Here is a 115,343-nt window from a genome sequence, read left to right on the forward strand (position 1 = left end):
AAATTTGCAGTGGCTAGATGAAAATGATGAGAACGTCAGAAAGGAGAATAAAGCATGAACGGCGAGTTGATAGCGTTTTTTTTACTATCCTTAACGGCGATTATCGGTGGTATTCTTATGCTGAACTTAACGAAAGTCATGCATATGATGCTCGCCCTTGTGTTTACGTTTCTTAGCATTGCGGGATTGTATTTTCTATTATCGGCAGAGTTTGTTGGAGTAGCGCAAATTTTAATTTATTCCGGGGCGATTACGATTATTATGATTTTCGGCATTATGTTAACGAAACATGACGCTGAAAATGAATCTAGTTTTAGTTTTCGTAAATGGCTCATCTTCTTCGCAGTAGTAGTGTTTGGCGGGGTGATGTATTTCGCTGTTAATAATATAGATTTTACAAATCGAAGTGTACAAGGAAGTGTACCACTTCATGAACAAAACACACTTCAAATTGGTACACTCTTATATTCGAAATATGTCATTCCATTTGAATTAACGTCGGTTATTTTACTTGTTGCACTTGTTGGGGCAATTGTACTTGCGAAGAAGGATGAGAAAGAGGGGGATTCCAATGAGTAGTGTTCCAACTTCCGCCTACTTAGCTCTTGCCATTATTCTGTTTTGCATCGGTTTATTCGGGGCTTTAACAAAGCGGAATACGGTCATTGTTTTAGTTTGTATTGAACTGATGTTAAATGCGGCGAATTTAAACCTAGTCGCCTTTAGTAAATTAGGTTTTTTTCCGAACTTAACAGGACAAATCTTTTCACTGTTTACGATGTCTGTTGCCGCAGCTGAAGCAGCAGTTGGACTTGCAATATTAATTGCGTTATATCGTAAACATGCAACAGTTAACGTAGATGAAATGGATTCGCTTAAGGGTTAGCATTGTGACCGAAAAGGGGGAAGGAAACAATGATCGATTATGCATGGCTCATACCGCTTTTCCCGCTTACCTCGTTTTTTTTGCTCGTTATGTTTGGGGGAAAATTGAGAGAAGGAAGCAGCTTACTTGGTATCTTTCTCACATTTCTTTCCTTTGTGGGTGCGGTGACTGTATTAATAGAACGGTTTTCATCAGAAACAGTAAAGCATCAGTGGTTATGGCTCCGAATTGGTGATGTGGATCTTTCGTTTGGTTTTGAGATTAACGCATTAAATGCTTTGATGCTTTTTATTGTGACACTCGTTAGCTTCCTTGTACATGTGTATTCAAAAGGGTATATGCATGGTGATGAGAGGTTGCCCGTATTTTATGCGTATTTAGGGCTCTTTACATTTGCGATGCTCGGGCTTGTTATCTCGACGAATTTACTACAGCTTTATATATTTTGGGAATTAGTTGGACTTGGCTCGTTTTTACTAATTGGTTTCTATTTCTTTAAAGAGGAAGCGAAGGCTGCTGCGAAAAAAGCATTTATTATGACGCGTATTGGAGATGTAGGTTTATTTATCGGGATGATTTTACTCTTCTGGCAGGCTGGTAGCTTTGAATATGAAGTAATCTTTAAAGCGATGAAAATGGGAGACATATCACCTACTATGATAACGCTCACGGCAATCTTGATCTTTATTGGTGCCATGGGGAAATCAGGTCAGTTTCCGCTTCATACGTGGCTACCGGATGCGATGGAAGGGCCAACGCCTGTATCCGCGCTCATTCACGCGGCAACGATGGTTGCAGCAGGTGTGTACTTAGTGGCAACGATGTTTCCGCTATTCTCTGCAAGTCCTGCAGCGATGCAAACAGTCGCGGTTGTTGGCGCCTTTACTGCAATCTTTGCTGCGTCCATTGGCCTCGTACAAACGGATATAAAAAGAGTCCTCGCATATTCAACAGTGAGCCAGCTCGGCTATATGATGCTCGCGCTTGGCTCGGCAGGATACGTTGCTGGAGTCTTTCATTTAACGACACATGCTTTCTTTAAAGCATTGCTTTTCTTAGCGGCAGGAAGCGTCATTCATGCGGTGCATACGCAAAACATTAATGAAATGGGCGGATTGCAGAAGAAAATGAAAGTGACGGGGCTACTCTTCTTAATCGGCACGCTAGCAATTAGTGGTGTCCCGCTCTTCTCAGGTTTTTTTAGTAAGGATGAAATTTTGGCGGCGACGTGGATGCACGGCAATTATGTTTTGTTTGTCCTTGCGGTTCTCGCAGCATTTTTAACGGCGTTTTACATGTTCCGGTTATACTTTCTCGTTTTTACAGGAGAGGCGAAGAAAGAAGAGGATGTGCATGAATCTCCGCGCGTCATGACATTTCCGATGATTGTCCTTGGTATTCTTGCAGTTTTGGCAGGGTATATCAATACGCCTTGGTTTGGCACGTTTCTTGGGGACTGGCTTACAAAGAATGTCCCGTTCCAAGTAGAGCAAAGTCATGGTCCGGTGTGGATTATGATTGTTGCGACACTCGTTTCGTTTGCGGGCATTCTCGCGGCATATCTTATCTATGGGAAACGATCTATTTCTAGAGATCGGGATGGCGGAAAAGAAACAGTCCTATATAGCCTCCTTAAGGAAAAATATTATGTAGATGAACTGTATAGTGTGACTGTGCTCCCGCTCGTAAAAGGAATCGCTTATGTGCTTCACTTATGTGAGGTCTATATTGTGGAAGGAATCGCCCAGTTAATCAGAGGTATTGTGAGAGGGGCAAGCATTGTTGGTTCTAAACTTCAAAACGGAAACGTACAAGTATACGGAACCGCAGTGGCTGTTTCCGTGGCGACATTAGTTGTCATTCTGTTATATACGGGGGGGTATTGGCAATGAATGCATTATTATTATCATTCTTCATTTTCTCCCCGCTTCTAGGGATTCTCTTACTTACGTTAACACCGAAAACGGAAGTGCGTGCAGTGCGAGTCCTCGGTTTGTTCGGAACAATTCTTCCGCTTGGCATCGCGATTGTTCTGGCTAGTACATATGCTTCCGGAAAGAGCTTAACGATGTTTGCTGAAAAGGTGAAATGGATTCAATTCGGACATTTTCCGGGCGTAGATGAAAAGTTGTTTTCTATTTACTATGAGCTTGGTATCGATGGCTTTTCGCTTGTGATGATGATACTCACGGCGCTTTTAGCAACACTTGCGGCGATTACTGCCTTTTCCATTCAAAAAAATATAAAAGGTTTTTACATGCTTTTGTTAACACTTGAAATTGGGATGCTCGGTGTCTTTGCAGCAGAAAATTTACTTCTATTCTTTGTCTTCTTTGAAATTACATTACCACCGATGTTTTTGCTTATTGGAAAGTGGGGGAAATTGAACAGTGAAAAAGCTGCCTATAGTTATTTGATTTATAACGGAATTGGATCAGCGATTTTACTCATTGTTTTCTCTATCCTCTTTGCAAAAACGGGTACAACAAATATTGCAGATTTAAAAGATATTTTGACTGGGGTGGACACGGCGCTTCTGGGCGATATTTCAAGTTCATTGCAGCTCGGTTTATTCATTGCACTTATGATAGCCTTTGCTATTAAGCTACCGGTATTCCCTTTGCATCGCTGGATGGTGAATGTGCATGTCGAGGCCCATCCTGCTGCGGTGATGCTCCATGCGGGTGTTCTGCTCAAGATTGGAGCATACGGCATCGTTCGCTTTGGGAAGGGGCTATTCCCGGAGCAGTTTCAAGACTTTTCGATGCTACTGGCGATTTTAGGGGTAATCAACTTGCTATACGGTGCTTTTCTAGCGATCATTCAAACAGATTTTCGAAAGGTACTCGCTTATTCCAGTATTTCGCATATGGGAATCGTTTTAATGGGACTTGGGGCACTGAATGCAGCCGGTATGAAGGGAGCGCTATTTCAAGTCGTATCTCACGGTTTAATTGCAGCGCTACTATTTTGCTTGCTCGGCATGATTGAGGGGCGTTTTGGCACGTCTGACATTACGAAGCTTGGTGGCCTTGCAAAACAAGTTCCTGTGTTAAGTGGTTTCTTATTAGCAGGAAGCATGGCTTCGCTTGGCCTTCCGGGCATGTCTGGGTTTGTTAGTGAGTTTCTTGCATTCCTCGGACTATTTCAAGGGAAGCCAATGCTCGCGGCGATCGGTGCGCTTGGCATCATTTTAACAGCGGTATATGTCCTAAGGGCTACGCTTCAAGTGACATTTGGAAAGAAGGAATTGGCAGCGAGGCCGGATGTCCGCGGCTGGGAATACGTTCCGATTGTACTCTTGCTCACTTGTATTCTTGCAATTGGTATTATGCCAGAACTGTTAGGAACGCCGTTGCAATACACAGTGAAAATATTGGGGGTGAGGTAGGATGGATATGAATACATTACTTAGCTTATCTTGGCATTTAATGGTACCGGAGTTCATCATTCTTGGAGCGGCCATCCTTCTCTCGCTTCTTGACTTATTTCTAAAGTTTGATCGTAAGTATTTAGGGCTTGGGGCGATTGGAGCGGCAGTGCTATCGCTAATCGCATTAATTACATTGTATGGTGAACCGGCTGGAGACATTTTAAGTGGTTCGTTTGTACTAGATGGATTTTCAAAAGGGTTTAAAACGTTACTATTAATTGGAGCCATCCTCGTTTTATGTATGGCGATGAGCGATGATAAAAAAGAGCCGATTCAAGATAAAGGGGAATACTATTATTTATTTTTAATGGCAGTTCTCGGGGCGATGTTTATGGCGTCTAGCGTCGACTTTATTACGCTCTTTATTGGCCTAGAGTTGTTATCACTGTCTTCGTACATTTTAGTTGGGATTCGAAAGACAAATCGTGCTTCGAATGAAGCGGCGATGAAATATGTTATTAATGGCGGAATTGGGACGGCTATTACGCTCTTTGGAATGAGTTACTTATACGGCATTACGGGGGCTACTAATATTATTGGTATGCAGGAAGTTCTCATGCAAGGTGTGGATGGCAGCATTCAACTTTTGTTATCGCTTGCTTTCTTGCTTCTGTTTGTTGGGCTGTCCTTTAAAATTGCGACGGTGCCGTTTCATATGTGGGCACCAGACGTATATGAAGGGGCCGTGACACCTGTTACAACTTTCCTCGGGACAATTTCTAAAATCGCCGGTTTTATTATGATGATAAGATTGTTCCTTATGGTATTCGGCGCTATACCTGTTCATGGAAGTGAGCAAACAGTATTTGCTAACATGAGCGTATATATTGCCGTGCTCGCTATTATTACAATGATTATTGGTAATGTCGTGGCACTCAAGCAATACAGCGTAAAGCGCCTATTCGCCTATTCTGGCATAGCGCACGCTGGATATTTACTCGTTCCGCTTGTAGCGTTATCACCATTTACAATGGATAGTATGTGGTTTTATATGTTGGCATACCTGTTAATGAATATAGGAGCTTTTGCAGTCATCCACGGATTAATCTTACAAAGCGGAAAGGAAAATTTCACAATTTTCTCTGGTTTATACAAACGCTCTCCGTTTGCCTCTGCAGCGATGACCATTTTCATTCTGTCTTTGGCAGGAATTCCAGGAACAGCTGGTTTTATCGGAAAGGTTAATATTTTCTTAAGTGCCTTCACTGCTAGTCCAGCCCATTACGTGCTGGCATCAGTCATGATGGGCACAACGGTTATCTCGTTTGTATATTATTTCCGTATTTTGCAGCAAATGTTCTTTCGAAAGAGTAGTGAAGAAGATCCGGTACACTTACCGATCAATTTGAAAGTCGTCATTAGTTTTTGTTTAATTGCAACTGTATTACTCGGAATTCTACCGGCAATTGGCTACAATTTCTTTTATGAATATTTTCCATTGATGAAAGATTTCTTCTTCACAGGGAACGTGGTACAATAGTGAAAACAAAAAGTGTAGAGTCATCGCTCTACGCTTTTTATTGTGGAGCAATGAGAGGGGTAAAGTGAAACTTTCGTTAGCGCGAGACCTTATCCTTCACGAATGTGATGCTCGAACAAAGTAAACTCTAATAGGTAGTGCCCCTTCTTTCAGAGGGATACTTTATACTGCCTGTTTGGGCGGGAAAAAGTGTGGTTTCCATTTATATGGGATCGTTTTGCATCCTAGGTGATGGTAAGCCAAACAAAAGGAGTCGATTTTTTTGGCGCAACTTTTAGGGCAACAAGCACTGATTGCGATTGTTTCGCATTTATTGTTTATTACCATTACGTGGTGGGCCTTACAAGGTATCCATATCGAACGCCTGATGAAATCTGGAAAGGTATTGCAGACGAGGATTTTACTCATTCTTGTTACGATTGCCATTGGGACATCTGTCAGCAACTTTTTTCTTGATTATTTAGGGTATTCGAAGAGTTTAACGTATTTAGTCAAGTAAGTGTATAGAACCTCATATCTCCGTTAACAATGGGGATAGGAGGGGATGAAACTTGAAAAGCTTAAAAACAATTCTTATTGTTGTCGTAAGTATTGTCGTATTCTTGGTCGGGTATAAAGAGATAAAGCCCGTAAGTGACGAAGAGAAAATGGAGAGTATGATCGCAGCTCTTGAAAAAAATGGAGCAGAGGTAGAGCGGTGGTCATGGTTAGCACGAGAAACCAAAACCATTTCTAATATACATACGTTTCAAAAATTGTTAAATGAAGTGAAAGAAAAAGCGGATATTCAAAAATGGGAATTGGAAACATCTCATGATGGATATAAAGCAACAGCATACAAAAAATTTTCTTCTTATGAAGAACGAATAGTAGTAACTTGGAGTAAGGAAAATAGTAAAGAAAACACTTTCATTATCTTTGAAGTAAGCGGGTCAAAATGGGACCCTAAAAACATTCGGGAAATGGATAAAATTTTTAGTACAAAACCTACAATTTACACTTGTGTTCAAGGTGTACTGAGTGATAAGATTGAAGGTGTTTTGCAAAATAAAACCAATCAGGTTTTGAAAGATCTTTCAGCAAGAGCGATCGAGAAGATAGAAGAAAGAGCATTTGTGTCAGTCTCCGCATATAATAAAAAGTGGAATGACGCTCTTTCAACAAATAGAGAGAAAATCAATGTGCAAATAGCAATACGCTCTACAGACAGCAAAGATACAATTGTGGTTGGCACACCGATCATAACTTCTGAGTATTGAATAGATATTGAAAAAAGGACACGGAGGGGAATAAATTGGAAAAAATCATCGTCCGTGGCGGAAAGCGGTTGAATGGCACAGTGCGTGTTGAGGGCGCAAAAAATGCTGTATTACCTATAATCGCTGCAGCCCTATTAGCGAGTGACGGAAAGAATGTACTATCTGAAGTACCAGTTTTGTCTGATGTATACACAATTAATGAGGTATTACGTCATTTAAATGCTGAAGTCGTATTTGAAAATAACCAAGTAACAATTGATGCTTCAAAGGAGTTAAATATTGAAGCACCATTTGAATATGTACGTAAAATGCGTGCGTCCGTTCAAGTAATGGGACCACTATTAGCACGTAATGGTCGTGCTCGTATTGCACTTCCTGGTGGATGTGCAATTGGTTCACGTCCAATTGACCAACATTTAAAAGGCTTCGAAGCAATGGGAGCGAAAGTAAAAGTTGGTAATGGCTTTGTTGAAGCTTATGTAGATGGACAATTACAAGGCGCGAAAATTTACTTAGACTTCCCAAGCGTAGGTGCAACAGAAAACATTATGTCTGCTGCTACATTAGCAAAAGGGACAACAGTACTTGAAAACGCAGCAAAAGAACCAGAAATCGTTGACTTAGCTAACTTCTTAAATGCAATGGGAGCAAAAGTACGCGGAGCTGGAACTGGAACGATTCGTATCGAAGGCGTTGATAAATTATATGGTGCACACCATTCTATTATTCCTGACCGTATTGAAGCAGGAACGTTTATGGTTGCAGCAGCAATTACTGGTGGAGACATCTTAATTGAAAATGCTGTACCAGAACATTTACGTTCTATCACAGCGAAAATGGAAGAAATGGGTGTTAAGGTTATTGAGGAAAACGAAGGCGTACGTGTTATCGGCCCAAGTAAATTAAAAGCCGTTGATATTAAAACAATGCCTCATCCAGGTTTCCCAACAGACATGCAATCACAAATGATGGCATTGTTATTACATGCGGATGGAACAAGCATGATTACAGAAACGGTATTTGAAAACCGCTTCATGCATGTGGAAGAATTCCGTCGTATGAATGCAGACATCAAAATTGAAGGCCGTTCTGTTATTATGAATGGACCTAACAACTTACAAGGTGCAGAAGTAGCAGCAACTGACTTACGTGCTGCAGCGGCATTAATTCTAGCTGGTTTAGTATCAGATGGTTACACACGTGTAACAGAATTAAAACACCTTGATCGTGGATATGTAAACTTCCATGAGAAACTAGCTGCATTAGGTGCAACAATTGAACGTGTAAATGAAAAAGTAGAAGAAGTAACGAAGCAACAAGTTTCTGACCTTCACGCTTAAGTTTGAGTAGTCTCTATGTCTTTTTGACATAGAGGCTATTTTTATTGGGCTATTATTGTTATAGTCAACAAATTCCTTTTTTATGCCTGTCCACCTGAAAAATTTAGAAAATTCTTTCCTTTGAGATTGCATCCTGTCATATCAGTACTTTATATTTTCCCTTTGCAGAAGTTCCTCCCGATATGTTCTAAAAGCTTGTCACGTTCCATAAGAATGAAATGAGTCTAATTTCATAGTGGGGGAAAAAGATGAAAATTTCAAAGCCACTTTTCATTACAATGGCGCTCTTAGTGGCGCTCGTCATTATTGTACCGACCGTACTTGTTATTCCGTTTACGAAAGCGAAAGTAAGTCAGCCGCCCGAACATCCTCCAGCCATGCAAAGTGTGCCAGCTCCTAAAAAGGTAAATACTGCTGTCCAAGTTACTGTGTATCGTAATGCACAAAAGAAGGTAGAAACGATGCCGATGGAAGAGTATGTTACAGGTGTAGTAGCTTCTGAGATGAATGCTAGCTTTGAAATGGAGGCATTAAAAGCACAGGCATTGGCAGCGAGAACATTTATTGTACAGCGTATGCTAGGTGGAAGTAAGAAAAACAATGCGGATGTGACAGATACGGTTAATGATCAAGTGTACAACAGTAAAGAAGAGCTAAAGAAGACATGGGGCAAAGATTATGAGAAAAATTTGAAGAAGATTGAAGAAGCTGTGTCTAAAACAGCCGGACAAGTTTTAACCTATGATGGTAGTCCCATTACGGCGTCCTTCTTCTCAACAAGTAACGGTTATACAGAAAATGCTGCAGACTACTGGGGGAGCGACTTACCATATTTAAAAAGCGTAGACAGCCCATGGGATCAAGCTTCTCCAAAATTTGCGAGTGAGCAAACTTTTACTGTAGATGATTTTCAAAAGCGTCTTGGCGTAAAGGTGCTTGCAAATGGAAAAGTCGGTAATATTAAAGACCGTACAGAAGGAAAACGGGTGAAGGATGTAGAGTTTCAAGGAAAGGTATTAACAGGGAAAGAAGTAAGAACAAAACTGGGATTACGCTCCTCTGACTTTACATGGAAACAACAAGGAAAGAGCATTGTCGTCACAACGAAAGGTTTCGGCCATGGTGTTGGCATGAGCCAGTATGGTGCCAATGGAATGGCGAAAGAAGGAAAAGGATATACGGATATTGTTGCTCATTACTATAAAGGTATCGAAATTAAAACGCTAAACGAGTATGAAGGAAAGTTAATGGCGAAGAACTGATGCTTAAGGGTTACTGACAGTTGGGCGCTGCTCGTTTGAAAATATATCGGCGCTTTTTGGAATATATCAACCGTTCGACAAAACTTAGTGATTATTTGACAACAAAGGAGCTCACCCCAATGAGCTCCTTTTGTCATTATTTGTAGAAAACGAAAGAAATGTTAACGGCTTTTGTCTCGTTTTGTTGTGTTATAATACAGTTGTATGTGTATATATAAAATAATAACAGGGGGCATGAAATATGATGATGGATGTACCACTTCTCATTCCAGCAATGATGGAACGAGCGGAGAAATATTTTTCAAAAAAGGAAGTTGTTTCGCGCACTGCATCGCGTATTCAAACATTAACATACGGAGAGATTGCGAAGCGGACAAGACGGCTTGCTAGTGTACTAAATAAAATGGGGATTGATAGAGGGGACAAAGTTGGAACAATCGCTTGGAACCATCACCGCCATTTGGAAGCATATTTTGCAATTCCAGGAATTGGGGCGGTGTTACATACGATTAACTTACGGCTCTCCGCAGAGCATATTTCTTATATCATTAACCATGCTGAAGATAAAATCATTCTCGTTGATGAAGATATGGTTCCTGTATTAGAAAGTATTCAACACGAAATTCCTCATGTGAAAGCATTTATTATTATGACAGATGATCACGGACTACCTCACACAACACTATCACCAGTATATCATTACGACAAACTACTCGAAGAAGGCGACGAAACATTCCCATTCATAACAGACTTAGATGAAAAAGAACCTGCGGGTATGTGCTATACTTCCGCAACGACAGGAAAACCGAAAGGCGTTGTGTATACACACCGTAGTATTGCACTCCATAGTTATACGCTCGGCCTTGTGGACGGCGGGAATCTATCAGAAGTAGACACTTGTATGCCTGTCGTTCCGATGTTCCATGTAAACGCATGGGGGCTTCCGTTTGCAGGTACATGGTTCGGCACAAAGCTCGTCTTACCAGGACCACACTTTACACCAGAAATATTAGCTCAGCTTATTGAGCGTGAGAAAGTGACAATTACTGCTGGTGTACCAACAATTTGGATTGGGTTACTGCAAGAGCTTGAAAAATATCCGTATGATATTAGTAGTATTCGTACGATATGGTCAGGTGGATCAGCAGCACCAGGAAGCATGATTCGCACATATGAGGAGAAATATGGAATTGCTTTTAGGCAAATATATGGAATGACAGAAACAAGCCCAGCTGTTGTAATTAACTGTCCAAAGTCATATCAGCGCGATTTACCGGAAGAAGAATATTATGAACTACGCTCCCGCCAAGGTTACTTATTCCCAGGCCTTGAAATGAAGGTAATTGGTCAAGAAGGGGAGATCAAATGGGATGGTGAAGAAATGGGAGAGCTTTGCCTGCGCGGACCGTGGATTGCGGGTAGTTATTATAACGATGAACGTACAACAGATTCCATGCAGGATGGCTGGTTACATACAGGAGATATTGTAACTGTTGATCCAGAAGGGTTTATTAAAATTGCTGACCGTACGAAAGATTTAATTAAAAGCGGCGGTGAATGGATTTCCTCCGTTGATTTAGAGAACGCTTTAATGGCACATGACAAAGTACTAGAGGCATCTGTCGTTGCCGTGCCACATGAAAAATGGCAAGAACGCCCTGTTGCCTGCGTTGTCTTAAAAGAAGGACAAACAGTAGAACAAGAGGAGCTCTATGCATTATTAGAAGACCAGTTCCCGAAATGGTGGATGCCGGATGACATTTTATTCGTGGAAGAAATTCCAAAAACATCTGTCGGGAAATTCCTGAAAAGGGCACTTCGTGATCAGCTGAAAAGTTATATGGTGAAGCAGCAGTAATAGTTGTATGCTAAAATCAATCAAAAAGGAGCTAATTTAGCTCCTTTTTATTTTTGAGATAAATATCATAATCTTCCATTAACTGTTTGGTATAATGAGATAAAAACTCATCTGGAGGAGAAAACATGGCGTTATTGGAGTTAAAACAATTGGGTAAGACGAACCAGTTGCAGGCGATTCAGCTTGAAATTGAAAAAGGGCAATGTGTTGTGCTGCAATGTAACAATCATACGGCGAAGATTTTACACCGCATTATAATCGGTGAAGAAGAGGCATCGGCTGGAAGTGTTTTATTTGACGGGGAACCGATTCAAAAGCAAGTCTACTCGCGCATTGGTTTTTGTTTTTTAAAAGATGAGGCATATAACCGCTTAAAAGTAAAAGAATACTTCGCCTTTTTATCCGGATTGTATGACTCGAATATTAGCATAGAAGAAGTTGTCCAGTATGTTGGTTTACTAGATAAAATGAACGTCAAAATTGAAAAGCTATCATTTTCTGAAAAACGCCGTCTTCACATTGGGCGGGTCATGATTCATAATCCGGATTTAATTATTTTTGAAGAGCCAGAGCAAAATGTAGATATAGAGAGCACAATTATCATTCGAAAAGCAATTATGAAGATGAAAGAACAAGGGAAGGCCATCTTTATTACATCATCCTTTTTATCAGATGCACTTTCTTTAACAGAAGATGTGTATGTATTAAATCCAGATGGCGTTAAAAAAATAGAAATCGAACAAGAAGAAGGGGAAGAGATAGATCAAGAAAATATCGTTCAAATGATTCCGCAAATGAAGCTCGAAAGAATCCCAGCAAAAGTGAACGATAAAATTATTTTGCTTGATCCGATGGAAATTCATTTTATTGAAACGCAAAATGGAACAACGCATATTCATGTTCGCGAAGGGGACTTTGTATGTGCGTTAACATTAAGTGAGTTAGAAGAAAGATTAAAAGGTTTTGGATTCTTTCGATGTCACCGCTCTTATCTTGTTAACTTACAGCGCGTACGAGAAGTGATTACTTGGACTCGTAATAGCTTTAGCTTAATCTTGGATGATGAACGAAAAAGCTCTATTCCACTTTCTAAAGGTCGAATGGATGAATTAAAAGGTGTCATTGGACTATAATGATGCTCCAGTAAGTGGAAAATAGGATTCATTCACCGGTAAAAAGACTCCTTTTACCGGTATTTTACTGCGTAACCCCTTTGTTTTTCATATGATTGAGCCAAGAACAGCGAACACAACAAGCCGAGGCGGCAAACGAGTCGCTGAAGCGAAATTACCTATAGAAGAAAAACAAAGGGGATGACAAAATGACATTGGCAATTGAAATGAAGGATGTAATGAAAACCTTTAATGAAAAAACAGCACTTCGAAATGTAAGTATTGAAGTAAAGCAAGGAGAAATCTTCGGGTTTCTAGGACCAAGTGGATCAGGGAAAACAACAACAGTGAAAATTTTAACTTCCCAGTTGCTTCACAGTGTTGGAAAAGTGAAAGTACTAGGAAAAGATATTACAGGTCCAAACAGCATCGATTACAAACGAATTGGTATTTTAACAGATAACAGTGGTCTATATGAAAGACTTAGCATTTATGATAACTTACTATTATTTTGCGACTTATACGATTGTCCTAAAGAAAGAATTGATGAAGTACTATCCCAAGTGAATTTATTAGAAGATAAAAAAACACCAGTCAAAAAATTATCAAAAGGGATGAAGCAGCGCGTTACGCTAGCACGAGCAATTCTGCATAAACCGGATATTCTCTTCTTAGATGAACCAACATCAGCACTTGATCCAGTCAACGTCCAAAACATTCATAACATCTTAAAGGACCTAAATAGAGAAGGAACAACGATTTTCTTAACGACACACAATATGGATGAAGCAGAAACGCTTTGTGACCGCATTGCTTTCTTATGTGGAGGGGAAATTGTAGCACTTGATACACCAGAAAATTTAAGACTTCAATACGCGAAAGACAAAATCGAAGTCGTGCTAAAGGATAAGAAAAAAGAAACAGTGAAAAAAGACGAATTAGGCGCAAAACGTATTTCTGAGTGGATGAAAAATGGTGAATTATTATCGATTCATTCTTATGAGCCAACACTAGGAGATATCTTTATTGAAGTAACTGGGAGGGGATTATAATGACATTTTCAATGAGACGTGTATCGGCGATTTTACGGAAAGAGATGCAGGATTTGAAGAATAACGCACAAATATTATTAATGGCGATTTTACCACTTGGATTGGCATTGTTTTATAAGCAAATGGGACAAGGGAAGGAGTTTATGGGAGGCTTTGTAATCGTCATGATATTATGTATGGTTACAACAATCTCACAGGCAACTCTTATTGCGGAAGAGAAGGAGAAACATACGTTACGAGTGCTTATGCTATCTCCTGCTTCTCCATTTGAAATCATTATTGGAAAAGCACTACCAATCATTGTTTTAACGTTTGCTATAAGTTTTCTTAATTTATTTATACTAGATGTTTTACAAGGGAATATGTTGTTCATGTTTCTGTTAATGTTATTAGGAACATTAGTGTTCATCATATTTGGGACAATTATCGCTCTTTTAGCTAAAAATTTAGTGCAAGTTTCTGTTATTGCATCACCGGTTGCAATGGTCTTACTCATGACTCCAATTTTAAGTAATGTTATAAAAAATGACATTTTGAAAAACATACTATCGTATTTACCGACTAATCATATTTTTGAAGCGTTCGTAAGTGTTGTGGAGGGGAAAGGCTTCTCTGCAATTGCTGCAGATCTAATCAATGTCTCTGTTTGGTTAGTCATTTCAATTATTGTTTGCCTCTTCGTCTACAAAAAGAAACAACTAGACTAAAAAACTGAGCCAATCCGCTCAGTTTTTTCTTTTTTCTATCATTTCCTCGGAAATTTCGCAATTCCTATACATATTTTTACAGATTTTGTCGAAAAGTAATTAGTTATAGGTTGTATAGGATGAATGAATATTGTTCAAAATGATTGCTGAGGTGATGATAGAATGCGAGGAAGGAATAATAAAAAGTCGCAAAAGGTAGTTCATTTATTTCAAAAACGGTGGGTATTTCCGGCAATCTATATTGCATGTGCAGCGGTAATCTTGACGGTTGCTCTATGGTTCCAGGCAGCTAATCCAAAGAAAGCGCCTAATAAAGAGCAAAGTGCGCCGTATGGTCAAACGGAAAATCCAGTAGTACCAGTAACAAAGTCTTCGGAAGTTGTGAAAATGCCAGCTGCAAAGAATGTAGATGTTGTTGTGAAGAAGAAGTTTTATGAAGATGGAGCAGCAGAAGAGGAGCAAGAACAAGCACTTGTCTTTTATAACAACACATATTCTCCTAATAAAGGAATCGATGTTGCTGCGAAAAATGGAAAAGAATTCGATGTTACAGCTGCTTTAAGTGGTACAGTAACAAAAGCTGAAAAAGATTCGCTTCTCGGTTATGTCGTAACAGTGGATAACGGAAATGGTCTTGCAACATCTTATCAAAGCTTAGGCAGTGTAAAAGTAGAAAAAGGTGCAAAAGTTGCACAAGGTGAAGTATTAGGAAAATCCGGTCTAAGTGCAATGAATAAGGAAGCAGGTTCTCATGTACACTTTGAAGTTCGTAAAGATAATGTAGCTGTCAATCCAGAGCGTTACCTTAACAAACTTGCGACAGACGTAAAAGCAGAAGCAGGAGCAGCAAAAGAAACAAATGGTTCAGCTGATGAAAAAGGTAAAAAAGAAGAGAAATCAACAAGCGGTTCAGCTGATGAAAAAGGTAAAAAAGAAGAGAAATCAACAAGCGGTTCAGCTGATGAAAAAGGTAAAAAAGAAGAGAAATCAACAAGCGGTTCAGCTGATGAAAAAGGTAAAAAAGAAGAGAAATCAACAAGCGGTTCAGCTGACGAAAAAGGTAAAAAAGAAGAGAAATCAACAAATGGCGCAGCTGATGAAAAAAGTAAAAAAGAAGAAAAATCAACAAATGGTTCTACGGAATCATCTAGCGATTCTTCTTCTACACAAGAATAATAAAACGAAAAAATCAGCTCTCACTAGGGAGTTGATTTTTTTATTTTTATATAAAAATGATTCATTTCGAGAGGGAAATAGCAATAACAAGGAAATTTGACGGAATTCTCGAATATATATTAAGAAAAGGAGGGGATTACTCTGTCATTTGTATTTGTTCTGTCGATTGCCCTTATTTTGTTGTTTATTTTATTTACTTTATATTATTACATTGCCAGTAAGAAAGAAGTTCCCCACCATCAATTATTAGAAGAAGAATGTGATCATGAAGAATGACGCCTTTGACAAGAGGCGTCATTCTTTGGTTTTTGTAGGGCAATCCATCAAGTGAAAATTGTCATTGTTAACGTATTTCTCACACGAATTTGTAATTTTTCTTAACTTAGTCCGTAAAAATACTGAACTTGTAGCATATATCAGTAGTGCGGGCAATACAATGATATAAACCAATGCAAAGAGAGTGTTTGAGGTGAGAAATCGTGGGTCATTTCATTATAAATTCCAGAATGTTTAAAGCTTACAAACAGCACTCGAATTTACTTCTTAGTCATATGCAGCGAGTCTCATTTCACACTTCTCACATCCAATTTAGGGAGGCGAGTGGTGTGCACGATTACATCAAAGAGAGAACTATCAAGATTGGCAAGTATATCGTGGAGACAAGAAAAACAGTTCGTGTGATTGCAAAAGAATTTGGGGTATCAAAGAGTACAGTCCATAAAGATTTAACAGAACGTTTACCAGAGATTAATCCAGAGCTCGCAAATGAAGTGAAAGAAATTCTTGATTATCATAAGTCGATTCGCCACCTAAGAGGCGGGGAAGCGACGAAGCAGAAGTACCGAAAAGAAGATACAGAAAGAATCGTGCAGCAATAATTCATTATACGGCAAACATTCCTTGGTCATGACGGAACATTTTTCAGAAGAATTATCTTTTCAAATATTACGTTTTCGTTAAATTTATGATAAAATCAGAAATTAGGTGTAAAAGAATTCGGGTACAACCTGATTTTGAATATCAAGGAGGAAAACACAGGAATGTTTGCGAGAGATATCGGAATTGACCTAGGCACAGCTAACGTATTAATTCATGTAAAGGGTAAAGGGATCGTTTTAAACGAACCGTCTGTTGTAGCAATTGATCGCAATACTGGAAGAGTATTAGCGGTAGGTGAAGAAGCAAGAAGTATGGTAGGACGTACACCTGGTAATATTGTAGCGATTCGTCCGCTTAAAGATGGTGTAATTGCAGATTTCGAAATTACAGAAGCAATGTTAAAGCATTTTATTAACAAGTTGGACGTGAAGAGCTTCTTTTCAAAACCTCGCATTTTAATTTGTTGTCCAACAAACATTACATCTGTAGAACAAAAAGCAATTCGTGAAGCTGCTGAACGCTCAGGTGGTAAAACAGTATTCTTAGAAGAAGAACCAAAAGTAGCTGCTGTTGGTGCCGGTATGGAAATCTTCCAACCGAGCGGAAATATGGTTGTTGATATCGGTGGAGGTACAACAGATATTGCCGTGCTTTCAATGGGTGATATTGTTACCTCCTCCTCTATCAAAATGGCTGGCGACAAGTTTGATATGGAGATCTTAAACTATATTAAACGTAAGTATAAGCTATTAATCGGAGAACGCACATCAGAAGATATTAAAATTAAAGTCGGTACAGTATTCCCAGGTGCACGTAGTGAAGAACTTGAAATTCGCGGACGTGACATGGTAACGGGCTTACCACGTACAATCACAGTATGTTCAGAAGAGGTTACAGAAGCATTAAAAGAAAATGCGGCTGTCATTGTACAAGCTGCAAAAGGTGTATTAGAGCGTACACCACCAGAACTATCTGCAGACATCATTGACCGCGGTGTGATCTTAACAGGCGGAGGCGCATTATTACATGGTATCGACATGCTTCTAGCAGAAGAATTAAAAGTACCAGTACTAATCGCTGAAAACCCAATGCACTGTGTTGCTGTTGGTACAGGCATTATGTTAGAGAATATTGATAAATTGCCACGTCGTATGTTGAAATAGTCATATAAAGGGTAGTGAAAAGTGCGAAGGAACTATTTCCTTCGCACTTTTTTTGTAAATAAAAGAAAGTAAGAGGAGGTTTGTAACACCAATTAAGAAAGCGTTTTCTTGTGCCGGATATGACAATAGTTGTTAGGTTATTGTCATAGTTTGTAAATAAAAATTATGTTATAATCATCTTTGTGAATTTCGTGTGAACTCAATGTAAAATCTATGTAAATTTGTTTTGGATTTACATTGGTGAATTTGAGTCGTTCTTACCATTCATAGGCGTAGGAGAAGCTCTAATTTAAATATACTTCTAAACTAAATAATTATAAAATAATAACATTTCACAGGGGGCACGATCATGAAAAAGGTTATTACATATGGAACTTTCGATTTATTGCACTGGGGACATATTAACTTATTGAAGAGAGCGAAAGATTTAGGAGATTATTTAATTGTCGCCGTTTCTTCAGATGAATTTAACAAATTAAAAAATAAAAAATCTTATCATAGCTATGAGAATCGTAAAATGATTCTAGAAGCGGTTCGGTATGTGGATGAAGTAATTCCTGAACATAATTGGGAGCAGAAAGCAAAAGATGTTGTTAATCATGATGTAGATATTTTTGTTATGGGTGATGATTGGGAAGGGGAATTTGATGAATTAGATGAATACTGTGAAGTTGTATATTTACCACGTACAGCTGGAATTTCTACTACAAAAATAAAAAAGGAACTAGTGCAAGTTGCTAGATAAACTTAGATGATTAGAGAATTGATGGTAGAAATCTACCTAATTTTATTTGGAATTTTACATAATATGATGCAAGTGTTTCCGATTAAAAAGAAAGTAACTTTTATTATGTCTTATGGTGAAAATTTATTTTTTATTTATGAGGAAATACAGCGTCAAGGTATAAATTACGAGGTGGTTTTTTTATATAAACCTACATGTAAATATGAGGTGGATAGCTACTCGAATGTGAAATCTTATAAATTTGAAACAAAGAACATACTTCACACTATTAAATCTATCTATCATTTATCCACTTCTCAATACGTCATTGTTGATAATTATTTTGGGTCATTAGCGAAAGTTAAATTTAAAAAAGGCGTAGAGTGTATTCAAATATGGCATGCAGCAGGTGCTTTTAAAAAATTCGGATTATTAGCTCCTTCTTTTAAAAAAAGAAGTGTACGAGCCCAAAGCAGATTTATGAATGTTTATAAAAACTTCCATAAAATTGTTGTAGGATCAGAAGCGCTTTCTGACATTTATAAAGAAGCTTTTGCTCTATCTGATAATAATATATTAAAAACAGGTATTCCGAGAACAGATTTGTTTTTTGATGAACGGAGACAACAGAAAGTTAAAGATAATATTTTTATAGTAAATCCAAATCTAAAAGATAAAAAGGTTATTTTATATGCGCCAACCTTTAGAGATAAAGAGCTAGTAGATTTTGATTTACATCTAGATATCGATGAGATGTATAAGCAATTGAAAGATGAGTATATCCTCATAGTTAAGTTGCACCCAGCAATACGAAATACATGTAATTACGAAGAAAAGTATGAAGGTTTTTTATATGATTATTCCCTTTATCCAAATATAAATGATCTATTTCTAGTGACGGATATATTAGTCACTGATTATTCCTCTATACCATTTGAATTTTGCTTATTAAATAAACCAATAATCTTTTTTGCATACGATTTAAAGAAATATATGAAAAAAAGAGGGATTATTGGTGATTATGTATCTGATGTGCCAGGACCAGTTGTTTATACAACTGAAGAAGTGGTACGGGTGATAACAGATGGTAGGTTCAAAATAGATAGTATAAATAATTTTACTTTGAAATGGAATGAGTATTCGATAGGTGATTCAAGTAAGAACTTTGTAAATATGCTTTTTAAAGAGAAATAGTAAGGTAGTCATGCATTCCTATAATAATGATGTGTTCGAGAGAAAGGTAAAAGATTTTTTATAGGAAGTATGCTTTAGAAATAGATTAAAGAGAGGTTTTAATATTGCAAATCAAGAAGAAGATTAACAGAATGAAAAATCGTATTAATTTTTTATCAGGTCCACTGAAAAAATATTCGAATGACCAAGGGTTTAAGAGAACTGTTAAGTATACAGATTTTTATGTGAAATTAGACTTGGATGAGAAAGTTATATTATATGAATCTTTCCATGGTAAAGGTATGACAGATAGTCCATACGCAATTTTTAAAAAAATTATCGATAATCCAGAGTATAAGGATTATACACATGTTTGGGCATTGAATGATGGAAATAACTTTTATGCTAAACGTTATGAAAATAAAAAAAATGTTAAGTTTGTTAAAGTTCATAGTGAAGAGTATTTAAAATATTTAACAACAGCGAAATATTTAATTAACAATACGACATTTCCACCTTATTTCCAGAAAAAAGAAGGGCAAATCTATGTGAATACTTGGCATGGAACACCTATTAAAACATTAGGAAAAGATATGAAGGGAGAAATAGGACAACATAAAAATATCCAAAGGAATTTTATGCATTGTGACTATATATTAAATCCTAATAAATTTACTGCAGATACTATTGTAAATTCTCATGATTTAGAAGGGTTATACAATGGCTATGTTGTTGATGAAGGCTATCCACGAATTGACCTTACTCTACAAGTAAACCCAGAAGAAGTACGAGGATATTTAAAAGAATTTGTAGAAATTGATGATACAAAAAAAATCATTTTATATGCACCAACTTGGCGTGGTGGAGTAAATCAGGTAAATAATATTAAAGATGAAATTAACAATATTGTTAAACAAATGTACTCTAAGATACCTAATGATTATCAACTCTTGTTAAAGGTTCATACATTGACATATAAATTTATTAAAGATGACGAAAGTTTACGAGAAATTTGTATACCAGATTGGGTGGATCCTAATGAGTTGATGTCAATAGTAGATGTTTTAGTGACAGATTATTCTAGTATATTCTTTGATTACATGGTAACAGAAAAACCAATCATTTTCTTAGCGTATGATAAGGAAGAGTATGAGGAACAACGAGGTTTATACGTTCAATTAGAAGATATGCCAGGTCCAATATGCTATACGGTAGACGAAGTTATTCATAGTATTGAAAACATTAAGAGTGTAAAACATGATTACAGTGTTAAATACCAAGAAACATTGAAAAAATATTGCTATCATGATGATGGGAATGCTACAGAAAGAGCGATTGACATTATTTTCAGAGAAAAGCACACAGCTAATGTATATAAAGTTACAAATGAGAATAAGAAAAATATTCTAATGTATTGTGGTGGATTTTTGAATAATGGAATTACTACGTCAGTTATTAACCTTTTGAATAATATTGATTACTCAAAATACAATGTGGCAGTTATTGATAAAGGGAAGTACGATCAAATTTCAAGAGATAATTTCAATCAAATTAATTCGAATGTGAAAAAGTTTTATCGAGTAGGTAGTTTAAACACCACTTTAAAAGAATCTTATCAAAATAACTATGTTATGAAAATGGGGCTAAAGAATGAAAAAGCTCAGAAGGTGCTACCAAAGCAACTATACAAGCGTGAAATTTCAAGGTTATTTGGTAATGCGGAATTTGATATAGCTATTGACTTTAGTGGATATGTCCCATTTTGGACATTGTTATTTGCGTTTGGAGATTTTAAAAAGAGAAGTATCTATCAACATAATGATATGTGGGCAGAATACTCCAAAAAAATTAAAGGTAAATTTAAGCATAGAGCTAATCTAAATATTATTTTCCCGTTGTATAAGGAGTTTGATAAAATAGTAGCTGTTGCAGAACACACAAGAAACTTAAATAGGAAGAATTTGAAAGATTATATTACACTAAAACAAGGTGTTTATGTCCATAATGCCATTGACCCTAATAAAGTATTTAAACAGATTGAAGAAGGCGACATATATAAATATGATGAGAAAGAATATTTATTAAAAGAAAATATTCACGGAAATGGTAAGCTTAAAATTACAGGAATTGAAATGCCTCAAAAAGAGAACATAAATTTTGTTAATATGGGAAGGTTGTCACCTGAAAAAGATCAAAAAAAGCTTATACATGCTTTTGCAAAAGTTACGGAACTCTATGATAATATTAGACTTTATATTGTTGGAGACGGAGTTTTAAAAGAAGAATTAGAGAATTTAGTGAGAGAAAAAAATCTAGAGGACAAAGTGATTTTTACTGGTCAAATGAGTAATCCTTTCTTACTTATTAATCAATGCGATTGTTTTGTTCTCTCATCTAATCACGAGGGACAGCCAATGGTATTGTTAGAGGCTTTAATACTAGGTAAACCTATTATTGCCACTGACATTGCAGGGTCAAGAAGTATTTTAGAAGAAGGTTATGGGGAGCTAGTTGAAAATAATATAACTGGTCTGGTAATTGGGATGCAGAAGTTTATATTAAATCAAACTTCTTTTAAAGAATTTGATTTTCAAAAGTATAATGAGCATGCTCTTGAAATGTTTTACGATGAAGTATGCGCTCTTAAAGAGGAATAGGATGTAATGGAATAATGAAGTGTGGAAGCTAAGTGATTTACAATATAAATCACTTAGCTTCTTACGTAAATAGTGATGTTTCTAACGTTTTTAAGGTGGTAAGAGGGGGATTGTGTTGAAACAAATTACAGTAATTGGTGCAGGAAGCTGGGGAACAGCGTTATCTATGGTTCTTGCGGATAACGGACATGAAGTAAGGATTTGGGGGAATAAGGCGGAACAAATCCATGAAATTAATGAGAAGCATACGAATGAAGCATATTTACCGGGGATTCAACTTTCTAAAACAATAAAAGGATACGAGTCTCTAGAGGAAGTAATGGATGGGATAGATACGGTACTATTAGTTGTTCCAACGAAAGCGATTCGTAGTGTAATACAACAACTAAAGGAAGTTGTAAAACAACCGATAACAATTATCCATGCAAGTAAAGGAATTGAACCAGGATCATTTAAACGTATCTCAGAAATGATTGAAGAAGAGATGCCGAAAGAGTTAATAGAAAGTGTTGTTGTTCTTTCAGGGCCAAGCCATGCAGAAGAGGTAAGTCTTCGTCATCCTACTACTGTAACTGCTGCGTCATATCATCTACAGGCTGCAGAAAAAACACAAAAGCTATTTATGAATACAAATTTCCGTGTTTATACAAATCGAGATGTGATTGGTGTTGAATTAGGCGGGGCACTAAAGAATATTATTGCCCTTGGCGCAGGAATCTCAGATGGTCTTGGTTACGGAGATAACGCAAAAGCAGCGTTAATTTCCAGGGGACTAACGGAAATTACACGATTAGGGTGTGAGATGGGAGCAAATCCGCTTACTTTTGCGGGATTAACAGGTGTCGGTGATTTAATTGTGACTTGTACAAGTGTTCATAGTCGAAATTGGCGAGCTGGAAATTTACTTGGTAAGGGTCATAATTTAGAAGAAGTATTAGGGAATATGGGCATGGTGGTAGAAGGTGTTCGTACAGCTGAGGCAGCATATCATTTAGCTGAAAAAATGAGTATTGAAATGCCGATTACGATTGCGATATATAATGTTTTATTTAATGGAAAAAATGCAAAAGAAGAGGTAGACGCATTAATGGGAAGAACGGGAAAAGGCGAGGTTTCGCGTTAATGTATCGTAAGTATGAAGCGACTGAATTAGAAGGTGTGTAAATAACATGGGATTTATAAGAAGAATAAAAAATCACCGTATTGTAAAAAAACTATGTAAGGCAGTATTTCTTTTCTGTAGTTGTTTGCCTCCCAAAAAGAAGTTAATTTTATTTGAGAGTTATTCCGGAAAACAATATAGTTGTAATCCACGAGCTATGTATGAATACATGTTACAAAATGACATGGACTTTCAAATGGTTTGGAGTGTAAATAAAAATTACACAGCGCAGTTTGATAAAGAAAATATCCCATATGTAAAAAGATTTTCAATTCGTTGGTTTATTTTATTGGCACGTGCGCAGTATTGGGTAACAAATAGTAGAATGCCACTTTGGCTTCCTAAGCCAAGGCATACTATTTATATACAAACTTGGCACGGTACACCTCTTAAGAAATTAGCGGGTGATATGAAAGAAGTTCATATGCCGGGTACAACAACTGAAAAGTATAAGGACAATTTTCATCGTGAAGCACAAAACTGGGATTATTTACTTTCCCCTAATGTATATTCGACTGAAATATTTAAGAGGGCTTTTCAATTTCAAAAAACTGTTGTTGAAGCAGGATATCCTCGTAACGATTTCTTATATGTAAATAATAATTCTAAGGCAGTCGATACATTAAAGAAACAGAATGGATTACCTATAGATAAAAAAATTATTTTATATGCCCCAACGTGGCGAGACGATCAGTTTTATAGTAAAGGTCGATATAAATTAGATTTACAATTAGATTTAAGTCTTTTGCAGAAACAATTAGGTTCAGATTATATCATTTTGTTACGCATGCACTACTTAGTTGCAGAACAGTTTGATTTAGAACCGTATAAAGGGTTTGTGTATGATTTCTCTAAGCATGTCGATATAAATGAGCTGTATTTACTATCTGACTTGTTAATTACAGATTACTCTTCAGTCTTTTTTGACTATGCGAATTTGAAACGACCAATCATTTTCTACACGTATGATATTGACTCGTATCGCGATAAGTTAAGAGGTTTTTATTTTGACTTAGAGACAGAAGCTCCTGGTCCAGTTGTGATGAATACGGAAGAAGTGCTTGAGGAAATATTAAGATTCGAAACTCTAGGTTTAGGTGAATTTGCAGGGAAATATAATACCTTCTATAATAATTATTGTTATTTAGAAGATGGTTTTGCTTCTAAACGAGTAGTAGAGAAAATATTCTTCGGAGAGGCACAGTAAAGATGAACTCAATGATTATGGTATTAAAAGAACAGGTAAACAGTCTATATTTAATTCAACGTTTATCTATTTATCAAGTAAAAAGTACAAATAATAATAATTATTTAGGACTTGTGTGGGAAGTTTTGAATCCTCTCATACAGATGAGTATTTATTGGTTTGTATTCGGCTTTGGGATTCGGGGTGGTCAAGGAGTAAATGGAGTACCATTTGTTTATTGGTTATCTGCAGGGCTTGTTGTATGGTTTTTTGTACAACCAGCAATGCTACAAGCATCTAAGTCTATTTATACAAGGTTAAATATGATTTCGAAGATGAGTTTTCCAATGAGTGTTATCCCAAGCTTTGTAATTATGTCTAATCTTTATCAGCATTTGATACTTATCGGTATTGTGACAATTTTATTTTTAGTAACGGGTCAAGGTATTTCTATTCATTATATTCAGCTTGTTTATTATATGTTTGCTACCCTTATGTTAATATTTTCACTCTCCTTAATTACGTCAACGTTAGCAACAATTGTGAGAGATGTTCAAATGATTGTTCAATCAATTATGCGAATGTTGCTATACTTAACGCCTATATTATGGACACCTGAAAAATTACCATCGTTTCTTCAAAAAATTATGCAGTTAAATCCATTTTGCTATATTGTAGATGGATATCGTGCTTCTTTACTAGGAACAAGCTGGTTTTATCAAGATCTAAATTATGCATTATATTTTTGGTCGTTTGTCCTTGTTACGTTGTTAATTGGTGCAACGCTACATGTGAAATTTAGAAAGCACTTTGCAGATTATCTATGATGAGGGTTGTAAAAAATGAATGAATCAGTGAGGTTTCATAATGTAACAAAAAAATATAAAATGCATAGCAAAAACTCTGAGAAATTAAAGGATATTCTGTATCCTGGAGGATTTGGTGAAGACTTTTATGCATTAAGAAACTTAGAATTTGAGGCTCAAAAAGGCGATGTTATTGGTATTGTTGGGGTAAATGGTTCTGGAAAATCTACAATGTCTAATTTGATTGCTGGAATTACACCGCCTACAACTGGAAGTATCGATATAAAAGGGAAAGTCGCACTTATTGCAATCGCAGCTGGTCTTAATAATCAATTGTCAGGTAGAGAAAACATTGAGCTTAAATGCTTAATGATGGGAATGAGTAAAGCACAAATTGAAAAGTTAACACCTGAAATTATTGATTTTGCTGATATAGGTAAGTTTATTGATATGCCAGTAAAAAAATATTCTAGCGGGATGAAATCGCGTTTAGGATTCGCGATTTCAGTTAGTATTAATCCAGATGTACTCGTAATTGATGAAGCTTTATCAGTAGGTGATCAAACATTTGCTGATAAATGCTTAAACCGTATGAATGAATTTAAAGAACAGGGCAAAACAATATTTTTTGTTAGCCATTCTTTAGGACAAGTGAAAAAATTCTGTACAAAGGCTCTATGGCTTGAATACGGTGAAATTAGAGACTATGGTCCTATTGAGGAAGTAATGCCGAAGTATGAAAGTTTCTTAAAAGAATATAAGGAAATGAGTAAAGAAGAGCAGCAAAACTTCAAAAAAGAAGCAATGGAGAAACAGGCAGGAAAAGGGTTGGCAGAGGTAAATATTGCTTCAAAAGAGGTTCCAAAAGAAGCTTCCAATTATGCACCTAGATTAAGTGGAGCGCATGTTCACAGTAAGAATAATCGAATCAAACGTAAGTATATTGCTGGCTTAATTGGTGTATTACTAATTACAACTATAAGTGGATTGACGTATTGGCAAAGGGATAATATCTTTTCTCCTTTACAGGCTAAAGAACAAAAGAAAGAACAATCTAGACAAGCAAAGGTTGTTAAACAAGAGAAGAATCCATTAGCTGATTTAGATGTTCGGTATGTAAATTCTGCTAAAGCTCGTGTGAGAAGTGTGCCAGCGTTAGAGGGACAAGCGATTGCTACTATGGTATTTGGAACACCTTTTGTGGTAAAGGATCAGAAAAAAGATGAAAAATCTGGGGTCAATTGGTTGAAGGCTATTTATGATAATGGGGAAGAAGGATGGGTTAGTGAAGAGATAGTAAGCTCAATTCCATTTACTCATGCATTATCTTATGAGGATGTTGTAAATAAAATAAAAAAATTAGAAGGTACTTCTCAAAATCTGGAACAAGCCCTTACTTTTTTAGGTAAGCGTAAAGAGGATGTAACTAGTATAATAGGTATTCCTCAAAATGAAGAAAAAGTACCAGAAGGAGTACTAACAAAATATAAAGAAATTGATGTTTTATATAATAATCAATTGATTGTTAAACAGGTAAGTCTTAAGAACGTAAATATATTGAAGGCAACGTTGTTAGAACAATTGGGTGAAGCACAATTGAAAAACGAAGATAGTTCTTTATTAATTTATCGATCTGATAAGTTTGATTTTAAGTTTGCTTCTAATGGTTCAACAATTGAGCAAATATCCATCTCCGATATGTTAAAATGAGGAGAATTATTGATATAATAAGTGTGTTTGTTAATTGTTCAATCAAGTAAATATAAAAAAATTATATAGTACTAGGAGGAATATCATTGAAAAAAGTAAGAAAAGCTATTATTCCAGCAGCCGGATTAGGGACTCGCTTCCTACCAGCAACAAAAGCAATGCCAAAAGAAATGTTACCAATTGTTGATAAACCAACAATTCAATATATCGTGGAAGAGGCAATTGCGTCTGGAATTGAAGATATTATTATCGTAACAGGAAAAGGAAAACGTGCAATTGAAGATCATTTCGATCATTCCTTTGAATTAGAACAAAACTTACTATCAAAAGGAAAGTATGAAACTCTTGAAAAAGTACAAGAATCTTCAAAGATCAATATTCATTATATTCGCCAAAAAGAGCCTAAAGGTTTAGGACATGCTGTGTGGTGTGCACGTAAATTTATTGGAAACGAACCATTTGCAGTATTACTTGGTGATGATATTGTGCAAGCGGATACGCCGTGCTTACGCCAATTAATGAATCAATATGAGAATACACAATCATCGGTAATTGGTGTTCAAACTGTTCCAGAGAATGAAACGCATCGCTATGGTATTATTGATCCGTTAGAGAAAAAGGATCGCAGTTATCAAGTGAGTAAATTTGTTGAAAAACCTGCTAAAGGAACAGCACCATCTAATTTAGCGATTATGGGACGTTACGTGTTAACGCCAGAAATCTTTATGTTCTTAGAAGATCAACAAACTGGAGCAGGCGGAGAAATTCAGTTAACAGATGCGATTCAGCGTTTAAATGAAATTCAACGTGTATTTGCATATGATTTCGAAGGAAAACGCTATGATGTTGGAGAAAAGCTTGGATTCATTCAAACAACTGTTGAAATGGCACTACAACATGAAGAGTTAAAAAAAGAGCTATTAGATTATATGAAAAAGTTAGTGGAAAGCGAAATGGTTTGTAACTAAGCTTTAACGATACAAAAAAGAACTTAAGTCTATGTTAGTTTTGGAATGGGACTTTCTAATGTTATTTCTCTTTCATTAATCGTCAAAAGAGGATAATATTGTTTCATTTATTTATAAATGGTTATCGGCTACTTATAGTATGCTACTATTTTGCTTCATTTTTTAATAAGAGGACCTCAACTCTATAATTCAACAATTGTTTTTAAACTCTTTTATAAGCGGTTGTTAGACATATAGATACCGTCACAAGAATTTAATTGGGTAATATGCATATGACTATACGATCTTTACTTCCTTGAAATAATTATTTATGAGATTATGTGTGAATTTATATGAAGATAATTGAATGGGATATTCTAGGTAGAGAGTGAATTGGACGTATAAATTTATATTGACGGGGGTATTATCAAGAACTAAAATGAATAATACATGAGTATATTATGATTAATGAAACGAAACGTTTGTTTTGTTAATCAAATCTATACTTGAAAAGTTCAATTTTCTTGTCTTGCATTAAATTACATTGAATATATAAATATTAATTTAAATATATAAATATTAATTTAAATATATGAATGTTAATTTAAATATACGTGTTAACGCTAGGATAAATATGTATAATTTTGATTGATTTCCCCTGACTATGAAAAGTAAATATACATAGGTATATAGTTAAAACCTTACAGAGTAAGGCTTTGTTAAAAAGACTGTGCAATGTTCTATGTGGAGGATACTAACACTAATTCCTTTATAGTGTTACATGAAATAGTGTAACACTATAAAGGAATTTTTGAGGATTTATTCATGCTTTAGGGTCAGTCATTGTAATAAAAATCAGGAGTGATTTTGTACATCTTTGAACAAGTGGAAATATGTATATTCGGATGGTGATTTGTAAATATATTCAGATGTAAATTAAATGATGTTGTTCAATATATATGTAACTTCATTTTTAATCAATTAAATAATAGTGGAGGGGAAGTATGGAGAAGGAAATAAATTTAAAAAGCTTGTTTAATATTATAAAAAGAAGATTTTGGATTATGGCAGTAATCACAATATTGGCCGGATTAGTTGGTGGGATATACAGTTTTTTTATGAAAACGCCTTTATATTCATCTTCCGCAAGGATCCTTATTCCGGCAAATCCTGAAGCAATGGGTACACTTAAAGTGATGATTAAAGAACCTGTTGTTTTAGAAAAAGTAGCGCAGCAACTAAATTTGAAAAAATCAGCAGGCGCATTAAGCGGACAGATAAGTGTTGGAAAGGTGGAAGAATCACAGATTGTCACTATAACAGCTATAGATACTAATCCAGTGCAGGCTGCCCAAATTGCTAATGTTACAGCAAATGTTTATAAAGAAGAAGCAAAATCTGTTATGAATTTCGGAAGTGTTCGTATTTTAACAGAAGCAAACGCACAAGGAAACCCTTCGCCAATAAACTTAAATCATGCAGGTACGATAGAGCTGGCCATGGCTGCCGCATTTATATTGAGTATAGGGATCGTTTTCTTATTGGATTCCCTTGATGAAACAATTAAATCGGAACGTGATATTGAAAAGTTACTACCGATCCCTGTTTTAGGAAGTGTTTCCCAAATGAAAAAAAATAATATAGTAGATAAAAACAGTCAGAAAGAAAGTGTAATGGTAGGAGGAAAAACATTTGATTCTTAATAAAAAACAAAGTCGTCCTCTTGATAATAGTAATTTAATTGCGCATACAGCTCCGAATTCGAAGGTTGCTGAGGAATATCGAACAATTCGTACTAATCTTCAGTTTGTATCTGAAGCAGATAAAAAAAGAACTATAATAATTACTTCTCCTGGATATGGGGAAGGGAAAACCATTACTGTGGCAAATTTGGCGGTTTCTATGGCTCAGCAGGATGAAAGGGTCTTAGTCATTGATGCGGATTTAAGAACTTCAGAACTACATAAAATTTTTGGAATAGAAAATAGATCGGGATTAACAAATATCCTAGAGGGAAAAGTAACGCTAGAGAAGGCGGTAATTCAGACGGAAATCAAAAATGTACATGTTTTAACAAGTGGTTCTGAAGTTAATAATCCAGCTGAGCTACTTAGCTTACCATCCATGCAAGATTTAATTAACAAAGTAATAGAACAATATGACGTTATTTTATTTGACTCTTCACCTCTTTTGGAAGTAACAGACACGAGTATACTAGCTAGTCAGTGTGATGGCGTATTGTTGGTATTAAGTTGCAATCAAACTGCTAGTGAAGCGGTAGTTGAAGCAGAAAGAGTGTTAGGTTTAAGCAACAGTAGGTTTCTAGGGGCTATTTTGAATAAAAAGGTATAAGAGCTTTATTCAAATCAGTTATGTGGACGATGCTCATACAGTACTTTTTAGCTCATAGGGTAAGGAGGAAGGACATTCTTCGGTAGAGAATGCAAGGTCACCTATAAAAAAAGTATATGGTACGGTGATGTCTCCTTACCGCTATCAATGGAGGCACTCGATTATGCTGTGGGTTAAAACACCTTAGACGTTAGTCGTCAAGAGCGTGATGTGAGGGAGGGTTAAATGCCCGTGTTTATTTGAAGTTTCTGTCTAGAAAGTCTTTTTGAAGGATCTTGTAGACAGGAACTTTATATTAGTTAGTCATTTATTTCCTTCCTTAAATCTTTAGTTAGATATATAGATAAAAATATTAGTTACAAAAAATTGAGAGAGGGGCCTATTATGACGTATCATCAAAGATTGTTTCTATTAATTTTAGTAGATTCCTTAATTGTATTAACCACGATTTTCTTTAGTCGCTTTTTAGTAAGTGCTGATTTCCACGTTATAACATTGCCTATTGTAGCAAGTGCGATGACCTTGCTTCTTAGCCATCATATTTTTTCTTTTATTTATAAGCTATATAAAAAAGCATGGGAGTATGCAAGTATAGGCGAACTACTCATTATTTTGAAAGCAGTTACACTTTCTATTATCACAACAGCAGTAGTACAAAAAATATTACTCCATGATATTTATTTCCGTCTACTTGTTGTTACTTGGATGATCCATGTTTTATTGATCGGAGGATCACGTTTTTTATGGCGAATGTTCCGAGATGCTTATATCCAAAAGGGTGACAATAAAAAACGAACGCTAATTATTGGTGCAGGTTCTGCAGGTACAATGGTTGTACGGCAGTTGTTGAATAATAATGAAACAGAATTACTACCAGTTGCTTTTATTGATGACAATATAAAGAAACACGGACTGGATATACTTGGAATACCAGTGGTCGGGGGAGTGAATCGCATTGAATCTACTGTTCAGAAATTAGGCATCGACAGTATCATCATAGCAATTCCTTCACTTAGTAAGAAAGAATTAAATATGATTTTCCAAGAGTGTTCTAAGACAAAAATGAAAACACAAATTCTTCCGATGTTAGAGGATTTAGTGACTGGAAAGGTTTCAGTAAATGAATTTCGTGATGTTCAGGTAGAAGATTTATTAGGGCGTGAGCCGGTTGAATTAGATATTGAAAGTATTTCAGATTTTATAACTAATAAAGTTATTTTAGTAACTGGTGCAGGTGGCTCAATTGGGTCTGAAATTTGTCGTCAAATCGCACATTTTAACCCAAAACAATTGATTTTATTAGGTCATGGTGAAAATAGTATCTATTCCATTGAAATGGAATTAAAAGAGCTATACAGTGACACCGATATTATCTTTACTACAGAAATTGCTGATGTACAGGATGATATGAAAATGATGTCAGTCATGAGTCAATATCATCCTCAAGTTGTTTATCATGCTGCTGCACATAAGCATGTACCCTTAATGGAACGTAATCCTGAAGAAGCGATAAAAAATAATTTGATCGGGACAACAAACGTAGCAACAGCAGCAAGTTGGCATGGAGTTGAGACGTTTGTAATGATTTCTACAGATAAAGCTGTGAATCCTACGAGTGTAATGGGAGCGACAAAAAGGCTTGCTGAAATGGTAATCCAAAACTTAGACAAAACAAGTAGTACGAAATTTGTGGCTGTACGATTTGGAAATGTATTAGGAAGCCGTGGTAGTGTTATACCACTGTTCAAAAAGCAAATTAAGCAAGGGGGACCAGTGACTGTCACTGATCCAAAAATGATTCGTTACTTTATGACAATTCCAGAAGCATCTAAACTTGTAATACAGGCTGGGGCATTAGCTAAAGGTGGGGAGATATTCATTTTGGATATGGGTGATCCTGTCAAAATAGTGGATCTTGCGAAAAACTTAATTACATTATCAGGACATTCATTAGATGAGATACAAATAAAGTTCACTGGAATGAGACCTGGAGAGAAGCTTTTTGAAGAATTGTTGAAAAAAGAAGAAGTGCATGAGCAACAAATCCATCCTAAAATTTACATAGGTAAAACATCAAATCTTTATATAAAAGAAATTGAAGAAATTATTCAAACATACCCTAATCTTGAGAAATTAGAATTGAGAGAACAGGTATTGGCATTGGCAAATAACCGTATAGCTTCGCAAAATATAGTGTGAATGTCGATTTGAATACGTGCGTTTAGATACGTATTTTACTATTTAGAAAAATGAAGTATGTACAGGTTACAGGCTGGTTAGACAGATTATAACGAGTGTAGGGTGATATATGTGGGAAATAAAGTATTGTTCTGTGCAACAGTAGATATTCATTTTAAAGCATTTCACTTGCCGTATATGAAATGGTTTAAAGAACAGGGATGGGAAGTTCATGTTGCTGCTGCCGGCAACATGGACCTTCCATACGTGGATAAGAAGTATGAACTTTCTATTCAAAGATCCCCTTTGCAGCTCAAGAACATTAAGGCTTATAAAGAGTTGAAAGCTATCATTGATAAAAATGGATATAAAATTATTCATTGCCATACACCAATGGGGGGAGCCCTTACACGTTTGGCAGCAAGACATGCTAGAAAATATGGAACAAAGGTTTTATATACTGCTCACGGATTCCACTTTTGTAAAGGTGCCCCGCTAATAAATTGGTTATTATATTATCCTATTGAAAAAGTAATGGCAAATTACACAGACTGTCTGATCACAATAAATCAAGAGGATTATGATCTGGCTGTTCAGCGGCGTTTCAAAGCAGTTGAAATTGAACAAGTACACGGAGTGGGAGTAGACACAGAATACTTTAAACCAACTGATGAGATTCAAAAGCTTTGTCTGAGGAGTGAGATGGGATATAAGCCCACTGATTTCTTGATGTTCTATGCGGCTGAGTTTAATAAAAATAAAAATCAACAATTTTTGATTCGATCATTGGCTTTAATAAAGGATAGTGTCCCAAACGCAAGGCTTCTATTGGCTGGAAACGGTCCCTCACTAGAGGATTGTAAAGATCTGGCTAAACAAATTGGCGTATTTGAAATGGTGGACTTCCTTGGTTATCGGAATGATATCTCGAAAATTTTATCCGCCTGCGATATTGCGGTTGCATCGAGTCTTCGCGAAGGTCTACCGGTTAATATTATGGAGGCCATGGCTTGTGGGTTACCGATAATTGCAAGTGAGAACAGAGGACATTTGGAACTTGTAGAAGATAAAGTAAATGGCTATATCATTTCCAATCAAGATGCTCAAATGTTTGGTTTAAGAGTACTAGAGATGAACAAATCAAAAGACTTACTTGTAAAAATGGGTATTGAAAGCAAAAAGAAAATGCATAAATATTCGATTATTCAAGTTGAATCTGAATTGAGTTCTATTTATGGGAAATACATTCTGGAGGAAACAGATGAAACCGAAAATCAGTATAATAGTTCCTGTCTATAATGTTGAAACTTTATTAGGAAGGTGTTTAAACAGCCTAACGTCACAAACACTCGAAGATATCGAAATCATTATGGTAAACGATGGCTCAACAGATAAGAGTGCAGGTATACTTAATGAGTACGCAAAGAAAGATAAAAGAATTATAGTGATTGAAAAAGAAAACGGTGGTGTTTCTTCAGCAAGAAATGCAGGTATTCAAATCGCGAGCGGAGAATATATTGGGTTTGTTGATCCGGATGATTGGATAGACATGGACATGTATGAAACCTTGTATCAGGAAGCAGTTCAAGGTAAGGCAGACGTTGTTATGTGTACATATACTCGTGAATTTGGAAGTCATTCAAAAGAGAAGAAATTTGATCTTCCTGAAAAAGTTTGTTATGAAGGTGAAGAAATTAAAGTAAATGTAATGAGACGTTTAATCGGTCCTATAGATGAAGAAATAGGAAATCCAGAATTCTTAGATGCTTGGGGAACTGTTTGGTCAAAGCTTTATCGCTCTGAGGTTATTAAAGAAAACGCGATTCAGTTTGTGGATTTAAGTTTTATTGGTACAAATGAGGACTCGTTATTTAATATACAGACATTTTATTATATTGATAAATTTGTTTTTTTAAATAAGCCTTTTTATCATTACTGGAAAACAAATGCAGCTTCCGTCACGTCTAATTACAAACCGGAATTGATGAACCAATGGTTTAACCTTTATGACATAATTGAGCAATTTTTAGAAGATAAGCAGCTATCAGGAAATTTTCGATTAGCCTTAAATAATCGTATTTGTCTTAATACGCTCGGACTTGGCTTAAATACAATGAGTAAAAGTAATGGCATATCTCCATTAACGAAATTTAACAGATTAAGTAAAATACTAAATGATAATCGGATAAGGCGTTCTTTTAAACAATTAGAGATGAATCACTTCCCTATTGTTTGGAAGGCGTTTTACTTTTGCGTAAAATATAGGTTTACCGCAGGGTATTATTTTATGTTAGTGGCAATAGATTCACTCAGAAAGATGATGAGATAGGAGTGGTACTCTTGAAACCTATTCGTATACTTCAAGTAGTTACCGTCATGAATCGCGGCGGGCTTGAAACTATGTTGATGAATTATTATCGAAGAATAGATCGTAGTAAGATTCAATTTGATTTTATGGTACATAGAACAGATAAGGGACATTATGATGATGAAATAATGAAGCTTGGTGGGAAGATTTATCGAATGCCACAGATACGACCTGGAAATTATCGCCGTTATTTTAAATTACTCAAAGAGTTCTTTGCTACTAATCCTGAATATAAAGTAGTACATTCCCATATCAATGAGAACAGTAGTTTTGTATTAAGAGCAGCGAAAAATGCAGGTGTTCCATGCCGTATTGCGCATAGTCATTTAAGTGATTTAGGTATTGATATAAAACTTCCTTTTCGACTATATGCAAGATTTATGATGAAAGACAATCCGACTGCATATTTTGCATGTTCGAAAAAAGCAGGAGAATGGTTGTTTGGAAAGAAACAGACAAATTCTAATGAAGTAACGGTTCTAAATAACGCAGTGAATGTTGAAGAATTTAAATATAATGAAAGTAAAAGAAATAAAGTAAGAGAAGAAATTGGGGCAAATGATAATACGTTAGTTATAGGGCATGTAGGAAGATTTAATAAGCAAAAGAATCATGAATTCTTAATAGATATTTTCCATGCTGTACATAAAAAGAACCCAGAATCCATACTGACTCTCATAGGAGAGGGTACCCTACGTGCAAGCATTGAAAAAAAAGTCGCTGACTTAGGATTGTCTTCTAAAGTCAGATTTCTAGGAACTAGAACCGATATCCCGCAATTGATGCAAGGATTTGATATTTTTCTTTTTCCTTCGCTTTTTGAAGGCTTGCCAGTTGTACTAGTGGAAGCACAGGCTGCAGGTTTAAATTGTGTGGTGTCTGATGCAATTACTAGTGAATCTAACTTGACTGACCGAATGAAATTTATGAGCTTAAAGAGTTCAACGGAATTATGGGCAGATTATATTCTTTCCTCACCATTGGAGCATGAGGATACAACAAATGTAATGCAAAATAGTGGCTATGATACGGCTACTATGGCAAACTGGTTGACAGATTACTATTATGCACATGCCTATAAATAATAAAAATTTGATGCAGGAGGGTTTGCAATGACGCCACTCTTAACCGTTTTTACGCCTACATATAATCGTGCATATACCCTTCATTTATGTTATGAAAGTTTAAAGAGGCAAAAATGTAAAGATTTTATTTGGTTAATTATTGATGATGGCTCTAATGATAACACAAAGGAACTTATTGATACTTGGATTGTAGAAGATGTCGTTCCCATTCGTTATCATTACCAAGAAAATCAAGGTATGCATGGAGCACACAATACCGCTTATGAATTAATTGATACAGAATTAAATGTGTGTATAGACTCGGATGATTATATGGCTGAAGATGCTGTTGAAAAGATTGCTTCATTTTGGAAGGCACATGGAAGTAAGAAGTGTGCTGGAATAGTCGGGTTGGATGCGAAACAGAATGGAGAAATTATTGGAACTAAAATGCCATCTAATATTAAATCTTCCACACTGTCAGGTTTGTATGGTCTTCATGGGGTCAGAGGCGATAAGAAACTAGTTTATCGTTCGGAATTGACAAGAAATTCTTTGCCATATCCTATATTTTCAGGAGAAAAGTACTGTCCGCTCAGTTATAAGTATATTTTAATTGATCAACAATGTCCTTTACTTATTATGAATGAAGTCTTATGCCATGTGGAATATTTAGATGATGGTTCGAGTATGAACATGATTAAACAATATAAGAAAAATCCGCGTGGGTTTTTATTCTTTAGAAAGGTTGCTATGCAGTATGCTCCTTCTTTTAAGGAGAGATTTCGAGAATCCATACATTATGTATCTAGTAATCTGATGATTAGAAATTATGCTTTTCTTAAAGAATCACCATGTAAGGGTACTACTTTCCTGGCGATACCTTTCGGGATTCTTCTCTATCTTTATATACAGAATACAAGTAATAAAACCGTTTCAAAGCGTCATTAAGAAGCTGAAGGTATACCGGTAATTGTTGTGTAAGCTTGCAATAATTGGCTAATGAATCTGTTAATATATTTATGTGTAAATATATCTATTTTCTTCAGTGCTTTTGCATGTCTAAGTTACTTGCTTGTTTGCTGTGTGGAAGGAGTTAAGGAATGACTATATTATGGATAAACCTTTTTGTAGTTTACATTTTATCTTTTTTTTCAAGATATTCTGCAAAGAGCATGAGCAATGGGATCGTTCCAGTTCAACCAAATAAAATGCTTAGTTTCTTGGCAATGGCATCGCTTGTTATTGTATCGGGACTTAGAAATAATATTGGTGATACTTATTTTTACATGTATTCCTATGCCCACAATGAATTCAGTTGGAGCAATATTGATTTCTCAGGGGATTTTGGGTTTGATCTTTTACAGATGTTTCTGCAACACTTCTCAAAAGATCCGCAGATAATGGTATTTTTTGTCGCCTTAGTGACAAATGTATTAATTGTAATAACTCTTTATAAATACTCCCGGATGCTTGAATTAGCCTTATTTGTATATATTACAGGTGGAATGTATTTAGTATCCATGAATGGAATCAGGCAGTTTTTAGCAGCATCTATTGTCTTTCTGGCCACAAAATATATTTTTAATGGAAATTGGAAAAAATATATTTTAATTGTACTTTTAGCAGCTATGATTCATAAGTCAGCGCTTGTTTTAATCCCAATCTATTTTTTGGTTAGGAGAAAGGCTTGGGCATGGGATACGTACGTATTGCTGTTCTTCTCGGTCATTATAGTAATTGGGTTTAACCAATTCTCATCAGCTTTGTTCTCGGCATTAGAATCAACTCAGTATGGACACTACAAGGACTTTGCAGAGGGAGGAGCAAATGTATTACGTGTTGCAGTTAGTGCTGTGCCAATAGTTCTTGCATATCTTGGAAAAGAAAAATTAAGAGAAGTCTTTCCGAAAAGTGATTACATTGTAAACATGTCTTTAATTGGTTTAGTGTTCATGATTATTTCAACGCAAAATTGGATATTTGCAAGATTCACCATTTATTTCAGTTTATATCAATTAATTTTAATTTCATGGATTGTTGTATTATTTTCTAAAAAGGATAGGAATTTCGTATATTACGGACTTTTATTGTGTTATCTCATTTATTATTTTTACGAGAGTGTAATAAGTTTAGGCATCATTTATACAAGTAAATATCTATCTTTATAGATTTTTCAGTAACACTACTTCTAAGTATAAATTTAAGCATATCGGGGGGAGCGTGTATCAATTGGAGAACGTGAGGAAAATTCCATCAACCATACATTATTGTTGGTTTGGCGGTAGAGAGAAACCTGAGATTGTACAAAAATGCATAGATAGCTGGAAGAAGAACCTCCCAGAATATGAAATTATTGAGTGGAATGAAAATAATTTTGACATAGAATGTAACTTATATGTCAAAGAAGCCTATGATTCGAAAAAATTTGCATTTGTAAGTGATTATGTAAGGGTATATGTTCTTTATAAGTTTGGAGGTATTTATTTAGATACCGATGTAGAGGTATTCAAACCTTTTGATAATATGCTCCATCATGATTCATTTTGGGGATTTGAACAAGAAAATTACATAGCGACAAGTACTATAGGAGCTATGAAAGGAAATAAGTTGATTAAAATGTTTTTGGATTCATATGAAGGAAAAGGATTCATCAAAGAGGATGGAAAACATGATGATTTAACCAATGTGGCGATTGTAACTAATATACTAAAAAATGCAGGATTGAAATTAAATGGAGAATATCAAGAAATAAGCGGTATGGGAGCTTTTTATCCACAAACTTATTTTTCTCCATATGATTATATCAATTGCAGAAAATTTATAACTGAAAATACATATGCAATGCATCATTTTTATAAAAGTTGGTTGCCTCCTAAAGTAAGAATCAAGAGTAATATAAAATTGATTTTAGCGAAAACCATAGGTGGAAATAACATTGCTAGGCTAAGAAAATATGTGATGGGAAAAGAAGCTTTTAAGGAGAATACACATGATTAAGGTATTCAAGAAAATAGTTCAAACGATAGTTGCAGAAAGCCGTAATAGAGGACTGTATTTTACTATACTAATGAATATCTCGCATGTAATTGGTGCATTAAGAGGTGCCTTCTATAAGGTAATATATTTTCGTAATATAAAGTGTTCAATTTTTTTTCTTCAAGCAAATAGCAAGATTGAGATTTTCAATAAGCGTTCAAAAGTCAATGTTGGAAAGTTTGTATTTGTAAGAAAGAATGCCAGCATTAGACTGGATTTTGACGGAGTATTAGATATAGAAGAAAAAGTATTTATTAATGATAACTGTAATATCAACTGTGTAAATAGAATATCGATTGGAAGAAGTACAAAAATAGGGCCAAATGTGAGTATTAATGACCACGATCATAATTATAAAAACCCTGCAGATAGCCATCTGGTAAAAGGTGAGGTAAAGATAGGGAAGAATGTTTGGATTGGTTCTAATGTAGTTATATTGAAGGATACTGTTATAGGCGATAATACAGTAATAGCCGCCGGAAGCGTTGTAAAAGGGCATATTCCTTCTAATACGTTATTTGTGAATAAAAGAGAGAATATGTGTATTGATCGCACTAGTTTAAGCAGCTAATAAAAAGTTTATTCCATATGAATTCATATACTGCGATTGCTTTCATTTACTTACATCAAAACAAAACATGAACGTGAGGAAGCGTATGAAAAAAAATGTTTTAATCTCTATCTATGATATGGAAATTGGTGGAGTAGAAAGAAGCTTAATTAATATGCTGGAAAGCTTCGACTATGATACATACAACATAGATTTATTGATATTTAATCATACTGGAGAGTTCTTAAATTTAGTACCTAATAAAGTTAACGTACTACCACAGATAGGTGGATATACCGTCTTTAGGAAGTCAATTGTGCAATGTATACGTGAAGGATATTTTGGGGCAGGAATCACAAGAATAATAAGTAAGTATATGGCAGGGAGAATATCGAAAAAAAGACAGTTAAAGGAAGGTTCGGGATATATTCAGATGCAGCTTGTGTCAAAGTATGCAGCATATTTTTTGCCTAAACAGAAAAAAAAGTATGACTTTGCGATTAGTTACGCATGGCCACATGATCCTTTGGCTGATACTGTAAGTGCTGATAAGAAGATAGCTTGGATTCACACAGATTATAGCACACTAGAAATTGATAATAAAATTGACTTTGCTATGTGGAATAAATTTGATTACATAGCATCTATATCAGATGAATGCACAAAAGCGTTTTTAACTGTATATCCATCGCTAAAAGATAAAATTTTACAAATAGAAAATATTACTTCACCCAAATTTATTCAGAAGATGGCTGAAGATACTGTAAGTTTTAATAAACAAAGTAACAGTGCTTTTAATATTTTATCGGTTGGAAGGTTGTCATATGCGAAAGGGTTTGATGTTGCTATAAAAGCCCTTAAAGCATTACATAATAAGGGGTTAAACAATATAAAATGGTATGTCATAGGATACGGATCGGATGAATCTAATCTTAAGGAATTGATAAAGGAACAACAGTTAGAAGACAGTTTTATACTATTAGGCAAACAAACTAACCCATATCCGTATATGAAGTTATGTGATTTATACGTTCAACCGTCCAGATATGAGGGAAAGGCAGTTACGGTTACGGAAGCTAAAATCCTTGAAAAGCCTATATTGATAACTAATTATCCTACTGCAGCCAGCCAATTGGATGATGGAATTGAGGGCATTATATGTGATTCAAGTGTAGAGGGGTTAGTCGAAGGCATCGAAAATTTATATAGAGATGATGAACTAAGGAAAACATTAATTAATAATTTGCGAGATAGAGATTACAGTAATAACGCTGAGTTGAATAAGCTATATAAAATTATCCCGCATTAACGGGTAGTAAGACCTCCACCTCAAAGTTCGGCGAAAACAAAGGAGTTAGGTGGGGGATCAACTGCCCGTAAAAGCCCGATTCGTTCAACTAATTAAAGTTTCACTTTATAGGCGCCTAAACAATCAATACATCAAGTATAGGAGACAACAATAAAGGTGTATTTATGATGATAGCGTAAGAGATTTCTCGTAAAGGTGTGATTTAGGCATGAGCCAAAAAGTAAGTGTAATAATACCAGTTTATAATGCAGGGAAATATATCACTCGGTGCATAGAGTCACTTTTAAATCAGACACTCCAAGAGTGTGAGTTTATATTTATTAATGATGGCTCGATAGACGATAGCAGAGAAATCATTGAGGGATATAAACAAGTAGATGACAGGATAATACTTATAGATCAAGTAAATCTAGGTGTAAGTATTGCAAGAAATAAGGGCTTACATTTAGCCGCTGGAGAATATGTGGGATTTGTTGATGCTGATGATTGTATAGAAAAGGATATGTATGAAACACTATATAACTCAGTAAAACAAAGTAATTGTGATGTAGTTATATCAAATTTTAAGGGCGAGACGGAAGGGCATAAGGTAATTACAACATATCCATTTCCTATAGATATTGTTCTTGAAAAAGATTATATAGAGCAAGAAGTATTACCTTATTTCCTTAAGGCAGATAATTTAAATACTGTTGTAAATAAGATCTATAGAAATAATTTAATTAAAGAAAATAACGTTAAATTCCCAAGCGGAATTGCATTGGGGGAAGATGGAATGTTTAACGTTGCATTCTTTAGTGGTGCAACTCGTATGAAATATGTAGATTATGTAGGTTACCATTACAAGGAGGTAGCTGGTAGTGCTACCAGAAACATATCCGAAAAAGATTATTTTCAGAGGGCTGTAGAAGTATATACTATGGAATTACCCCAAATATATACTGATAAAATTGATAGAGTAAGAATAAGTAAATTAAGGTCAATAAAGTTTATTAATAGTGTAATGTCCTATATACATGTTTATTTTACACCATCTAAAGATGTAAGTTTCAATAAGCGGTATAAATACGTAAAAAGTATGATACGAAATAAACATGTGAGAGAGGCACTACCTATATATTATAGTGAAATTTATAACAAGCTAGGAAGATATGAGCGGTTAATAATAAATTTAATAAAGAGACAATCAACTGTTGGGCTGTATTGCGTTACAGCTTACAGTAGATTCAGAAATAAATAATAGTGAGGGAGTTTAAGTATGAAAATTATGATGTTTGCCCATGGTGGAAGTCTTAATAGGGGATGTGAGGCTATTGTTCGTTCCTCTACTAATATCATAAAAGAAAAGGTAGATGAAACAAAGATATATTTGGTATCAAGTAAGCCTGAAACAGATAAGATTATAACAAAGTTAGATGGAATATATGATGGTTCTACTAAGAATATAGCGAAGTACTCATACGATTGGTGGATGGCTTTACTTAAAGTAAAATTGTTTAATGATGAATCTTATGCAATAGCTAAAATGGAAGATAATATAATTAAACATATAAAGAATATGGATGTATGTTTATCTATAGGTGGAGATAATTATTGTTACGGGGAACAGCCTGCATTGTATGAAATAAATAAAAAAGTAAAAGCAGCAGGAAAGAAGTTAGTGTTATGGGGATGTTCTATAGGTGAAGAGGATATGTCTGAGAGAAAGTTAGGAGACTTAAAACAGTTTGATTTAATATTAGCTCGTGAAACTCTTACCTATAATATGTTGAAAAACAAGGGACTTAATAACGTTAAATTGTGTGCAGATCCTGCATTTACCATGGAGAAAGAAGAGTTGGAATTACCTAAAGGATGGCAAGATGGCAATACAATAGGTCTTAATTTTAGTCCACTTGTATGGAATAGAAACAAGGATTCACAAGTTGCAGTAAGAGATTTAATTAACCATATACTAGATACTACAGATTCAACAATTGCTCTCACACCGCATGTTATGCAGGATGGGAATAACGATTATGAAGTTCTGTATACATATTATGAGGAATTTAAAAATACAGGTAGGGTAATTATATTACCAAACAATTTAAATGCAATACAATATAAAGGGTATATAGCTAGGATGCGATTCTTTATAGGAGCTAGAACACATGCCACGATAGCGGCTTACTCAAATTGTGTTCCAACTATGGTATTGGGATACAGTATAAAATCGAAGGGAATAGCTAAAGACTTATTTGGAGAAGAGAAATTAGTCTTAAATATAGAAGAAATATCTAATAGTAATAAATTAAAAGCTAAATTCGATGAGATGGTAAGAGAAGAAGATCAATTGAAGAGCAAACTAGAGCAAACTATGCCTAATATTAAAAAAATGTCGTATAAAGCGGTAGAATACTTACAAGAATTAGCTAAGTAAATCGAGGTATATTATGAAAAAAAATTTATTATTTGTTATGCCTAGTCTATCTGCTGGTGGTGGAGAAAAGAGTCTAGTAAACTTATTATCTCAAATAGATTATCAGTTATATAATGTAGATTTATTTTTGTTTAACCATGAAGGTATATTTATGGAATTTGTACCAAAAGATGTACAAATTTTACCTATACCAGAAACATATAAGACGTTTACTTTACCTTTGTTTAAATCGGTCAAAACGTTTTTATTAAAAGGAGAAATATCGCTAGCCTATAATAGATGTATGTTCACCATAAAGAATAGAGCAGGAAAAAATACATCGATAAAGGAACAATACAGCTGGAAATATATCGCTAAGTCTTTAAATGAAATTGAGAAACAGTATGATGCTACTATAGGGTTTTTAGAAAAAACCGCTACATATTTTTGTGTAGATAAGGTGAAAGCACATAAGAAAATAGGATGGGTACATATTGACTATAATAAATTAGGGATGGATTCGAACTTTGATGCTTTGTACTTCAGAAAGCTAAACAATATAGTTACAGTATCGGAAGAGTGTGCCAATATCCTAAAAAACAGATTTCCTAATCAAAAAGATGAGATAAGCGTTATTTATAATATTGTATCACCGACAATGATACATAAAATGGCTAACCAGGAAAATAAGGATGTTTATACTAAGAAAGATAATGAAATTATTATACTTTCAGTAGGTAGGCTGCACTACCAAAAAGGCTTTGAAATGGCTATAGAATCCTGTAAGAAACTAATAGATAAAGGGTATAAAGTAAAGTGGAATATTATAGGAGAGGGCGAGGAAAGAGAACAGCTGACTAATTTGATAAAAGCAAATAAATTAGAAAACAATTTCAAATTGTTAGGATTAAAATCTAATCCTTATCCGTATATAAAACAAGCAGATATTTATGCACAGACATCTAAATTTGAAGGGAAATCTATAGCAATTGATGAGGCGAAAATATTGAATAAGCCTATACTTGTTACTGATTTTAGTACCGCGAAAGATCAAATTGACAATGAAATAAATGGATTAATTGTAGATATGAAGCCGGAGGCTATTGCAAAAGGAATTGAGAGGCTTATAAAAGATACAGAATTAAGAAAAAAATTAGTAAATAACCTTTCGAAAGAGAAATTAGGAACGGAAGAAGAAATATATAAGTTATATGAAATTCTATAATGGGTGAGGTTCATGAAAAAAAAAATATTATTTATAATGAATAATTTAAATTGTGGTGGGGCTGAAAAAGCCCTAATTTCTTTATTAGGCGTTATAGATTATTCTAAATACAAAGTGGATTTATTTTTATTTAAGCATGAAGGAATATTTATAAATAAGTTACCAAAAGAAGTCACTCTATTACCTGAACCAATAAAGTATAAATATTTTGATATGCCTATAAAAAGGTCTTTGACAGAATTAATGAAAATAGGAGATTTTAAAACGACATTTTCTAGAGGAGTATTAGGGTATCTGGCTAAGACAGAAACGAATGGAGCTATAATCGAACAAAAAATATGGAAATACATGTCGAAATCAATAGATGAAATCAATAAGGAATATGATGTAGCGATAGGATTTCAAGAAAAAAACCCTATATATTTCTGTGTAGACAAGGTAAAAGCGAAAAAAAAGATTGGATGGATACACACGGATTATAATAAATTAGGGATTGATTATAGTAAAGAAAAATTTTATTTTGGTAAACTAGATCATATAGTGACTGTATCAGAAGAGTTAGTTAATATTTTAAGGGATAATTTCCCTGAATATAGAAAGAAAATTGGATGTATACACAATATAGTTTCTTCAAGAATGATAAGGAAAATGTCATTAGAGAAAGTTGATTTTAAAGAAGAGAACGATAGAAGTATATCATTCATTTCGGTAGGAAGATTGGCTAAAGAAAAGGGATTAGATATCTCTTTAGAAGCATTTAATATACTCGTAAAAAAAGGGTACGATCTTAAATGGTATTTGATTGGAGAAGGCAACGTAAGAGAAGAACTTGAAAGACGTATAAGGGAAGAAAAACTAGAAAAAAGAGTAATTTTATTAGGTATAAAAGAAAATCCATATCCATACATAAAGCAAGCAGATATATATATACAGACATCCAGATATGAAGGTAAATCTATTTCTATAGATGAGGCAAAAATACTGGCAAAACCAATATTAATTACTAATTTTGAGACAGCTAATAATCATATAAGAAATAATATCAATGGAGTAATTGCAGAGATGAACCCTATGTCAGTGGCAAAGCATCTTGAGTTATTAATAAAAGAAGAAAAATTAAGAATTAAGTTTATCGATAATCTCAAGAAAGAAGAATTAGGGACAGAGGATGAAGTGAATCATTTGTATAATTTAATGAACAGTTAAGTGTAGCGTTTAAAAATAAGTTAAATAATGAAATACATTCACTGGAGGCAATTATGTTTAATCGGATAAAAAAATCTTTAATGGTAAGATTAGGAATGGTATCTCTTGAGGATTTAACGGTAGAAGCGTGTTTGCAAAGAGGTATGAAGGTAGGGGAAAATTGTAGTGGATTAGCTGGAAGTACAATTGACTATGCTCATTGTTGGCTAATAGAAATAGGTGATAATGTTACATTTGCACCTCAAGTTTATCTCCTTGCACATGACGCCAGTACGAAACGGTATTTAGATTATACCAAAATAGCGAAAGTAAAAATAGAAGACCATGCATTTATAGGGGCAAGGGCTTTAATTATGCCGGGGGTTACAATAGGGAAAAATGCTATTGTGGCCGCGGGAAGTGTAGTAACAAAATCGGTTCCTGAAGGGTGCATAGTTGGAGGAAATCCCGCGAAAATTATAGGGAAAACAAAGGATTATATCAATAAGCACAAATTAAATCTAAAGACAGCAAATCGTTATGATGAAAACTGGACAATAGGTGAGAATATCACACCAGACATGTGTACTAAAATGTCAGAAGAATTAGGTAGTACTGTTGGATATGTTAAATGAGTATTTAAATTATTTTCACGTTGAAAGGGCAATATAAAGATGATATTTCAAATTTTGAGCTATATTGTAATTTTTATTATTTTAATGGTTATTACCATAGACTTAGTACCTGTAATAAAAGATTGGGTACTGAGAATTCATATGGGGAGATATGAAGATAAATCCATATGGAATGAGACTATAACTAAAAAAGGGTCTAAGTGGTTACTAAACACACCAAAAATAAAAGTAACAGACAATACAAGATTAGTTGTAATAGATATGTTGAAAGGGAATTATACGAAAAGCACGATACAACATTGGCAAGAAGCATCATTAGTATTAGGCTTATCTGAGTATTTAAAACATAATGATGATAAGGAAATGAAATCTGAGATTGAAAAATTTTTGAATTCGAAATTTGATAGTAATGGTCAATGGTTAGAAAAACCTAAGCATATAGACGGAGCTATACTTGCTTACGCTATTATGAAGTTGGAATATATTGATATAAACAAATACAAAAAAGCATTAGATTATACATGGGAAATGATTAAGGATCATATAGGTGAGGACGGCACGGTAGAATATAGGAAGTTTATGAAAAGCTACAGATATGTAGATACTATAGGGTTTATATGCCCCTTTTTAGTTTGTTACGGTACTAAATTTAACAAAGATGATTGTATAGATTTAGCAGTGAAACAAATTAAAGAGTATGAGCAATATGGAATGTTAGACAAACATTCACTACCATGTCATGTTTACAAGATTGAGAATAAAGTTCCCCTTGGATTATACGGATGGGGAAGAGGACTTGGTTGGTTTGCTATAGGTCTTATAGATGCGTGGAATGAATTGCCACAAGATAGTAAATATAAATTTGCTTTCGAAGAAAGTGTTAAAAGATTCGCGGAAGCTGCAATGAGCTTTCAACAAGATAATGGTAGTTGGAATTGGACTGTAACTAGAAATGAGAGTAGGTCTGACTCTTCCGCTACAGCTACGCTAGGCTGGTTTATGTTAAATGCCTCAAAGATAGAGAAGGTATCAAAAGAATGCCTAGATAGCACAGAAAAGGCTATGAGTTATTTAATGAAAGTTACGAGGAAAGATGGGGCAGTTGACTTTTCTCAAGGCGATACAAAAGACATAGGGGTGTATTCCACACTGTTCAATATATTGCCGTTTACTCAAGGGTTCTGCATTAGATTAATCAATTCATATTTAAGTAGGAACTAAACCTTCATCCCCTTTACTCATATTTGTATGAGGCAACTTTATTGATAAAGAAAATAAATGATTTGGAAATTCGAACCATTTATTTTTTGGGGAAATGAGAAAGGTGGGAATCATATGTTAAACTCTTTAACGTCATTTAGGTTTATTGCTGCGCTAATGGTTTTCTTATTTCATATGGGTGTGTTTAGCCAATATCAATTAGGTTCAGCGGGCGTTCAATTCTTTTTTGTTTTATCTGGCTTTATTTTAGCTTATAACTATCATTCTAAATTTACAGAGCTAAATAAACACAGTATCAAAAAATTCTATAAAGCAAGATTTTCTAAAGTATATCCAGTTCATGTATTAACCTTTCTTCTTTCTGCACCATTAGTTATTTTATACTTTCACCCTAATAGTTTATATTTTATAAAACTTGCTTTTATGTCAATCATTAATTTGCTATTGATACAAAGCTTCGTACCTAGTCAGGGTACTTATTTCAATTTTAACGGCGTTTCGTGGACATTATCGGTTGAAGCTTTCTTTTATGTTATGTTTCCGTTTCTGCTATGGGTATTTATGAAACTTAAAGTTAAAAAGAACATCATTACATCCATATTGGTATTCTTGGTAGTATGGATAATTTTATTTCTATTGAATAAAAACTTGGATGAAGATAATCCATTTTTTATTTGGATATTACATATTTTTCCAGTTACTAGATTGTTCGAATTTTCAACGGGTATACTTCTGGGATTGATTTATATTGAAAAATCCGATAAAGCAAACTTTAACAAAAACATATTTACTGTTTTAGAACTACTATGTTTACTTTTATCCATTGCCTTATTATCGTATTCGATAAAATTAGATGTAGGAATTGTTCGTGGTGTTTATTTTGTCCCACTATGGTGCTTGTTAATTTTCACCTTTTCATTTCAATGCGGTATATTTTCAAAATTATTATCACAAAGGCTATTTGTTTACTTAGGTGAAATTAGTTTCTCATTTTATATGATTCACCAAATAGTGATACGATACTTGGATTTCTTGAAGTTAGAAAATACATATAGTTTTGTGGTTTGTTTAATAGTTTCTTTATTGTTAAGTGCAGTAATTTATCAATTTTATGAAGAGCCGTTACGTAAGAAAATTCGTTTTGGTTTTCAAAAAAAACATCAAAAGATACAAGTGCCTTTACCAAAAGAATTCCTTAAATAAGAGATTTTTATAAAAGATTATTGTTAAATGTAGTCCTAGAAAACAAACATTTTCTTCTTCATAGCTCGAAAAAATTAATATCTTAAGATAACAAGTAGAATAAAGTGTAATAGATTTAGTACGTAAACGAGAGGGAGTATAAATGGATTTTCTTTTTGTAATATTAAAAGATATATTTTCATTTGTAGAAGTTAAGTCTTGAAATAGGCAAATAATTAACTGAAATGATTACTGTGAATAGATGGAAAGAAAAAGTTAGGATAAAAATGAGGGGATTAAATGAGAATAACAGTATTCACTCCAACATACAACAGGAGTTATATCATAGAGAAATTATATAGATCGTTACAAGAACAAACATATACGGATTTTGAATGGCTAGTTATTGATGATGGGTCAAGTGATAATACAGAGGAATTATTCAAGATGTGGAAACTAGAAAAAAACCCATTTCCCATACGGTATTATAAAGTCAAAAACGGAGGGAAACATAGAGCGATTAACAGGGCTGTCGATTTGGCTGAAGGTGAAATGTTCTTTATAGTAGATTCTGATGACGATCTTACAGAAGATGCTTTAGAAAGTATAGTAAGTTGGGAAAATAGCCTAGAAGATAAAAAGCTATTTTGTGGTGTTTCGGGTAATAAAGGGGGGAGTATTGAGGACCTCGTAGGGACAACATTTGAAGGTAAATATATTGATGCAACTTCACTTGAACGGAATACATATAATATAACGGGAGATAAGGCTGAGGTTTTTTATACCGATATATTAAGGAAATACAAGTTTCGTGAGTTTGAAGGGGAAAAATTTATGACAGAGGCTACAGTATGGAATAAAATGGCTTATGAAGGTTATAAAATAAGATGGTTTAATAAAACAATATATATATGTAATTATCTAGAGGATGGTTTAACTCAAAATATGAAGGAGATATTCGCCGGAAGTCCTAAAGGTACAGCATATTATATGAAGCAGCAAATTGAATTTTATAAGTGTGGTCCAAAGGGTAGATTATCCTATTATAATTTATATTACGATTTTGTTAAGTCTAATTTAAATGTAAAGAAGGCCGCAGAATACTTAGGTATTCAACCGGTTACTTTAATGGCGGCTATCTTTTTAGCTAAATGTAAAAAAATTATATCAAGAAGGTCTTAAAATGAGGATAAAAAACTCCATAATTAATATATCTGCTGGGATCGGAAACCAAATCATTGTTACATCTTTAAGCTTCATTTCACGAACTGTATTTATCAATAGTTTAGGTATTGAATATCTAGGTATAAATGGATTCCTTACTAATATATTATCCATGCTTTCTTTAGCTGAGGCAGGGATAGGTGCTAGTATAATGTATAGTCTTTATAAGCCGGTTGCAGAGAACGATCAAGAAAAGATTAACGTACTTATGAGATTGTATCGGAAAGCATATATGGTAATCGCCTTAATTGTCTTGTTACTTGGATTGTCCTTGATGCCATTTCTTGGTTATTTCATTAAAGATTCGAATGTCGAAAATATCCATTGGATTTATCTTATTTTTCTATTCAATACAGTTGTACCTTATTTGTACATGCATAAGAATTCATTCTTAAGTGTTTCGCAAAAGGGTTATATTGTAACAGGAATATATTCTATATCTTCAATTGCATCTGCTTGTCTCAAGATTGGAATACTTCATTTTACAAAAAATTATATTCTATACTTAGTTATTGATAGTGTGATAACAGTCGCTACTAGTATTGTTTTGGCAATTATAGTCAACAGGATGTATCCATTTTTAAAAGAGAAAGTTTCGGGTGTATTAGATGCTGAAACTAAAGAGAAAATTGTTAAGAATGTGAAAGCAATTGTACTACAAAACATAGGGAATTATTTAGTATTGGGTACTGATAACATTATTATATCTTCATTTATCAGTGTGGCGGCAGTCGGATTATATTCTAATTATAATATGTTAATAGATATTTGTAGAAACTTTACTTATCAAATCTTTAATAATACATATCATAGTGTAGGAAATTTAGTAGCAGAGGAAAGTGTAGAGAAGGTTTATAGTGTGTATAAAGTCTATATGCTTTTAAATTTTTGGTTATACTCATTCTTCTCTATACTTTTATGCATTACAATAGAACCTTTTATCACTTTATGGATTGGAACCGAGTATCTTATGAGCAAAAGTGTGTTGCTTGTATTAATAATTATTTTTTATGAAAGGGGCATGAGGAATTCCATAACGACTGTAAAAACTACAGCGGGTGTTTTTCATGAGGATAGATATGCGCCTTTGGTTCAAGCTGCTGTTAATTTAGTAATTTCTATTGTATTAGTTAAGTATATGGGAATAATAGGTGTCTTTATTGGTACACTTGTAAGTGTGCTTGTTGTTCCTTTCTGGATTACTCCTTATTTAGTATACAAAAATGTATTTAATAGGTCTGTAATGGATTATTTCTTGAAATACTCCTACTACGCAGCGATAGGTATAGGAACGTATTTTATTACAAGTTTTTTGAGCAATTTCACGTTATCAAACCATTTCTTGGAGTTATTGTTAAAGGGAATGATTTGTATCATAGTTCCTAATGTGATTTATATATTGATTTTTCATAAAACAACAGAGTTTAAATATTTATTTGGGATTATTAGAGGGATTTCACAAAAGTTATTAAAAAAATTCAATTTAAACAAGAAAATTTCTTGTTAATTTTAACTAAGATATTGTTAAATTCTATTACCATACGTTTTAGGGAAAGCCCTGTGAACTATAGACTATGGAATGAAGCCCTTCTTAGTTCATACTGATTGATTAGGGAGAAGATGGTGACTACGGCCAAATATGTATTCAATGATGTATCTATTGATGCAAGTACAAATGCTAGATTAATAGATGATACTATCATTAACTGAATGTAGAAATAATAAACCGCTATCTTTGTATAAAAATATAGCGGTTTTATTATGGACTTAGGCGTCCGGTACTTTAGGAAACGAAGGATTGTATCTATAACATACTGAGTGAAGAAATTTATAGAAGAATATACACTGCAAATGACTTTCATGTTATGTATATGAAACTGAGGGTAGGATTAAATTGGAGAGAATTACTAAAAAGTAATTAGAAGATTGGAATCCTGTTCTGTGGGGAACTCTCTAAAAAATTTTCGATTGGAGTATAATTATTTATGAAAAGATTTTTTGATTTATTCGTTTCTTTATCATTATTGGTGTTACTGTTAGTTCCTATTAGTATAGTAGCCGTATTAGTTAGATGTAAGTTAGGTTCCCCCATCATATTTAAGCAGCAACGCCCGGGATTACATGGTGCGTCTTTTTCTCTTTATAAGTTTAGATCTATGACTGATGAGAAAGATAGCAACGGCAATCTGTTGCCTGATGATGTAAGGTTTACTAAGTTTGGGGGATTTCTTAGAAAGTGTAGTTTGGATGAGTTGCCACAGTTATTCAATGTTATAAAAGGCGATTTAAGTTTAGTAGGTCCCAGACCACTATTAATGGAATATTTGGAGTTATATACAGAAGAACAATCTAGGCGGCATATGGTAAGACCAGGAATTACAGGATGGGCTCAAGTGAATGGAAGAAATGCAATTTCATGGGAAGAGAAATTTGATTTTGATGTGTGGTATGTCGATAATAGGACTTTTTGGCTTGATATGAAAATTTTGTTGTTAACGGCAAAGAAAGTATTTAAGTCAGAAGGAATCAATCAGGTTGGGCATGTAACTGTGGAAAAATTTAATGGTACAAAGAATTCTTGAGGAGGTGAGATGGATGCGAATAATTATGATTGGGGCAGGTGGTCATAGTAAAGTAATCCGAGATATTATCCTATCGTATGGAAATTATGAAATCATTGCGCAATTAGATGATGTGTATAAAGAGTTAAAAGTTGAGGATGGCGTTTATTTTGGACCTATTTCTGCAGCTGTAAAGTTAATGGATGAGCATGTAGATACAAAGTTCGTGATAGCTATAGGAAATAACAGAACAAGAAAGATAATTATGGAGCAGTTAGAGATTCCCAGTCATCGCTATGCGACGCTTATACATAAACAATCTATTGTTAGTTTAAGTGCAAAGATTGGAGCTGGTACGGTTGTGATGCCTGGTGCAATTATTAATGCAGATGTTGAAATTGGGAATCACGTTATTGTCAATTCAGGCGCTATTATTGAACATGATAATAAGGTAAAAGATTTTGCACATATTTCCCCAAATGCAGTGCTTACAGGATCCGTTACTGTAGGAACAGGAGTACATATAGGAGCAGGAGTTAATGTAATTCCAAATATTACAATTGGCGATTGGTCCGTTATCGGTGCCGGAGCAACAGTGATCTGTGACATTGTAGCGAATTGTAAAGCAGTTGGCATTCCAGCTAGAGTAATAAAAAAAGAATTATAGGAGAGTGTTTAAAGTGGTATATTCACAGGAAAAAACAAGAATCTATCTCTCCGCTCCACATATGAGCGGTAATGAACAAAAATATATAGGGGAAGCATTTGATATGAATTGGATTGCTCCACTTGGTCCAAATGTAGATGCGTTTGAAAGTGAACTTTCATCCCATGTTGGAGTTCTTGATGCGGCTGCAGTTAGTTCAGGAACCTCTGCTATCCATTTGGCACTTCGCTTACTGGATGTAAGAGATGGAGATACGGTATTTTGTTCGAGTCTTACTTTTATAGCGAGCGCAAATCCAATTTTATATTTAGGGGCTAAACCAGTATTTATTGATTCTGAGCTTGAAACATGGAATATGTCGCCACAAGCTTTAGAACGTGCATTACGTGATGCAAATGAGAAAGGAATACTTCCGAAAGCAGTCATTGTTGTAAATTTATATGGACAAAGCGCTAAAATGGATGAAATTCTTTCGTTATGTAATGAATATGATATCCCAGTGATAGAAGATGCAGCGGAATCGCTCGGTTCTTCCTATAAAGGTAAAGCAAGCGGGACATTCGGAAAATTTGGTATTTATTCGTTCAACGGCAATAAAATCATTACAACTTCAGGTGGAGGTATGCTTGTTTCGAATGATGTCGAGGCATTGAGAAAAGCAAGATTTTTAGCTACTCAAGCAAGAGATCCGGCTCCACACTACCAACATAGTGAGGTTGGATATAATTATCGTATGAGTAATATTTTAGCGGGTGTAGGTAGAGCGCAGCTGCAAGTCTTACGGGATAGAGTACAGGCAAGGAGAAAAATATTTGATAGATACTATCAAGAATTATCTCATATTCCAGGGGTACAGTTTATGCCTGAGTTAGAGGATACTTATTCAAACCGATGGCTTACAGTTCTTACTGTAGATGAAGAAAAAATAGGAGTATCGATTCAGACATTACTGAAACAACTGGAAAATGAAAACATTGAGGCGCGTCCTGTTTGGAAACCTCTTCATATGCAACCGCTATTTGAGGGAATAACTTATTATTCTCATAGTGAACGTGAAGATATTGCTAGAAAACTATTTGAAACCGGTCTATGTCTTCCATCTGGATCAGGTATGACAGAGCAAGATCAGACAAGAGTTATTACATGTATTAAGAATATATTGACGGTAAGTGCTGGCATGTAAAGATAAAAAATAGAAAGAGCTTCAATTAAGAAAGGCGTTAATGAACTAGGAGGATTTAATATCTTATTCAGTGCCGTTTTTGTGAAATTTCATTTTACGGAAAAAAAATTTTTTTGAATGAAAGTCACGGCAATCCCTATAAAGAGTGAAATAGTAAGCGTACATAATCTTGTGGTAAATGCGAATTATATTCTTTGCTAGCATTATTAGTGGTGAACGCATATTATATCATCCCCTTTGTGAAAATGGTATAAATATAAAAAGGTTATTCTCCTGTTTCGATTAAAGGAGCAGAAGAATAAAGTAATAGAGAACATAAAATATAAAAATCAGCTTTAATTAATAGGTTAATAATAAATTATATAAAATATCATAGCACAGAAATTTTTAAAATATAAAAAGATGAAAATTTTGCTGTGTATTTGTAAGATATAACGTTTATCCTGCTATTTGTGAACATTAAGAGCACTACCTTAAGATTTTAGGGGAACTAAGAAGATAGATGGAATGTTCGTAAAAGTTCGATTGGTGAGGTTAATAGTCGGTAGGGATGTAAAGTCTCCTACCGATTAAAGTTTTACTGTATTATTTGTTCTGACAGTTACTAAAAAAGATACATAAATATTCATTTTTTTGAGTATATAGATGCTTGACAATACAATAGTGAAATGGTAATCTGATTTTATATTCTTTATAAAGAATATAAACGTTTTATTGATATATTAAATTCGAGGATTTTTATTCATATAAAATTCAGATGGTAATATTTTGATTCGGATTAAGAAGATCATACCTTTGTTCTTTTTTTGAGAAAATTAAAATGCAAGGGTTTACATTAGGATAGGTAGCCTGAAAGCTTGAATACTTCAACTGAAAAAAGATTTAAGGCTATAAAATTGGGTTTTAAAATCTGTTATGCGTAAACGAGGTAGTTTGAGGAAAGGGTTTTCTGGTATATTAATAACATTTTTTTGATATATCTGGTAATTTGCTTATCCATCGGGTTTTCCCTTAATTGTCTCGTAGTGGGAGGAAAAAAATGAGTGCAATAACCGGAATTTATCATTTAAATGGAGAACCGATACCGCCTGAACATAGGATTGGAATCATGAAGGATTTATCTCGTTATCCAGGTGACAATACCGATATATGGCACAAGGAAAATATTTTTTTGGGCTCCCATGCAAAATGGATAACATCTGAATCTATTAATGAACAATTACCTTACTATGATTATGAAACACAGTTGGTTATAACTGCTGATGCTATTATTGATAATCGCAATGAATTATTCGATAGATTGCAAGTAGAAAAGGTACATAGAAGAGAGATGCCTGATAGTAAGTTGATTTTACTCGCTTATCAAAAGTGGGGAGAGCATGTACCAAAGTATCTAATTGGTGATTTTGCTTTTATGATTTGGGATGAGAGAAAGCAATTACTTTTTGGTGCACGTGATTTTTCAGGAAGTCGGACTTTTTACTTTTACCGCAATCAAAATCAATTTGCTTTTTGTACTAGCATACAACCGCTGTTTTCTTTACCATACGTCGGGAAGGAATTGAATGAGCAATGGTTAGCTGAATATTTAGCAATACCTAATATGCTTGATACAATAGATGCATTTTCAACAGTGCATAAAAATATAGAGCAAGTCCCCCCTTCTCATACTATCTCCGTAGTTAAGGGAAGAGTTAGTATTGCGAAATACGACACGTTATTTGTAGAGGAGCAGTTGCAACTCAAATCAAATGAAGATTATGAAGAGGCGTTCAGGGACGTATTTGAAAGCGCAGTAACATCAAGGTTACGTACTCATCGTAATGTTGGTTCTCATTTAAGTGGGGGATTAGATTCAGGTGCTGTTGCTAGCTTTGCTGCGAGAGCTCTGCAAAAAGAGAACAAAAAATTATATACATTCAGCTCAGTACCTGCAGAAGGATTTACTGATTGGACTCGTGGCCATACGATTGCTGATGAAAAGCCATTTATCCAAACTACAGTACAGCATGTAGGGAATATTAAAGGGAATTATTTGAATTTCCCGGGAGAAAATTCTTTCTCAGAAATTGATGATTGGCTTGAGATTATGGAGATGCCATATAAATTTTTCGAAAATTCCGTCTGGGTGAAAGGAATTTATGAAAAAGCCCAACAACAAGGGATTGGGGTGCTCTTAAATGGAGCGAGAGGAAATTTCACAATCTCTTGGGGGCCAGCTTTAGATTATTATGCGACTTTACTTAAAAAATTCAGCTGGTTGCAGCTTTATCGTGAAATTGATTTGTATGGTAAGAACGTTGGGGTCAAAAAATCGAGAATACTGAAAGTTGTAGGGGAGAAAGCATTTCCATCGATAAAAAACATGTTTTCCTCGGAACAGCAATACGAATTGCCAACGTTAGTTAGTCCAGAACTTGCAAAACGTACTGATGTATTTAGAAAGCTTGAAGAACATGGTGTGAAAGTAACAGGGGCTTCTATCCCAAATATATATGAAATAAGGCAGAAACATTTTGAACAGCTAAACTTGTGGAATACAACGGGTACAAGTGGAACAAAGCTCTCCTTGCGCTATGGTTTACAAGGGCATGATCCAACGAATGACTTACGGGTAATTCGATTCTGCTTATCGTTACCACTCGAACAATTTGTTCAAAATGGCTTAAATCGTGCACTTGTCCGGAGGTCCACAAAAGGATTTCTTCCTGACAAAGTAAGATTAAATCAACGTGTGCGAGGAATACAGGCAGCTGATGTGGTTCATCGCATGATTCCTTCATGGAAAATGTTTATCGAGGAACTTCAGCAGCTTAGTAAAGACCCAGTGGCCTCTAACTTTTTTAATATAGAGATTATTAAGAGTGCGATTTTGAAAATTCAAGGAGAACCACGAGTAGAATACGTGTTTGATCCGGATTTTAGAATTTTAATGCGTAGTCTTATTGTCTATCGATTTATCAAAAAATATATTTGAAAGGGGGTGAAATTATGAAACAAGAATGGCAATCACCAGTATTAGAAGTGCTTGATATCAACATGACAATGGCTGGACCTGGAAAGAGACTTGTTGACCAAGTTTTTGAAGATGAGGATGAGCAAGGCGCACTTCACCACAGCTAATGCACTAATATTTAAATGAGATTTATATGCTTTACAGCCCTTATATAGTTTAATTACGGTATAAGGGTTTTTTTTAATCAATTTTTCAACTATTTGGAGTGAGAAAGATGATACATACTGTAAAGAAAGAGATTTACAAAGCCTTCGGATTAGCCCTATTAAGTGAGATTCCCCTGCCGGAATTACCTCAAGTAAGTAATTACGAAAATGAAGTAGACGTAAAAATAGAAACTGCAGATTTGTCCCAATTATGGGGAGAGTTATCTTCTCCGAAGTCAGTATTTGTAGTTGAAGAAGAATTAATTATGTTTCAAATCCCCGAAACTGCTACGTTTTGTATTCAAAATGGAGAAAAAATTATTGTTTCACCTATGAAAGGGTCTGATCAAGATAAGATTCGGCTTTATATTCTTGGGACTTGTATGGGGGCATTGTTGATGCAGAGAAAAATACTCCCTCTGCATGGAAGTGCAATAGCCATCAATGGAAAGGCGTATGCTTTTGTAGGAAGATCGGGAGCTGGAAAATCCACTCTTGCATCAGCCCTTTTAAGCAAAGGCTATCAGCTTTTAAGCGATGATGTAATTGCTGTGTCTCTTTCTGAGGATAATACTCCTTTTGTTACACCATCTTACCCGCAACAAAAGTTATGGAAAGAGAGTCTTGATCAGTTTGGAATGGAGACAGCGCATTATCAGCCATTATTTGAAAGGGAAACTAAATATGCTGTCCCCGTTACAGCTAACTTTTTCGAGGAGCCATTACCATTGGCAGGTGTATTCGAATTAGTGAAAGTAGAAAATGGGGATGTTGAACTTCAGCAGATTGAAGGACTGGAGAGACTACGCACATTGCTGCGTCATACATATAGGAATTCATTAATCCCACGATTGGGGATGATGGAATGGCATTTTATGCATTCTACAAATATCGTAAACAAAATAGATATGTTTCAATTGAGACGTCCTATTTCAAAGTTTACGGCACATGATTTAGTATCCAAAATTCTAGAGTCTTTAAAAGAGGAGGAAAAATAATGAGTAGTAAACAAACAATTTCATTACACAGTTTTGTTGTACAAGGTCAGGAAAATGTAGTGAGCGATATGGATGGGGAGAAAGTGATGATGAGCATCCATAATGGGAAATACTATAACTTGGGAGGTATAGGTGGTGAAATTTGGAGTTTAATTAATGAATTAATATCTGTGAATCAAGTGATTGATATATTATTGTCTCGATATATGATTGAAGAGGCAGAATGTAAGGAACAAGTACTCTCTTTCTTAAATCATTTGTATGCAGAAGGGTTAATCTCGGTTGATGAAAAACTTTGATTTTTAATTGAACGTTCCAGATTTAATAGATTAGGAGTAGGATCGATGAATATCATAAATAAAGCCAAAGCTTTCTTGTCGTTCGATATGGGAACAAAATTATTACTTATAGAAGCTTTCTTTTATTTAGGCTGGGCTCGTATTCTTAAAAGTATACCGTTTTCTAAAGCTGCTCCTATATTAGGAATTCATATGGCAGAAACGTCTTTAAGCCATGATGAATCGGAAAAGGTTACATTAAGGAAAATTTCTCAAGCAGTGCATATGATGAGCCGTTATACATTTTGGGAAAGCCAGTGTCTCGTTAAAGCTATCGCTGCAATGAAAATGTTGGAGAAGCGCCAAATTGAAAGTACCCTTTACTTAGGGACCGCGAAAGATGAGACAGGAAATATGATTGCCCATGCGTGGTTACGTAGCGGGCCCTTTTATATTACTGGCGTAGAAGAAATGAAGAGATTTACTGTTGTTGGTAAATTTGCAAAAAGGATAGGGTAAAAAAATCTTGAAGGAGAATGAGATGTATACCGGTTGTAATCTTGATTTGAGTCATTTACCTAAAGAACTAAAATTGTTACTTGAAATTATAAAGAAGGAAGATAAAGAGATACAAGAAATCCCGGGAGACTGGTTCATAAATATTGATTGGAACAAATTTTTGAAACTGGCGCTGCATCATCGTATGTACGCGTTCATTTATCCAAAAATGAAATCTATTGATAAACAGTTAGTTCCATCAAATGTTGTGCAAGTATTAAGTACATATTTTAAAAGGAATACATTCCATATGCTTCATTTAAGTGGAGAAATGGGAAAGGTAAGTAAATTATTTGCTGAAAATCAACTTCGACTTCTATTTTTGAAGGGCCCTATTCTCGGCGCAGATCTATATGGAGATGTTTCTCTTCGAACATCAGGGGATCTGGATGCCCTTGTTCCTATAGATGATCTTGGAAAAGTGAACGAATTACTTGTAAAGAATGGTTATGTCAAAGAGGATGATTTTCCGACGGTTATGAATGAATGGAAGTGGAGACGCCACCATACAACTTACATGCATCCGATAAGTAAGGTGAAATTGGAGATTCATTGGCGACTACACCCAGGACCGGGAAAGGAACCACGCTTCGATGAGTTATGGGGGCGAAAGAGGACGAGTCCTGTCACAAATTATCCTGTCTATTTTTTAGGTAGAGAGGATTTGTTTATGTTTCTTGTGACTCATGGGACTAGGCATGGTTGGTCCAGGCTTCGATGGTTAACAGACATTGACCGTATGGTAAGGCAAGAAATAGATTGGAAAGAACTCACTGCTATGTTGGAAAGATATGGATGTAAACAACTGGTAGGCCAGGCGCTTATTTTATCTTCTGAGCTTTTAGATACTCTTATAATAGAAGAAGAGGCAAAAGTATTAATGTCAGGGAGAAGGGTACCGCAATTAGCGCAGCTTGCTATATATTACTTGGAAAATATGATTAACCTGCATACAGATCCCGTCCCAGAAGAAGTTTCAAAATATCATGAGCGATATTTATATTTGTTAAAGACAAGCTCTCAAAAGCTACTGTTTCATCTTAGTTGGTTGTATCCTTATCCTCAGGATGTGGAAACTTTACCACTGCCAAAACAACTGCATGTTTTATATTTCCCTTTGCGGCCGGTTTTATGGATTTGGAGGGGAATGAGGTACCGTAAGGAGAAGTGAAAATGAGAAATATTTTATATTTTACAAAGCAGTTATACTCTTTTACTGGAAACATTCTCATTGTTAATCTCTTGGGAATGGTATTGGTCAGTCTTGTAGAAGGGATCGGTATTTTACTATTAATCCCTATGATAAGTATTAGTGGTATTGCGAAGATGAATGAACAGGCAAGCCCTCTTTCAGGGGTTCTTGGATTCCTAGGTGAGTTTCCAACTACTTTAGGATTACCACTTGTATTAGGAATATATATTATATTGGTCGTGGGACAAGCGCTTTTGCAAAGGAATATAACAGTTCGTAATGCGAAAATCCAGATACGTTTTATTAATCATTTGAGATTGGAAACTTATCGTGGATTGTTGCAGGCCAACTGGAGTTTTTTTGTGAAAAAGAGAAAATCAGATCTTATCAATTCTTTGACAACGGAATTAGGGCGTGTTAGCGCAGGCACTAATTTATTTTTACAGTTGCTCACTTCTTTAATGTTTACATTTATACAGATTGGTTTCGCTTTTTGGTTAGCGGCAGATATAACGATTTTTGTACTATGTTGCGCTGTGGTACTTGCCTTTCTTTCACGAAGATTTATTAAAAAATCAAAAAGATTAGGTGGTCGAACCTCAGAGAATTCAAAAGCGTATCTTGCAGGTATAACTGATCATTTTAATGGAATTAAGGATATTAAGAGCAATACACTAGAACGATCTCGTTATATGTGGTTACGTAATTGGGTGGAAGATGTGGAACGTGAACAGTTTGCATATATTAAGGTGAGAAATAATTCTCAACTCTTTTATAAAATTGCATCAGCTGTTTTCATTGCTATTCTTATCTTTCTATCTGTTAAGTTGTTTCAGACGAAAACGGAGCAATTATTATTAATTATTCTTATATTTTCTCGTTTGTGGCCACGATTTGCAGGTATACAATCAAACATGGAACAAATTGCAGCGAATCTTCCCGCTTTTAAAGATTTGCTGCAATTACAGGAAGAGTGTAAGAAAAGTATAGAATTGCAAGATATAGAGCAGGATTATGATTGTATAAATCCTATGCAGATAGAACAATCTATTGAGTGTCAGAATATCTCTTTCCGCTACAATAAAGAAAATGCTGTGTACTCACTTAAAGATATTAATTTGCGTATTCCTGCAAATTGTATGACAGCTATCTCAGGGCGTTCTGGTGCTGGAAAGAGTACATTAATTGATATCATAATGGGACTTATGCAGCCAGAGAGCGGTCAGCTATTAATAGATAACAAACCGTTGATAAGTAAGGACCTATTATCATTGAGAAAATCTATTAGCTATGTTCCTCAAGATCCATTTCTATTCAATGCCAGTATAAGAGACAATTTGAGAATGGTTGAACCAAATGCAAGTGAGGAACAGATTTGGGAAGCTTTGGAATTTTCTGCTTCCGCTGAGTTTGTTAGTAGGCTCTCACAAGGATTGGATACAATGATTGGCGATAGGGGAGTCAAACTTTCAGGGGGAGAACGACAACGTCTTGTTCTGGCTAGAGCGATACTTCGAAAGCCTTCTATTTTAGTATTAGATGAGGCAACAAGTGCGTTGGATGCTGAAAATGAAGCGAAAATACAAGAAGCATTGGAAAGATTGAAAGGAAGCATGACAATTATTGTCATTGCACATAGACTATCTACTATACGTAAAGCTGACCAAGTAATTGTAATGGATCAAGGACAAATTATTCAACATGGTAGTTTCACACAACTGGCGAAAGATGAAAGTGGTTTGTTTAGTAGCCTACTTGGACAACAGGCCAAAGTAAACATTTAAATATGGCTTGTTATAATTGTTTTTTATAAATTCACGGAATACACTGCCTTTATTTCTTTCGGGTCGGTAACACAATTTGATTATTTATGGTTTGGGGTATAAATGGTATTTGTGTACTGGTCTTTTTATGGAAATATGAGCTTAATTTAATTGTGTGACCAGTAAAAAAATGAGAAATACTTTTTGTGACTTATTAATATACCATCTATATACATGTATAAATATCCGTGTTATAATTTAACATGGAACCTGATTTTATTTATACCATATAACAAAAGCAGCGAGACCCCTCGTCTTTAGGACTAGGGGTCTTTTCTATTTTCGTATATAAAGGTTTATTAGTGTAGTTGTGATAATATATTTTGAATTGCTACTAATTTTATATAAGTAATTAAGAAGGGAAACGATTTGAGGAGAGGAAAGAGAGATAGTGAAGAATATTATATAAGTATTTCTTTTTATTTCATTTGAGTTTTTCTCTCAAATCCTCCAGGATGCCTTAGTTAACAGATAAACAAGGAAAAGTAACAATTTCTTAATTAGTTATATATTATTTCATGTATTGTTAAATAGATTTAAAAGAATTTATATGTGGTATTGGATATTTCTGTAAAATGTAAATGTATCTTTTGTGATGATATTTTATAGGATTTTTATTAAAGGCTAATCCACGAAGATTTATTTTTTTATAAAGCATAGTGTTCTGGATTGCGAATCTTAATTTCTAGATATGCTATTTAAGATAATATAAGAAAAATGAAGAAATTTGTAGAAATTTGTAGAAAATTAAGGCTATAATGGTAAAAAACAGTAAATATTAAATTTTTCTTTCTTATTTTTGTCCTTTATAATGAGCTATGAATACGACACATGAGGCAAATAATGTATATTGCCTCTCCCTAACTTTGATATACACCTTTTTCCGACCTCCGTGTTAATTGCTATTATTTTGTTATACCGATTAGCGAAGGGAAAAGGGTGTATCTTTTTTGTATGAATAGTCCTAATAGATATTTTGGGTAGAAAGCATTTCTTGTTTTTCGTGACAAAAACAATAGAGAATGGGATAATAAGGACAGTGTGTTGGTGGTATGACCAATTTGGTATATAAGGAGAGAATGATATGCTAGATATTCAACAGATTAAAGAAATTATTCCACATCGTTATCCATTTCTACTAGTCGATCAAATTCTAGAAGTAGAAGAAGGAAAGCGTGCGGTTGGGATTAAAAATGTAACGGCAAATGAGGAATACTTTAATGGACACTTTCCAGATTATCCTGTGATGCCAGGTGTTCTAATTGTAGAAGCATTAGCGCAGGTGGGTGCTGTTGCGGTATTAAAAAAAGAGGAGAATCGTGGACGCCTCGCATTCTTCGCTGGTATTGATAACTGCCGCTTCAAGCGTCAAGTACGTCCAGGTGACCAACTTCGTTTAGAAGTGGAAATGACACGTGTACGTGGACCAATTGGAAAAGGGAAAGCAGTTGCAACTGTAAACGGTGAAATTGCTTGTGAAGCTGAGGTTACATTCGCGCTTGGTGATAAGAAAGAATAAAGATATGATAAGTTGGGAGGTGAATGAAAATAAACTTTTCATTCACCTCCTTTTTAATAAAAGAAAAGTAAGAGAATTTGTTGATAGGTAGGTTCTCTTTATTTAAACAAACATTTGATTAAAAAACATAAGGGATTTTCGGGAAAACTTTCTCAACTTAGCATCTAGAAACGCTGTTGAAAAATAGAATAAAAATTTATAATGGAAAGTGTTTTTTAAACGAGTCATTATAAATATACAGGTAAATTTATAATATATTCACTAATAATACTAACTACATTCACATATTATCAATACATGGTGAATGTAAACCTATACCCGACAAAGGATATCTAAATTTGTCGAATTTGTCATTATAATATTTGTCAATTTATTAAATGAATTTCTCAACCATTATTGTTATACTAATGTAAGTTATGTAATATGTTAAATAGTTCCCTAGGACTAAACATGATTAGGACTAGATACTAGATTCTTATTGTCAGCCGCAAATCTGACATTTTATTTATTTATAAAGGAATTTATGACAAATTATTGGAAGCTGGAGGAAGGCATGGAAGAAACAATAAGTTTGAAAGAACTATTTACTATTTTAAGAAAACGTTTAGTTATGATCATCGCAATTACGATTGGGGCAGCTCTTGTAAGCGCAATTGTAAGTTTCTACTTTATAACGCCGATTTACCAAACTTCAACGCAAATTCTTGTTAACCAAAAGAAACAAGAGGGTGTTTTCCAACCTGGGGAAGTACAAACAAGTCTTCAATTAACAAATACATATAAAGTTATTGTGAAAAGCCCAGTTATTTTAGATCAAGTGAAAGAAAAGTTGAAACTGAATATGTCAACTGGAGCATTAAATAACAAAATTAACGTAGCTAATGAGAAAGATTCGCAAGTTATTGCGGTTACAGTACAAGACAAAGATGCAAAATTAGCTCGTGATATCGCAAATACAACAGCGGAAGTATTCAAAAGTAAAATTGCAAAAATTATGAGTGTAGATAACGTAACGATTTTATCAAAAGCAGAAGTGGCGGAAGGGCAATCTCCAATTAAGCCTAATAAGATGTTAAATGTAGCTATTGCATTTGTCGTTGGCTTAATGGCTTCTGTCGGACTTGCATTCTTACTAGAATATTTAGATAACACATTCAAAAAAGAAGAAGATATCGAAAAATTTCTAGGTCTACCAGTTCTTGGAGTGATTTCTCATATAGAAGAAGATAATGTGAAAAGCAGAAGTCCGTCAAGGGCAAAGAGAGTAGGAGGGCATACAATTGGTTCTTAAGAAAAAAGCATCACGCGCACGTCGTCGGCTTATTGCATATGAACAACCGAAATCATTTGTTTCCGAACAATATCGAAATGTACGAACAAATATTGAATTTGCATCCGTTGATAAAAAAATTCGTTCTCTTATAGTTACATCCGCTAATTCAAGTGAAGGAAAGACAACAACAGCTGCTAACATTGCAATAGTCTTTGCACAGCAAGGTAAAAAAGTATTACTCATTGATGCGGATTTACGTAAGCCTGCACTACATCACATGTTACAAGTTGAGAATGTTTTTGGCTTAACAAGTGTATTAACACGTAGTAAAAAACTTGAGACATGTGTAGAAAATACAAAAATTAGAAATTTAAACTTCCTGCCATGTGGGCCAATCCCACCAAACCCAGCGGAATTATTAGGGTCAAACTCGATGAAAGATTTACTTTCAGAAGCATATGGCATGTATGATCTCGTTATCTTTGACACATCTCCGATTTTACCAGTTACTGATGCGCAAGTCATGGCAAATCAATGTGATGCTTCTGTACTAGTTGTCCGAAGTGGCGTAACAGAAAAGGATACGGCGATTAAAGCAAAACAAGCACTTGATGGCGCAAAGGGTACATTACTTGGCGTTATTCTAAATGATAAAGAACAAACAGGATCTGAGTATTATTATTACAGTTCTAACTAACTAAATGAGAGGAAAGAGGAGACATCTTCTTTTCCTCTTATATTCACAATGTGAAGAGTAAATGAAGAATAGATAGAGAAGGGGTGTAAGGGAATGATTGATTTACATTGTCACATTTTGCCTAGTATCGATGATGGGGCACAATCAATCGAAGATAGTATCGCGATGGCAAAGGCAGCATGTAAAGAAGGTATTCATACAATCGTTGCCACTCCGCATCATCAAAATGGTGTTTATATTAATCCAGCAGAAGGCATTCTTCATCAGGTAAAGCAGTTAAATGATAGATTGAAAGAAGAAGACATTAATTTAACCATTTTACCTGGTCAAGAAATCAGGTTATATGGAGAATTGTTAGAAGACTACGAATTGGGTAAAATTGTTACATTGAATCGTACGGATAAATACATATTAATTGAATTCCCAGCAAATCATGTCCCGCGCTATGCAGAAAAAATGTTATATGAACTGCGTATAAAAGGAATCACGCCGATCATTGTGCATCCAGAGCGAAATACGGAAATCATCGAACGCCCTCAAGTATTGTATAAGTTCGTAACTCAAGGCGTACTCACGCAAATTACTGCGGGGAGTGTAACAGGAAAGTTCGGAAAGAAAATCAAGAAATTTTCGTTACAACTCATCGAACACCATTTAGCACATGTCATATCATCAGATGCCCATAACACAACAACGCGCTCATTTCACTTACAAGCAGCATATGAGGTAATAGAGAAGTCATTTGGGAGCTCTACACTTGATTGTTTCAAAGAAAATACATATTCACTAATAAGTGGGAAGATAATTTACCGAGAAGAACCAGAACAGGTGCGACGTAAGAAAATACTGGGTCTCTTTTAAGTATAAACATTTGGTGATGCCTCCTAACCAATATCAATGGAGACACTCGACTATGCTGTGGGTAGAGTAAGCTTTACCTTAGACACGCTTGTTGTCAAAAGCATGGTGTGAGGTCGGGTTAGATGCCTGTTATGATTATAAAATTGTTGGAACCTTTATTATATCCATATATAAATATAATAAAGAATAAGGGGCAATACAAGTTGAAACAAGTAAAAAAAGCCATCATTCCAGCAGCTGGGCTGGGGACAAGATTTTTACCAGCGACAAAAGCAATGCCGAAAGAAATGTTGCCAATCGTTGATAAACCGACGATTCAGTACATTGTGGAAGAAGCAATTGCATCTGGAATTGAAGACATCATCATCGTAACGGGTAAAGGAAAGCGTACAATTGAAGATCACTTTGATCACTCCTTTGAACTATAACAAAATCTACTAGAAAAAGGGAAGTACGAAATGCTTGAAAAAGTACAAGCGTCTTCCCAAATTAACATTCACTACATAAGACAAAAAGAACCAAAAGGACTCGGGCATGCTGTATGGTGCGCATGTAAATTCATTGGCAACGAACCGTTTGCTGTTTTACTTGGTGATGACATTGTTCAAGCGGAAACACCATGCTTACGTCAATTAATGAATCGATATGAAGCAACGAGATCATCAGTAATCGGTGTACAAACAGTGCCGGAAAATGAAACACATCGCTACGGTATTATCGATCCATTAGAACAAAAGGGACGCAGTTATCAGGTGAGCAGATTTGTGGAAAAACCAGCGCAAGGAACAGCACCATCGAACTTAGCGATTATGGGGCGTTACGTATTAACACCAGAAATTTTTATGTTCCTAGAAGACCAACAAACAGGTACGGGTGGAGAAATTCAGCTAACGGATGGGATTCAGCAATTAAATGAAATTCAATGTGTATTTGCATATGACTTTGAAGGTAAGCGTTATGACGTTGGGGAGAAATTAGGTTTTATTCAGACAACGATTGAAATGATGCTTCAGCATGATGAATTAAAAGATGAACTTGTGAAGTATATGAATGAACTTGTACAGAAAGAACTTTTAAACGTATAGATTGTATATAACTGAAAAATAGGCTGTTTTTAAATATAGGGCATGGTTTATAAAATGTTAGGTGTGGGAAGGACTCTTATTTTAAAGTTATATAAAAGAAAGGAACGTGTGTCTTGAGTTATCAAAATAGGCTCTCATTATTAGTATTATTAGATTCATTCATTGTTTTAACATCGGTATACTTGAGTTACTGGTTTATTCATCCTAATGCATTAGACAATATTCCAACTACACTTATTATTAGTTCAATTACGTTACTTTGTAGTCATCATGTGTTTGCTGCAATTTACAAGTTGTACAAAAAAGCTTGGGAGTATGCAAGTATAGGAGAGTTAGAAAATATTTTCAAAGCCGTTACATTCTCTATTATCGTGACTGCAATCGTTCAGCAAGTTATTAATCACGATATTTATTTCCGCATCTTAGCAATCGCATGGATGTTCCATATGCTACTTATTGGTGGTTCACGATTTATATGGCTTATTTTCCGTGATACATACATTTCAAAGAAAACAGATAAAGCTCGTACATTAATTGTAGGAGCGGGTTCAGCAGGAGCGATGATTGTACGTCAGCTTCAAAAAAGTCATGAGGCACATTTAGAAGCGGTAGCATTTGTTGATGATGATCTAAGGAAACAAAGGTTAGAAATATACAATATCCCTGTTGTAGGAACAAGAGAAGACATTCAACGGGTTGTTGATCGTTATCAAATTGAACATATTATTATTGCTATTCCTTCCCTTAGTCGTAAAGAAGTGAATGGAATTTTTGAAGCATGTACAAAAACGAAGGCAAAAACACAAATTGTGCCAATGCTAGAAGATATTCTGGATGGGAAAGTTTCTGTTAATGAGTTTCGTGATGTACAAGTAGAAGATTTATTAGGACGTGAGCCTGTGAAATTAGATGATGCAGATATTGGCGAAAAGATTACAGGAAAAACAATCTTAGTAACTGGCGCTGGAGGATCAATTGGTTCCGAGCTGTGTCGCCAAGTCATGAAATTTAAACCAGGTAAAATTGTATTACTTGGTCACGGTGAGAACAGCATTTATACAATTGAAATGGAATTGCGTTCACTATATAAAGATTCCATCGAAATTACAACAGAAATTGCAGATGTGCAAGACCGTAATAAAATGTTTGAAGTGATGAAGAAGCATAACCCATACATTGTGTATCATGCAGCGGCACATAAACATGTTCCACTTATGGAAAGGAACCCAGAGGAAGCTGTAAAAAATAATATTATTGGTACGAAAAATGTTGCGGAAGCATCGGCTACTTTTGGTATAAACACATTTGTTATGGTCTCTACAGATAAAGCTGTTAACCCAACAAGTGTAATGGGGGCAACGAAGCGTATTGCAGAAATGATTGTGCAACATATGGACACAGTCAGTAATACTCGTTTTGTAGCTGTTCGTTTTGGCAATGTACTGGGAAGTCGTGGTAGTGTTATTCCTTTATTTAAGAAACAAATTCAAAAGGGTGGACCGGTTACTGTTACACATCCTGATATGATTCGTTATTTTATGACAATTCCAGAGGCTTCACGTTTGGTTATTCAAGCTGGATCTTTAGCTAAAGGTGGGGAGATTTTCGTTCTTGATATGGGAGAACCTGTTAAAATTGTTGATTTAGCTAAAAATCTTATTAAACTATCTGGTTATCAGGTCGAGGATATTGGAATTAAGTTTTCTGGGATACGCCCTGGGGAAAAACTTTTTGAAGAATTATTGACTGATAACGAGGTACATGAAAAACAAATATATCCTAAAATCTTTGTTGGAAAAACTATTGATATTAATATAGAGGATATACAAGGTATTTTAAAGGAGTTTGGATTATATTCCCCGGAACAAACAAGAGATACTTTAATAAAGTTTGCAAATAATAAATTAGAAAGAAATTTAGATACTCAAAAGAGGATATCGAGATATGTATAAAGTGTTGAAAAATAAGTTAGCAAAAAGAAATTTTCTTTCTAGTTTGCTTATGTTATTAAGTGGAACAATTTTAAGCCAAATTATTGTTTTTGCATCGTCATTTACTATAGCTAGAATTTATAGCCCTAATGATTTTGGACTAGCAGGGATATATGGTTCATTACTTTCATTTGTACTAGTGCTAGCTTCTTTAAAATATGAATCAGCTATTCCTATAGCAAAGAATGATGAAGAAGCATTACATTTAGTAGTATTGTCATTTATTATTGTATGTCTTATAAGTTCCTTTGTATTTATTGGTATATTTTCACTGAAAGATATTATTCTAAATCTAGATAAGGTTAGCGCAATAGTAAATTTCTTATGGGTATTACCTCTAAGTATTTTTTTTATGGGGGTGTATCAATTTTTAAATTATTGGGCTATCCGTAAAAAAAATTTTAGTACAATAGCAAAAACAAAAGTTAATCAGAGTATAGGACAAGTAACCTCTTATGTGATTCTAGGTATTAAATTTAATGGTCCAATGGGTTTAATCATTGGAGATATCATTGGAAAAGGGGCTGGTATAAGAACTTTACTAAAGAGTACATTGAAAGATGTTAATATTCCGAAGGGTATTTCTGTAAATGGGTTATGGAGAGTTCTGAAACAGTATAAAAAATTCCCATTAATATCGAGTTGGTCAGCTGTCATTAATATAGCTGCTTTACAAATACCACCTATTATAATGGTTGCAATCTACAATCAAAGTATAATAGGGTGGTTTGCATTGTCTCAGAAGGTGATTATGGCCCCTTTAGGTATATTAGGTCAATCAATAGCTCAAGTTTACTTAGGGCAGTTGAGTAGTGATATACGCAATAATAAAAAAGGTTTAGAACAATTTTTTCTACGCTTAGTTAAAAAATTGTTTATATTAGGGTTGGTACCATTTTTAGGGGTTTTACTTTTAGGTCCTTGGATATTTAAGGTAGGTTTTGGTGAGCAATGGATTGAATCTGGGGTTTATTCTCAATACTTGGCCCCTATGTATTTAGTATATTTTATTGCTTTTCCTCTTTCTCAAACCCTTACAGTATTAGAATTACAAAAACATCAGTTAATTTGGGATATATCTAGACTTATTGGAGTAATAGTTATTTTTTTCGCAGCAAAAAATTTGTTTTGGGATCCTAAACTAACATTATTATGTTATGGGATGTTTATGGCTATATCATATATTGTATTGTTGACCTTAATTTATTTTAAATTAAAAAATGTTGATAACACATTGAATACATAGAGTGAATTAGTATGGGTTAGAGGGGATAAAATGAAAAAAATACTATGCTTTCCTGTATATAAAGAATTTTATTTTGCGCTATTTTTATTCGCAGGAGCATTTAAACAAGCTTCGACAGGAGCTTTTTTCTTAGATTTGTCTATGTTAGGCCTATTATTATCAGCAACTTTAGTGCTAATAGAAGTTATTAATGAACCTAAAATTAATAAAAGTATTATCCAGCCTATAGGGATCTATATTTTATTAGCTATGTTCATTTTGCTTAGTCTATTTTACAGTAGTAGCCATCTATACGGTCTTGATAAAGCAGTTCGGTTTATATCATTTACTGCTTGGGCATTTATTGGGCCATTTTTTATATTTAAAAATAAAAGAGATATAGAGAAATTTCTATTCTATTCTATTCTTATTTCTGTAATTATGTCTTGTTATGCAGTAAAAGATTTAAAGTCGTCATTAGGAAACGCATATATTGGCTTTGTTTCTGTGAATGGGAGCAATTATTTATCATTAGGTAGAGTTAGTGCTATGGGAATTCTATTGATATTACTATTTTATATTATTAGTAATAAAAATCTAATGGTTAAAATTATGGCATTTATAGGAATCATACTTAACCTTGTGTCATTATTTGCATCAGGTTCAAGGATGCCTTTAGTAGCACTAGTCTGTATGTTGGTTTATATAGCGATTTCATCTATTAAAATAAAAAAGAAGATTTATATTAGAAAAGGATTTAATTTGTTTTTTATCGTCATACTATTGAGCGTTTGTGTATTGGGAACATTAGCTAAAGCGGGTGTTTTTGATACCATGATATACAGGTTTCAGGTGCTTTTAACAGATTCAGGAGGCGGAGAATCAGCTGAAGGAAGAACTGATAGATATGATTTTGCCTTTAAATTATTTGCTGAAAACCCCATTGTAGGAGAGGGCATTGGTGGATTTGGTTATAACTATAATGATACAGACGCTAGAGGCTATCCACATAATATTTTCTTAGAAATAATAGCAGAATTAGGTCTTGTAGGGCTTGTTCTTTTTCTCTTATTAATATTTAGGTGCATTGCACCTTACTTTTATAGAAGTGGTAAGGATGATAGCTTTAGTTACTCTATATTTATAGTATTTTTATTTTATTTTTTAAATGCAAATATCTCAGGGGACTTAAATGATAATAGGGTAATGTTTTGCTTTATGTCTTTATCATATATATCCAGCTGTATTATGGGGATTTCTGGTAGAGGTCTATAGGAATTTACTGTAAGGCAGGATTTGAGATTAAACAGTTTAAATGAGAATTAATAAATGTTTATTTTTTTGTATATTAATATAAAGGGGAAATAAAAGTGAATAACTATTATAACCGATTAAAAGAAAAAATAGGAAATCGTAATGCTAAAGTAGGCGTTATTGGATTAGGTTATGTTGGGCTACCCTTAGCGGTGGAGTTATCAAAAGCTGGATATAATGTATACGGAATTGACTTAGATAATAAAAAGGTAGATAAACTGCTAAATAATAATTCTTATATTATTGATATTAGTAATGAAGAAATTGAATTTATTAATAAATCATGTCAGTTTACTCCTACTAGTAATTTCGAAATTATTAAAGAGTTAGACGCAGTTAGTATTTGTGTACCAACTCCTTTAACTAAGTCTCAAGAACCTGATATGAATTATATTATTGCTGTGATGAATGAAATTAAGAACTATATGCATAAAGGTTTGCTAATTACATTAGAGAGTACTACATATCCTGGAACTACTGAAGAATTAATTGAAGAAGAATTAAAGAATCAAGGGTACATAGTAGGAGTAGACTATTTCCTATGTTTTTCTCCAGAACGGGTAGATCCAGGGAATCAGCACTATAATACAAAAAATACACCTAAAGTGTTAGGTGGAACTACTGAAAAATGTACAGAATTGGGCGTGAATTTATATAGTAGTTTTATTGATACTGTAGTTCCAGTTTCATCTCCCAAGGTTGCAGAGATGAGTAAACTTCTTGAAAATACGTTCCGTAGCATTAATATAGCATTTATTAATGAAATGGCTATGTTATGTGATAAATTAGGTATTGATATTTGGGAAACAGTTGATGCAGCAAATACAAAGCCATTTGGATTTATGAAATTCACTCCAGGTCCAGGGATTGGTGGACATTGTATTCCACTTGATCCTATGTATTTGGCTTGGAAGGCGAAAGGTTCAAATTTCTTTAGTCGATTCATTGAAACTGCACAAGAAATTAATAAGCATATGCCAGAATATGTTTATAATAAAGTGAGTTATGCTTTGAATACACATCAAAAGTCTATAATGGGTTCAAGATTATTATTATTAGGTATGGCTTATAAACCAGATATAGATGATTTGCGTGAATCACCAGGCTTAGAAATTTATAAATTACTTAGAGATGGTGGAGCTCGTGTAGAATATAATGATCCATATGCGCATTCATTTAAAGATGAATATGGAGAAAAAGTTGATTCGGTTGCATTAGACTATTCAAGTTTAGCAGAATATGATTGTGTAATTTTAATTACAAACCATAAAGCTTATAATGATACTATGGTAGTTAAAAACAGTAAATTAATTGTAGATACAAGAAATGCTTTTAAAGAGTTTGATGATACAAAAATTATCAAGCTAGGTGCTAATGAGAAACCCAAAAAAGTTCTTCAAATGCAATAATTTATTAAGAAAGAGGTATTTTATTAATAAAATACCTCTTTCTTTTATTAGGATAATAATATATATTGTTATGTTTATTGGGAGTGACGGATATTTTGAAAGTGTTTATTTTTAGTTCAGTTCATCCATGGAATGATACAAGAGTATTTTATAAAGAAACAATCAGTTTAGCCAAAAAGGGTTATGAAGTAAAGTTATGTGCAGTTCAAAATGATGTGAAATATGAAGAGACGTATGGAAATTTAACAATTGAATATCTTCCTAAAGTAAAAAGGTTGGCAAGACCAGTTTTGTGGTTCCGTCTATTTTTTAAAGCTTTACGAGAGAAAGCAGATATATATCATTTTCATGATCCAGAATTATTACTAGTAGGGTATTTTCTAAAACTCTTTACTAATTCTAAAGTTATTTATGATATGCATGAAGACTTTCCGGCAGCTATAAAAAGTAAGCCATGGATACCTAAATTTATTAGAGGGAAATTATCTAGTTTAGTAGGGTATATAGAAAAAGTCCTAATAAAAAAATGTGATGCTGTTATTTATGCAGAAAAATATTATAAAAATAACTATACAGATATAAGCATTGTTAAAGAAGATATTTTAAACTACCCATTAGATAATACAAATACTCTACATATTACCCAAAATAAAGTACCTAATATTATTTATGCAGGCGCTATTAGTAAAACTAGAGGTTTAGATGAAATGTTGAAAATGGCAAGGGAATTAAGGAATAAAGATTTTAAGTTTAAATTGATTTTGATTGGAAGTTTTTCTAAACAACTTAAGCAAGATACCTTAGATTTTATAAAGGTGAATAATCTTAATGAGTATATTGAATTACCTGGGAGGTTGCCTTTACACAAAGTATTTGATTATTATGCACAAGCAGATATAGGCTTAGCTATTTTACATCCTGAAAAAAATTATCTTCAATCTTTAGCAACAAAAATATTTGAATATATGTCGTTTGGTATTCCAGTAGTTGCTTCTAATTTTCCCGATTGGAAGGAGTTAATCGAAAGTAGTGAAAGTGGTATAGTTGTTAATCCTTTTAATATAGAAGAGATAACAGAGGCTGTGCATAAAATTTCAAATGATAAAGAATTGAGTGTACAACTTGGAGAAAATGGTTTTAAGGCTTATCAGGAAAAATATAATTGGAAAGTTGAAGAAAAAAAATTAATAAAGTTATATAAGAGCATTTTAGGAGGGAACTAATGAATATTTTGTATATACATCAATATTTTCAAGTGAACTCTGGTGGGACAAGATCGTTTGAGTTTTCAAAATACCTTGCAGAAAAAGGTAATAATGTAACCATACTAACAGGTAACAAAGTTAATATAAATCAGTATGATGGAATTGATATTATTTCAACAAATACGCAGTATAAACAGGGGTATTCCTTTATAAAGAGAGTATATGCCTTTTTACATTTTATGATAAAAAGCATTCTATTAGGAATTAAGCAAAAGGACACCGATATAATTTTTGCCACATCAACACCTTTAACTATTGGGATAACAGGTTTATTGGTTTCAAAAATTTTAAAGAAAAAATATGTTTTTGAAGTAAGGGATGTTTGGCCGGATATACCAATCCAGTTAGGGTTTATAAAAAATAAGCTTGTAATTAAAATGCTGAGTAATTTAGAAATGTTAATTTATAAGCATGCTGCTCATATTATTGTCCTATCAACAGGTATGAGAAATAATTTAATTGAAAAAGGGATACCTTCAGATAAAATATCTGTAATTACTAATTTAGCTAATAATCATTTGGTTGAAAAGATTGATGTGAATAAAGAGAATATTCTTAAGCGCTATCCATTTTTAAAAGATAAGTTTGTATGTATTCATTCTGGAACAATGGGATTTGTGAATGGTTTAGAACATATTTTAGAGATTGCAAATAATTATAGAGACGATAGCATAGTTTACTTATTAATAGGGGAAGGAAAGGAAAAAGAAAACTTAAAAAGGATTAAGAAAGATTATGGGCTAGATAATGTGTATATTTTAGATCAAATGTCTAAGGTAGAGGTTTTAGAATTAGTGAAGTTTAGTGATGTGGGTATTATGTCAGTTAGTGATTACTCAATATTACAAGATAATAGTGCCAATAAATTTTTTGATTATCTTGCTGCTGGAAAACCTATTATATTAAATTATTTAGGTTGGCAGAATGATGTGTTAAGAAAAGGTAGTGCGGGAAAAGGATTTAGATATCAAGATAGAAAAGAATATTACTCTTATTTAAGAGAGCTAAAAAAAAATACAGATTTGTATGAAAAAACTTGTAAAAATGCTAAAGAATTAGCTCAAACACACTATGATTCTGTGAGGTTATCACAAAAATTATATGGAATTTTAAAAGAAATTTAGTTGGGTAGTCCTATTATTTTCAAACAACAACGTCCAGGCTTACATGGAAAACCCTTCTATGTATACAAGTTTTGTACAATGACAGATGCAAAAGATGAAGAGGGTAATTTCTTACCAGATAATGTTTGTTTAACATCATTTGGTAAATTACTTAGAAAGTTAAGTCTAGATGAATCACTACAACTTATTAATGTAATAAAAGAATATATTAGTTTAGTAGGACCTCGTCCATTACTAATGGAATATCTCCCACTGTATACCTCCCAACAAGCTAGACGTCATGAAGTGCACCCTGGTATTACTGGATGGGCGCAAGTAAATGGACGAAATGCAATTTCTTGGGAAGATAAATTTAAATTAGATGTTTGGTATGTGGATAATCAGTCCCTTTGGTTAGATATAAAGATTTTATTTTTAACAGTTGCAAAGGTTTTTAAATCAGAAGGGATTGGTCAACAAGGTCATGTGACGATGCAGAAATTTACAGGATTAAACTCAAATAAAGAAGTGGTGAAATGAAAAAGATAGCTTTAATTGGTCAAGGTGGGCATGCGAAAGTTATTATAGATATGATTCATGCAAATACAGGTTATGAGATTGTTGCTATATTTGATGATAAATATGAATGTTTAAGTGAGGACCAGGGCATATGTTATGGACCAATCTCTTCTATTAAAGAAATAATAGAAGAGATTGGATTTAAAATTGTGCTTGCGATTGGACATAATGCTGTACGAAAAAGGATAGTTGAGCAGTTAGAATTGAAGGATGGAAGTTATGAGACAATTATTCATCCAACTGCTGTAGTGAGTGAGTCTGCTTCCATTGGATTTGGAACTGTTATTATGCCTAAAGCAGTTATTAATGCGGATACTATAATTGGAAGGCATGTTATTGTTAATACTGCAGCAGTGATAGAACATGATAATCAGATTGGTGATTTTGCACATATTTCTCCAAATGCGACGTTAACGGGAACAGTCTTTGTTAATGAAGGTACACAAATAGGTGCAGGGGCAATTGTTATCCCGAATCGAAAAATTGGCCAATGGAGTATAATTGGTGCAGGAGCAACAGTCATTCATGATATACCATCTTCTTGTACAGCAGTAGGTTCGCCCGCAAGAGTTATAAAATAAGTTACGTTACCATAAGGAGTGTAATGGAAGCATGGAAAACAAAAGAATCTTTTTATCACCACCACACATGAGCGGAAATGAACAAAAATATGTAAATCAAGCATTCGAGCAAAACTGGATTGCGCCACTAGGACCTAACGTAGATGCATTTGAACATCAAATTGCAGAGTATATTGGAGTGAAAAGTGCCGCTGCTGTTAGCGCAGGTACTGCAGCGATCCATTTAGCACTTCAACTGTTAGGTGTTAATAGAGATGATACTGTATTTTGTTCATCATTAACGTTTGCAGCAAGTGCAAATCCAATTGCGTATCAAGGGGCCGAACCAATTTTCATAGATTCAGAGCCTGATACATGGAACATGTCTCCAGTTGCACTTGAGAAAGCTTTTGAAGATGCAAAAGCTTCAGGAAAACTTCCGAAAGCAGTAATTGTTGTTCATTTATTTGGACAAAGTGCAAAGATGGATGAAATTATGGATGTTTGTGATAAGTATGGTGTACTAGTTGTGGAAGACTCTGCGGAATCACTTGGAACAACTTATAAAGGGAAGCAAACTGGTTCATTTGGTAAGTTTGGTATTTTCTCTTTTAATGGTAACAAGATTATCACGACTTCTGGTGGTGGCATGCTTGTTTCTAATGATGAAGTGGCGATTCAAAAAGCACGCTTCCTTTCGACACAAGCACGTGATCCAGCAGTTCATTATGAACATAGTCATATTGGTTATAATTATCGTATGAGTAATATTGTGGCTGGTGTAGGACGAGCGCAGTTGGAAGTATTAAATAATCGTGTGCAAGCACGTCGTGATATTTTTACTCGCTATAAAACAGCGTTAGGTGAATTACCTGGAATTACATTTATGCCAGAATTCGAAGATGCAGTTCCAAATCGTTGGTTATCTACATTATTAATTGATGAAAAGGTAACAGGTGTTACGTATTTAGATGTGATTGAAGCTTTAGCGGCACAAAATATTGAAGCGCGTCCAGTTTGGAAGCCGCTTCATAGACAGCCTGTCTTCGCAGGTTCTAAATATTATACTCATGGTGATACAGATAGTATTTCTGATAAGCTGTTTAGTCAAGGTTTATGTTTACCTTCTGGTTCAAGTATGACAGTGGAAGATCAAGAAAGAGTTATCGCTACTGTTAAAGAGGTATTAGCAAAGCAAGTTGTAACGAAATAAATTATAAAAAGTGCATTCTTTTTTTGAATGCACTTTTTTATTTTAAGTAGGTAAGTGATACTGGTAATCGGCGGTGCGGGTTATATCGGGAGTCATGTTGTGAAAGAACTGCTATCACAAAAACATCGAGTTGTTATAAGGGATTTTACCACCGTTACTAACAATGATCACGTATCAAATTAAACATTTTGTTTTTTCATCATCTGTATCAGAAAATGTTTAGTCTTTAGACCTTGTGTAAGAGGTTCATCTTGAGAAATTGTAATTAGGTTGTCCTACATAGGATTGCTTATGATATATTTAAATTAATAAATTGTTATAAAAAGGAGAAATAGCCATGAATTTCAAAGGTGTCATGAAAACAGGCTCATTAGTCGCTGCACTTGCTCTCGGTTGAACAGCATTCGCTACACCGGCTGCACGTGCAGCAAGGGTTAATGAGCTTAAAAACTGAGCAAAAAGTAGAAATGCTTCGCTTATTCTTGGATAGTGCGAAACTTGCACATCTACAAGTAGCACTTGTAGATGAAAAAGGAAATTCGTTGGATCTTTTAAACTATACAATTAGTAAGAGTAATAACTTATTAATTCAATTAAAAGATTTAGATGGAAAGTTACTTGCGACAATTGACCCAACGAGAGGAATGGTACAAGCAGCTAACTTTAAAAGCTTGGTAAATTCATTGAAAGATGCGATGGAAGCAAAGCGTGAGCTAAATGCAACTGGTCATTTTGTTCCAATGCCAAATGCTGAAATGCCAAATACAGCATCTAATGAACAAACTTACATGCTAATTGGGGGATTAATTGTACTTCTAGGTGCAGCTGCATTAGTTCCAGCAGTACGATTAGCTCGTAAAGTAGAACAAGCGTAATACGCCCTATGGAAAAAAGAAAGAAAGTACATAAGCGTAAGTCAAAATGGAGATGGGTAATTATCGGGATTCCTGTTTCCATTATTTTGTTAGGTCTTGGGATTATTGCTTTTTTCGGCTGGGAGCTTACAAAGCAAACAACATTGTTAGCTCATACAGTTGTTACACCGTATAAGCCTGCAGAGGCTGAAAAAGAGTTTAAACAAATTTGGTCTAAAATTCCTGATCCAGGAGAGAAGCTTGGTGAATTGAAGTTTCCTTCTCTTTCTTATGAGGTTCCTGTTGTAGAAGGGACGCACCCGAGAGAGCTGAAATCAGGAGTCGGACATTTTGCTGGGAGTACGTTGCCAGGACAAGGCGGGAATGTTGTGTTAAGCGGACACCGGAATACGAGTTTTCGTAAGCTGGAAGATGTGAAGAAAGGTGATCAAATCAAATTTGCAACGCCGTATGGTGAGTGTGTTTATGAAATAACAGATTTCAAAATTACGGGAGCGAATGATGAGACGATTATCGTTCCAACTGATTATGAGACATTAACGTTAACGACATGTTATCCGTTTGAGTATATTGGTGATGCTCCGGATCGCTTTATTGTGTATACGAAGCTTGTGTCTAAGCCGGATTTAGAGAAATAGTCATGCCCAATTCCCTTTTATGCAATTGGGCTTTCTTGATGCAAAATGAAAAATAGGAAGTACATAGATATAATGTGTTGGAACTCATTCTGTTTGGAATTCACAAAGAGAAGTAATGAAAAGCTAATAAATAAGAAATAAATAACCCTGGGAGGTCTTCATTATGGCGATACTTGTAACAGGTGGAGCAGGATATATCGGCAGTCATACATGCGTGGAATTATTAAATAATGGTTATGATATTATAGTAGTTGATAACCTTTCTAATAGCTCAGTAGAATCGTTGAATCGAGTGAAAGAAATAACAGGAAAACAGTTTAAATTTTATGAAGAAAATCTTCTAAATCGTGATGCAATCGATGTGATTTTTAAAGAAAATATAATTGAAGCAGTCATTCATTTTGCTGGCTTAAAAGCAGTTGGAGAATCAGTAGCAATTCCGCTTACTTATTATCATAACAACATTACAAGTACATTAATATTATGCGATGTTATGCAGAAGCATAATGTAAAGAAAATGATTTTTAGTTCATCAGCAACGGTATATGGTCTTCCTGAAACATCACCAATTACAGAAGAATTTCCTTTAAATGCAACAAACCCATACGGTCAAACAAAGTTGATGATTGAACAAATGATGCGTGATGTAGTTGTAGCTGATTCTGAGTGGAGTGTTGTATTACTTCGTTATTTCAATCCATTTGGTGCACATGAAAGTGGGCGTATGGGGGAAGATCCAAATGGAATTCCGAATAACTTAATGCCATATGTAACGCAAGTAGCAGTTGGTAAGTTAAAAGAACTAAGTGTATTTGGAAACGATTATCCGACAAAAGATGGTACAGGTGTCCGTGATTATATTCACGTTGTTGATCTTGCGAATGGACATGTGAAGGCTCTTGAAAAAGTATTACATACAACAGGTGTAGATACATATAACCTTGGTACAGGTACTGGATATAGCGTGCTAGAGATGGTACAAGCATTCGAGAAAGTTTCAGGAAAGTCCGTTCCATATAAAATTACAGAGCGTCGTCCTGGAGATGTTGCTGTATGTTTTGCAGATGCATCTAAAGCGAAACGTGAATTAGGATGGGAAGCAAAGCGCGGGCTTGAAGAAATGTGCGCGGACTCATGGAAATGGCAGTCGAATAATAAGGATGGCTACCAAGAAGCAGAATGTATGAAGTGAATATGATCTTGTAAATGCTTTCTTTATGATTTGCTAGACATATCATCAATTTTTTTGAAGAAATAATGTAAACGTGAAAAGGCCTCGTCTTATCCTATGCTAGATAAGACGAGGCCTTTTGTGTATGGTAAGGTATCTAATGAGAAAACATATATGTATGAAATTATAGAATAATTTGGATATAGAAACTAATCCCATGTATAATGGGTGTGGTACTTTATTCCTTAAAAACCTATAAAGCTGATTCAAGAAAGAAGGTTACATAATGAAAAAAATTCTATTTTGGATACTGGGTATTATCGGCGTTCTTGTCATTGCAGGAGGCGGTTATGCGTATTATCTGTACTCATCCGTTTCGGGGACAATAGATAAAGTGTATACGCCGCTTGAACGAGATCATTCTGAGAAACGTTCTACTGATGTGAAGTTAGGAAATAAACAACCTGTTTCTATTTTATTATTAGGTGCAGATGAGCGTGGGGCAGATAAAGGGCGTTCGGATTCGATTATGTTATTAACATTAAATCCGAAGCAAAGTTCGATGGAAATTGTAAGTATTCCTCGTGATACATATACGGAGATTGTTGGGAAAGGGAAGAAAGATAAAATCAACCATGCGTATGCATTTGGTGGAATTGATATGTCTGTGAAGACGGTTGAAAATTTTTTAGATATTCCAATTGATTATTATATTGAAGTAAATATGGAAGGTTTCCGTGATATTGTTGACGCTGTTGGCGGGATCGATGTGAATAATGACTTGGCATTTACGCTTGAAGGTATGTCATTTGAGAAAGGGAACATTCATCTAAATGGCGAGCAGGCACTGAAGTATACGCGTATGCGTAAGGAAGATCCACGCGGTGACTTTGGTCGTCAAATGCGTCAGCGTCAAGTGCTAGAAGCGGTTATTAGTAAAGGCGCGAACATATCATCTATTACAAAACTTGGCACGATGTTAGGTGCTGTTGAGAAAAACGTAAAAACAAATTTAAATCAAGATCAAATGTGGGATCTTCAAAGTAATTATAAAGCTGCGATGAATAAAAAAGAGGAAATTCAAATTCCTGGTGACGGTCATAAGCAGGATGGTGTTTGGTACTATTTCGTTCCTGATAAAGATCGTAAAGATTTGTCTAATAAATTAAAAGCTCATTTAGAGTTAACAAAATAGTAGTTGAGTATAAGGAATAAGCTTAATGATCCTGTAATGGGACATTAGACTTTTTTTGATGTCTCATATATAAGCTGCTAAGAACAGCAAAAGGTGACCTGCTACTTGTTTTCTCTCTCTGTTTTTCCTTGGCATGGGGCAGGAAAAGGGTCTGACCGCTTCTATGCATGGCTGGATGCTCTCTCCCACCTGAAAAGAAGGATTTTATGTCGGTTTTTCAATTTGTATTTATATAGTAAATAATAGGCGCTACCTACCCTTTATGTATAAAGGATAGGTAGCGCCTTATTTTTGTCCAAATCTTATATGTGTAGCCTATCCAACTTTTAAATTTTGCATATGAGCTTTTTGTTTACTTTCTTCTGGTATTTGCATGTAGTCTCCATACATTCCTGATAAGTAGCGATCTGCATCATTTGGAACAGGGAACATGTGTCCATTGAAAATTCCTTCTTTTAACGGGAAGATTTCACTAAGCTCGAAGTTATGCCATCTGTAATAGCCGGTTTCCATTCCGTATGTTACAGTGTTTGTTTTTTTAAGGCCTTTTACATATAGTTTAAAGAATTTCGATTTGTTTAGAATTCTTCTTGCTACATCTGCAGGACCGTTTATTTTTGAAGGATAACTGATTGCGGCAAGTTTTCGGACAATTTTTTCTAACGGCGTTGCCGATTCTGAAACGTAGTCAAATGGGAAAATATCAATGGATATTCCTTTTCGGTGTGTACCATCGCTTTCTTGCCATTCAAAATCATCTAGATAGAGAATTTTCGTCCAGTTATGTTTGCCGTGTGTGTTTACTTTTTCTGTTTCTAGTTTATATGGCTCTGGTAAATGGTTTGGAATAATGCGCAAAAATTTATCGTAATCTTCTCTTAGCATAGCAAGATCTGCATCATCATCCCAAGGGATAAATCCTTTATGTCTAACAGACCCTAGTAAAGTACCGTCTGTGATCCAAAATTTAATATTATGTTCTTTACAGATTTTATGAACCGTTATGAGCATATCCAGCATCACTTTTTGAGCTTGCTCTAAAGGTGTTAACTGTGTTGAATCCAAAATAAATTCCTCCATTGTTCTAATCGATACGACAAATTTTTTATGGTTCAGATTGCATGGAAAGAGATTACAATCATAAGTTTAAGTATACATCAGTGATAAATTGACACGCAACTACAGTCTTTTTATATGTTGTTCCTTATACTTTTATTGATTCTGTTTTTTCGTTAATATTATTCATAAAGGATGTTCTTTACAAAGCATACATTAAATTTACAAAATATTTACGTTTATGTCCATAGATGATATGATAATAACATGTTCAAAAAATGAACGGATGAAATCGGGTGATGGAGGGGAGCTCTATGCAACAAGTATTAAATATATTAGAGGTTATCAATCAAAATCCACAGATGAACCAAAAAAAGATTGCAGAGCAGTGCAATATATCTGTTGGTAAAGTGAATTATATTATGAATGATTTAACGAAGAATCAATACATCTATAGCAAAAAGTCAGGGAAGTACATGAATTATTATTTGTACCAGAAAGGCTTTGAATACATGCGACAGGAGCTAGCGGCTTACCAAGGGAAGAAGCTTAGAGTCCATCGCAAAGAGGGCAAGAAGGTTACGCAAGCTGTTGTTCTTGCGGCTGGTAAGCGTCATGAGTTTGGAAAACCATCTGGTTTGTTAACGGTTGGGGAAAAGCTTTTGTTAGATCGCAGTTTAGAAATCCTTAAAAATAATGGCATTGAAAAAATTGTGGTGGTTGTTGGCTATAAGAAGGAGCAGTTTGAAGGCTGGACAGGTCGTCATAATGTGCACTTTGTGGAAAATCCGAAATATAAGTGGACAGGATCAATGGCATCGCTAGCAGAGGTTCAGGAACTGATTACAGATGATTTCTTATTAATTGAAGATGATATTTTAATCGAAGAGAAGGCACTTGTGCAAGTGTTACATCATCCAGAACCGGACTGTGTACTCATTACAAATGAGAGCGGATCTGGTGATGAAGCGTTTGTTGAGATTCAAGATGGCTATCTGTATAAAATTTCAAAGGACATTCATCAGTTAAATCGTATTGATGGTGAGATGGTTGGGATTTCTAAAATCTCGTATGAGGTGTTCATGAACATGTTAGCAACATTCCGTCATAATCAAAATCCATATGTGAACTATGAATATTTACTTCTTGATGCTGCAAGGTTGTACGATGTCGGCTATGCAAAATTACCAGATATTGTATGGGCAGAGATTGATACAACGAAGCAATATGAAGTTGTGAAAAATAAAATCTATCCTCGCTTAGTGAAAAAAGAAGCAGAGTTTAAAGAACGACAAATTAAAAAATATGTTTCGGAAGCACTTTCTATTTCAAAAGATGAAATTACAGATATTCAGCCATTTGGTGGTATGACGAATACGAATTTCAAAGTAAGTGTTGGAAAATCTGAATATGTGCTACGTATTCCAGGAAGCGGTACAGAAGATATGATTAGTCGCCGTGATGAAATGGTAACTTCTAATTTAGCGAGCCAATTAGGAATTGATGCAGAACTTCTATACTTTAATGAAGAAACTGGTGTGAAATTAGCGGAGTTAATTCCAAACGCAGAAACATTGAATCCGAAAACGGCAAAACGCAGTGATAATATGAAGTTAACGGCGAATATATTAAAACAATTACACAGTTCAAATGCCGAAATGAATAATACTTTCAATGTGTTTGAAAAAATAGAGCATTATGAAGGGCTTTTAAATAAAGTAAACGGCTCTAACTTTGATGATTATGCAGAAGTGAAGAACAAAGTAATGCGGTTAAAGGATATGTATGAGGCGATGGATATTACGTTAACAGCTTGTCATAATGATACGGTTCCTGAAAACTTTGTTAAGAGTGGAGAAGACAAAATATACTTAATCGATTGGGAATATGGCGGTATGAACGATCCGATGTGGGATATTGCAGCACATAGTTTAGAGTGCGACTTTTCTTCAGAAGAGGAGGAGTTATTCTTATCCTACTATTTTAACGAGGAAGTAGAAGAGTCTTACCAGAGAAGAATATTGATGAATAAGATTTTCCAAGATTTCTTATGGAGTATTTGGACGAAGATTAAAGAAGCAACAGGCAGTGATTTTGGGACATATGGAATGGATCGCTATAATCGTGCTAAGAAAAACTTACAGCTCTTCTTAGAGTTGTAGTGGGGGATATAACGATGAGAAAAGTGCAAAGTAAAGGCATATTTTATGGAATATTTTCTGGTTTTGCTTGGGCTGTAGATACGGTATTGATTGGGATTATTTTATCCTCACAACTGATGTTAGCAACAGAACAAGTTGTGTTTCTTGCTCCTCTAGTTAGTACGTTTTTACACGACTTTATGTCCACATTATGGATGATGATCTATATGGCGATAAAGGGTCAACTCAAAACGGCCCTTTCTAAGCTGAAAACGAGAAGTGGACGGTTCGTTATGTTAGGAGCACTTATGGGTGGACCAATTGGGATGACGTTTTATGTATTAGCTGTAAAGTATATCGGGGCTTCTTATACAGCAGCGATTTCAGCTGTATATCCAGCAGTGGGTGCATTTTTTGCATTTGTGTTTTTGAAAGACCGTCTTCGTTCATGGAATTGGCTTGGACTTATCATTAGTATTGCATTTATTATCGTACTTGGATTTACAGGCGATGGATTTGCAACGGAAAACTATATGTTAGGATTTATTTTTGTCCTTATTTGTATCGTTGGCTGGGGCTTAGAATGTGTTATCTGTGCGTACGGTATGAAAGATGAAGAAGTATCTCCAGAAGAGGCACTTCAAATTCGTCAGCTTGTTTCAGCAGTCACATATGGACTTGTTATTTTACCTTCAGTTGGAGGGCATTTCTTAACAAAAGAAGTTGTGATGAGCAGCGAGTTTATTTTAATCATTGTGGTTGCATTAGTTGGAACAGCTTCCTATGTGTTTTACTATAAGGCAATTCATGAAATTGGACCGACAAAAGCGATGGCGCTTAACATTACGTATTCTGCATGGGCGGTTGTCATTTCTATGTTAGCATTAGGATCACCGTTTTCATGGAAGTTAATTATTTGTTGTATTGCGATCCTTGTAGGAGCTATATTAACAGTTGCAGATATAACTGAATTTACAAAAGCGAAAAAATATAGAGGTGAAGTAACATGAGAGCGATTTTATTAGCGGCGGGTATGGGAACTCGTTTACGTCCATTAACGTTAACGACTCCAAAATCATTAGTAGAAGTAAATGGCAAGCCGATGCTAGAGCGTCAAATTGAATATTTACAGGAAATTGGTGTAGAAGAAATTATTGTCGTAACAGGCTATTTAGCAGAGAAATTTGATTATCTTGTTGAGAAGTATAATGTGAAGCTTGTGCACAATGACAAATATAATGTGTACAACAACATTTATACGATGTATTTAGTTCGTGAATATTTACAAGATGCATATGTAATGGATGCGGATGTTTATTTACACCGTAATATTTTTATAGAGAACCCAGAGTCATCCCTATACTTTAGTGCGAAGAAGGAAGATTTCCGTAATGAATGGATCATTAAGCATGACGAAAATCGTAAAGTATATGATATTGAAATTGGTGATGGTAACGATGACTACATCTTATGTGGTATTTCATACTGGTCAAAAGAAGATGGCATCCATATTGTGAAGAAACTAGAAGAAGTAGTAAATCAGGAAGATTTCCGTGAACTGTACTGGGATAATATTGTAAAAGATAACATTCAAAATTTAAATGTTTATTTGTACAAAATTGGTAGCAATGATAGTTTTGAGATTGATTCTGCCCTGGACTTGAAGAAAGTAGAAGAAAAACTAGCTGTTTTAGCGAAATAATCATTGTTGATGGTTTTATGAAATAATTGGAATTTAACTTGCCTTATAAAATAAAAGAAGATAAGCTTATTTTATAGGTTAAAAAGTATTATAAAGTGAACCTTCCATCAGTAGGGCGCTTTATCCCCAAAATGATGGAAGGTTCTTATCGATCAGGCAGTGCTCCTCTACCTATCTTCTTTGATGTAGAGGTTTTTCTGTCCGCAGATAGCAGGGTAAAATAATTCATTAAAAGTTGGGTGTGGAGAACATGAGTTCTATTTTAGTGTGCGGCGGAGCTGGTTATATTGGCTCTCATGCTGTAAAAAAGTTAGTTGATGAAGGACAATCTGTAATTGTAGTTGATAATTTACAAACAGGTCATGAAGATGCTATTGCAGAAGGCGTGAAATTTTATAAAGGTGATCTTCGCGATAAAAGTTTCTTAAGAGACATTTTTAAGCAAGAAACAATTGACGCAGTCATGCATTTTGCAGCGGATTCTTTAGTTGGTGTAAGTATGGAAAAACCGCTTCAATACTATAATAATAACGTATACGGTGCGCTATGCTTACTAGAGGTGATGGATGAGTTTAAAATTGATAAATTTATCTTCTCATCAACTGCCGCAACATATGGAGATGTAGATGTTGAGTTAATTTCAGAAGAAACACCAACAAATCCTACGAACACATATGGAGAAACAAAATTAGCGATTGAAAAAATGTTGCATTGGTATAGCCAAGCCTCTAATTTAAAATATAAGATCTTCAGATACTTTAATGTAGCTGGTGCAACGCCAAGCGGTATTATTGGTGAAGATCATCGTCCCGAGACGCATTTAATTCCCCTTGTACTGCAAGTGGCTTTAGGACAACGTGAGAAAATCATGATGTTTGGTGATGATTACAATACACCAGACGGTACATGTATTCGTGACTATATCCATGTTGATGATTTAGTAGCGGCTCATTTCCTTGGACTGAAAGATTTACAAAATGGCGGAGACAGTGACTTTTATAACTTAGGAAACGGTAACGGATTTAGTGTAAAAGAAATTGTTGAAGCAGTTCGCGAAGTAACAAATCATGAAATCCCAGCAGAAGTTGCGCCAAGAAGAGCTGGAGACCCAGCGCGCCTTGTTGCATCGTCTCAAAAAGCAAAAGAAAAATTAGGCTGGAGCCCGCAATATACAGATGTGAAAACAATCATTGAACATGCGTGGGATTGGCATCAAAGTAAGCCGCATGGATATACGAAGTAAGAGTGATTTATAAAAGAGAGTGTATTGTCGTTCAACATATGTTCGATAGTGCACTCTTTTTTTGTATGGGATATTTGCTATACTAAAATGTACTGCGAAAGGAGGGGAACCATGAAAATACTTGTAGTCGATGATGAGTCGAGCATTCGGAATTTAATTCGGATGCAGCTAGAGATGGAAGGATATGAAGTGCTTACGGCCGCTGATGGAAAAGAGGCGCTGCAAAGGTGGGATGAAGAGCCGAATGTATTGATTTTAGATGTGATGCTTCCGGATACGGATGGTTATGAGTTGCTTCGGTTGTTCAGGGAGAAGGACCGAGATATTCCAGTACTCATGTTAACAGCGAAGAGTCAGATGAATGATAAGTTGCTTGGTCTTCAGCTTGGGGCTGATGATTATGTGACGAAGCCATTCAATTATGCAGAGTTGATTCTTCGGGTGAAGAATATGGCACGGCGTGTAATGAAGCACGGGGTACCTAAGGATGATAAGGTCATTCGGGCCGGTGAATTAGTCATTTATCCGAAGGAACGAAAAGTGCATGTGAATGGAGAAGAAATTGATTTAACGTACCGTGAATTTAATTTATGCCAGTTGTTTGCTTCTAATAAGCAGCGTGTGTTTATGCGCGATGAGCTATTAGAGAAAGTATGGGGCTTTGAGTATAGCGGAAATACGAGAGCAGTTGATATTATGGTGCAGCGCCTTCGGAAGAAGCTTGGAGCAAGCGGAGAACATATTAAGACGATTTATGGCGTTGGTTATAAGTTGGATTGTTAAAAGGTGATAAGATGTCGTTAAAAAGAAATATGGTACTTGGTATAGTAGGATTATTGATTCCGATTTTGTTTCTTCTTTATACGGTGATTTACATTGCACTGGAAAAGAATATGTATCATAATGCAGCAGGTTCTTTAGAGAAGTTAAGTGTAGAAGCACAAATTTACACGATGAATTATTTAGAGAAGGAAGCAGAAGTGGAGACACTAGGGTCGAATTCACTCTTGATTGCTTCTTATTTAGCGAAGCGGATGGATATTCGTGTGCAGATGATTGGAAAGAATGGAGAGGTCGTTGCCGATACAGAGAAAGGGGCCTTGCTTCATAAGAATATAGATATTGATCAGTCCTTACGAGGAAAGAAGGCATATGTGTTTGAAAATGATGATCCAGCACCACTTCTTTTATTTTCGAGTCCGGTTTATCATGGGAGCGATGTCATAGGGGCAATTCGCTTTATTAATGAATTACAAGATGAGAAAGAAGTTTTAACGAATGTGAGCTGGACATTTCTCGTTACATCGATTTGTTTAGTAGCAGGCGGTATTTTCTTTGCGATTCGTTTAGCGAAGTCTCTTCATAAGCCAATTGATCAGTTAAGACAAATGGCAAAGCGGCTCGCAAATGGGGATTATAAAAGTAAGATTGAGCTAAATGAGTATGTGGAAATTGCCCAGTTATCAGCATCTTTCAATGCGATGGCTGATGCGATTGAGCTGCATATGAGGCAGTTAAAGGAGGAGAAAGAGAAGCAAAAGGATTTCTTGGACCGAATTACACATGAACTGAAAACGCCGCTCACTGCAATTATTGGATATGTAGATTTAATTCCGAAACTGCAATCTGCGCGAGATATAGAGGAAAGTCTTCATTATGTTTCGATTGAAAGTCAGCGTCTATTATCACTCGTTGAGGAGTTATTACAATCTTCGAAGTATGGAACGAGTACGTTTGAAGTTTCTCCGACGATTGTGGATATAAAGCAAATTGCAGAAGAGGCAATTTCGATCGTGAAGCCTCGTCTTCAGCAATACGAGATAGAAGTTATAAATGAATTAACAGAGGTACATGTTGTTGCAGACTTTGATAAGACGAAGCAGATTTTCTTGAATGTGTTTGATAATGCGATTAAATATAGTGATGCCACGCAACTGAGGATGAATGTCGCTAAAAATGAAGAGGAAGCGAAAGTCTTCATTCATGATGATGGGATTGGTATGGATGAAGCGATACTTGCAGAGTGGAATCGTTCTCGGGAAGGAAAAGTACTCTCTTCTAGTTATGGAAATGGATACGGTTTGTTCATTTGTCAGGAGATTATGACGAAGCAAGGCGGAAGCATGCGAATTGAAAGTAGTGAGGAAATGGGAACGATGGTGATGATCACGTTCTTATTACCAAGACGCATGGAAGATATAAAAAATTTGAAAGCGATTAAATGATACATTTATGAAACAATTATGCGGTATTTTCGAAACAACGTTTTTTTATCTTGGAGGTAGGCAGAAATGAAAAGGCTATCATTTCAAATTCTCTTGTTTGTCTTTTGCACGATTGCTGCTTTTGTATTGTTTTTTGCCATAGAGAAGCAATTGTATAACCACGTTACAACCTTAGATGACAAGCAGGCTGTTTTAGAAAGAGCAAGTGAATCTCTTCCTACTAAAGTGAAAGTAAGACATGAGAAGTGGGGAGAAGTAGTTGTAACAGATGAAGTTCGTCTGCATGCAATTGTTTCATTCTTTGACCAGATTCGAATGAAGCAAACAGAAGCGAAGATCCACGAACAAGTATTTACTGGAGAAGTAACGTACTTGAATGGACATAGGCGTACTTTTGCAGTAGGTGACTTGTTCCAGTACGAGGCAAATGTATATGGGAAGAATGGTACAGATCCGATGATTTCCGCATTTCAAACATATTTGCTGGGCCTATATTATACGCCAGAGCGTATTAGCGATTTCTTTGCATCAGCAAAGGAAGTTGTTTTGCGAGAAGGTGATGTAGTGCGTACTACGAATCTTACGCCAATACTTGATTCGATTCGGCAAGCAAAGCAAATTACGGACTATGGAGAAATTCAGAAGTTGCTGCAATCGCAGAAGGATCCAATCGCTTATATTACTGCTTATCAAAATGGTAAACATGTAAAGAATGAACGTGAGGATATTTTAACGATTTCTATATATCCTTCTTACTTTGTCGTGCAATATCTTGGCGATAATAATGGGAATGTGATGTATATGAAAGGCTCCCTAGCAAATCTATTTGTAAAGGAGAATGTTTCATGAGAAAGATAGCCTTTTTCTTCTTTTTGCTAGTAATTGGAGGAGCGATGTCTAGTTGCTCTCGAGATACTACCTCTATCAAATATAGTAAAAATGGTCTTCCGATTTTGAAAGATCGCCATCTTGTCGCGTATGTCGCGGCCCGTGAAGAAGTTGGTGAAGCGCTTTTATCATCGTTTTGTAAACCGCGCGGATGTACGTATGAATTTATTCGTCTTTCTACAGAAGAGCTGCTTAGAAGAGTGGAAGAAGAAGCGGGAAACCCGAAGGCAGATATTATCATTGGCGGTACATTGGATGCGCATCAAATGATGAAACAAAAAAATCTATCTATTCCTGTTACAAGCCAGCATGCAAGTAGCATTTCAAAAGCCGTTAAAGATAAGGATGGCTTTTGGTATGGTTATGAAGTAGAGAAGCTTGCCATCGCGATTAATAAAGAGCGATGGAATAAGGAAATAGCACCGCTAGGACTTTCATATCCAACGAAGTGGAAAGACTTATTACATCCAGCGTATGCCGGAAAGATTGTCATGCCTGATCCGAATGTTTCAGGAACAGCTTATACGTTGTTCCAATCACTTATTGATACATTTGGTGAAGAAGAGACGAAGGGGTATGTAAGGAGCCTTGCCAAGCAAGTTGCAGAGGTAACGGTGAATGGTTATATGCCTGCTGAGTATGTGGCAAGCGGTGAATATATGATTGGTATTAACTTCATGGGAGACCAACGGATGCTTCAAAAACAAGGCTTTCCGATTTTGAGTAAAGTGCCTGAGCAAACGGGGTTATCTGTCAATGCGATTTCGAAACTGAAACATGCACCGAGTGGTATTATAGCGGATTTATTTATTGATTATTGTTTATCAGAAGAAGCAGGGCATATTTTAGAAAAAGTTTCGTTTGGCGTACCAACAATGCTTGCGAAGAATCAGAAAGAAATAGAAGGTCAGCCTGTTAGAAGAACGAACAAAAATGTATCAGATAGTGGAGTAATCGAGATATGGAATAGACAACGTCTCTCTCAAAAGTGAAAAAAGGAGAAGAGATAATATGTTTAATTGGCTTAAGCCTGCACCAGTAATTGAGCGTTTGCCAGCGAATATGATTGACAAAGTATACAGACTACTACGTCTTCGTGTGCTGCTCGGAATTTCAGTTGGATATGCAGCGTATTATTTAGTTCGTAGTAACTTTACGTTATCTAGTACGTATTTAATAAAAGAATATGGTTTTAGTACAACGGAATATGGTTTATTAGGTTCCGTTACGGCGATTGTGTATGGACTAAGTAAGTTCTTTATGGGAAATTTATCAGATAAAGCGTATGCGCAGCGTTTTATTGCGGTTGGTTTATTCTTATCAGCAATTATAAATATTTGTTTTGGTTTTGCATCTTCATTTGGCATGATTTTAACGTTATTAGTTTTCAATAATATTTTCCAAGGAATGGGAGCGCCTCCTTGTAGTACCGTAATGACGAAGTGGTTCTCGAAGAAAGAGCGCGGTACAAAAACAGGACTTTGGAATATTTCACATAATATTGGTGCGATGCTTGTACCACCGCTTGTTGGAATTGGTGTTGGTATTTTCGGTGAAAGTCATTGGCAAGCCGGCGTGTTTATCTTCCCAGCGATAATTGCAATGGTCATTTCAGTTCTTATGTGGGTGAATGCGAAGGATACACCAGAATCTGCAGGTCTTCCACCAATTGATGAATATCGCAATGATTATGAAGATCTTGAGAAGGCAGATAATGCCAACAAAATGTCACCAAAAGAAATTTTGATGAAATATGTAGTGAAAAACAAATTTATTTGGTATTTATGTATTGCGAATGCATTTGTATATTTAATTCGTTTCGGTGTTATTAACTGGGTACCGATTTATTTAACAACGGTTAAAGGATTTACAAAAACAGAAGCGCATGCAGCATATTCAATTTTTGAAGCAATGGCAATTCCAAGTTCATTAATCGTAGGTTTGTTAAGTGATAAGTTATTCAAAGGGAAACGTATGCCACTATGTGTGTTTAGCATGGTTGGTGTTGTTATTGGAACGGTAGTATACTGGCAAGCATCGAATATACTTGTTGTGAGTGCTGCAGTTTCGATTATTGGTTGCTTAATTTATGTACCACAATTTTTAATTGGTTTAAGTGCAATGGAATTAGTACCAAAATTTGCAGTAGGTACAACAGTTGGTATGTGCGGCCTGTTCGGTTATTTAGGAGGAAGCTTAGTTGCAAACGCAGCGATTGGTGTTATCGTTGATCGCTCTGGGTGGGACGGCTGTTTCATTCTATTATTAGCAGGCGGTATTTTATCTACGGTATTCTTATTTATCGTTCAATTTGGTCATGAGAGAAAAGGTCCTGAGAGCAAAATAGCATAATCGTTTATTTAAGGGAGCTGTCCAAAAGTACTACTTTTGGGCAGCTCCTTTTATGTACATCTTATCAGTATAGATTTATATAAAATGAAAGAGATAAGGTGTAGTTTTTGAAACTTAGTAACAGTTTATCAAAAAGGCACTCGTTTTCGGATGTACTTTTTATTTGTGAGCAGTAAGACCTTTACCTTAAGATTTAGAGAAAAGCAAGGAGGATAGGTAGAGGCTTTCCATCATTGAGGGATGAAGAAAACCCTCAATGATGGAAGTTTCGTTTTATTTTCCCCATCTTGGTGAGGGGATTTTTCGATGACAAAAGAGGGGGATAGTTAGCTAAAATAAGAAAGATTTTAAACTATTCTCTGAAGGTTCCCTGCAAAATATAAATTAAGAATTTCACAACTCCATGCTGAATCTGAAACGCCTAGCGTTGGGGACTGGAAGTTAGTAATAATAACGCAATGCTTGTTATCGAACCAATCTATGCTATCTACAAAATATGTTAAAGGTGCTGCTCCTGAAAAAGGTATGATAACATCAAAGCTTATCTGCTGAAACCCTGCTGCTGCTGCTTGCACATAGAATGTACGTATTTGATTATATGCAGGGCAACAAGTACGTGGTTTTGGTGGCATATTCTATCACCTCACTTTTAAATAGATTTAATATATTAGTATTCAGACAAGCGTGAATTAGCTTGGGCGAATGTATGAATATTTGATTGCAATGAAAAATATAATATATCTTTCTTTACAGCCTTGGTTTATCCCACATTAACCGGTAGTAAGTAATACTCCTACCTCAAAATTTGGTGAGAGAAAAGAAGTTAGGTGGGAGATAAACTGCCCGTAAAAGCCCAATTGGTCGGGCTAATAATCAGAGGGGGATGAAGAAAACCCCCACGGATTAAAGTTTCACTTTATCAAACTATTATATATTTCGATATATATTTATAATTGATTTCATGAATGTTTTATGTGAATGTGACTACTGGAATAGTAATAGTATCAAAATTTTTTTCTTGTAATCTTTTTTGATGCACTTATTACATAATGTTATTTCTAGTACATACAGTATTATGGTTATAAATTAATAGATTATATGTGATATCTATTAAGAATGAGTGAACGGATAGAGTGAAAGTACATTATATATAGAAAATTAACATTCATTTTACAATATCTTCAAAAACAAATGTTAAAATTCAGTAGGAGTTAGCAAGACAAATTATATGTATGAAGGAGATGCTGGAAAGTGGGAATTTTTGTATCAGAAGTAGAAACGTTTTTGTTCTGTTCCGCAACAGTCACACAGCGAGATTGTACATTTGATTTTGTCGTTCGTAGTACGCCGATAGGGATTGCAATTTGTTTAGTAGAGGATTATGAAGTAGAGTGGCTTCCGATGAGAATTGAAACCTATTTGAAAGTGAATGGAAGCATGTTTCCAGATGAAGATGCAAAAGAGGAATTTCGTAAACAGTTAAATAGTGAAAATGGCTGGATGTTAGACAAGCAAGGTGATAACCTAGAAGGCATTGTTCAAAGAGCAATGCGAGCTGATGAATGTGAAGCGTTTCAAACGATAGAAAAGAATATTCCGCGCGAGATGAGAAAAGACGTGACAACTCTTCCATTTGAGCATGATTTGGATCAAGCGAAATGGAGTACTTGGAGGAAACGTCCAAACCGCCTTATGTAAGGTGGTTTTTTTTTAGTCTTTTCATGTGGCTTTTAAGTTTCTTAAAACTTGCTTAAAAGATAAAGTGTCATATTTCTAAACATTGGTATTTTTGTTACAATATAAGTGATAGTGTAAAACTTTGTAAAGAAAGCGTAATAATTTAAGAGATGCGGGTATCGTTTTCTGAAAGTCTTACATAATTAAAGAACCACTATATAAAGATATAAAAGGAGCGAGAATATGTTACCAAATACGGTTCGTACTCCAAACAAAAAGAAGAAATGGATTATCATTGGGGTTATTGCATTAATTGTCGTCGTTGCAGCCGTCAATATTTTTATCATGCAAGGAAAGAAAAAAGGCGCGGCACAGGGAGACGCTGTTAGCTTTGAGAAAGTAACAGAACGTACATTGAATAATACGAAATTGATTTCCGGACAAGTAAAGCCTGGAAATATTGAGAGCTTCTACGCAGATCCGACAAAAGGAAAAGTGAAGGACATTGCGGTGAAAGAAGGACAGGAAGTAGAAAAGGGCGCGAAATTATTCTCTTATGATAATGAAGAAATCAATTTACAAATGAAACAAGCTGAGCTTGATCAAAAAATGGCAAGTATGCGCTATGATCAAGGGAAAAAGAAAATAGATTCAGTAAAGAACCAGATTAAGAAAGCGAAAGATAGCGGTGCTGGGAAAGAGGTAACAGATCCGTTAGAAGAGCAAGTAAGCGAATTAGAAATAGGGCAAAAAACAATTGACCTTGAGAAAGAAAAAGGTCAATTACAATCACAACAATTAAAGAAAAAACAAGATGAACTCACAATTTATAGTAATTTCGCTGGTGTTGTGCAAAAGTTAGATAAAGATGCAGCACAAAGTTCAGCGCAAGCAATGGGTGGACAAGGAAAATCATTTTTACAAATCGCTTCTAAAGATTCATTCCAAATTCAAGGGACATTAACAGAACTTCAAAAATCACAAATTCAAAAGGATCAACCATTTACTGCAACTGCAAAAGCAAATAGTAAGAAGAAATGGACAGGTAAAATTACAGAGGTAAGCGAGTTCCCGACAAGTGCAGAAATGGCGCAAGCAGCCGGTGCTGGTGAGGGAGCACAAAACATGTCTCAGTATACATATAAAGCTAGTTTAGATGGACAAGAAGGTTTATCTCCGGGCTATCATGTATCTCTACAAGTAAACCTAGAAAACAAGAAAATGATTGCTGTTCCTAGTAAGAGCATTGTAGAAAAAGATGGTGAACCATTTGTTTATGTAGAAGAAAAAGGAAAACTTCGTAAACAAAATGTGAAAAAAGGTTCTACTGATGGAGACTGGACAGAAGTTCTTGAAGGCGTAACAGTGGGGCAAAAGGTGGTTAAAAATCCTTCCGACAATGTATATGACGGAATGGAAGTGAAAGAAAAATGATTACGTTAAACAATATTCATAAAACATATTATCAAGGAAAACTGGCGGTACCGATTTTACACGGTATTAGTTTAACGATTCAAAGTGGTGAGTTTGTTTCCATTATGGGACCGTCTGGTTCAGGGAAATCGACGCTCATGAATATTATCGGTTGTTTAGATCGTCCAACAGAAGGCGAATATATGTTGAACGATGTGAATATCTTAACAGCAGACGAGTCAAAGCTTGCTCTCATTCGCAATGAATATATAGGCTTTGTATTCCAGCATTTTAACTTATTACCACGTCTTTCAGCGGTAGAAAATGTAGAACTTCCGCTTATATATGGCGGCGTGAAGAAAGCGGAGCGCCGTCAGAGAGCTCTTGAAGCACTTGGGAAAGTCGGATTGTCTGACCGCGTGCATCACTTGCCAAGCGAACTTTCAGGTGGGCAAAAGCAGCGTGTAGCCATCGCACGTTCCATTGCAAATGACCCAACGTTCATTATGGCCGATGAACCAACAGGTGCTCTTGATACGAAATCTGGAGAGCAGGTTATGGATATTTTCACAAAGTTAAACGCAGAAGGTACAACGATTGTTATGGTTACGCATGAAGAAGAGGTTGCGGCATATTCTTCGCGCCGAATTGTGCTAAGGGACGGAAAAATTACAGAAGATAGAAGGTGTGCGGTATGAGTTTACTAGATAGTATAAAAATTGCCCTATCTTCTATTCTAGCTCATAAACTGCGCTCAGCGCTTACGATGCTTGGGATTATTATAGGCGTTGGTTCCATTATTACTGTTGTTGCGATTGGGCAGGGCGGAGAAGCAGCGTTAAAGTCGCAATTCGTTGGAGCTGGTAATAACGTAATCCCAATTCACTATAGTGCGGATATAAATGATCCGTATGGTATGGAAATGATGGAACAACCAAAGTTAACTGAGGAAGATATTTTTGAAATAAAAAAACTTCCAGAGATTGCGCATGTTCTTACAACCAATTCAAGTATGGAGCCACTCGATATTGAAGATAAAAAAGAGATGGTGAGTATTACAGGATTAGATAGTGAGTACTTCTCAGTAAATAAAGTGAAAGTGTTAAAAGGCCGATCCTTACAAGAATCGGATATTGCGCAAGGTAATAACGTCGTGATGATCAGTAAGAGTATGGAAGAAAAGGTCTTCAAAAAGGAAAGTCCAGTCGGGAAAATTATTGAGATGAAAGGACAACCGATGCAAATTATCGGTGTCTATAAATCAAATAATGAGTTTATGGGAATGGGGCCATCGGAAGCTTTAATTCCAATTACATTGTGGCCAACAATATATGGAAAAGATGAGATTCAAAGTATTTCTGTTCAAGCGAAAAATGTGGATGATTTAGAAAAAGCGGGTAAAAAAGCTGCTGATGTATTAAATAGTCGTAAGCCAAGTGATGCATCTGGTAAATACGAAGTGATGAATTTAAAAGAAATTCAAGAAGGTATTTCAAAAATGACGGGCATTATGACAATGATTATTGGTGGTATTGCTGGTATTTCATTAGTCGTTGGTGGTATTGGTGTTATGAACATTATGCTCGTATCCGTAACAGAACGTACACGTGAAATTGGGGTACGTAAAGCACTTGGAGCAACGCGCAGTAAAATCTTGCTACAATTCTTAATTGAAGCCGTTATGTTAACGCTTCTTGGTGGATTGATCGGAATCGGTCTTGGTTATGGTGGTGCATATATTGTTTCTACATTTGCGAAATGGCCACCGCTCGTTTCATGGGAAGTCGTCGTTGGCGGCGTGTTATTCTCGATGACGCTCGGTATTATTTTCGGATTAATTCCAGCGAATAAAGCAGCGAAACTAGATCCTATTGAAGCACTTCGTTATGAATAGATTGGTAGTGTAGTAGAGGGGCGTTCCTCTACTACACATACAAATAGAAAAAAGATATAAAACCATTTCTTTTAGGTGGGAGGGGGAATCCGCTCGAGGATAGAAGCGGTCAGGGCCTTTTTATCCCCATGCTAAGTGAAACCAAAGGGAGAACAAGAGTGCAAGTCGATTTTTATATTATTCTAGTGGGCGGTTCACAGTCTCTGGAGAAGAGGAAGTGAACCGCCCGTTAGAACGGGTGAGAAAAATACAAGGAGGTTTTTTAGAATGGAACCGAATGTTAATTCGCAAAAGGTTAGTGGAGAAAAACCATCTTTACTAGGGATGATCACATCTCCTGGCTTACAGTTTGAGAGAATGAAAGCGACTGATAAGGTTTGGGGTATGTTCTTTTTGGTTGCGTTGTTACAAGCTCTTGTAAATGGATTATCTACATATGTGGCGCATTCATCGCCTGAGATGATGGAAATTCAGAAGAAATTTGGCACAGGCGAAGGAGAATCTATCGGATATTTAGTTGGTAAGTCAATCGGTTCAGGTTTTATTGGGATAATAATTGGAACTCTTATTGTAGCAGCTGTCTATAAAATCTTTATGATGTTTTTTGGAAATGATACTCCTTACAAAAAATTGCTAGCTATTATTGTATATTCAAGCATTGTTGTTGTTATTGGTGGACTTATTAATTCTCTTTTAGGTTTAATTTTTGGAAGTGGTGCAACTGGGTATACAAGCTTAGCACCATTATTTGAACAAGGTACTACAGGGTATGCAATTGGTAGTGTAGTTGAGATATTTTATTTATGGAATATCGTATTAATTTGGATTGGATTACAAATTACAGCTGGGTTAGGAAAAGTAAAAGCTGCGGTTCCAATTGTTGTTCTCTTCATTATTAAAGTAGCGTTCTTAAGTTTAATTGTTATCGTATTAGCAAAGTTTATGCAAAGTTTCAATGGATAAGGATATGTGCAGAAAACGGCTCGAGAAGGAGCCGTTTTTTATTTTTGTATGTATTTGAAATACTAGGCCTCGTATTTCAAATTTCCTCTACAGATATTTGAAATTTCCCTATGCAGAATTTCAAATAACTCACCATGAAATCCTCTTTATCTTCTTATATTGTAAAGGTACCGCGGAATAACAAAGAGGTATACCTTTTAGAAATAGGTATAATATGAAACCGGCTACTTTTACAGAAACAGTTACGTTGTATGAAAAAATGATTAAAAATCAAATGAAAAAGCTTTATCTGTACCGGGATTATGAAGAGTACTATCAATGCGGTTTAATTGGACTTTGGATGGCATATGAAAAGTATGAGGAGGAGAAAGGAACTTTTTCAGCTTATGCACTTGTAACAGTACGTGGATATTTGCTAGAGAAATTAAAGAAAGAAAATCGATTTCAAAAGCGGCATACATTCGCCGGACAGGAAATGTTACAAAATGTATGCGGAGCAGAAGTGTCGTCAGAAACTCAGGATTATATGAGTTTGTTAGAGGAGAAAGAGAAACATATTATTTACGAACGTTTTTATGCAGGAAAGAAGATACATGAAATTGCGGAAGAGATGGGGATGACATATCATCAAGTGAGATGGGTATATCGGCAGGCGCTGGGGAAGATGCGTAGCAGTATAAGAGAGTGAAAAAAAGAAAAATGGAAGGCAGGAATATTCTGTGTCTTCCATTTTTTTATAACAAATTTGTACTAGCAAGGAAGTAATGGTTTGTCTAGGAGGCGCATGACTTTATAAATATCTCGAAATTGTTGTGAATCTTGCATGTTCATGCGGCACAAGAGAAATCCAGCTTTCAAAAATTGTTGTTGCATTTGATAAAAACTAGTAGCAACAATTATGGTTGTACCATTATAAAAATGAAGTTTGGATTGCTTGCGATTATTATAAATTTCTATTTTGTTTATATGACTATAGAAAACCCAAATACAGTCTGGAGATGCAGGAGATTTCGTTGGAATGGCGCAAATATAATGACGATGATCAATTGGGATTGGGATATTTTGTTTAAAGTAATAATTTTCTTGAATCGCATCTCGCCTTCCTTTATAGGTAGAATGGTTATGTAATAGGCAAGATAGCTGTACCAATTGTAATGATGTTTTAGATGAAAACTTAATATTTCCGTCATTTTCTGTTATTTTAGTACGGTGAAAAGGATGGGCGTAAGGCTCAAGTATCATTGTAGAACTAGAGATAGTATCATGACTAACTAGGTCGTCCAAAGGAAAAGCCTCCTTAAAAGTATTTGTTTACATATTTTAGTATATAGATGGAATATAAAAATAATTTTAAATATTTGTAAATGTTTGTAAAGTTTACTTTATTTTGTAAACAGTAAGCCTTCTATATAAATTCATTTTAATTTTTCGACATATAAGCTGTTTTGCATACAAAAATGAATCTACACTCTTTTCCTCCTTAAGAAGAAAGGGTTTCTATCGCTTTTTCAATTTAGGTTTATATAATTTGCATCGCTTGTACATATATATGAAAATAGAAACAGTTAGGCGGTGATAGAATATGAAACGGAAGTATATAATTATGGTACTTGTTGTCCTTCTTTTCGTATATTTAGCAAATAGCAACCCGAGTAAAGGGGAATATACAGAATGGGCAGCAAAGCAATTTATGAATCGCAATGATATTAGTAAAAAATTAACAGAGGTTGAAAAAGAAGATCCAGATGGGCTTGTTGGTGAACTTGCGACAATTGGTAAGAAGTTAGCAAAGAAATATGTAGAGCCACAAGTTGACGTGTTGATTAACCATTATACAAAGCGAAGCGATTATATTTTCTTCTCGACGTATAAGACGGAATTTACAATTGGGAAAGAAAACTATAAATATGTTTCAGTCGGATTCTCTCATATTTTTATTCCGATTGAGATGCCGAAGAAAAAAGACGAAGCTGCAAATTGATGCAGCTTCGTCTTTTGTGTTTAAGGAGCAACTGTTACTTCTGATACTGTTTTTTCAACAAGGCGTGCCCCTTTTTTACGAGTGTTCCCACTAAGTGATAAGAAAATTGCAGAGGAGAGAATTGTGTCCATCACTTGGCTTATGGTTTGTTCATTCACAGGTGTAATAGGATTGTCGATAGAGAAGACGACTGTTTTTCCATCCTCTTTTAAGAAAATCAGTTCGAGTACTGTCATTGTCATTTACCTCCTTGTCACTAAATTTTTACGGATTTGAGATGTCAGATGTACTTAAAAGTTGAACTGCATGAAGCTTTAATCCTTGTAATGAAGCAAGGGCACGTCCCACTTCATGGACCTGTGCTACATCAGCATTTGGCTTTACTCGTTTAAATTGTTTGTTTTTCAAAATAGTTTTCCCATTTTTGTCTGTGCCACCGTTTAGGACAAGGCGCAAGCTTAAGTCAGTTACAATCGTTTCAATCGCCATTTTTTCACCCCCTTTTCGTCATATATATAGGAGGTAACGGTCATATTTTGGCGTGAAATTTTTTATTTTTTTTGGTACGCTTAGAAGAATAAGAGAGGAGTTTCAAAAGATGAATCGTAAATGGTTAGTTTGGATTCCCGTTTTACTATGGATGGGGATTATTTTTTATTCTTCAGCACAGCCGTATAAGAAGCAGGATATGCGTTCAGATATTGAGAAGTATATTCCGTCTCAATTTGTAGAAGAAAAATTCTCCGGTGTATCGATTGACTATGGCGGGGGAACACCGGTTAGCATTGAAAATAAAGGCGTTGGTGGTTTTGTTGAGTTTTTCCTTCGTAAAGGAGCTCATTTCACAGTATTCTTGATTCTTGGTGCGCTTTCGTATTATGCATTGCACCGTTCTGGTTGTTCAAGAATGCGTTCCTTCGTATTCGCACTTCTGATTGTCGCTGGATATGCAACATTCGATGAAATTCATCAATCGTTTACAGGTGACCGTACACCGATGTGGCAAGATTCAGTTTTAGATACGTCGGGCGGACTGACAGGAATTATAATAAGCAATTGGTTTTGGCATAGAAAAAGGAGCTAACCCTTCGGGATAGCTCCTTTTTTGTGAATATATCGACGCCTCGATAATATGCGACACAGCATCTCATTATTAAAATGGATTTTATATACCGAGTAATTCCTTCAACTCGTCTGTTGAGAGTTCTGTCATCCAGCTATCACTTGTGATAATAGCGCTACTCAGCGATTGTTTACGTTCTAGCATTTCATCAATTTTTTCTTCAAGTGTACCTGTTGTAATGAGTTTATGGACGTGTACAAATCGCTTTTGACCGATGCGATATGCTCGGTCTGTCGCTTGATTTTCTACAGCTGGATTCCACCAGCGATCATAGTGAATGACGTGGTTTGCGGCAGTTAAATTTAGACCTGTGCCGCCAGCTTTTAATGAGAGGATGAAGATGTCATATGTTCCATTTTGGAACTGTTCAATCATCTTATCACGTTCTATTTTCGGTACACTACCGTTTAGGAAGAGAACACGCTGACCGAATTTCTCTTCTAATATTTTTTGTAACATATTCCCCATTCCAATATATTGCGTGAAAATTAAGCAGCTTTCATTTTGATCTTTTATATTTTCAATAAGATCCATTAATGTTTGCGTCTTCATGGAGCGCTGCACAATATCTTTCGGCGCTTCTTCTTTTAAGTAAAGAGCGGGATGATTACAAATTTGCTTTAGCTTACTGAGCATCATTAAAATAAAACCGCGTCTTTCAATGCCTGTTAAGCCTTCAATGTTTTGTAGTGTATCTTGTACGAGTTGTTCATATAGTGATGCCTGCTCACCTGTTAGCGGACAGTATTCTTTTTGTTCTTGTTTGTCCGGTAAGTTTAATGCGACTGTTTGATCTTGTTTTGTCCGGCGCAGTAAGAACGGTGAGATGAATCTTTGTATTTGCTGAATTTTCGCTTCATCACGATCTTTCTCAATGGGTGTTACGAAGCGGCGCTGAAATTGTCCTAGGCTACCAAGATATCCGTGGTTCAAGAAGTCGAAAATAGACCATAGCTCTGCTAACCGGTTTTCCATCGGCGTACCTGTTAAAGCGATTTTGTGATTTGCTTGCAAATTACGAACCGCTTTCGATTGTTTCGTTTGCGGGTTCTTAATATTTTGCGCCTCATCCAGGATGATCGCATCCCAGCACTGCGCGTTTAACTCTTCTTCATCAAGTTGTGCTAATGCATAAGAAGTTAATACGACATCCGTACTCTGAAGAAAGTCCTTAAATGAATCGCCTTTCGAACGGTTGCTTCCATAATGTAATTGAACCTGTAAATGCGGCGTGAAGCGTTCAAATTCCTTCTGCCAATTTCCAAGAACAGACGTCGGTGCTATGATTAGTGCCGGACCTGTTTGGAGGCTTTTTTCTTTCACATATAATAAGTAAGTAATGGTTTGGATACTTTTTCCAAGACCCATATCATCCGCTAACAACGCTCCAAATCCGAGCTCTCGTAAATATAAGAGCCACTCTACACCGTGTTCTTGGTATGGGCGAAGTGTGGCTTGCAAGGAAGATGGGATTGGAACTTTTGGAATGTCTCCGATATGCAATAATTTTTGGAAGAGCTCTTCGTAATAGCCATCTAGCTCAATTTCAATGTCTGTAAATGGATTATCTTCTTCTACAATTTCTGCTTCGGCGGAGTTTGATAAGTGCTGCTGCAAAACATCCTTCATTTCAAGGCCATATTTATCTGCACGTTTCATTAGTTTTTTCACTTCTTCAATAAAGGCAGGGTCGAGTCTCATCCATTGTCCATTTAAATTGAAGAGTCGTTTGTTTTGTTCGACAAGATCGAAAAACTCACTCTCCGATAGGTCGATGCCATCTGTGGAAACGCGCCAGTCGAAATCGACGAGAGTGTTCATGCCGAAGAAGGATTGTGTTTGATTCGTACTTTGCTTCAATTGGACGCGTAACTTTGGTTTCGTTGCTTTTAAGTTTTGCCACCAAGACGGTAGTAAAATATCAACGCCGGCTGCTAATAATTCGTTACTCGCCTCTGTTAAGAAGTTCCATGCTTCTGTTTCATAGAGCTCAGTTCGAAAGTGATCATCTTCCTTAAGCCATGGAACTAGCTTACCGAACCCTTCCTGCGTTTCTTGAATACGCTCTTCGTAGTCATGCCATCTTTTTGGTAGTGAATCGATGTCATTATAGACGTATATCCGGTGTGCTCCGCGTTTTGTGGTGATAATCGTTTCAAGTTTCCACAGTTCAAAATCATTGTGTGGTTCTTGGAGACGAAGTCCAATTGTGAAGGGAAGATCATCCTCGATGTAGCCAATTTTCCGGAGCCAATCTTCTTCATGCATTGCTGTTACAAGCTGTCTTTTCGTAAAATCATAGTGCTCATATAGTCGCTTCGCATCTTCCCAGCCATCATTAGAGCGAGCATCTTGAAGAATACTCTCATTAACTGCCTGAGAGAAAAGTGATGCTAGCGTATCATCTTGAGTTGAAACATTGCTAACTTTCCATGACGGATAATCGGACCAGCGCTTCATATCAGGTATAAAGCTTCCAGTTACAAAGGCATCCCATAGTTCTTTTGCATTTGGCGTAAGTGCGGTAATGGGATCATTCATTTGCAGCCTGGCAAATGAATTCATTGGTTTATTGGCGATATATTCAAATGCTTGAACGCTCGTTAGCATAATCCCGCTTCGTCCTTCGTATGTAGATTCTTTCAAGAAGGTGCCATAGAAGGAAGTTGAATGCCATGTGAAGGCATGTTGTTTCCAATCTCTTGCAGGTAAGAGATTGCCGGTTTCATCTTCTCCCCAAAGGAACCAACCTTGACTTACGTGCTGGAGCCGAATTGTTACTTCAGTTTGTATGATCATCGATTAACTTTCCTTTCCGCAGTTCTTCCTGTAGTGCTCTTAGACGTGAATATAAGTTAGCGATTTGGACAATGAAAATGTGCCATTCATCTGTTCGTTTGAGCCGTTTATAGAGCATACGCAATTTCTTTAAGTAACGGACTGCACGGCGGTATGACTTGCGATTCCGTTCCTCAATTGCTTGCATCGTTGCAAGATGATAGAGCGGAAGAGCTGCTTCTGGTGCTTCTTTTTCAATTTCTTTCAGTGGTTCTTTTAGCAATTCAATTGCTTCAAATCCATACAAGAGATGAAGTTCTGTCCATGCATGATATTGTTTTTTTGCTAGTACATATTGCTCGTAGTTTGTGAAGCTGTATGGCAATAGTTCTTGCAAAATCATTTCAAGACCTGCTTGTTCATTTGTGTGTGTTGCATATGTTTCATACATCATGACAAACAAACGAACGATATCTTTTATAAAAAGGGGATCGGCCTGATCATTCATTGTCTTTTTCACTTGTTTATATGTGAAAGACAGCCAATTTTTGGCGCGCTCCCATTGCATTGTACTCAGTAAATCTTCGAGCCAGTCGAAATAAAGACCGACAACTTGAGCCGGTTGTGTTTCGAGTAAGACCATAGCTAAATGATCCTCTTCTTTTAAAAAGAAGAGGTGAGAAGAGGCGAGTGCTTTCGAAAGTGGATTCATCTTCGCATCAATTCGTTTTTCTTCTTCTTGTATCCAAGATTTTTCTGCTAGCAACTCTCCCCATATATGCCGGTAAATAAAGAACCTCTCCTGTGTATAGGAATCGGTAGAGAAGAAAATATCATGCACTTGGCGAGCTGTTTCTTGCAAAATTGGTTCACATTCAGCAGGAATCGATTCTGATTTCAAGTCACGTACAAGTGATTCAACTTTATCAACAAATAGCCGGACAACGTTAATAGGTTGGTGATAGGAATACGTTTTGTTTGTCTCAAAGTCAAGGATTTCTTCTAATAGCTTTTGAAAGCAAAAAAGTGCGCCATGTAATTTGAACAATTCATGTATAGCAACGACACGCGGCGCTTTTCGTTCTAATTTCATGTAAAAGTCTGTAAAGATGCTCATAAGAAAATACATTTGTCTATACGAGAGTCGTGTTTGTTCTTTTTTAAATGCGTCATATTCAGATTCAAAATATGCGTGCCAACTTGTAAAGTCCGTTTCTTCAAATGCAGACGATTGTAATACTTGTCGTGCTGTTCGAATCGGAGGGAGTGATGGTCTCGTTTTATTTTTAAATAATGTTAATACTTCTCCGACTTGTCCGAAGCTAGAAGCAGCAGACAGTAGAACAGCAAGCATGTGCTCGCACTGCGTCGGCGCGAAGCAATCACAATAGCTTTCCGCGATATTACGAATCGGAATATGGACGCTATACACATTTCCTTCAGCATCTACGGTACCTGATAACGTATAGCCATCAAAATCAACGTTGTAGACAAGACCGCTGCGATATAAATGACGAGCAGTGGCAACATGCTCTTGATCGGCTACTTGCTGCGGATCGAGTCCTTGAACAAATTCATTCGCGATCATCATAATTTCATCTTTCGTAATTGAATGTTGCAGCATAGTTTTCCTCCGTACAAAAGATTTATTTCCTCTACCATTATAAACAAAAAGAGGCAAAAACAGAAAAAATGAATTTGCTCGTATTCAATATAGAAAAATATGGTAATATATATAGTTAAATACGTGACTTTTTTGTTTAGGAGGGGATTTGATTTGTCAGATTTGCAGACGAAATTAGGAAGCGGTATGAATAAGCTACAAGAAGGAATTGAACAGGGAAAGATAAAGTTGCAAGTGGCACAAGAGATTGCGCAATTAAAAAAGGAAATACAAGTGCAGCTTCATAAGAAGACAGAAGTTTTATTAGAGCTTGGCCAACAGGTATATGTTCAGATTCGAGATACTGGGGTCAAGGAAGAGGTATTAAAGCAATTAGTTGCTCCGATTCAAGAATTTGACGTTTTAATTTATCAAGCACGAAAACGAATTGTTGAACTGCAAAAACAACAAGGAGAGAAAGTAACGTGTGAGTGTGGAGGCTCTTTATCAATTGGTGATAAGTTTTGTGGGACATGCGGAAAACCAAATCCAATGCTATTTGTAGAGAGCAACGTAGAAAAGGTTACGTGTGTATCATGTAATGAGCACATTGCAAAAGGCTCCATTTTTTGTCCAGTTTGTGGAATTAAGCAAGGTGGGGAGTGAACGAAATGTACTGTCGCATGTGTGGGAATCAACATGGAGAAGAAGTGAACTACTGTCCAAATGAAGGAAGTATGACAATGGTGTCTGGAGACAGTGTCGTTCTTGAGCAAGACAACTCTAAATATTGCCGTGATTGTGGGAATGAAAATGCAGAGCAGAACCTGTATTGCCAAAAGTGCGGACATTCTTTATTTACAGTGAAGAAAAAAGAACATATCGTAAAGTTACCTAGTATGGAAAAAGGTCATAAAGTTGAATTAGGCTTACATAAAGGTGGTCTGAAGACAGGGATAATTGGCGGAGCAATTGCAAGCGCTCTTATGTTACTTGCGGGATGGCTTGGAAGTTTAGCGGTTTCAGAGATGATGAAAAAGATATTCCATGAATTTGCTAGGGAATTAACAATGTTACCTGATTTTTATGCGAGTACAACCTCTACACTATTAAGCTATCATTTACTTGGTTTTTCAGCAGGAGATGAAGGCGGAATTGTTATGTCGTTATCTTGGCATACTCCCTTCTTTTTACTATTAATTATTCCATTTGTTATTTTATGTGGAGTAGGGATTTGGATAGGGAAACAACGTGTTGCAAAGACGATTGGAGAACAAATCGTACTAGCGGCAACAGTCGGTATTATGTATGGATTATTTTTATTTGTAATCAGTTTTATTGCCTCACAATCAGTTACATTCCCAGAAGTAGGAACGATAACAGTTGGATACTCTTCGTTGAAAAGTTTAGTAAGTGGTTTTATCTACGGAACTTTCTTTAGTTTATTTGGATTGATTGCGCATACAAGCCGAAACAATATAGCAGATGCGTTTCAGGAGCTACTTCCATACGGGGCATCGCTATATCATGGAATGGCAGCGATGGTGAAAGGTCTTTTACTGACAGCTGCTATTTTTTGTGTGACGACATTCATTGCACTATCCGGTAGTAATGCAAAGCCTTTCGAAGATGTAGCACCGACAATTTCAGCGCGTGCAATGATGGCATTGCAACTCACACCAAATGTATGGAGTATGACTCATTTTGCACCAGTAGAAATAAAAGTTCCAGCGTTACAAAAGGAAATGTCTAAAGTAATGACAACAGGTGACAAAAGTATGATAGAACTTTCATTCATATCAGGTGTATCTGCTGGTGGCGTTAAAATAAAAGATATTTTAATTGCTGAAGGTGCTCCGCTATCAGCAATGGAAAGTTTTGATGAGATAAATGGTAAATTCCACCTTGGTTTGTTGCTCCTTATGATCCCAGTATTCTTTATGTTTAGAGCGGGACAAAAATTAGCGAGGGTGCCATTCTCTAATATGTATGTAACGTTAGCTGTATGTAGCGGTGCTTATACAATTATGATGATTGTAATGAATCTTCTTTCTAAAATTGAAATTAATATTGCAGGAAAGCTAACAAAGGAATTTGGAGTAGGTGGAACAGTATTTTCTATGCAGGGCGGCTGGATCTATTTAATACTCGGTAGTTTTATTCTGACATATGCAGCTGCCTTCGCTGGAATGAAATTGGCAAGGAAGTAGGGGGGAAGTATCGTGAAGTTTTGTGGAACATGTAAAAAACAAGTCGCAGATTACTTGAATTTTTGTTCTGAATGCGGAGGTAAAGTAGAAGTGATTGAAGAAAATGTAGCGGCTTCGAGAGCAGATGTACAGAGGGAAATGCAACCAAAGAAGAGCAAGAAAAATATTGTACTCCTCATTGTATTCGTCGTACTCGCTGCTTTACTATTTGGAGCATATAAATTCGGGGCATATAAATTCTCGAAAGAAAAGCAAATCAATGCATTAATTGATGCTTTCAATAAAAAAGATATAAATACAATTGATTCTCTTATAAAATCGGATGACCCAGGTTTGAAAATTAAAATAGAAGATATTAAATCTTATTTACGTTATTTAAAGGATAGTCCTTCGTACAATAAAGAATTGTTATCTTACTTACAAAAGCAAACGGTAGATACAAAGCTCGTTAACAAAGAAAGCTTTGTGGACGGACAAATTGTAGAGGATGGAAAAGAGTGGTTCTTATATCCAAAATATAAGTTCAGCATTAAGTCGTATTTTATGACGGTCAGCACAACTGCAAAAAATGCAGAAGTATATGTAAATGATAAAAAAACGGCTGATATTTCTAGCGAAAAATCTTCTAAAGAAATCGGACCTTATTTCCCTGGGACGTATGTTGTAAAAGCAAAGGCGAAGGCAGAGCTTACTGAACTAGAAACGGAAAAGGAAGTTGAGTTAGCTGGAGAAAAAGAAGGGAAAGTGGATGTGAAATTACCACTTGAAGGAAAATATGTTACAATCTCTTCTGACGAAAATAGCGCTAATGTCTTTGTAAATGGTAAAAAACGTGGGAAACTAGAGTATGGAAGCTATAAGCTCGGACCAGTACCAACAGATGGGACGGTGGAAGTTCATTTAGAGAAACAAACTGATTTTGGTGTTGTGAAAACCGAAAGTGTAAAAATTGGTGATGAGGGGAGCTCCTATTATTTGAAATTCCCAAAACAAACATCGGATACGGCAGTTGGTGACTTTGTTCGCACTCATATTTATAACAACGTGCGCGCTATTTCTTTAAATGACTTTAGTCTAATTGAAAATGACTATGATAAGAGCGGGAAATCATATAAAGAAGACCGTGATTATCTGCAATATTTAAAGAAAAAAGGAATTACTGAGGATTTATTAAAATTTGAAGTCCGTAATGTTGAACGTCAAAGTTCTACGAAATATAAAGTAACGACATATGAAGAATACAATATTCGCTATGGTGATGGATCTGTAAAGTTTAAGAGCTTTAGCAATGAACATATCGTTACAGTAAATGCGGATGGGAAACTAATGTATCATTCAATCAGTGCGAATAATACATTGAAAACAGAAGACGTATCTGGCCCAACGCATTAAAATGTGAAAAGACTATCTCTTTACAAAGAGGTAGTCTTTTTTTGATATATCGACTTCTCTACAAAATACGACAAGCTTGTACATATGGATCTTGTAGAATTCTTTCTACTAACGGAAGCATTTCTTCTTGAAAGGGTATATCAATTGGAAATGGTTTTTGTGATCCCGGTTTTGTGCCGTATTGCACAAATTTATATTGAACGGATTGATCGTGCTTGAGCACAATCAGCTTATAGCGATTGTCATCATGTTCAAGTGAAAAATCAATTGTAGCCCCGTCGTATGTTACATCATCTTTGTAGATGTATGGCTTCGGTGTGCCAATCCAGTCTATTTTTGCATGTGGGTTCATGGTATAGCCTCCTTATCGTCATTATATATATATCCATTTTGGTTTTCCAACATATAAGTCGCTGCTAGGAGACTTGCGCTCGTTTTTACTTTGCATGGGGTTAAAAAAAGGCCCTGACCGCTTCTTTCCATGGCCGGCAGCTCTCTCGCATCTAAAAAAGGATGTTTTTTCATTTGTGTTTATATAAAAAAGTAAAAGCCAGCTCTCAATATATGAGAACTGGCTGAATTTTTAGCAGTCATTGGTTATTTTAAAATTTTCACTTTAACGGATTTACGTCCCCATTTGTTAGCGGCTGAATCAGAGCCAACTAGAACGTCGATACGGTTACCTTTAATTGCGCCGCCAGTGTCACCAGCGATTGCTTCTCCGTAACCTTCTACCCATACTTTTGATCCAAGTGGAATCACTTTCGGGTCAACAGCAATCATTTTCATGTTTGGATTCGCTGTTAGGTCATGACCCATTGCAGTTAATACACGACCACCATATGTGCCGCCATTTTCACTCGGATGAGCTGTATATGCTGTAGCTTCAACTGTTAGTTCACGACCACCAGAAGGAGTGTTTGTTTCTGCTGCTTTGACAGCAGGTTTAGCAGCTGGTTTTTCTTGTGCTGCTGGTGCTTTTGCCTCTGCTTTAGCAGGTGCTGCAGCTTGAGCAGGAGCAGGCGTTTCTTGTTTTTCAATAACAGGTGCTGTACCTGTTAAGAAAGGAACATGAACGTAAGCCGTTTTCCCATTATATTCGAATTGTAACCACTCATTTTGTACTTGGTTCGTTGTTTCGATCATATCGTCTTTCTTAAGCGTACCAAGAACTTCTGAGTTTGTGTTTGCTTCAGCACGTACGTTTAATACGTTTGCTGTTACGTAATAGATGCTTTTTGTAAATTCTGCGTTTACGAATGCGTCTTTACCATCTAATTTGATTTTTGACCACCCGTTTTCTGTATTTGTAACATCTAATTTATGACCATTTAATACTTTACCTACAACTTGTGATTCAGTAGTTGGGTTCTCGCGTACATTTAATACGTCTGTTGTTACAACAGTTTCTGCTTTTGCAGAAGTAGTGAAAATCCCAAGACCAAAAACCGCTGCCGTTGCTATACCAATTAATTTTTTCATGATAGCCTCCATTGCGTTTGTTTTCGTGTCCTCATTATAGCAACAGTTTTTTTCGGAATTTGGGAAATCACACAATTACAAACCATTCGTAACAAATCATTAATACTCTGTAATATAGAAAGAAATAATAGAAAGCAGTTTTCATTCCGTGTTTTTAGGAGGTTTGATAGATATCTCTATTACTTATAGCATAGAGGATATTTTTCAACTGAGATAATAATGTTACGCAGTTATTACAATAGGGTTACTAAATGATTACAATCCTTGAGTAATTCGTCGATTTGTGACTAAAATAGTTATATAAACATAAATAATTTGTTTGTGTATTCACAAAGAAGTGCTATATCCTTACAAAAACAACCGCATAATTGTTACAAAAAGAAAGAGCTGCTATCCGTAAATTTGGCTTTTTTTCAACTGTAACACACCTTTTTTGGGAAACACACTCCCATCCGCATCTATCTCGCACGATTTGGCGGTAGCATCTCCATTTTATAATCCGAACGGTTATATGGAGGCTCAACTGTCCATAAGAATTCTAATTGGTGAAGGCTGATTTTAGAGAGCTGAAAGAAAATCACCGCAAGAAATATTTCACTTTATCCGATTTAACATATCGGAATTAGAGTCATTTTACGAAAAAAAGAAACCTACAAAAGGGGGATTTTATGAGGAAACTGACAAAAACATTTATTGTCTCATTAACATTATGTATTGCATTTACAATTTGGGGGATTATTCCCGAATCTATAATCGGAAAAGGTAATTTAGGAAATGTGACTACTGCAATTCAAACTGCATTAGTTAGTAAATTTGGTTGGTTCTATATCATTTCTGTTTCTGTTTTCTTAGGTTTAGCTATCTTTTTAATCTTTTCAAAATATGGTTCGATCCGTTTAGGGAAAGATGATGATAAGCCTGATTATAGTTATATGACCTGGTTCGCTATGCTCTTTAGTGCCGGCATGGGAATCGGTTTGATTTTCTGGGGAGTTGCGGAACCATTAAATCATTTATACACACCGCCATTTGGAGAGAGTGCAACAGAAGAGAGTGCACGTCTTGCACTTCGTTTTTCATTCTTCCATTGGGGATTACATCCATGGGGTCTGTATGCACTTGTAGCACTTTGTATTGCTTATTTTACGTTCCGAAAAGGGAAACCAAGTACAATTAGTGCAACAGTTGGTTCTTTATTTAAGAGTGGTGAGCACGGACGGATCGCGCATACGTTTGACGTATTAGCTGTATTTGCGACAGTATTCGGTGTTGCAACTTCATTAGGACTTGGAGCAAAACAAATTGCAGGTGGCGTTAGTTACTTAACATCTATTCCAAACTCATTAACAACGCAGTTAGTTATTATTGGGGTAGTAACGGTCCTATATATGTTATCTGCACAAACAGGATTAGATAAAGGGATTAAATATTTAAGTAATATAAATATTATTTTAGCCTTTGCACTTATGGCAATCTTATTATTTGCAGGTCCAACGAACTTTATTATGAATTACTTTACTTCTACAATCGGTTCGTACATTCAAGAGTTGCCAAGTATGAGCTTCCGTTTAAGCCCATTAAATGAGGGTGGTAATCAATGGATTCAATCATGGACGATATTTTACTGGGCATGGTGGATTGCATGGTCCCCATTCGTTGGTACATTCATTGCCCGTATTTCACGTGGACGTACGATTCGTGAGTTTGTTATTGGTGTGTTGCTCGTTCCAACAATTATTGGTGCGCTTTGGTTCTCTGTATTTGGGGGAACAGGTATTCACATGGAGATGTTTGATGGAGCAAATATTTATGGACAAATTAAAGAGATGGGCACAGAAATTGGATTATTCGCTATGTTAGATCATATGGGCAGCATAGGACCAGTTTTATCTGTTCTGGCGATTTTACTGATTTCAACATTCTTTATTACTTCAGCAGACTCTGCGACATTTGTTCTTGGTATGTTAACGACAAATGGTAGTTTAAATCCACCAAATCGTATTAAACTGGTTTGGGGTCTTGTTCAAGCAGCATTGGCAGCGATTTTATTATATGTAGGTGGATTAGAGGCATTGCAAACTGCTTCGATTATCGCAGCATTCCCGTTTGTATTTGTTATCTTCTTTATGGCTGCTTCCCTATTTAAAGAATTACAGAAGGAAGTTCGTCATCACCATAAATAATAGAGGGAAAGAGCTGATTTTGAATCAGCTCTTTTTTGGTAGGTTGTGCGAATTCCTGTTGATTAGCAGTTGTCGCAGGTTATCGAATGGTCGATAAGTTGTGTCGAACCGCCGATATATTGTCAAAAGTAATCCATATTTTTGTCAAAAATTTGTCGGAAATGTGTTGTCACTTTTGCGTATATGTGCTATATTATTTCCTGTAAGCGATTTCAAATGGTTTTTAAGCGTATTCAAGGGGGACAACTAGAATAATGAAGCGTTACGAAAGAAAGTGGAAGCATATTTGTTTGAAACGTGTGGCACATCGCAGTGTCCAAGAAAACACGGAACCAAAGACTGAAGTGTCTAAAGAACAGCAAGAGAAGCAATTGGTTTTACAAAAATAGCAGTCACTTTTTCGTATATAAATGAAAGTAGATCGTTCGTTGGGGGATGGACGTGAAAATTACTTTCGACTAAGGGGTATTGTCCGATATATAGATTTAAAGTAAAAATAAGCACAGAGCATACGGCGCTCTGTGCTTATTTTTTTAATCAAACGTTTGTTTAATTTTGAACGAGCCGCCGCCACTTTTACTTTTTAAACCTGACTGTCTTGTCCCATCCGATAATTTGTTTTTTATTTTTAGCGCGTAAGTATAGGAAGGGGCTTCTGATAAATAGGTACATAAAGAGCTGGCGTATGTGAAATACATTCATAAAAAAAGCTGACCCGAAAATTCGGATCAGCTCGATTT

General features: G+C 35.4%; 105 protein-coding genes and 1 pseudogene (1 of these 106 only partly in view). 97 read left to right on the top strand and 9 right to left on the bottom strand.

The genetic code is table 11. The features are described 5' to 3' along the window. From nuoI to tagU, 75 genes and pseudogenes are all read left to right on the top strand, one after another. On the top strand, nt 1–58 hold the final stretch of the coding sequence (nuoI, locus tag C568_RS0107935; protein WP_003202066.1) for an NADH-quinone oxidoreductase subunit NuoI. The gene continues 362 nt to the left of window position 1, outside the view; 58 of the gene's 420 nt are visible here — the last part of the coding sequence; its start codon lies off the left edge, out of view; the stop codon is at nt 56–58. Beyond that, entirely contained in the window at nt 55–579 is a 525-nt protein-coding gene (locus C568_RS0107940; protein WP_016112671.1) for an NADH-quinone oxidoreductase subunit J, read from the top strand. The genes nuoI and C568_RS0107940 overlap by 4 nt, the downstream gene beginning before the upstream one ends. Then, complete coding sequence (gene nuoK / locus C568_RS0107945; RefSeq protein WP_018764934.1) at nt 572–886, top strand: NADH-quinone oxidoreductase subunit NuoK; 315 nt, start codon at nt 572–574, stop codon at nt 884–886. The genes C568_RS0107940 and nuoK overlap by 8 nt, the downstream gene beginning before the upstream one ends. A gap of 29 nt (nt 887–915) precedes the next feature. Further along, nucleotides 916–2,778 (top strand): NADH-quinone oxidoreductase subunit L, encoded by a 1,863-nt coding sequence (gene nuoL / locus C568_RS0107950; RefSeq protein ID WP_018781186.1) that lies wholly within the window; start codon nt 916–918, stop codon nt 2,776–2,778. After that, nucleotides 2,775–4,277, top strand: a complete 1,503-nt coding sequence (locus tag C568_RS0107955) for an NADH-quinone oxidoreductase subunit M (RefSeq protein ID WP_018781187.1) — start codon at nt 2,775–2,777, stop codon at nt 4,275–4,277. Before nuoL ends, C568_RS0107955 begins: the two co-directional genes overlap by 4 nt. 7 nt (nt 4,278–4,284) lie before the next feature. Continuing rightward, nucleotides 4,285–5,799: an NADH-quinone oxidoreductase subunit NuoN gene (gene nuoN, locus C568_RS0107960; protein ID WP_029427058.1), complete on the top strand. Its 1,515-nt coding sequence runs from the start codon at nt 4,285–4,287 to the stop codon at nt 5,797–5,799. 262 nt (nt 5,800–6,061) lie between these two features. Beyond that, complete coding sequence (locus C568_RS0107965; RefSeq protein ID WP_003202077.1) at nt 6,062–6,298, top strand: DUF1146 family protein; 237 nt, start codon at nt 6,062–6,064, stop codon at nt 6,296–6,298. A gap of 52 nt (nt 6,299–6,350) precedes the next feature. Beyond that, nucleotides 6,351–7,058 carry a YwmB family TATA-box binding protein gene (locus C568_RS0107970; protein ID WP_018764938.1) on the top strand — a complete coding sequence of 236 codons (708 nt, stop codon included), beginning with the start codon at nt 6,351–6,353 and terminating at the stop codon, nt 7,056–7,058. A gap of 35 nt (nt 7,059–7,093) precedes the next feature. Further along, complete coding sequence (gene murA / locus C568_RS0107975) at nt 7,094–8,398, top strand: UDP-N-acetylglucosamine 1-carboxyvinyltransferase (RefSeq protein WP_003209210.1); 1,305 nt, start codon at nt 7,094–7,096, stop codon at nt 8,396–8,398. 248 nt (nt 8,399–8,646) lie between these two features. Further along, complete coding sequence (spoIID, locus tag C568_RS0107980) at nt 8,647–9,660, top strand: stage II sporulation protein D (protein ID WP_006096642.1); 1,014 nt, start codon at nt 8,647–8,649, stop codon at nt 9,658–9,660. Between the two features lie 241 nt (nt 9,661–9,901). Beyond that, the gene (locus tag C568_RS0107985) at nt 9,902–11,518 is read left to right on the top strand and encodes a long-chain fatty acid--CoA ligase (RefSeq protein ID WP_018781189.1); all 1,617 of its coding nucleotides are present in this window, start codon (nt 9,902–9,904) and stop codon (nt 11,516–11,518) included. A gap of 125 nt (nt 11,519–11,643) precedes the next feature. After that, complete coding sequence (locus C568_RS0107990) at nt 11,644–12,651, top strand: LytTR family transcriptional regulator DNA-binding domain-containing protein (RefSeq protein ID WP_018781190.1); 1,008 nt, start codon at nt 11,644–11,646, stop codon at nt 12,649–12,651. Between the two features lie 188 nt (nt 12,652–12,839). After that, nucleotides 12,840–13,682: an ABC transporter ATP-binding protein gene (locus tag C568_RS0107995; protein ID WP_003209202.1), complete on the top strand. Its 843-nt coding sequence runs from the start codon at nt 12,840–12,842 to the stop codon at nt 13,680–13,682. Continuing rightward, nucleotides 13,682–14,389 (top strand): ABC transporter permease, encoded by a 708-nt coding sequence (locus C568_RS0108000; protein ID WP_018781191.1) that lies wholly within the window; start codon nt 13,682–13,684, stop codon nt 14,387–14,389. Before C568_RS0107995 ends, C568_RS0108000 begins: the two co-directional genes overlap by 1 nt. A gap of 162 nt (nt 14,390–14,551) precedes the next feature. Further along, entirely contained in the window at nt 14,552–15,565 is a 1,014-nt protein-coding gene (locus C568_RS0108005) for a M23 family metallopeptidase (protein ID WP_018781192.1), read from the top strand. 141 nt (nt 15,566–15,706) lie between these two features. Then, the gene (locus C568_RS32720; protein WP_042511388.1) at nt 15,707–15,841 is read left to right on the top strand and encodes a hypothetical protein; all 135 of its coding nucleotides are present in this window, start codon (nt 15,707–15,709) and stop codon (nt 15,839–15,841) included. Between the two features lie 329 nt (nt 15,842–16,170). Next, nucleotides 16,171–16,443 (top strand): sporulation transcriptional regulator SpoIIID, encoded by a 273-nt coding sequence (spoIIID, locus tag C568_RS30515; protein WP_018781193.1) that lies wholly within the window; start codon nt 16,171–16,173, stop codon nt 16,441–16,443. 162 nt (nt 16,444–16,605) lie between these two features. After that, nucleotides 16,606–17,607, top strand: coding sequence for a rod shape-determining protein (locus C568_RS0108015; RefSeq protein ID WP_003202097.1), 1,002 nt, complete (start codon nt 16,606–16,608; stop codon nt 17,605–17,607). A gap of 349 nt (nt 17,608–17,956) precedes the next feature. Further along, nucleotides 17,957–18,352: a glycerol-3-phosphate cytidylyltransferase gene (gene tagD / locus C568_RS0108020; protein WP_006096636.1), complete on the top strand. Its 396-nt coding sequence runs from the start codon at nt 17,957–17,959 to the stop codon at nt 18,350–18,352. Between the two features lie 6 nt (nt 18,353–18,358). Beyond that, nucleotides 18,359–19,525 (top strand): CDP-glycerol glycerophosphotransferase family protein, encoded by a 1,167-nt coding sequence (locus C568_RS0108025; RefSeq protein ID WP_148305772.1) that lies wholly within the window; start codon nt 18,359–18,361, stop codon nt 19,523–19,525. 131 nt (nt 19,526–19,656) lie between these two features. Then, entirely contained in the window at nt 19,657–22,161 is a 2,505-nt protein-coding gene (locus C568_RS0108030; RefSeq protein WP_018781195.1) for a glycosyltransferase, read from the top strand. Between the two features lie 115 nt (nt 22,162–22,276). Beyond that, complete coding sequence (locus tag C568_RS0108035) at nt 22,277–23,284, top strand: NAD(P)H-dependent glycerol-3-phosphate dehydrogenase (RefSeq protein WP_006096632.1); 1,008 nt, start codon at nt 22,277–22,279, stop codon at nt 23,282–23,284. A gap of 46 nt (nt 23,285–23,330) precedes the next feature. Next, on the top strand, nt 23,331–24,530 hold the full coding sequence (locus C568_RS0108040) for a CDP-glycerol glycerophosphotransferase family protein (RefSeq protein WP_018781196.1): 1,200 nt from the start codon (nt 23,331–23,333) through the stop codon (nt 24,528–24,530). Between the two features lie 2 nt (nt 24,531–24,532). Next, on the top strand, nt 24,533–25,336 hold the full coding sequence (locus tag C568_RS0108045) for an ABC transporter permease (protein ID WP_018781197.1): 804 nt from the start codon (nt 24,533–24,535) through the stop codon (nt 25,334–25,336). A gap of 15 nt (nt 25,337–25,351) precedes the next feature. Next, nucleotides 25,352–27,025, top strand: coding sequence for a teichoic acids export ABC transporter ATP-binding subunit TagH (gene tagH / locus C568_RS0108050; RefSeq protein WP_018781198.1), 1,674 nt, complete (start codon nt 25,352–25,354; stop codon nt 27,023–27,025). Between the two features lie 86 nt (nt 27,026–27,111). Continuing rightward, nucleotides 27,112–27,993 (top strand): UTP--glucose-1-phosphate uridylyltransferase GalU, encoded by an 882-nt coding sequence (gene galU, locus C568_RS0108055; RefSeq protein ID WP_018781199.1) that lies wholly within the window; start codon nt 27,112–27,114, stop codon nt 27,991–27,993. Between the two features lie 983 nt (nt 27,994–28,976). After that, nucleotides 28,977–29,675: a YveK family protein gene (locus C568_RS0108060; RefSeq protein ID WP_018781200.1), complete on the top strand. Its 699-nt coding sequence runs from the start codon at nt 28,977–28,979 to the stop codon at nt 29,673–29,675. Continuing rightward, nucleotides 29,665–30,324 (top strand): CpsD/CapB family tyrosine-protein kinase, encoded by a 660-nt coding sequence (locus tag C568_RS0108065; RefSeq protein WP_018781201.1) that lies wholly within the window; start codon nt 29,665–29,667, stop codon nt 30,322–30,324. Before C568_RS0108060 ends, C568_RS0108065 begins: the two co-directional genes overlap by 11 nt. Nucleotides 30,325–30,708: 384 nt before the next feature. Continuing rightward, a complete protein-coding gene (locus C568_RS0108070; RefSeq protein ID WP_003202117.1) occupies nt 30,709–32,523 on the top strand; it encodes a polysaccharide biosynthesis protein in 1,815 nt (604 codons plus the stop codon). Between the two features lie 111 nt (nt 32,524–32,634). Continuing rightward, on the top strand, nt 32,635–33,801 hold the full coding sequence (locus C568_RS0108075) for a glycosyltransferase family 4 protein (protein WP_018781202.1): 1,167 nt from the start codon (nt 32,635–32,637) through the stop codon (nt 33,799–33,801). Further along, on the top strand, nt 33,764–34,831 hold the full coding sequence (locus tag C568_RS0108080) for a glycosyltransferase (RefSeq protein WP_018781203.1): 1,068 nt from the start codon (nt 33,764–33,766) through the stop codon (nt 34,829–34,831). Before C568_RS0108075 ends, C568_RS0108080 begins: the two co-directional genes overlap by 38 nt. 11 nt (nt 34,832–34,842) lie before the next feature. Continuing rightward, complete coding sequence (locus C568_RS0108085; RefSeq protein WP_018781204.1) at nt 34,843–35,955, top strand: glycosyltransferase family 1 protein; 1,113 nt, start codon at nt 34,843–34,845, stop codon at nt 35,953–35,955. A gap of 27 nt (nt 35,956–35,982) precedes the next feature. Then, nucleotides 35,983–36,885, top strand: a complete 903-nt coding sequence (locus C568_RS0108090; protein ID WP_003202126.1) for a glycosyltransferase family 2 protein — start codon at nt 35,983–35,985, stop codon at nt 36,883–36,885. 152 nt (nt 36,886–37,037) lie between these two features. Then, nucleotides 37,038–38,105: an EpsG family protein gene (locus tag C568_RS0108095; RefSeq protein WP_018764957.1), complete on the top strand. Its 1,068-nt coding sequence runs from the start codon at nt 37,038–37,040 to the stop codon at nt 38,103–38,105. 61 nt (nt 38,106–38,166) lie between these two features. Then, complete coding sequence (locus tag C568_RS0108100) at nt 38,167–38,934, top strand: glycosyltransferase family 32 protein (RefSeq protein ID WP_029427060.1); 768 nt, start codon at nt 38,167–38,169, stop codon at nt 38,932–38,934. Continuing rightward, on the top strand, nt 38,927–39,544 hold the full coding sequence (locus tag C568_RS0108105; protein ID WP_018781206.1) for an acyltransferase: 618 nt from the start codon (nt 38,927–38,929) through the stop codon (nt 39,542–39,544). The genes C568_RS0108100 and C568_RS0108105 overlap by 8 nt, the downstream gene beginning before the upstream one ends. 85 nt (nt 39,545–39,629) lie before the next feature. Beyond that, entirely contained in the window at nt 39,630–40,832 is a 1,203-nt protein-coding gene (locus tag C568_RS0108110; protein ID WP_018781207.1) for a glycosyltransferase, read from the top strand. A gap of 208 nt (nt 40,833–41,040) precedes the next feature. After that, nucleotides 41,041–42,072: a glycosyltransferase gene (locus C568_RS0108115; protein WP_018781208.1), complete on the top strand. Its 1,032-nt coding sequence runs from the start codon at nt 41,041–41,043 to the stop codon at nt 42,070–42,072. A gap of 18 nt (nt 42,073–42,090) precedes the next feature. Beyond that, a complete protein-coding gene (locus tag C568_RS0108120; protein ID WP_003202141.1) occupies nt 42,091–43,251 on the top strand; it encodes a polysaccharide pyruvyl transferase family protein in 1,161 nt (386 codons plus the stop codon). A 13-nt stretch (nt 43,252–43,264) separates the two neighbouring features. Next, nucleotides 43,265–44,455, top strand: coding sequence for a glycosyltransferase (locus tag C568_RS0108125; protein ID WP_003202144.1), 1,191 nt, complete (start codon nt 43,265–43,267; stop codon nt 44,453–44,455). 12 nt (nt 44,456–44,467) lie between these two features. Next, nucleotides 44,468–45,661, top strand: a complete 1,194-nt coding sequence (locus C568_RS0108130) for a glycosyltransferase (protein ID WP_018781209.1) — start codon at nt 44,468–44,470, stop codon at nt 45,659–45,661. Nucleotides 45,662–45,714: 53 nt separating this feature from the next. Next, a complete protein-coding gene (locus C568_RS0108135) occupies nt 45,715–46,275 on the top strand; it encodes an acyltransferase (protein ID WP_018781210.1) in 561 nt (186 codons plus the stop codon). Between the two features lie 39 nt (nt 46,276–46,314). After that, nucleotides 46,315–47,496 (top strand): glycoside hydrolase family 88 protein, encoded by a 1,182-nt coding sequence (locus tag C568_RS0108140; protein ID WP_018764964.1) that lies wholly within the window; start codon nt 46,315–46,317, stop codon nt 47,494–47,496. Nucleotides 47,497–47,610: 114 nt separating this feature from the next. Continuing rightward, nucleotides 47,611–48,699 carry an acyltransferase family protein gene (locus C568_RS0108150; protein WP_018781212.1) on the top strand — a complete coding sequence of 363 codons (1,089 nt, stop codon included), beginning with the start codon at nt 47,611–47,613 and terminating at the stop codon, nt 48,697–48,699. Between the two features lie 279 nt (nt 48,700–48,978). Beyond that, nucleotides 48,979–49,860, top strand: a complete 882-nt coding sequence (locus C568_RS0108155) for a glycosyltransferase family 2 protein (RefSeq protein WP_018781213.1) — start codon at nt 48,979–48,981, stop codon at nt 49,858–49,860. A gap of 1 nt (nt 49,861) precedes the next feature. Next, nucleotides 49,862–51,409 carry a lipopolysaccharide biosynthesis protein gene (locus C568_RS0108160; RefSeq protein WP_018781214.1) on the top strand — a complete coding sequence of 516 codons (1,548 nt, stop codon included), beginning with the start codon at nt 49,862–49,864 and terminating at the stop codon, nt 51,407–51,409. Nucleotides 51,410–51,887: 478 nt separating this feature from the next. Continuing rightward, complete coding sequence (locus tag C568_RS0108165; protein WP_003202160.1) at nt 51,888–52,484, top strand: sugar transferase; 597 nt, start codon at nt 51,888–51,890, stop codon at nt 52,482–52,484. A gap of 13 nt (nt 52,485–52,497) precedes the next feature. Then, nucleotides 52,498–53,130 (top strand): acetyltransferase, encoded by a 633-nt coding sequence (locus C568_RS0108170; RefSeq protein WP_018781215.1) that lies wholly within the window; start codon nt 52,498–52,500, stop codon nt 53,128–53,130. Between the two features lie 13 nt (nt 53,131–53,143). Further along, nucleotides 53,144–54,313: a DegT/DnrJ/EryC1/StrS family aminotransferase gene (locus C568_RS0108175; protein WP_018781216.1), complete on the top strand. Its 1,170-nt coding sequence runs from the start codon at nt 53,144–53,146 to the stop codon at nt 54,311–54,313. A gap of 1,039 nt (nt 54,314–55,352) precedes the next feature. Next, a complete protein-coding gene (locus C568_RS0108180; RefSeq protein WP_003202168.1) occupies nt 55,353–57,290 on the top strand; it encodes a lasso peptide isopeptide bond-forming cyclase in 1,938 nt (645 codons plus the stop codon). A 14-nt stretch (nt 57,291–57,304) separates the two neighbouring features. Further along, the gene (locus C568_RS34145) at nt 57,305–57,436 is read left to right on the top strand and encodes a paeninodin family lasso peptide (protein ID WP_000808480.1); all 132 of its coding nucleotides are present in this window, start codon (nt 57,305–57,307) and stop codon (nt 57,434–57,436) included. A 107-nt stretch (nt 57,437–57,543) separates the two neighbouring features. Next, the gene (locus tag C568_RS0108190; protein ID WP_003202169.1) at nt 57,544–58,473 is read left to right on the top strand and encodes a hypothetical protein; all 930 of its coding nucleotides are present in this window, start codon (nt 57,544–57,546) and stop codon (nt 58,471–58,473) included. Next, nucleotides 58,473–58,772 (top strand): lasso peptide biosynthesis PqqD family chaperone, encoded by a 300-nt coding sequence (locus tag C568_RS0108195; protein ID WP_000095761.1) that lies wholly within the window; start codon nt 58,473–58,475, stop codon nt 58,770–58,772. Before C568_RS0108190 ends, C568_RS0108195 begins: the two co-directional genes overlap by 1 nt. A 45-nt stretch (nt 58,773–58,817) precedes the next feature. Next, nucleotides 58,818–59,270, top strand: a complete 453-nt coding sequence (locus C568_RS0108200) for a lasso peptide biosynthesis B2 protein (protein WP_018764971.1) — start codon at nt 58,818–58,820, stop codon at nt 59,268–59,270. A gap of 22 nt (nt 59,271–59,292) precedes the next feature. Next, nucleotides 59,293–60,480, top strand: a complete 1,188-nt coding sequence (locus tag C568_RS0108205; RefSeq protein WP_018781217.1) for a nucleotidyltransferase domain-containing protein — start codon at nt 59,293–59,295, stop codon at nt 60,478–60,480. Nucleotides 60,481–60,482: 2 nt separating this feature from the next. Then, on the top strand, nt 60,483–62,285 hold the full coding sequence (locus tag C568_RS0108210; RefSeq protein WP_018781218.1) for an ABC transporter ATP-binding protein: 1,803 nt from the start codon (nt 60,483–60,485) through the stop codon (nt 62,283–62,285). 1,123 nt (nt 62,286–63,408) lie between these two features. Then, on the top strand, nt 63,409–63,843 hold the full coding sequence (gene fabZ, locus C568_RS0108215; RefSeq protein WP_003202177.1) for a 3-hydroxyacyl-ACP dehydratase FabZ: 435 nt from the start codon (nt 63,409–63,411) through the stop codon (nt 63,841–63,843). A 553-nt stretch (nt 63,844–64,396) separates the two neighbouring features. Next, nucleotides 64,397–65,134 carry a YveK family protein gene (locus C568_RS0108220; RefSeq protein ID WP_018764974.1) on the top strand — a complete coding sequence of 246 codons (738 nt, stop codon included), beginning with the start codon at nt 64,397–64,399 and terminating at the stop codon, nt 65,132–65,134. Then, nucleotides 65,124–65,813, top strand: coding sequence for a CpsD/CapB family tyrosine-protein kinase (locus tag C568_RS0108225; protein ID WP_018764975.1), 690 nt, complete (start codon nt 65,124–65,126; stop codon nt 65,811–65,813). Before C568_RS0108220 ends, C568_RS0108225 begins: the two co-directional genes overlap by 11 nt. A gap of 93 nt (nt 65,814–65,906) precedes the next feature. Beyond that, complete coding sequence (locus C568_RS0108230; protein ID WP_018781219.1) at nt 65,907–66,674, top strand: tyrosine-protein phosphatase; 768 nt, start codon at nt 65,907–65,909, stop codon at nt 66,672–66,674. Between the two features lie 203 nt (nt 66,675–66,877). Then, a pseudogene (gene galU, locus C568_RS31755) lies at nt 66,878–67,759 on the top strand (UTP--glucose-1-phosphate uridylyltransferase GalU). A gap of 113 nt (nt 67,760–67,872) precedes the next feature. After that, entirely contained in the window at nt 67,873–69,711 is a 1,839-nt protein-coding gene (locus C568_RS0108240) for a polysaccharide biosynthesis protein (protein ID WP_018781222.1), read from the top strand. Further along, nucleotides 69,704–70,996, top strand: a complete 1,293-nt coding sequence (locus C568_RS0108245; RefSeq protein WP_018781223.1) for a lipopolysaccharide biosynthesis protein — start codon at nt 69,704–69,706, stop codon at nt 70,994–70,996. Before C568_RS0108240 ends, C568_RS0108245 begins: the two co-directional genes overlap by 8 nt. Before the next feature lie 648 nt (nt 70,997–71,644). Next, complete coding sequence (locus tag C568_RS35250) at nt 71,645–72,250, top strand: O-antigen ligase family protein (RefSeq protein ID WP_231398685.1); 606 nt, start codon at nt 71,645–71,647, stop codon at nt 72,248–72,250. A gap of 95 nt (nt 72,251–72,345) precedes the next feature. Continuing rightward, nucleotides 72,346–73,698 carry a nucleotide sugar dehydrogenase gene (locus C568_RS0108255; RefSeq protein ID WP_018781225.1) on the top strand — a complete coding sequence of 451 codons (1,353 nt, stop codon included), beginning with the start codon at nt 72,346–72,348 and terminating at the stop codon, nt 73,696–73,698. A gap of 101 nt (nt 73,699–73,799) precedes the next feature. After that, on the top strand, nt 73,800–74,921 hold the full coding sequence (locus C568_RS0108260; RefSeq protein ID WP_231398687.1) for a glycosyltransferase family 4 protein: 1,122 nt from the start codon (nt 73,800–73,802) through the stop codon (nt 74,919–74,921). Further along, a complete protein-coding gene (locus C568_RS0108265; protein ID WP_018781227.1) occupies nt 74,921–76,087 on the top strand; it encodes a glycosyltransferase family 4 protein in 1,167 nt (388 codons plus the stop codon). The genes C568_RS0108260 and C568_RS0108265 overlap by 1 nt, the downstream gene beginning before the upstream one ends. After that, nucleotides 76,088–76,606 carry a sugar transferase gene (locus C568_RS30530; RefSeq protein ID WP_018781228.1) on the top strand — a complete coding sequence of 173 codons (519 nt, stop codon included), beginning with the start codon at nt 76,088–76,090 and terminating at the stop codon, nt 76,604–76,606. It abuts the gene before it with no gap. Further along, nucleotides 76,603–77,226 carry an acetyltransferase gene (locus C568_RS0108275; RefSeq protein ID WP_018781229.1) on the top strand — a complete coding sequence of 208 codons (624 nt, stop codon included), beginning with the start codon at nt 76,603–76,605 and terminating at the stop codon, nt 77,224–77,226. Before C568_RS30530 ends, C568_RS0108275 begins: the two co-directional genes overlap by 4 nt. A 31-nt stretch (nt 77,227–77,257) precedes the next feature. After that, nucleotides 77,258–78,418 carry an aminotransferase class I/II-fold pyridoxal phosphate-dependent enzyme gene (locus tag C568_RS0108280; RefSeq protein ID WP_003202204.1) on the top strand — a complete coding sequence of 387 codons (1,161 nt, stop codon included), beginning with the start codon at nt 77,258–77,260 and terminating at the stop codon, nt 78,416–78,418. 54 nt (nt 78,419–78,472) lie between these two features. Next, nucleotides 78,473–78,601, top strand: coding sequence for an NAD-dependent epimerase/dehydratase family protein (locus tag C568_RS32725; protein ID WP_080740107.1), 129 nt, complete (start codon nt 78,473–78,475; stop codon nt 78,599–78,601). Between the two features lie 200 nt (nt 78,602–78,801). Then, nucleotides 78,802–79,293 (top strand): hypothetical protein, encoded by a 492-nt coding sequence (locus C568_RS0108285; RefSeq protein WP_231398671.1) that lies wholly within the window; start codon nt 78,802–78,804, stop codon nt 79,291–79,293. Nucleotides 79,294–79,301: 8 nt separating this feature from the next. Beyond that, complete coding sequence (locus C568_RS0108290) at nt 79,302–79,931, top strand: class D sortase (protein WP_018781231.1); 630 nt, start codon at nt 79,302–79,304, stop codon at nt 79,929–79,931. Between the two features lie 163 nt (nt 79,932–80,094). Next, on the top strand, nt 80,095–81,123 hold the full coding sequence (gene galE, locus C568_RS0108295) for a UDP-glucose 4-epimerase GalE (protein ID WP_006096592.1): 1,029 nt from the start codon (nt 80,095–80,097) through the stop codon (nt 81,121–81,123). Nucleotides 81,124–81,388: 265 nt separating this feature from the next. Next, entirely contained in the window at nt 81,389–82,297 is a 909-nt protein-coding gene (tagU, locus tag C568_RS0108300) for a polyisoprenyl-teichoic acid--peptidoglycan teichoic acid transferase TagU (protein WP_003202214.1), read from the top strand. Between the two features lie 315 nt (nt 82,298–82,612). On the opposite strand, the gene C568_RS0108305 is transcribed toward tagU, so the two are convergent. After that, entirely contained in the window at nt 82,613–83,377 is a 765-nt protein-coding gene (locus C568_RS0108305) for a LicD family protein (RefSeq protein WP_033794464.1), read from the bottom strand. Nucleotides 83,378–83,667: 290 nt separating this feature from the next. On the opposite strand from C568_RS0108305, the gene C568_RS0108310 reads away from it, so the two are divergent. From C568_RS0108310 to C568_RS0108350, 9 genes are all read left to right on the top strand, one after another. Further along, complete coding sequence (locus C568_RS0108310) at nt 83,668–85,515, top strand: NTP transferase domain-containing protein (protein WP_018781233.1); 1,848 nt, start codon at nt 83,668–83,670, stop codon at nt 85,513–85,515. 14 nt (nt 85,516–85,529) lie between these two features. Beyond that, nucleotides 85,530–86,504, top strand: coding sequence for a DMT family transporter (locus C568_RS0108315; RefSeq protein ID WP_018764992.1), 975 nt, complete (start codon nt 85,530–85,532; stop codon nt 86,502–86,504). After that, a complete protein-coding gene (locus C568_RS0108320; protein WP_018781234.1) occupies nt 86,501–87,196 on the top strand; it encodes a CTP--phosphocholine cytidylyltransferase in 696 nt (231 codons plus the stop codon). The genes C568_RS0108315 and C568_RS0108320 overlap by 4 nt, the downstream gene beginning before the upstream one ends. Nucleotides 87,197–87,446: 250 nt before the next feature. Continuing rightward, nucleotides 87,447–88,439 carry a UDP-glucose 4-epimerase GalE gene (gene galE, locus C568_RS0108325; RefSeq protein ID WP_018781235.1) on the top strand — a complete coding sequence of 331 codons (993 nt, stop codon included), beginning with the start codon at nt 87,447–87,449 and terminating at the stop codon, nt 88,437–88,439. 111 nt (nt 88,440–88,550) lie between these two features. Next, nucleotides 88,551–89,222, top strand: a complete 672-nt coding sequence (locus tag C568_RS0108330) for a response regulator transcription factor (protein ID WP_003202224.1) — start codon at nt 88,551–88,553, stop codon at nt 89,220–89,222. An 11-nt stretch (nt 89,223–89,233) separates the two neighbouring features. After that, nucleotides 89,234–90,664 (top strand): HAMP domain-containing sensor histidine kinase, encoded by a 1,431-nt coding sequence (locus tag C568_RS0108335; RefSeq protein WP_018781236.1) that lies wholly within the window; start codon nt 89,234–89,236, stop codon nt 90,662–90,664. A 66-nt stretch (nt 90,665–90,730) separates the two neighbouring features. Beyond that, a complete protein-coding gene (locus C568_RS0108340) occupies nt 90,731–91,513 on the top strand; it encodes a DUF3919 family protein (protein WP_006096587.1) in 783 nt (260 codons plus the stop codon). Further along, nucleotides 91,510–92,544, top strand: a complete 1,035-nt coding sequence (locus C568_RS0108345) for an ABC transporter substrate-binding protein (protein ID WP_018781237.1) — start codon at nt 91,510–91,512, stop codon at nt 92,542–92,544. The genes C568_RS0108340 and C568_RS0108345 overlap by 4 nt, the downstream gene beginning before the upstream one ends. Before the next feature lie 19 nt (nt 92,545–92,563). Beyond that, on the top strand, nt 92,564–93,904 hold the full coding sequence (locus tag C568_RS0108350) for an MFS transporter (protein WP_003202232.1): 1,341 nt from the start codon (nt 92,564–92,566) through the stop codon (nt 93,902–93,904). Between the two features lie 347 nt (nt 93,905–94,251). On the opposite strand, the gene C568_RS0108355 is transcribed toward C568_RS0108350, so the two are convergent. Next, nucleotides 94,252–94,536, bottom strand: a complete 285-nt coding sequence (locus tag C568_RS0108355; RefSeq protein ID WP_018781238.1) for a hypothetical protein — start codon at nt 94,534–94,536, stop codon at nt 94,252–94,254. A 619-nt stretch (nt 94,537–95,155) separates the two neighbouring features. On the opposite strand from C568_RS0108355, the gene C568_RS0108360 reads away from it, so the two are divergent. The 6 genes from C568_RS0108360 (at nt 95,156) to C568_RS0108385 (ending at nt 100,539) form a co-directional block, all read left to right on the top strand. Beyond that, nucleotides 95,156–95,602, top strand: coding sequence for a hypothetical protein (locus C568_RS0108360; protein ID WP_018781239.1), 447 nt, complete (start codon nt 95,156–95,158; stop codon nt 95,600–95,602). 222 nt (nt 95,603–95,824) lie between these two features. Next, nucleotides 95,825–97,015: an efflux RND transporter periplasmic adaptor subunit gene (locus C568_RS0108365; RefSeq protein ID WP_003202236.1), complete on the top strand. Its 1,191-nt coding sequence runs from the start codon at nt 95,825–95,827 to the stop codon at nt 97,013–97,015. Further along, complete coding sequence (locus C568_RS0108370) at nt 97,012–97,692, top strand: ABC transporter ATP-binding protein (RefSeq protein ID WP_018781240.1); 681 nt, start codon at nt 97,012–97,014, stop codon at nt 97,690–97,692. Before C568_RS0108365 ends, C568_RS0108370 begins: the two co-directional genes overlap by 4 nt. Beyond that, nucleotides 97,689–98,888: an ABC transporter permease gene (locus C568_RS0108375; RefSeq protein WP_018765168.1), complete on the top strand. Its 1,200-nt coding sequence runs from the start codon at nt 97,689–97,691 to the stop codon at nt 98,886–98,888. The genes C568_RS0108370 and C568_RS0108375 overlap by 4 nt, the downstream gene beginning before the upstream one ends. A gap of 267 nt (nt 98,889–99,155) precedes the next feature. Beyond that, on the top strand, nt 99,156–99,851 hold the full coding sequence (locus tag C568_RS0108380) for a Yip1 family protein (RefSeq protein ID WP_018781241.1): 696 nt from the start codon (nt 99,156–99,158) through the stop codon (nt 99,849–99,851). Between the two features lie 214 nt (nt 99,852–100,065). Beyond that, nucleotides 100,066–100,539: a sigma-70 family RNA polymerase sigma factor gene (locus C568_RS0108385; RefSeq protein ID WP_018781242.1), complete on the top strand. Its 474-nt coding sequence runs from the start codon at nt 100,066–100,068 to the stop codon at nt 100,537–100,539. A gap of 62 nt (nt 100,540–100,601) precedes the next feature. Here the strand turns inward: C568_RS0108385 and C568_RS0108390 are convergent, their stop codons facing one another. Then, a complete protein-coding gene (locus C568_RS0108390; RefSeq protein ID WP_003209016.1) occupies nt 100,602–101,093 on the bottom strand; it encodes a competence protein ComK in 492 nt (163 codons plus the stop codon). Between the two features lie 340 nt (nt 101,094–101,433). Here C568_RS0108390 and C568_RS0108395 point away from each other — a divergent pair, with 340 nt between their 5' ends. Further along, a complete protein-coding gene (locus tag C568_RS0108395; protein WP_018781243.1) occupies nt 101,434–101,832 on the top strand; it encodes a DUF4359 domain-containing protein in 399 nt (132 codons plus the stop codon). Between the two features lie 20 nt (nt 101,833–101,852). Here C568_RS0108395 and C568_RS0108400 read toward each other — a convergent pair whose 3' ends face one another. Both C568_RS0108400 and C568_RS0108405 read right to left on the bottom strand, forming a co-directional pair. Beyond that, nucleotides 101,853–102,068 (bottom strand): DUF2922 domain-containing protein, encoded by a 216-nt coding sequence (locus C568_RS0108400; RefSeq protein ID WP_003203134.1) that lies wholly within the window; start codon nt 102,066–102,068, stop codon nt 101,853–101,855. A gap of 28 nt (nt 102,069–102,096) precedes the next feature. After that, on the bottom strand, nt 102,097–102,321 hold the full coding sequence (locus C568_RS0108405) for a DUF1659 domain-containing protein (protein ID WP_003203136.1): 225 nt from the start codon (nt 102,319–102,321) through the stop codon (nt 102,097–102,099). 109 nt (nt 102,322–102,430) lie between these two features. On the opposite strand from C568_RS0108405, the gene C568_RS0108410 reads away from it, so the two are divergent. Further along, a complete protein-coding gene (locus tag C568_RS0108410) occupies nt 102,431–102,916 on the top strand; it encodes a VanZ family protein (protein WP_018781244.1) in 486 nt (161 codons plus the stop codon). Between the two features lie 81 nt (nt 102,917–102,997). Here C568_RS0108410 and C568_RS0108415 read toward each other — a convergent pair whose 3' ends face one another. Next, complete coding sequence (locus tag C568_RS0108415; protein ID WP_018781245.1) at nt 102,998–105,754, bottom strand: DEAD/DEAH box helicase; 2,757 nt, start codon at nt 105,752–105,754, stop codon at nt 102,998–103,000. Continuing rightward, nucleotides 105,738–107,357, bottom strand: a complete 1,620-nt coding sequence (locus C568_RS0108420) for an SWIM zinc finger family protein (protein ID WP_018781246.1) — start codon at nt 107,355–107,357, stop codon at nt 105,738–105,740. The genes C568_RS0108415 and C568_RS0108420 overlap by 17 nt, the downstream gene beginning before the upstream one ends. Before the next feature lie 153 nt (nt 107,358–107,510). Between C568_RS0108420 and C568_RS0108425 the strand changes: the two genes are divergently transcribed. The 3 genes from C568_RS0108425 to C568_RS0108435 are packed head-to-tail and all read left to right on the top strand — an operon-like array spanning nt 107,511 to nt 110,938. Then, nucleotides 107,511–108,002, top strand: coding sequence for a zinc ribbon domain-containing protein (locus C568_RS0108425; protein ID WP_018781247.1), 492 nt, complete (start codon nt 107,511–107,513; stop codon nt 108,000–108,002). Nucleotides 108,003–108,007: 5 nt separating this feature from the next. Next, a complete protein-coding gene (locus C568_RS0108430) occupies nt 108,008–109,546 on the top strand; it encodes a zinc ribbon domain-containing protein (protein WP_018781248.1) in 1,539 nt (512 codons plus the stop codon). A 12-nt stretch (nt 109,547–109,558) separates the two neighbouring features. Further along, nucleotides 109,559–110,938, top strand: a complete 1,380-nt coding sequence (locus C568_RS0108435; protein ID WP_018781249.1) for a zinc ribbon domain-containing protein — start codon at nt 109,559–109,561, stop codon at nt 110,936–110,938. A gap of 58 nt (nt 110,939–110,996) precedes the next feature. Here the strand turns inward: C568_RS0108435 and C568_RS0108440 are convergent, their stop codons facing one another. Both C568_RS0108440 and C568_RS0108450 read right to left on the bottom strand, forming a co-directional pair. Continuing rightward, nucleotides 110,997–111,290 carry a DUF3910 family protein gene (locus tag C568_RS0108440; protein ID WP_006096935.1) on the bottom strand — a complete coding sequence of 98 codons (294 nt, stop codon included), beginning with the start codon at nt 111,288–111,290 and terminating at the stop codon, nt 110,997–110,999. Between the two features lie 245 nt (nt 111,291–111,535). After that, entirely contained in the window at nt 111,536–112,432 is an 897-nt protein-coding gene (locus tag C568_RS0108450) for a cell wall-binding protein EntA (RefSeq protein ID WP_095995464.1), read from the bottom strand. 656 nt (nt 112,433–113,088) lie between these two features. On the opposite strand from C568_RS0108450, the gene opuD reads away from it, so the two are divergent. Both opuD and C568_RS36080 read left to right on the top strand, forming a co-directional pair. Continuing rightward, complete coding sequence (gene opuD / locus C568_RS0108455; protein ID WP_006097495.1) at nt 113,089–114,603, top strand: glycine betaine transporter OpuD; 1,515 nt, start codon at nt 113,089–113,091, stop codon at nt 114,601–114,603. Nucleotides 114,604–114,857: 254 nt separating this feature from the next. After that, nucleotides 114,858–114,992: a hypothetical protein gene (locus C568_RS36080; RefSeq protein ID WP_003205060.1), complete on the top strand. Its 135-nt coding sequence runs from the start codon at nt 114,858–114,860 to the stop codon at nt 114,990–114,992. The last annotated feature ends 351 nt before the right edge of the window (nt 114,993–115,343 follow it).

This window comes from Bacillus sp. 95MFCvi2.1 (genome assembly GCF_000374965.1).
GTDB classification, from domain to species: Bacteria; Bacillota; Bacilli; order Bacillales; family Bacillaceae_G; genus Bacillus_A; species Bacillus_A pseudomycoides.

Excerpts from the sequence above, each read along its gene's own strand:
- C568_RS0108060 (WP_018781200.1), top strand. The coding sequence starts at position 28,977 with ATGGAGAAGGAAATAAATTTAAAAAGCTTGTTTAATATTATAAAAAGA.
- C568_RS0108040 (WP_018781196.1), top strand. The coding sequence starts at position 23,331 with ATGGGATTTATAAGAAGAATAAAAAATCACCGTATTGTAAAAAAACTA.
- C568_RS0108120 (WP_003202141.1), top strand. The coding sequence starts at position 42,091 with ATGAAAATTATGATGTTTGCCCATGGTGGAAGTCTTAATAGGGGATGT.
- C568_RS0108230 (WP_018781219.1), top strand. The coding sequence starts at position 65,907 with ATGATTGATTTACATTGTCACATTTTGCCTAGTATCGATGATGGGGCA.
- C568_RS0107985 (WP_018781189.1), top strand. The coding sequence starts at position 9,902 with ATGATGATGGATGTACCACTTCTCATTCCAGCAATGATGGAACGAGCG.
- C568_RS0108090 (WP_003202126.1), top strand. The coding sequence starts at position 35,983 with ATGACGCCACTCTTAACCGTTTTTACGCCTACATATAATCGTGCATAT.
- C568_RS0108105 (WP_018781206.1), top strand. The coding sequence starts at position 38,927 with ATGATTAAGGTATTCAAGAAAATAGTTCAAACGATAGTTGCAGAAAGC.
- galE (WP_006096592.1), top strand. The coding sequence starts at position 80,095 with ATGGCGATACTTGTAACAGGTGGAGCAGGATATATCGGCAGTCATACA.
- spoIID (WP_006096642.1), top strand. The coding sequence starts at position 8,647 with ATGAAAATTTCAAAGCCACTTTTCATTACAATGGCGCTCTTAGTGGCG.
- C568_RS0108165 (WP_003202160.1), top strand. The coding sequence starts at position 51,888 with ATGAAAAGATTTTTTGATTTATTCGTTTCTTTATCATTATTGGTGTTA.
- C568_RS0108380 (WP_018781241.1), top strand. The coding sequence starts at position 99,156 with ATGGAACCGAATGTTAATTCGCAAAAGGTTAGTGGAGAAAAACCATCT.
- C568_RS0108115 (WP_018781208.1), top strand. The coding sequence starts at position 41,041 with ATGAGCCAAAAAGTAAGTGTAATAATACCAGTTTATAATGCAGGGAAA.
- galE (WP_018781235.1), top strand. The coding sequence starts at position 87,447 with ATGAGTTCTATTTTAGTGTGCGGCGGAGCTGGTTATATTGGCTCTCAT.
- C568_RS0108200 (WP_018764971.1), top strand. The coding sequence starts at position 58,818 with ATGAATATCATAAATAAAGCCAAAGCTTTCTTGTCGTTCGATATGGGA.
- C568_RS0108190 (WP_003202169.1), top strand. The coding sequence starts at position 57,544 with ATGATACATACTGTAAAGAAAGAGATTTACAAAGCCTTCGGATTAGCC.
- fabZ (WP_003202177.1), top strand. The coding sequence starts at position 63,409 with ATGCTAGATATTCAACAGATTAAAGAAATTATTCCACATCGTTATCCA.
- C568_RS0108395 (WP_018781243.1), top strand. The coding sequence starts at position 101,434 with ATGAAACGGAAGTATATAATTATGGTACTTGTTGTCCTTCTTTTCGTA.
- C568_RS0108415 (WP_018781245.1), bottom strand. The coding sequence starts at position 105,754 with ATGATCATACAAACTGAAGTAACAATTCGGCTCCAGCACGTAAGTCAA.
- C568_RS0108140 (WP_018764964.1), top strand. The coding sequence starts at position 46,315 with ATGATATTTCAAATTTTGAGCTATATTGTAATTTTTATTATTTTAATG.
- C568_RS0108450 (WP_095995464.1), bottom strand. The coding sequence starts at position 112,432 with ATGGAGGCTATCATGAAAAAATTAATTGGTATAGCAACGGCAGCGGTT.
- C568_RS0108430 (WP_018781248.1), top strand. The coding sequence starts at position 108,008 with ATGTACTGTCGCATGTGTGGGAATCAACATGGAGAAGAAGTGAACTAC.
- C568_RS0108135 (WP_018781210.1), top strand. The coding sequence starts at position 45,715 with ATGTTTAATCGGATAAAAAAATCTTTAATGGTAAGATTAGGAATGGTA.
- C568_RS0108070 (WP_003202117.1), top strand. The coding sequence starts at position 30,709 with ATGACGTATCATCAAAGATTGTTTCTATTAATTTTAGTAGATTCCTTA.
- C568_RS0108095 (WP_018764957.1), top strand. The coding sequence starts at position 37,038 with ATGACTATATTATGGATAAACCTTTTTGTAGTTTACATTTTATCTTTT.
- C568_RS0108030 (WP_018781195.1), top strand. The coding sequence starts at position 19,657 with ATGAAAAATCGTATTAATTTTTTATCAGGTCCACTGAAAAAATATTCG.
- C568_RS0108000 (WP_018781191.1), top strand. The coding sequence starts at position 13,682 with ATGACATTTTCAATGAGACGTGTATCGGCGATTTTACGGAAAGAGATG.
- C568_RS0108005 (WP_018781192.1), top strand. The coding sequence starts at position 14,552 with ATGCGAGGAAGGAATAATAAAAAGTCGCAAAAGGTAGTTCATTTATTT.
- C568_RS0107940 (WP_016112671.1), top strand. The coding sequence starts at position 55 with ATGAACGGCGAGTTGATAGCGTTTTTTTTACTATCCTTAACGGCGATT.
- C568_RS0108290 (WP_018781231.1), top strand. The coding sequence starts at position 79,302 with ATGGAAAAAAGAAAGAAAGTACATAAGCGTAAGTCAAAATGGAGATGG.
- tagU (WP_003202214.1), top strand. The coding sequence starts at position 81,389 with ATGAAAAAAATTCTATTTTGGATACTGGGTATTATCGGCGTTCTTGTC.
- C568_RS0108125 (WP_003202144.1), top strand. The coding sequence starts at position 43,265 with ATGAAAAAAAATTTATTATTTGTTATGCCTAGTCTATCTGCTGGTGGT.
- C568_RS0108205 (WP_018781217.1), top strand. The coding sequence starts at position 59,293 with ATGTATACCGGTTGTAATCTTGATTTGAGTCATTTACCTAAAGAACTA.
- C568_RS0108045 (WP_018781197.1), top strand. The coding sequence starts at position 24,533 with ATGAACTCAATGATTATGGTATTAAAAGAACAGGTAAACAGTCTATAT.
- C568_RS0108195 (WP_000095761.1), top strand. The coding sequence starts at position 58,473 with ATGAGTAGTAAACAAACAATTTCATTACACAGTTTTGTTGTACAAGGT.
- C568_RS0108355 (WP_018781238.1), bottom strand. The coding sequence starts at position 94,536 with ATGCCACCAAAACCACGTACTTGTTGCCCTGCATATAATCAAATACGT.
- C568_RS0107990 (WP_018781190.1), top strand. The coding sequence starts at position 11,644 with ATGGCGTTATTGGAGTTAAAACAATTGGGTAAGACGAACCAGTTGCAG.
- C568_RS0107995 (WP_003209202.1), top strand. The coding sequence starts at position 12,840 with ATGACATTGGCAATTGAAATGAAGGATGTAATGAAAACCTTTAATGAA.
- nuoL (WP_018781186.1), top strand. The coding sequence starts at position 916 with ATGATCGATTATGCATGGCTCATACCGCTTTTCCCGCTTACCTCGTTT.
- C568_RS34145 (WP_000808480.1), top strand. The coding sequence starts at position 57,305 with ATGAAACAAGAATGGCAATCACCAGTATTAGAAGTGCTTGATATCAAC.
- C568_RS36080 (WP_003205060.1), top strand. The coding sequence starts at position 114,858 with ATGAAGCGTTACGAAAGAAAGTGGAAGCATATTTGTTTGAAACGTGTG.
- C568_RS0108130 (WP_018781209.1), top strand. The coding sequence starts at position 44,468 with ATGAAAAAAAAAATATTATTTATAATGAATAATTTAAATTGTGGTGGG.
- C568_RS0108330 (WP_003202224.1), top strand. The coding sequence starts at position 88,551 with ATGAAAATACTTGTAGTCGATGATGAGTCGAGCATTCGGAATTTAATT.
- opuD (WP_006097495.1), top strand. The coding sequence starts at position 113,089 with ATGAGGAAACTGACAAAAACATTTATTGTCTCATTAACATTATGTATT.
- C568_RS0108410 (WP_018781244.1), top strand. The coding sequence starts at position 102,431 with ATGAATCGTAAATGGTTAGTTTGGATTCCCGTTTTACTATGGATGGGG.
- C568_RS0108025 (WP_148305772.1), top strand. The coding sequence starts at position 18,359 with ATGATTAGAGAATTGATGGTAGAAATCTACCTAATTTTATTTGGAATT.
- C568_RS0108015 (WP_003202097.1), top strand. The coding sequence starts at position 16,606 with ATGTTTGCGAGAGATATCGGAATTGACCTAGGCACAGCTAACGTATTA.
- C568_RS0108405 (WP_003203136.1), bottom strand. The coding sequence starts at position 102,321 with ATGGCGATTGAAACGATTGTAACTGACTTAAGCTTGCGCCTTGTCCTA.
- C568_RS0108320 (WP_018781234.1), top strand. The coding sequence starts at position 86,501 with ATGAGAGCGATTTTATTAGCGGCGGGTATGGGAACTCGTTTACGTCCA.
- C568_RS0108375 (WP_018765168.1), top strand. The coding sequence starts at position 97,689 with ATGAGTTTACTAGATAGTATAAAAATTGCCCTATCTTCTATTCTAGCT.
- C568_RS0107955 (WP_018781187.1), top strand. The coding sequence starts at position 2,775 with ATGAATGCATTATTATTATCATTCTTCATTTTCTCCCCGCTTCTAGGG.
- C568_RS0108420 (WP_018781246.1), bottom strand. The coding sequence starts at position 107,357 with ATGCTGCAACATTCAATTACGAAAGATGAAATTATGATGATCGCGAAT.
- nuoK (WP_018764934.1), top strand. The coding sequence starts at position 572 with ATGAGTAGTGTTCCAACTTCCGCCTACTTAGCTCTTGCCATTATTCTG.
- C568_RS0108170 (WP_018781215.1), top strand. The coding sequence starts at position 52,498 with ATGCGAATAATTATGATTGGGGCAGGTGGTCATAGTAAAGTAATCCGA.
- C568_RS0108310 (WP_018781233.1), top strand. The coding sequence starts at position 83,668 with ATGCAACAAGTATTAAATATATTAGAGGTTATCAATCAAAATCCACAG.
- C568_RS0108365 (WP_003202236.1), top strand. The coding sequence starts at position 95,825 with ATGTTACCAAATACGGTTCGTACTCCAAACAAAAAGAAGAAATGGATT.
- tagD (WP_006096636.1), top strand. The coding sequence starts at position 17,957 with ATGAAAAAGGTTATTACATATGGAACTTTCGATTTATTGCACTGGGGA.
- C568_RS0108390 (WP_003209016.1), bottom strand. The coding sequence starts at position 101,093 with ATGATACTTGAGCCTTACGCCCATCCTTTTCACCGTACTAAAATAACA.
- nuoN (WP_029427058.1), top strand. The coding sequence starts at position 4,285 with ATGAATACATTACTTAGCTTATCTTGGCATTTAATGGTACCGGAGTTC.
- C568_RS0108350 (WP_003202232.1), top strand. The coding sequence starts at position 92,564 with ATGTTTAATTGGCTTAAGCCTGCACCAGTAATTGAGCGTTTGCCAGCG.
- C568_RS0108335 (WP_018781236.1), top strand. The coding sequence starts at position 89,234 with ATGTCGTTAAAAAGAAATATGGTACTTGGTATAGTAGGATTATTGATT.
- C568_RS0108160 (WP_018781214.1), top strand. The coding sequence starts at position 49,862 with ATGAGGATAAAAAACTCCATAATTAATATATCTGCTGGGATCGGAAAC.
- C568_RS0108275 (WP_018781229.1), top strand. The coding sequence starts at position 76,603 with ATGAAAAAGATAGCTTTAATTGGTCAAGGTGGGCATGCGAAAGTTATT.
- C568_RS0108155 (WP_018781213.1), top strand. The coding sequence starts at position 48,979 with ATGAGAATAACAGTATTCACTCCAACATACAACAGGAGTTATATCATA.
- C568_RS0108210 (WP_018781218.1), top strand. The coding sequence starts at position 60,483 with ATGAGAAATATTTTATATTTTACAAAGCAGTTATACTCTTTTACTGGA.
- C568_RS0108385 (WP_018781242.1), top strand. The coding sequence starts at position 100,066 with ATGAAACCGGCTACTTTTACAGAAACAGTTACGTTGTATGAAAAAATG.
- C568_RS0108265 (WP_018781227.1), top strand. The coding sequence starts at position 74,921 with ATGAATATTTTGTATATACATCAATATTTTCAAGTGAACTCTGGTGGG.
- C568_RS0108220 (WP_018764974.1), top strand. The coding sequence starts at position 64,397 with ATGGAAGAAACAATAAGTTTGAAAGAACTATTTACTATTTTAAGAAAA.
- C568_RS0108280 (WP_003202204.1), top strand. The coding sequence starts at position 77,258 with ATGGAAAACAAAAGAATCTTTTTATCACCACCACACATGAGCGGAAAT.
- C568_RS0108345 (WP_018781237.1), top strand. The coding sequence starts at position 91,510 with ATGAGAAAGATAGCCTTTTTCTTCTTTTTGCTAGTAATTGGAGGAGCG.
- C568_RS0108315 (WP_018764992.1), top strand. The coding sequence starts at position 85,530 with ATGAGAAAAGTGCAAAGTAAAGGCATATTTTATGGAATATTTTCTGGT.
- C568_RS0108340 (WP_006096587.1), top strand. The coding sequence starts at position 90,731 with ATGAAAAGGCTATCATTTCAAATTCTCTTGTTTGTCTTTTGCACGATT.
- C568_RS0108400 (WP_003203134.1), bottom strand. The coding sequence starts at position 102,068 with ATGACAGTACTCGAACTGATTTTCTTAAAAGAGGATGGAAAAACAGTC.
- C568_RS0108440 (WP_006096935.1), bottom strand. The coding sequence starts at position 111,290 with ATGAACCCACATGCAAAAATAGACTGGATTGGCACACCGAAGCCATAC.
- C568_RS0108370 (WP_018781240.1), top strand. The coding sequence starts at position 97,012 with ATGATTACGTTAAACAATATTCATAAAACATATTATCAAGGAAAACTG.
- C568_RS0108150 (WP_018781212.1), top strand. The coding sequence starts at position 47,611 with ATGTTAAACTCTTTAACGTCATTTAGGTTTATTGCTGCGCTAATGGTT.
- C568_RS0108080 (WP_018781203.1), top strand. The coding sequence starts at position 33,764 with ATGAAACCGAAAATCAGTATAATAGTTCCTGTCTATAATGTTGAAACT.
- C568_RS35250 (WP_231398685.1), top strand. The coding sequence starts at position 71,645 with ATGCCTTTAGTAGCACTAGTCTGTATGTTGGTTTATATAGCGATTTCA.
- C568_RS0108110 (WP_018781207.1), top strand. The coding sequence starts at position 39,630 with ATGAAAAAAAATGTTTTAATCTCTATCTATGATATGGAAATTGGTGGA.
- tagH (WP_018781198.1), top strand. The coding sequence starts at position 25,352 with ATGAATGAATCAGTGAGGTTTCATAATGTAACAAAAAAATATAAAATG.
- C568_RS0108245 (WP_018781223.1), top strand. The coding sequence starts at position 69,704 with ATGTATAAAGTGTTGAAAAATAAGTTAGCAAAAAGAAATTTTCTTTCT.
- C568_RS0108180 (WP_003202168.1), top strand. The coding sequence starts at position 55,353 with ATGAGTGCAATAACCGGAATTTATCATTTAAATGGAGAACCGATACCG.
- C568_RS0108305 (WP_033794464.1), bottom strand. The coding sequence starts at position 83,377 with ATGGAGGAATTTATTTTGGATTCAACACAGTTAACACCTTTAGAGCAA.